107 protein-coding genes and 5 pseudogenes (2 of these 112 cut by a window edge) are annotated in these 115343 nt (G+C 61.4%); 63 read left to right on the top strand and 49 right to left on the bottom strand.

Annotated elements, in window-relative coordinates:
• Both glf and X757_RS158490 read right to left on the bottom strand, forming a co-directional pair.
• Positions 1-554, bottom strand: partial view of a UDP-galactopyranose mutase gene (glf, locus tag X757_RS158485; RefSeq protein WP_023725505.1) — the beginning only. 589 nt of this gene lie to the left of the window's left edge; 554 of the gene's 1143 nt are visible here — the first part of the coding sequence; its start codon is at positions 552-554; its stop codon lies beyond the left edge, outside the window.
• 2 nt (positions 555-556) lie between these two features.
• Positions 557-1729, bottom strand: a complete 1173-nt coding sequence (locus X757_RS158490) for a glycosyltransferase (protein ID WP_023704621.1) — start codon at positions 1727-1729, stop codon at positions 557-559.
• Between the two features lie 353 nt (positions 1730-2082).
• On the opposite strand from X757_RS158490, the gene X757_RS158495 reads away from it, so the two are divergent.
• Positions 2083-3000: a hypothetical protein gene (locus tag X757_RS158495; RefSeq protein WP_023700021.1), complete on the top strand. Its 918-nt coding sequence runs from the start codon at positions 2083-2085 to the stop codon at positions 2998-3000.
• Between the two features lie 282 nt (positions 3001-3282).
• On the opposite strand, the gene X757_RS158500 is transcribed toward X757_RS158495, so the two are convergent.
• Positions 3283-3585: a hypothetical protein gene (locus tag X757_RS158500; protein ID WP_156933410.1), complete on the bottom strand. Its 303-nt coding sequence runs from the start codon at positions 3583-3585 to the stop codon at positions 3283-3285.
• A 17-nt stretch (positions 3586-3602) separates the two neighbouring features.
• On the opposite strand from X757_RS158500, the gene X757_RS158505 reads away from it, so the two are divergent.
• Positions 3603-4112 carry a pyridoxamine 5'-phosphate oxidase family protein gene (locus X757_RS158505; RefSeq protein WP_023696338.1) on the top strand — a complete coding sequence of 170 codons (510 nt, stop codon included), beginning with the start codon at positions 3603-3605 and terminating at the stop codon, positions 4110-4112.
• Positions 4113-4152: 40 nt separating this feature from the next.
• The gene (locus X757_RS158510; RefSeq protein WP_023725504.1) at positions 4153-4752 is read left to right on the top strand and encodes a cupin; all 600 of its coding nucleotides are present in this window, start codon (positions 4153-4155) and stop codon (positions 4750-4752) included.
• 1 nt (position 4753) lies between these two features.
• Here the strand turns inward: X757_RS158510 and X757_RS158515 are convergent, their stop codons facing one another.
• The 6 genes from X757_RS158515 to X757_RS158535 form a co-directional block, all read right to left on the bottom strand.
• On the bottom strand, positions 4754-5050 hold the full coding sequence (locus tag X757_RS158515) for a SemiSWEET family sugar transporter (protein WP_023687830.1): 297 nt from the start codon (positions 5048-5050) through the stop codon (positions 4754-4756).
• A 15-nt stretch (positions 5051-5065) separates the two neighbouring features.
• Positions 5066-5590: a hypothetical protein gene (locus tag X757_RS158520; RefSeq protein ID WP_032996171.1), complete on the bottom strand. Its 525-nt coding sequence runs from the start codon at positions 5588-5590 to the stop codon at positions 5066-5068.
• Between the two features lie 116 nt (positions 5591-5706).
• Entirely contained in the window at positions 5707-6483 is a 777-nt protein-coding gene (gene xth, locus X757_RS158525; RefSeq protein ID WP_023725502.1) for an exodeoxyribonuclease III, read from the bottom strand.
• 68 nt (positions 6484-6551) lie between these two features.
• On the bottom strand, positions 6552-6764 hold the full coding sequence (locus tag X757_RS1000000166235; protein WP_245259911.1) for a hypothetical protein: 213 nt from the start codon (positions 6762-6764) through the stop codon (positions 6552-6554).
• The gene (locus X757_RS158530) at positions 6761-6916 is read right to left on the bottom strand and encodes a hypothetical protein (protein WP_155923545.1); all 156 of its coding nucleotides are present in this window, start codon (positions 6914-6916) and stop codon (positions 6761-6763) included. The genes X757_RS1000000166235 and X757_RS158530 overlap by 4 nt, the downstream gene beginning before the upstream one ends.
• 63 nt (positions 6917-6979) lie before the next feature.
• A complete protein-coding gene (locus X757_RS158535; protein WP_023704627.1) occupies positions 6980-7507 on the bottom strand; it encodes a ferritin-like domain-containing protein in 528 nt (175 codons plus the stop codon).
• A 423-nt stretch (positions 7508-7930) separates the two neighbouring features.
• Here X757_RS158535 and X757_RS158540 point away from each other — a divergent pair, with 423 nt between their 5' ends.
• Positions 7931-9331: a phospholipase D family protein gene (locus X757_RS158540; protein ID WP_023725501.1), complete on the top strand. Its 1401-nt coding sequence runs from the start codon at positions 7931-7933 to the stop codon at positions 9329-9331.
• 91 nt (positions 9332-9422) lie between these two features.
• Here the strand turns inward: X757_RS158540 and X757_RS23195 are convergent, their stop codons facing one another.
• The gene (locus X757_RS23195; RefSeq protein ID WP_023668045.1) at positions 9423-9719 is read right to left on the bottom strand and encodes a hypothetical protein; all 297 of its coding nucleotides are present in this window, start codon (positions 9717-9719) and stop codon (positions 9423-9425) included.
• A gap of 73 nt (positions 9720-9792) precedes the next feature.
• The gene (locus tag X757_RS158545; protein WP_023681152.1) at positions 9793-10785 is read right to left on the bottom strand and encodes a YihY/virulence factor BrkB family protein; all 993 of its coding nucleotides are present in this window, start codon (positions 10783-10785) and stop codon (positions 9793-9795) included.
• A 193-nt stretch (positions 10786-10978) separates the two neighbouring features.
• Here X757_RS158545 and X757_RS1000000167785 point away from each other — a divergent pair, with 193 nt between their 5' ends.
• From X757_RS1000000167785 to ligD, 3 genes are all read left to right on the top strand, one after another.
• Positions 10979-11203, top strand: coding sequence for a hypothetical protein (locus tag X757_RS1000000167785; RefSeq protein WP_155921617.1), 225 nt, complete (start codon positions 10979-10981; stop codon positions 11201-11203).
• On the top strand, positions 11200-11493 hold the full coding sequence (locus X757_RS158550) for a hypothetical protein (RefSeq protein ID WP_023687836.1): 294 nt from the start codon (positions 11200-11202) through the stop codon (positions 11491-11493). The genes X757_RS1000000167785 and X757_RS158550 overlap by 4 nt, the downstream gene beginning before the upstream one ends.
• A 162-nt stretch (positions 11494-11655) precedes the next feature.
• Positions 11656-14298 carry a DNA ligase D gene (gene ligD / locus X757_RS158555; RefSeq protein ID WP_023725500.1) on the top strand — a complete coding sequence of 881 codons (2643 nt, stop codon included), beginning with the start codon at positions 11656-11658 and terminating at the stop codon, positions 14296-14298.
• Here ligD and X757_RS158560 read toward each other — a convergent pair.
• Together X757_RS158560 and X757_RS1000000166230 are read right to left on the bottom strand one after the other, a co-directional pair.
• Entirely contained in the window at positions 14278-15162 is an 885-nt protein-coding gene (locus tag X757_RS158560; RefSeq protein WP_023725499.1) for an alpha/beta fold hydrolase, read from the bottom strand. The two genes, ligD and X757_RS158560, sit on opposite strands and share 21 nt — an antisense overlap.
• 14 nt (positions 15163-15176) lie before the next feature.
• Positions 15177-15806, bottom strand: coding sequence for a GFA family protein (locus tag X757_RS1000000166230; RefSeq protein ID WP_245275032.1), 630 nt, complete (start codon positions 15804-15806; stop codon positions 15177-15179).
• A 192-nt stretch (positions 15807-15998) separates the two neighbouring features.
• Here X757_RS1000000166230 and X757_RS158565 point away from each other — a divergent pair, with 192 nt between their 5' ends.
• The 4 genes from X757_RS158565 to X757_RS158575 all read left to right on the top strand — a co-directional run bounded on the left by X757_RS158565 (position 15999) and on the right by X757_RS158575 (position 19015).
• Entirely contained in the window at positions 15999-16223 is a 225-nt protein-coding gene (locus tag X757_RS158565) for a hypothetical protein (RefSeq protein WP_023681156.1), read from the top strand.
• Positions 16224-16509: 286 nt separating this feature from the next.
• On the top strand, positions 16510-18003 hold the full coding sequence (locus X757_RS158570) for a trehalose-6-phosphate synthase (protein ID WP_245275031.1): 1494 nt from the start codon (positions 16510-16512) through the stop codon (positions 18001-18003).
• A 244-nt stretch (positions 18004-18247) separates the two neighbouring features.
• Positions 18248-18412, top strand: coding sequence for a hypothetical protein (locus tag X757_RS1000000168465; protein ID WP_023681158.1), 165 nt, complete (start codon positions 18248-18250; stop codon positions 18410-18412).
• Between the two features lie 339 nt (positions 18413-18751).
• The gene (locus X757_RS158575) at positions 18752-19015 is read left to right on the top strand and encodes a hypothetical protein (RefSeq protein ID WP_023681159.1); all 264 of its coding nucleotides are present in this window, start codon (positions 18752-18754) and stop codon (positions 19013-19015) included.
• 225 nt (positions 19016-19240) lie between these two features.
• On the opposite strand, the gene X757_RS0133530 is transcribed toward X757_RS158575, so the two are convergent.
• Together X757_RS0133530 and X757_RS158580 are read right to left on the bottom strand one after the other, a co-directional pair.
• Positions 19241-19531, bottom strand: a complete 291-nt coding sequence (locus X757_RS0133530; protein ID WP_031251119.1) for a hypothetical protein — start codon at positions 19529-19531, stop codon at positions 19241-19243.
• A 2-nt stretch (positions 19532-19533) separates the two neighbouring features.
• On the bottom strand, positions 19534-20100 hold the full coding sequence (locus X757_RS158580) for a response regulator (protein WP_023668059.1): 567 nt from the start codon (positions 20098-20100) through the stop codon (positions 19534-19536).
• 146 nt (positions 20101-20246) lie between these two features.
• On the opposite strand from X757_RS158580, the gene X757_RS158585 reads away from it, so the two are divergent.
• A complete protein-coding gene (locus tag X757_RS158585; RefSeq protein ID WP_023681161.1) occupies positions 20247-23360 on the top strand; it encodes a CheR family methyltransferase in 3114 nt (1037 codons plus the stop codon).
• Positions 23357-23773, top strand: coding sequence for a response regulator (locus X757_RS158590; RefSeq protein WP_023700039.1), 417 nt, complete (start codon positions 23357-23359; stop codon positions 23771-23773). Before X757_RS158585 ends, X757_RS158590 begins: the two co-directional genes overlap by 4 nt.
• Before the next feature lie 181 nt (positions 23774-23954).
• On the opposite strand, the gene X757_RS158595 is transcribed toward X757_RS158590, so the two are convergent.
• The 3 genes and pseudogenes from X757_RS158595 to X757_RS158600 all read right to left on the bottom strand — a co-directional run bounded on the left by X757_RS158595 (position 23955) and on the right by X757_RS158600 (position 26094).
• Positions 23955-24200, bottom strand: a complete 246-nt coding sequence (locus X757_RS158595) for a hypothetical protein (RefSeq protein WP_023725497.1) — start codon at positions 24198-24200, stop codon at positions 23955-23957.
• Positions 24201-24290: 90 nt separating this feature from the next.
• Positions 24291-24693, bottom strand: a pseudogene (locus X757_RS1000000165685) (SDR family NAD(P)-dependent oxidoreductase); the annotation flags it as partial.
• 603 nt (positions 24694-25296) lie between these two features.
• Positions 25297-26094, bottom strand: a complete 798-nt coding sequence (locus tag X757_RS158600) for an SDR family oxidoreductase (protein WP_023696321.1) — start codon at positions 26092-26094, stop codon at positions 25297-25299.
• A gap of 511 nt (positions 26095-26605) precedes the next feature.
• Between X757_RS158600 and X757_RS158605 the strand changes: the two genes are divergently transcribed.
• Genes X757_RS158605 through X757_RS158620 form a run of 4 tightly spaced genes read left to right on the top strand, consistent with a single transcriptional unit; the run spans position 26606 to position 28978 of the window.
• The gene (locus X757_RS158605) at positions 26606-27067 is read left to right on the top strand and encodes a hypothetical protein (protein ID WP_050586847.1); all 462 of its coding nucleotides are present in this window, start codon (positions 26606-26608) and stop codon (positions 27065-27067) included.
• Positions 27064-28284 carry an NRAMP family divalent metal transporter gene (locus tag X757_RS158610; RefSeq protein ID WP_023725493.1) on the top strand — a complete coding sequence of 407 codons (1221 nt, stop codon included), beginning with the start codon at positions 27064-27066 and terminating at the stop codon, positions 28282-28284. The genes X757_RS158605 and X757_RS158610 overlap by 4 nt, the downstream gene beginning before the upstream one ends.
• Positions 28284-28643 carry a hypothetical protein gene (locus X757_RS158615; RefSeq protein WP_023725492.1) on the top strand — a complete coding sequence of 120 codons (360 nt, stop codon included), beginning with the start codon at positions 28284-28286 and terminating at the stop codon, positions 28641-28643. Before X757_RS158610 ends, X757_RS158615 begins: the two co-directional genes overlap by 1 nt.
• A gap of 2 nt (positions 28644-28645) precedes the next feature.
• Positions 28646-28978 (top strand): hypothetical protein, encoded by a 333-nt coding sequence (locus X757_RS158620; RefSeq protein WP_023681169.1) that lies wholly within the window; start codon positions 28646-28648, stop codon positions 28976-28978.
• A gap of 80 nt (positions 28979-29058) precedes the next feature.
• On the opposite strand, the gene X757_RS158625 is transcribed toward X757_RS158620, so the two are convergent.
• Entirely contained in the window at positions 29059-29634 is a 576-nt protein-coding gene (locus X757_RS158625) for a GNAT family N-acetyltransferase (RefSeq protein ID WP_245261917.1), read from the bottom strand.
• 202 nt (positions 29635-29836) lie between these two features.
• Between X757_RS158625 and X757_RS0133520 the strand changes: the two genes are divergently transcribed.
• From X757_RS0133520 to X757_RS158645, 5 genes are all read left to right on the top strand, one after another.
• Positions 29837-30157 (top strand): hypothetical protein, encoded by a 321-nt coding sequence (locus tag X757_RS0133520; RefSeq protein WP_031195797.1) that lies wholly within the window; start codon positions 29837-29839, stop codon positions 30155-30157.
• 634 nt (positions 30158-30791) lie between these two features.
• The gene (locus X757_RS158630) at positions 30792-31202 is read left to right on the top strand and encodes a DUF427 domain-containing protein (protein ID WP_023725490.1); all 411 of its coding nucleotides are present in this window, start codon (positions 30792-30794) and stop codon (positions 31200-31202) included.
• A 40-nt stretch (positions 31203-31242) separates the two neighbouring features.
• Positions 31243-31662 carry an HD domain-containing protein gene (locus X757_RS158635; RefSeq protein WP_023704638.1) on the top strand — a complete coding sequence of 140 codons (420 nt, stop codon included), beginning with the start codon at positions 31243-31245 and terminating at the stop codon, positions 31660-31662.
• 330 nt (positions 31663-31992) lie between these two features.
• On the top strand, positions 31993-32499 hold the full coding sequence (locus X757_RS158640) for a ferritin-like domain-containing protein (protein WP_023668075.1): 507 nt from the start codon (positions 31993-31995) through the stop codon (positions 32497-32499).
• A 128-nt stretch (positions 32500-32627) separates the two neighbouring features.
• Positions 32628-33674, top strand: coding sequence for an ATP-dependent DNA ligase (locus X757_RS158645; protein ID WP_084629444.1), 1047 nt, complete (start codon positions 32628-32630; stop codon positions 33672-33674).
• Positions 33675-34328: 654 nt separating this feature from the next.
• Here X757_RS158645 and X757_RS158650 read toward each other — a convergent pair.
• The gene (locus tag X757_RS158650; protein ID WP_023681176.1) at positions 34329-35156 is read right to left on the bottom strand and encodes a Ku protein; all 828 of its coding nucleotides are present in this window, start codon (positions 35154-35156) and stop codon (positions 34329-34331) included.
• A gap of 80 nt (positions 35157-35236) precedes the next feature.
• Between X757_RS158650 and X757_RS23305 the strand changes: the two genes are divergently transcribed.
• The 8 genes from X757_RS23305 to X757_RS158675 all read left to right on the top strand — a co-directional run bounded on the left by X757_RS23305 (position 35237) and on the right by X757_RS158675 (position 46443).
• Complete coding sequence (locus X757_RS23305) at positions 35237-35830, top strand: DUF768 domain-containing protein (RefSeq protein ID WP_032996162.1); 594 nt, start codon at positions 35237-35239, stop codon at positions 35828-35830.
• Positions 35811-36176, top strand: coding sequence for a LysE family translocator (locus tag X757_RS1000000169380; RefSeq protein WP_306413584.1), 366 nt, complete (start codon positions 35811-35813; stop codon positions 36174-36176). Before X757_RS23305 ends, X757_RS1000000169380 begins: the two co-directional genes overlap by 20 nt.
• Positions 36109-36396, top strand: coding sequence for a LysE family translocator (locus X757_RS1000000169375; protein ID WP_280940374.1), 288 nt, complete (start codon positions 36109-36111; stop codon positions 36394-36396). The genes X757_RS1000000169380 and X757_RS1000000169375 overlap by 68 nt, the downstream gene beginning before the upstream one ends.
• Before the next feature lie 101 nt (positions 36397-36497).
• Positions 36498-36983, top strand: a complete 486-nt coding sequence (locus X757_RS158655; RefSeq protein WP_198024392.1) for a hypothetical protein — start codon at positions 36498-36500, stop codon at positions 36981-36983.
• Between the two features lie 23 nt (positions 36984-37006).
• Positions 37007-37627: a cysteine hydrolase family protein gene (locus X757_RS158660; protein ID WP_023725486.1), complete on the top strand. Its 621-nt coding sequence runs from the start codon at positions 37007-37009 to the stop codon at positions 37625-37627.
• A gap of 296 nt (positions 37628-37923) precedes the next feature.
• Positions 37924-38199 (top strand): hypothetical protein, encoded by a 276-nt coding sequence (locus X757_RS158665; protein WP_023725485.1) that lies wholly within the window; start codon positions 37924-37926, stop codon positions 38197-38199.
• 446 nt (positions 38200-38645) lie between these two features.
• Positions 38646-44357 (top strand): HAMP domain-containing protein, encoded by a 5712-nt coding sequence (locus tag X757_RS158670; RefSeq protein ID WP_031251114.1) that lies wholly within the window; start codon positions 38646-38648, stop codon positions 44355-44357.
• A 10-nt stretch (positions 44358-44367) separates the two neighbouring features.
• Positions 44368-46443: a response regulator gene (locus X757_RS158675; protein WP_023725482.1), complete on the top strand. Its 2076-nt coding sequence runs from the start codon at positions 44368-44370 to the stop codon at positions 46441-46443.
• Positions 46444-46561: 118 nt separating this feature from the next.
• Here the strand turns inward: X757_RS158675 and X757_RS1000000169370 are convergent, their stop codons facing one another.
• The 6 genes from X757_RS1000000169370 to X757_RS158700 form a co-directional block, all read right to left on the bottom strand.
• Positions 46562-46990 (bottom strand): GFA family protein, encoded by a 429-nt coding sequence (locus tag X757_RS1000000169370; protein WP_081731301.1) that lies wholly within the window; start codon positions 46988-46990, stop codon positions 46562-46564.
• Between the two features lie 142 nt (positions 46991-47132).
• On the bottom strand, positions 47133-47450 hold the full coding sequence (locus X757_RS158680; RefSeq protein ID WP_023687854.1) for a hypothetical protein: 318 nt from the start codon (positions 47448-47450) through the stop codon (positions 47133-47135).
• A gap of 269 nt (positions 47451-47719) precedes the next feature.
• Positions 47720-48691, bottom strand: coding sequence for an SDR family oxidoreductase (locus tag X757_RS158690; protein WP_023687856.1), 972 nt, complete (start codon positions 48689-48691; stop codon positions 47720-47722).
• 183 nt (positions 48692-48874) lie between these two features.
• Positions 48875-49516: a hypothetical protein gene (locus X757_RS158695; RefSeq protein ID WP_023702102.1), complete on the bottom strand. Its 642-nt coding sequence runs from the start codon at positions 49514-49516 to the stop codon at positions 48875-48877.
• A gap of 453 nt (positions 49517-49969) precedes the next feature.
• Positions 49970-50950, bottom strand: a complete 981-nt coding sequence (gene ftsZ, locus X757_RS0133500; protein ID WP_023702103.1) for a cell division protein FtsZ — start codon at positions 50948-50950, stop codon at positions 49970-49972.
• Positions 50951-51272: 322 nt separating this feature from the next.
• On the bottom strand, positions 51273-52142 hold the full coding sequence (locus tag X757_RS158700; protein WP_023668092.1) for a LysR family transcriptional regulator: 870 nt from the start codon (positions 52140-52142) through the stop codon (positions 51273-51275).
• Positions 52143-52377: 235 nt separating this feature from the next.
• Between X757_RS158700 and X757_RS1000000169655 the strand changes: the two genes are divergently transcribed.
• Together X757_RS1000000169655 and X757_RS158710 are read left to right on the top strand one after the other, a co-directional pair.
• Positions 52378-52533, top strand: a complete 156-nt coding sequence (locus X757_RS1000000169655; RefSeq protein WP_023681184.1) for a DUF1127 domain-containing protein — start codon at positions 52378-52380, stop codon at positions 52531-52533.
• 141 nt (positions 52534-52674) lie between these two features.
• Entirely contained in the window at positions 52675-53772 is a 1098-nt protein-coding gene (locus tag X757_RS158710) for a DUF930 domain-containing protein (protein WP_023725480.1), read from the top strand.
• 73 nt (positions 53773-53845) lie between these two features.
• Here X757_RS158710 and X757_RS158715 read toward each other — a convergent pair whose 3' ends face one another.
• The 6 genes from X757_RS158715 to X757_RS158740 form a co-directional block, all read right to left on the bottom strand.
• On the bottom strand, positions 53846-54589 hold the full coding sequence (locus X757_RS158715; protein WP_023696299.1) for a ribonuclease activity regulator RraA: 744 nt from the start codon (positions 54587-54589) through the stop codon (positions 53846-53848).
• Between the two features lie 23 nt (positions 54590-54612).
• Complete coding sequence (locus X757_RS158720) at positions 54613-55776, bottom strand: mandelate racemase/muconate lactonizing enzyme family protein (RefSeq protein ID WP_023725479.1); 1164 nt, start codon at positions 55774-55776, stop codon at positions 54613-54615.
• 32 nt (positions 55777-55808) lie between these two features.
• The gene (locus X757_RS158725; protein WP_023681188.1) at positions 55809-56906 is read right to left on the bottom strand and encodes an ABC transporter ATP-binding protein; all 1098 of its coding nucleotides are present in this window, start codon (positions 56904-56906) and stop codon (positions 55809-55811) included.
• Positions 56907-57030: 124 nt separating this feature from the next.
• The gene (locus X757_RS158730) at positions 57031-57921 is read right to left on the bottom strand and encodes a carbohydrate ABC transporter permease (protein ID WP_023714612.1); all 891 of its coding nucleotides are present in this window, start codon (positions 57919-57921) and stop codon (positions 57031-57033) included.
• A complete protein-coding gene (locus X757_RS158735; protein ID WP_023725477.1) occupies positions 57918-58877 on the bottom strand; it encodes a carbohydrate ABC transporter permease in 960 nt (319 codons plus the stop codon). The genes X757_RS158730 and X757_RS158735 overlap by 4 nt, the downstream gene beginning before the upstream one ends.
• 81 nt (positions 58878-58958) lie before the next feature.
• On the bottom strand, positions 58959-60437 hold the full coding sequence (locus tag X757_RS158740; protein ID WP_023668101.1) for a sugar ABC transporter substrate-binding protein: 1479 nt from the start codon (positions 60435-60437) through the stop codon (positions 58959-58961).
• Between the two features lie 204 nt (positions 60438-60641).
• Between X757_RS158740 and X757_RS158745 the strand changes: the two genes are divergently transcribed.
• The 5 genes from X757_RS158745 to X757_RS158765 are packed head-to-tail and all read left to right on the top strand — an operon-like array spanning position 60642 to position 65573.
• Positions 60642-61352, top strand: a complete 711-nt coding sequence (locus X757_RS158745; RefSeq protein ID WP_023681193.1) for a GntR family transcriptional regulator — start codon at positions 60642-60644, stop codon at positions 61350-61352.
• A gap of 54 nt (positions 61353-61406) precedes the next feature.
• Positions 61407-62573, top strand: a complete 1167-nt coding sequence (locus X757_RS158750; RefSeq protein ID WP_023725476.1) for a mandelate racemase/muconate lactonizing enzyme family protein — start codon at positions 61407-61409, stop codon at positions 62571-62573.
• 56 nt (positions 62574-62629) lie between these two features.
• On the top strand, positions 62630-63988 hold the full coding sequence (locus X757_RS158755) for a mandelate racemase/muconate lactonizing enzyme family protein (RefSeq protein WP_023725475.1): 1359 nt from the start codon (positions 62630-62632) through the stop codon (positions 63986-63988).
• Between the two features lie 47 nt (positions 63989-64035).
• Positions 64036-64362, top strand: a complete 327-nt coding sequence (locus X757_RS158760) for an NIPSNAP family protein (RefSeq protein WP_023712163.1) — start codon at positions 64036-64038, stop codon at positions 64360-64362.
• Positions 64363-64370: 8 nt separating this feature from the next.
• Entirely contained in the window at positions 64371-65573 is a 1203-nt protein-coding gene (locus X757_RS158765) for a mandelate racemase/muconate lactonizing enzyme family protein (RefSeq protein WP_023725474.1), read from the top strand.
• A gap of 75 nt (positions 65574-65648) precedes the next feature.
• On the opposite strand, the gene X757_RS01000000164595 is transcribed toward X757_RS158765, so the two are convergent.
• A complete protein-coding gene (locus X757_RS01000000164595; protein WP_023702117.1) occupies positions 65649-66287 on the bottom strand; it encodes a MarR family winged helix-turn-helix transcriptional regulator in 639 nt (212 codons plus the stop codon).
• Between the two features lie 116 nt (positions 66288-66403).
• Here X757_RS01000000164595 and X757_RS01000000164590 point away from each other — a divergent pair.
• Both X757_RS01000000164590 and X757_RS01000000164585 read left to right on the top strand, forming a co-directional pair.
• Positions 66404-67911 (top strand): annotated as a pseudogene (locus X757_RS01000000164590) (MDR family MFS transporter).
• A 69-nt stretch (positions 67912-67980) separates the two neighbouring features.
• A pseudogene (locus tag X757_RS01000000164585) lies at positions 67981-68893 on the top strand (amidohydrolase).
• 55 nt (positions 68894-68948) lie between these two features.
• Here X757_RS01000000164585 and X757_RS158770 read toward each other — a convergent pair.
• Entirely contained in the window at positions 68949-69734 is a 786-nt protein-coding gene (locus X757_RS158770) for an SDR family NAD(P)-dependent oxidoreductase (RefSeq protein ID WP_023725471.1), read from the bottom strand.
• 82 nt (positions 69735-69816) lie between these two features.
• Here X757_RS158770 and uxuA point away from each other — a divergent pair, with 82 nt between their 5' ends.
• The 5 genes from uxuA (at position 69817) to X757_RS158795 (ending at position 77083) form a co-directional block, all read left to right on the top strand.
• Positions 69817-71001, top strand: a complete 1185-nt coding sequence (gene uxuA / locus X757_RS158775; protein WP_023725470.1) for a mannonate dehydratase — start codon at positions 69817-69819, stop codon at positions 70999-71001.
• A 202-nt stretch (positions 71002-71203) separates the two neighbouring features.
• A complete protein-coding gene (locus X757_RS158780; RefSeq protein ID WP_023725469.1) occupies positions 71204-72493 on the top strand; it encodes a D-arabinono-1,4-lactone oxidase in 1290 nt (429 codons plus the stop codon).
• Positions 72490-73662 (top strand): alanine racemase, encoded by a 1173-nt coding sequence (locus tag X757_RS158785; protein ID WP_031251109.1) that lies wholly within the window; start codon positions 72490-72492, stop codon positions 73660-73662. Before X757_RS158780 ends, X757_RS158785 begins: the two co-directional genes overlap by 4 nt.
• A gap of 120 nt (positions 73663-73782) precedes the next feature.
• Positions 73783-75381: an aldehyde dehydrogenase family protein gene (locus tag X757_RS158790; protein ID WP_023725467.1), complete on the top strand. Its 1599-nt coding sequence runs from the start codon at positions 73783-73785 to the stop codon at positions 75379-75381.
• Between the two features lie 49 nt (positions 75382-75430).
• Complete coding sequence (locus X757_RS158795; RefSeq protein ID WP_023725466.1) at positions 75431-77083, top strand: FAD-binding dehydrogenase; 1653 nt, start codon at positions 75431-75433, stop codon at positions 77081-77083.
• 239 nt (positions 77084-77322) lie between these two features.
• On the opposite strand, the gene dgoD is transcribed toward X757_RS158795, so the two are convergent.
• Together dgoD and X757_RS158810 are read right to left on the bottom strand one after the other, a co-directional pair.
• On the bottom strand, positions 77323-78471 hold the full coding sequence (dgoD, locus tag X757_RS158805; RefSeq protein ID WP_023714596.1) for a galactonate dehydratase: 1149 nt from the start codon (positions 78469-78471) through the stop codon (positions 77323-77325).
• A gap of 7 nt (positions 78472-78478) precedes the next feature.
• Complete coding sequence (locus X757_RS158810; RefSeq protein ID WP_245259915.1) at positions 78479-79168, bottom strand: FadR/GntR family transcriptional regulator; 690 nt, start codon at positions 79166-79168, stop codon at positions 78479-78481.
• A 245-nt stretch (positions 79169-79413) separates the two neighbouring features.
• Here X757_RS158810 and X757_RS01000000164580 point away from each other — a divergent pair.
• From X757_RS01000000164580 to X757_RS158825, 4 genes and pseudogenes are all read left to right on the top strand, one after another.
• Positions 79414-80402 (top strand): annotated as a pseudogene (locus X757_RS01000000164580) (arabinose ABC transporter substrate-binding protein).
• 70 nt (positions 80403-80472) lie between these two features.
• The gene (araG, locus tag X757_RS158815) at positions 80473-81984 is read left to right on the top strand and encodes an L-arabinose ABC transporter ATP-binding protein AraG (RefSeq protein ID WP_023725465.1); all 1512 of its coding nucleotides are present in this window, start codon (positions 80473-80475) and stop codon (positions 81982-81984) included.
• 11 nt (positions 81985-81995) lie between these two features.
• Positions 81996-82946: an L-arabinose ABC transporter permease AraH gene (gene araH, locus X757_RS158820; protein ID WP_023687901.1), complete on the top strand. Its 951-nt coding sequence runs from the start codon at positions 81996-81998 to the stop codon at positions 82944-82946.
• Between the two features lie 24 nt (positions 82947-82970).
• The gene (locus X757_RS158825) at positions 82971-83750 is read left to right on the top strand and encodes an SDR family oxidoreductase (protein ID WP_023725464.1); all 780 of its coding nucleotides are present in this window, start codon (positions 82971-82973) and stop codon (positions 83748-83750) included.
• A gap of 62 nt (positions 83751-83812) precedes the next feature.
• Here X757_RS158825 and X757_RS158830 read toward each other — a convergent pair whose 3' ends face one another.
• Positions 83813-84760: a GlxA family transcriptional regulator gene (locus X757_RS158830; protein ID WP_023725463.1), complete on the bottom strand. Its 948-nt coding sequence runs from the start codon at positions 84758-84760 to the stop codon at positions 83813-83815.
• Between the two features lie 86 nt (positions 84761-84846).
• Here X757_RS158830 and X757_RS01000000164575 point away from each other — a divergent pair.
• The 7 genes and pseudogenes from X757_RS01000000164575 (at position 84847) to X757_RS158860 (ending at position 91982) form a co-directional block, all read left to right on the top strand.
• Positions 84847-85555: pseudogene (locus X757_RS01000000164575) on the top strand (DJ-1/PfpI family protein).
• A 121-nt stretch (positions 85556-85676) separates the two neighbouring features.
• A complete protein-coding gene (locus tag X757_RS158835; protein ID WP_023668124.1) occupies positions 85677-86411 on the top strand; it encodes a FadR/GntR family transcriptional regulator in 735 nt (244 codons plus the stop codon).
• Positions 86408-87604: a PLP-dependent transferase gene (locus X757_RS158840; protein ID WP_023725462.1), complete on the top strand. Its 1197-nt coding sequence runs from the start codon at positions 86408-86410 to the stop codon at positions 87602-87604. The genes X757_RS158835 and X757_RS158840 overlap by 4 nt, the downstream gene beginning before the upstream one ends.
• 26 nt (positions 87605-87630) lie before the next feature.
• Complete coding sequence (locus X757_RS158845) at positions 87631-88908, top strand: sugar ABC transporter substrate-binding protein (protein WP_023685297.1); 1278 nt, start codon at positions 87631-87633, stop codon at positions 88906-88908.
• Positions 88909-89139: 231 nt separating this feature from the next.
• A complete protein-coding gene (locus X757_RS158850) occupies positions 89140-90063 on the top strand; it encodes a carbohydrate ABC transporter permease (protein ID WP_023725461.1) in 924 nt (307 codons plus the stop codon).
• Positions 90063-90911, top strand: a complete 849-nt coding sequence (locus X757_RS158855; protein WP_023668128.1) for a carbohydrate ABC transporter permease — start codon at positions 90063-90065, stop codon at positions 90909-90911. Before X757_RS158850 ends, X757_RS158855 begins: the two co-directional genes overlap by 1 nt.
• 3 nt (positions 90912-90914) lie before the next feature.
• Complete coding sequence (locus X757_RS158860; RefSeq protein WP_023685295.1) at positions 90915-91982, top strand: ABC transporter ATP-binding protein; 1068 nt, start codon at positions 90915-90917, stop codon at positions 91980-91982.
• Between the two features lie 72 nt (positions 91983-92054).
• Here the strand turns inward: X757_RS158860 and X757_RS158865 are convergent, their stop codons facing one another.
• A complete protein-coding gene (locus tag X757_RS158865) occupies positions 92055-92897 on the bottom strand; it encodes an AraC family transcriptional regulator (RefSeq protein WP_081727386.1) in 843 nt (280 codons plus the stop codon).
• Positions 92898-93142: 245 nt separating this feature from the next.
• Between X757_RS158865 and X757_RS158870 the strand changes: the two genes are divergently transcribed.
• From X757_RS158870 to X757_RS158895, 6 genes are all read left to right on the top strand, one after another.
• A complete protein-coding gene (locus X757_RS158870) occupies positions 93143-94609 on the top strand; it encodes an alpha-glucosidase/alpha-galactosidase (RefSeq protein WP_023687911.1) in 1467 nt (488 codons plus the stop codon).
• A gap of 98 nt (positions 94610-94707) precedes the next feature.
• Positions 94708-96819, top strand: a complete 2112-nt coding sequence (locus tag X757_RS158875; RefSeq protein ID WP_023725460.1) for an ABC transporter substrate-binding protein — start codon at positions 94708-94710, stop codon at positions 96817-96819.
• A 97-nt stretch (positions 96820-96916) separates the two neighbouring features.
• A complete protein-coding gene (locus tag X757_RS158880; RefSeq protein WP_023725459.1) occupies positions 96917-97924 on the top strand; it encodes an ABC transporter permease in 1008 nt (335 codons plus the stop codon).
• On the top strand, positions 97925-99061 hold the full coding sequence (locus tag X757_RS158885; protein ID WP_023687914.1) for an ABC transporter permease: 1137 nt from the start codon (positions 97925-97927) through the stop codon (positions 99059-99061).
• A gap of 10 nt (positions 99062-99071) precedes the next feature.
• Positions 99072-100739, top strand: coding sequence for an ABC transporter ATP-binding protein (locus X757_RS158890; protein WP_023725458.1), 1668 nt, complete (start codon positions 99072-99074; stop codon positions 100737-100739).
• Between the two features lie 21 nt (positions 100740-100760).
• Positions 100761-102131: an alpha-glucosidase/alpha-galactosidase gene (locus X757_RS158895; protein WP_023725457.1), complete on the top strand. Its 1371-nt coding sequence runs from the start codon at positions 100761-100763 to the stop codon at positions 102129-102131.
• 29 nt (positions 102132-102160) lie between these two features.
• Here X757_RS158895 and X757_RS158900 read toward each other — a convergent pair whose 3' ends face one another.
• Together X757_RS158900 and X757_RS158905 are read right to left on the bottom strand one after the other, a co-directional pair.
• Positions 102161-103807: an acetolactate synthase large subunit gene (locus X757_RS158900; RefSeq protein WP_023725456.1), complete on the bottom strand. Its 1647-nt coding sequence runs from the start codon at positions 103805-103807 to the stop codon at positions 102161-102163.
• Positions 103808-103914: 107 nt separating this feature from the next.
• Positions 103915-104802: an AraC family transcriptional regulator gene (locus tag X757_RS158905; RefSeq protein ID WP_023725455.1), complete on the bottom strand. Its 888-nt coding sequence runs from the start codon at positions 104800-104802 to the stop codon at positions 103915-103917.
• A gap of 99 nt (positions 104803-104901) precedes the next feature.
• Between X757_RS158905 and X757_RS158910 the strand changes: the two genes are divergently transcribed.
• Together X757_RS158910 and msuE are read left to right on the top strand one after the other, a co-directional pair.
• Complete coding sequence (locus X757_RS158910) at positions 104902-105606, top strand: glutathione S-transferase family protein (RefSeq protein WP_050589152.1); 705 nt, start codon at positions 104902-104904, stop codon at positions 105604-105606.
• A gap of 125 nt (positions 105607-105731) precedes the next feature.
• A complete protein-coding gene (msuE, locus tag X757_RS158915) occupies positions 105732-106292 on the top strand; it encodes an FMN reductase (RefSeq protein WP_023725454.1) in 561 nt (186 codons plus the stop codon).
• 300 nt (positions 106293-106592) lie between these two features.
• Here the strand turns inward: msuE and X757_RS158920 are convergent, their stop codons facing one another.
• The 9 genes from X757_RS158920 to pcaQ form a co-directional block, all read right to left on the bottom strand.
• On the bottom strand, positions 106593-107624 hold the full coding sequence (locus X757_RS158920; protein WP_023725453.1) for a hydroxyacid dehydrogenase: 1032 nt from the start codon (positions 107622-107624) through the stop codon (positions 106593-106595).
• A gap of 253 nt (positions 107625-107877) precedes the next feature.
• Positions 107878-109323: an aldehyde dehydrogenase gene (locus tag X757_RS158925; RefSeq protein WP_023725452.1), complete on the bottom strand. Its 1446-nt coding sequence runs from the start codon at positions 109321-109323 to the stop codon at positions 107878-107880.
• Positions 109324-109417: 94 nt separating this feature from the next.
• Positions 109418-110203 (bottom strand): coniferyl-alcohol dehydrogenase, encoded by a 786-nt coding sequence (locus tag X757_RS158930; protein WP_023725451.1) that lies wholly within the window; start codon positions 110201-110203, stop codon positions 109418-109420.
• A 2-nt stretch (positions 110204-110205) separates the two neighbouring features.
• Complete coding sequence (locus X757_RS158935) at positions 110206-111270, bottom strand: branched-chain amino acid ABC transporter permease (protein WP_023725450.1); 1065 nt, start codon at positions 111268-111270, stop codon at positions 110206-110208.
• A complete protein-coding gene (locus X757_RS158940; protein WP_023725449.1) occupies positions 111267-112163 on the bottom strand; it encodes a branched-chain amino acid ABC transporter permease in 897 nt (298 codons plus the stop codon). The genes X757_RS158935 and X757_RS158940 overlap by 4 nt, the downstream gene beginning before the upstream one ends.
• The gene (locus X757_RS158945; protein ID WP_023685278.1) at positions 112160-112888 is read right to left on the bottom strand and encodes an ABC transporter ATP-binding protein; all 729 of its coding nucleotides are present in this window, start codon (positions 112886-112888) and stop codon (positions 112160-112162) included. The genes X757_RS158940 and X757_RS158945 overlap by 4 nt, the downstream gene beginning before the upstream one ends.
• Positions 112885-113625: an ABC transporter ATP-binding protein gene (locus X757_RS158950; protein ID WP_023691339.1), complete on the bottom strand. Its 741-nt coding sequence runs from the start codon at positions 113623-113625 to the stop codon at positions 112885-112887. The genes X757_RS158945 and X757_RS158950 overlap by 4 nt, the downstream gene beginning before the upstream one ends.
• Positions 113626-113648: 23 nt before the next feature.
• On the bottom strand, positions 113649-114947 hold the full coding sequence (locus X757_RS158955; protein ID WP_023691338.1) for an ABC transporter substrate-binding protein: 1299 nt from the start codon (positions 114945-114947) through the stop codon (positions 113649-113651).
• Positions 114948-115223: 276 nt separating this feature from the next.
• A protein-coding gene (pcaQ, locus tag X757_RS158960; RefSeq protein WP_023685275.1) for a pca operon transcription factor PcaQ crosses the window boundary here: on the bottom strand, positions 115224-115343 show its 3' portion. 798 nt of this gene lie beyond the right edge of the window; 120 of the gene's 918 nt are visible here — the last part of the coding sequence; its start codon lies off the right edge, out of view — the gene reads right to left on this strand; the stop codon is at positions 115224-115226.

Raw genomic sequence — 115343 nt, 5'->3', positions numbered from 1 at the left:
TCGCTGAAATAGCGGTCGTCACGGTTGGTCCTGGTCGGCACTCGTGCCGTGACAGATTTGCTTAGCTGACTGGGATCGACGCCCCATTGCTTTCTTGTGTAGCCGCGGAAGAATTTTTCATAGAGCTCGCGCCCCACGGTGCTGACGACGACGTCCTCAGCCGTTCGGACATCCTCCACCGTTTCGCGTCGCGACGCGAAGAAATCCTCCAGCTGTGCCGAGGTCAGGTCTAGCCCGTAAAGCCGGTTGATGGTGTCGAGATTGATCGGGATGGGAACCAGTTGCCCGTCCACGGCCGCCAACACCCTGTGCTCGTACGGCCGCCATTGCGTGAACTGCGAAAGGTGGTCCACGATCGTTTGGCTGTTGGTGTGGAAGATGTGCGGGCCGTAGCGATGGATGAGGATGCCGGCTTCATTGTAGCAGTCGTAGGCGTTGCCTCCCACATGGCTGCGGCGATCGATCAGCAAAACGCTTTCCTGACGCTGCGACGCTATCCGTTCGGCAAGCACACTGCCGGCGAAACCCGCGCCGACGATCAGCCAATCGAACATGGCTATGCACTCCTGCGAAGGGGCACGACCTTCTTGCGTTGGTAGGCGCGCTCAATGTGAGCTGCCATGGCATTCCATGTCCGTTCCCAGGACATGTCCGCAAGATAGGCATCGACTTGCTGCAGGAGCATCTGACGCGGTCGCGAAAGGACGGAGCGCAGCTTGATTTCCAGATCGTCACAGTCGGCGATTTCCACCAGCCCGGCAGCACCGTAACTGCGCACCACGTCGACGATTGCCGTCGAGATCACCGGCAGACCCGCCGCGAGAAATTCCGGCGTCTTGGTCGGGCTGATGAAACGCGTCGCCTCGTTGAGGGCAAACGGCATCCATCCGGCGTCCCAATGGCGCAAATAGTCGGGCAGATCGCAGTAGGCTTTCGGGCCAAGCCAATGCAGGTTTTCGGCTTGCGGCAGGCTTGCAGGGTCGATCTTGACAACCGGACCGAGCATGACGAAATGCACGTCCGGCATTGTCTTTGCCGCTAGCGCCACGAGATCGACGTCCAGCCGCTCGTCGATGACGCCGAAATATCCAACCCTCGGGGAAGGAATGCCCGCCTGGTCGGCTGGGTCCCTTCCTGGCCGTCTTGCGGTGTGAAAGTGCCTCACATCGATGCTGCTCGGAAATGGAAAGATGGCGGGATGGAGGTGACGCTTGGTCTCGAACAAGCTTAGACCACCGGTGAAAACCAGATCCGCGCGGCGCAGAAGCGCCTTTTCCATCTGGCCCAGCTCGGGGGGCGCATTCCTGAACGCAGAGAGTTCGTCCATGCAGTCATAGACGCATATGTCTGGGTCGAGGAATTCCGTAAAGCGAAGAGCCATTGGGGTGTAGTACCAGGCGATCAGCCGGCTATGCGGCATAGAAGCGATGGTCTGCTGCACAAATCTCCGCTGGACGGCATCTGCTTTCGCGGCCGACGTGCCAAGCGGCAGCACTGGTGTGACAATCAGAATGTTTTCCGATGCCACGCTCGTCCGCATCAGCGGCTGCGGCAATTCTTCGAAAACGGGTTCTTCAAAGTAGACCACTCGCTGCTGAGCGGATGCGAGAGTGAGGAGATGCTGCGGACGCTGGTGAACAAAATTCCATCGTAAGTGGGAGAAGCAAACCAGTATATTTTCGCGACGAACATATTGACTGCCGGTTACCCCGCCAAAGGCCGCTTCCATTGACATACTCCCTCTGTGACACTATTTATGTTACGATTAACATTTGTTAATCGCGAATGGAGAGAACTACTTAGTTCCAGCTCCTAACTTTCGATCAGGTGAGTTGTTCCAACTGAAATGAAGAAGGCCCGGTTGCCCGCTTGGTCCACGCACGAAGCGGGATCTGGTTGCGGAGGCGAGGGCGGCTGTCGGAACCCGGCCGCCACTGAAAGCGTGGTTGAACGAGGAATGCTGGTGGACAGCGGCATTGCCGTATTTGCGTTGAACTCGTTGGCTATAGAATGTGCCTAACATCAATGATTCGCCTGTATCTCTGCGCGTCTCCGACTGCCGAGGCGAATTCCGGGGCTGACATGAACATCAACTTTGAAACCAACGTTTTTCCACTGTTTCATCCGCAAAGCGTGGATGATCTCAAGGACCCGTGTCCTGTCTTCGATGGCCGTGTCTGGCACGTCTTCGGGTCAAGCGGCACGGTCACCACTGAGACGTGGAGAATCTTGCATGCCACGGCGCCCGATCTTTATGGGCCGTGGGCCGAGCATGAGCCGATCGAACTTCCAATCAACGGTACTGGTGTTGCGGCTCCCGGGGTGACCCACGAGTGCGGCGTCTTCCACATGTTCATCCAGACGGAATTCATGAAGTCGGGTGGCCGTTGCGAGCATGCGGTTTCCAACGACGGGTTCCATTGGGTAGTCCTCAGTCCGGCCATTCTGGCCATCCCGGACACGGAAGAAGACGGAATTTACGATCCGCATCCGGCAGTCATTGGCGGTGGGCGCTACCTGGTTTATTCGGCTATGCCAAAATTCACCAGGGTGCCTCAGCCCGACATCTATCTGGCACGTAGCCAGTCCGACTCGTGGTTCGGTCCGTGGAAGCGGATCGGCAAAATCCTCGACCACAACGATGTTCCCCACCATAACACCAGAGATGATCCCGACTACGAATGGGGCATTGAGGGCGCGCAACTGATCGAGCTGCCGGACGGCCGGGTGCTTCTCAACGCCACTTGCTTTCTTCCGAATGGCCTTCGGGGAAACCGGCAACGGGTGTTTTTTGCCATCGCCGACGAGGTCAGCGGGCCTTACGTTTCGATCGGCCCGGTGTTGGAGCCAGGTCAACCGGGCGAGAACGGCCACTCGACGGTGATGATCGATGGCAGTCAGCTTTCACTGTTCTACCAGAGCCGGGTTGCCACAACCGATCACCGATGGCGCTATGGTTTAGCCAGATGCGACGTCGCTCTCTTTTCAAAGGTCGCGTGATTTCCAGGCTGCCATTAGCGCCTTGAGGCCGATGCGCGTCATGCAACTCCGGAGGGTTGAAGGTGATCCGCGTCGGTGACGGTAGCAAAGTGTCATCGCGACGCACTAGGAGACACGACATCGCCAATGCGGATCGACGGATTTCCGCGATCGCACTTGGCGAGCGGCAAGTCGGGAAAGCCAGCCTTAACTCTGTCGCTTTTAGCGAAATGACTTGAGCCGTTCGTCAGTTTTCTCAGTTGCATTGATGACACCGCCAGATGCCCTGCCATGGGCTCATAGCTATTTCTTCGGTCCCTTGACAGGGAATGTCGCGTCGCCGTCTTTTTTGCCGGAGATCACCCGCGGATCGGCGCTGGCGACGCCATCGTTTCCGCCGCCCTTGTGGTCCTTTTCCGACTGACCCTTTGCGTCCTGCTCGGGTGTCCGTTTTGATGTTCGAAGCGTCTTGTCCGCCATCATGGCCTCGCGTTTGCCATCCAAACTTCCGGCAATTTCGAAAGTTCCACCGCCGCTTAGCAGGTCGAAGGAACCAGTGAGTTGGAACGTGGTGGCGGGACGTGAGTTGTCAGCAAGGATATTCACCCGCAGGAGGACATCTTATGGCTAACCGCCGAGAGCAGCAGACGGACCTCACGCCCGCCGAGGCAACAGACCGCATCTGGGAACTCGCCGAAAACATCGACGTCTGCATGTTCGTGACCTGGGACGGCGAGTACAATCGAGCCCGTCCGCTATCTGCGCGTGTGGTCCGTGAAGAAAACGCCATATACTTCCTCGTCAATGACGACAGCGCCAAGAGCAAGCAACTGTCGACCTATCCAAAGGTCACATTGGCCTGGAGTGACAACAGCCACTACAAATACGTCACGATGTCAGGCCCGGCCACAGTGACAAATGACAGGGAAAAGATTGCCGAGCTCTGGGAGAAAACTGACTCAGCCTGGTGGGATAATGCCGATGATCCCGAGATTCGTCTGATAACGGTCAAACCCGACGAAGGCGAATTGTGGGACAGCCCGGGGCCAATGATGGCTACCGCAACGATGGTGTTTGCGGCCGTTACCGGCGCCAAGCCGAATGTGGGCGACAACGCAAAGGTCGAGCTCTGAGCGAGCGGCTAAACTAACCTCTGCTTTAGAGGCAGCGTCGATGAGCATTTTGGAAACCAGCAAGAAAGTGATCGAGAACGTCACCGGTTTCGCAAGACCGCGCAAGCAAGCTGTCGCCGGATTTGTGAGGCAGCGAAAGTCGAATCAGTTCTGGTTCAAGGATGATGGACTTGTACCCAATCATCCAGCATGGCCGCTCGTCGTTTATCGCGGCGCCGTCGAATTGCCCGAAGGACTTGATCCAGCAGCCGTCATGGAGGTGCTTTTCGATGCAAACGGATGGGGCGATAGCTGGCGAAACGGCATCTATGATTACGTTCACTATCATTCGCAAATACACGAGGTTCTGGGAATTGCGCGCGGAAATGCTGAAGTCCGGTTTGGCGGCAAGAAAGGACGAACGCTGTCGCTGAAGGCCGGTGACGGCGCGGTCCTCCCGGCAGGCACCGGGCACCAATGCCTCTCGGCATCCGATGATTTTTTGGTTGTCGGCGCGTATCCTCCGTTTGGGAGTTATGACGAATGTAGGAGCAAGGATCAGCATAGCGATGCGCTCGCAACAATCCCCAGCGTGGGGCGTCCGCGCAAGGATCCTGCATATGGCAGCCAAGGTCCGCTGCTGAAAAGTTGGAAGCGCTAATTTAGTCGTCGGGGTCGAAAGCCTTGGCAACTGCGTCTTTCTCAGCCTGCGGCAGGACTGTCATTGTGAGAATGAAGGCTGACAGCAGGAGACAGACGCCATTCGTGATTATGATCGGCCACTCTGCCTTCATGATGCCGAAGGCCAGCCACAAGGCGAAGCCCAACACAGTGATGGCATACATCGGTGCGGAGATGCCGCTTGTCTCTCGTGTCCTGATGATTTTCCAGGCTTGCGGGGTGAAACTGCTCATCGAGCAGACGGTCGCGAGATAGCCGATGAGCGTGACTGTCTGCATGGAAGCGGCCCTGACCTACGTCGCAGATACGCGCTTGAGATCAGATACGCGGACCACGCCGTGCTGGCTGACAAAGGTCAGGGTGGAGTCCGTGCTCTGGCTCTGCGAAACACCGGATATGCGATGGTCGCCTGTGTCATAAATCTCCATCTTTCCATGATCGTCGATGACCAGGCGGCTTCGCTCAGGAAACGCTGCGTAGCGCATATTGTTTTGAGAACCAGCGGCAGACGGGCTCCCAAACTCCTCAGGCCACCATGAGCCGGCGTGGGCCATGGCGGGATGATCGAGCAGGTGGGACGAGAGCTCCGCCGCGATAGCGTTGAGCTTCGCCTTGAGGCTGTCATTGAACATGTCGCCGACCATCGTCATGCCGGAGGACCATTGTGACATTCCTCCGAAGTCGACGTGGCTGAACTGGGCCATGGTTCCACCACCACGCCGCAACGCCTCAAGGACAGCCATGACAGCGCCATCAGTGACGCCATGCTGGCGTGCAAGGCGCGCAATCAGTTCAGCTTCCTTTTGAGTGTTTGTCATCATTGCGTCCTTTGAATCGCTTGGCGCCGGCAGTCCTCATTGTTGGCGATAGACATGCGGCCAAATCTAATCACGAAGGAGCGCCACCAGGTCTTCAGGCTCCTTGCCGAGGAAGCTCAATCAAGTTCTATCCAGGCTGGCGCATGATCGCTCGGCTTGTCCCATGCACGCGTTTCGGCATCTACTCCGGCATTCTTCAGGCGATCCAATAGGGATGAACTCAGCAAGAGATGGTCCATCCGGAGCCCGGAACTCCGATCGTACCCGCCGCGGTAGGAGAAGTTCCAATAGGTGTAAATTCCCTTTTCTGGATGAATGCGACGGACGGCATCGATCCAGCCCTGAGCAAGCATTTCGGCGTACGCGCTCCGGCTCTCGGGGAAGTAAACGGCATCGCCAACCCAGCGCCCCGGCATCGCCGCGTCGATCGAGCCTGGAACGACGTTATAGTCGCCGCACAGGATGGTCGGTGAGCTATCGCCGAGCAGCACCTGGCCATAGGTGATCAAACGTTGGAACCAGCGAAGTTTGTAGTCGAACTTCGGCCCCGGCGCTGGATTGCCATTAGGCAAATACAGGCAGCCGACAACAAGCCCATTCACATCTGCCTCGATGTAGCGGCTGTGCGAATCGTCGGGATCGCCCGGCAGACCTCGACGACGTTCCAGCGGCTCAATCCCGCGAGCGAGGATTGCCACGCCATTGTAGGACTTCTGTCCGTGCCAGATTGCGCCATAGCCGGCGTTTCTAATCGCATCGACGGGAAATTTTTCGTCAGAGGTCTTCAGTTCTTGAAGGCAGACGATGTCATAGCCGGTTTCGCCAAGCCACTTGAGAAGCACTGGCAGTCGGCTGTTGACGCCATTGACGTTGAAGGTTGCGATGCGGGTCATCTCGACGATTTAACGTCTTTGCGCCGCTTCGATGCGACATAGAGTCGGTAGCCAAATCTTGCCTTTTGTCATCGTCCATCTGCATTTTTGCTCGAAGCATTGGTGCTTTGACCGGAAGCAGCGGATGTCTTTGCATCTTTGGAATGCGCAGCAATCGCCGGACCCGCGCCGGTAGCTTTACGCATATCGCCGCTCCCCTTGCCGTCAGTCGATTTCTTGCTCAACAGTCCTGAGAAATATTTTCCAAAGAAGCCCATCCGACTCTCCATCTTGGCGCTCATTCGGCGACTTTGCGGGCCCTGAACTCATCTCTGCGCTGTTCTCGCAACTGCCGAGGATCGCTGCGCGAACCACCAAGGGCGCGGCGCCTGACCAGCGCGGCCGAACACTCAAGCAGGAAACATTCCAGTCCTTTGTAGATATGCGTGACCATGTCCTTCATCTCCCGCGACCGCCTCGGCACATGGGTCGCCGAGGCGGTTGGGTAGGCGATCAATCAAGCCGCTTTCCGTTCTGCCGCTCGTTCGTTGACGCCGGCTTCACCGAGGGCAGTCAGCGCCTCGTCGGTGGCCTTCTCCTCCTCAAGTGTCGCATTGAGGAGCGCAACCACGTCATCCTTGCCGAGCGTCGTAGCCCAGGCAATCAGGGTTCCATACCTGGCAATCTCATAGTGCTCCACGGCTTGCGCGGCACCGACGAGCCCTGCATCGAGCGAAGTCGATCCCTTGTACTCCTGAAGGATTTCAGATCCTTCCTCCAGGATGCCGTCGATCGCCGGGCAGGTTTTGCCGCGCGCGGCCGCGCCGAGAATCTCGAAGACCTCCTCCAGACGTTCGACCTGCCCCTCGGTTTCAGCGAGGTGCTTCTCGAATGCTGCCGCAACTTGCTGTTCGGATGCGCCTTTGGCCATCTTCGGCAAGGCTTTCAGAATTTTCTTCTCGGCATAGTAGATGTCTTTGAGGCCATCGAGGAAAAGGTCCTCCAGGTCCTTGTTGTTGCCATTGGCTTTCTTGGCAGTGGGCATTGTGCCGTCTCCTCTGTTGAAAATTGCCCGTCGCGAGCATTTTCTTAACTCGGAAACCCGAACCCGGTTCCGGGATAATGGAGATATCTAAATTTAAAGGGTCCTGCGCTTCACTGAGAACAACGACCACGTCATTCTCGTCGAAGAGCCGCGGCGGGGCGCACGCCATCGGGCTCCCGCCAACGGTCGTGCGGTCTGAGGGCCTGGGACTGCAGGAGACGCAAGTACCGCAGCGGCAGCAGAGCAGTCGGGGCAACGCCTCTCAAGCCTCCTGACCGCTCTGCAGCCGCTTGATTGCTGGCCCTGCTTGCATCCAGGAATTGGGTGATTGGACGCTGCGTATGCAACCAGAATACCTCAGAATGGTTCTAGCTATGATTTGAGCGGGATGGCAGCGAGCGCCGTCCAAAGGTGGCAATTTTTATGGACGTATCACTTTCGCGAACCGCAGACGACAACATCAAAACCGGCAAGAGCGGCTTGCTGCTTGTCTCGGACAATTATGACGCTTTCGCTCTGCGCGTGCTGGCCGCAAGGAGCGCTGAGCGCAGCCTCGACCTGATGTACTACCTTTGGCATGATGATCACACCGGCCGCTTGCTGCTTCGCGAGGTTTTTCGAGCTGCTGAGCGCGGTGTTCGGGTGCGCATGCTCCTTGACGACGTCAATCCGCGTAAAAATGATGCGGCATATCTGGCGCTGAACAACCATCCAAACATCGAATTGAAGTTGTTCAATCCGAGCGGTATCAGGCGCGGCCGGATCATGCGTGGTGTGGAAGTGCTGTTGCGGCTCTTTGCATTGACGCGACGGATGCACAACAAGGCTTGGATCGTCGACGACAAATTTGCCATTGTCGGCGGTCGGAATGTTGGCGATGCCTATTTCGATGCGGCAGAAACCAATTTCCGGGACCTCGATCTGCTGCTCCTGGGGCCTGCGGTACGGCAAACCGCGGCGATATTCGATGCCTTCTGGGCTTGCAATGAAGCCAAGCCAATCAAAACCCTGGGATCAGTGGCTGAGCATGAGCATGCCAAATGGCTTGAAGGAAGCGATACCGGCCCCGATCCCAAATTCCTGAACGGCATCGGCAACCGGGGCTCGATCACAGAGTTTATTGCGGCCAGCAACGACGTTCATTGGGTGGATGGCGTGCGGGTCATTTCCGATCCGCCGGAGAAGGTTCGTGGTTGGAGACGTCGCAGCTGGCTTATGAAAGAGCTGCGTCCGATCATCCAATCCACGCGCGGGTGTCTGGAAATTGTGTCGCCCTATTTCATCCCCGGCAAAAGGGGCACAGCGATCTTGCTGGACCTTGTCGGCGCCGGTGTTGACGTTTCGGTTCTGACCAATTCCCTGGCCGCCACGGACGTCGCCGCAGTCCATGGCGCTTACGCAAACTATCGCAAGCGGCTGCTGAGGAATGGCGTCAATATTTTCGAGCTTCAGCCGTTCAACCGGCGCTCCGCAATCTCGGTGTTTGGCTCGAAGGGCGCCAGTCTGCATACGAAAGCTTTCACCGTCGACGACAATATCGGCTTCGTCGGTTCCTTCAATTTCGATCCACGGTCAGTGTCCTTGAACTCGGAAATGGGCGTGCTGTTTGAGGATCCGAAATTGGTCGCCGAGCTGCGGCATCGATTCCAATCGGAAATATCTCCGGAAACAAGCTATCGGCTCGAACTGAAGCACAATGTTCTGCATTGGCATGGATGCGGCGAAGGCAAGATTCAGGACTATACGCATGAACCAGAAGCCGGATTTTTTCGCCGTATCCTGGCGGTCTTCGTCCGTCACCTCCCGATCGAATCTCAGCTCTAGCATCCGACGATGGCCGAGGACCTCGCGATCTCAGCGAATTGCCCTGCCGGGGATCGCGTGAGCGAAACGTGAAACCCTGATCTACCACGGGTCAGCCAGACCGCATCACACCCGGTTCTTCGACAACCGCGTCGCCAATCCCATGCTGTCCGGCGTCCGGATCACTCGGCAACACGTCGGAAAAATTGACTGTGGCGACCAGGTATCCGGCTTCATCGTAGACCTTGATAGTCGATCCCGATTGCTTGGTTCCTGACCCAGGATCCGCCGCCACCGCTACGCGCGCCATCTCTATTGCTCTCGGACTGGCCATCTCCGCACTCGCTAGCTCTTCCTCGAGAGCGGTAGTCTGGCCGGATACTGTCGTCTCAAAGCGGAATTTTGGCATGGGCAACCTCCTGTTCCTATGCAATTCCGGTGTCCGGGTTGCGTTCCAAAGAAACAGAATTGGTGGGAAGCAGCTAAGATCGCCGCGATGGCCAGACCCGTGTCGCCACGAAGGTCAGCAAACCCGTGATCACAATCCAGGCCTGCACCTCGCGTTGGATAGTTGGCCCAGGGTTCGATGTCTGTCGCGACGGGCTCTCTGCCTCCACTATCGGTTGAAGGTCGGACCGACTGCCGAGACGGACGGAATAGGCCCGCGTGAACTCGGCGCCGAGCAGGAATATCTCAGACGAATAGTAAACCCAAAGCAGCACGACCAGCAGTGCACCCGCCGCGCCATAGGAGGATGCGATCGCGCTGGTTCCGATATACCAGCCAATCAGCGACTTGCCGATGGTGAAGAGCAAAGCGGTCACTGCCGCGCCAATTGCGACATCGCGCCAAGCGAGCGACCGGTCCGGCAGGATCTTGAAGATCGCGGCAAACAGAGCGGAAATCAGCACGAATGATACAATGCCGTTTATCGACGCGAGAATGATCGTGCCGAACGGCAGATGGGCGTTGATGACAGCGCCAAGCGCGGAAATGGCGGCACTCGCCGCCAACGACACAAGCAGTAGAAATCCCAACGCTGCAACCAGACCCAGGCTGGCCGCCCGCGCCCGCACCAATCGCGACACAGACATGGGTGGTGGGTCAATCTTCCAGATTGTGTTGAGCGAAAGCTGCATTTCGCCAAACACCCCGGAGGCTGTCACGAAGAGGGTGACGATGCCCACCAAGGTGGCAAGAGTGCCGGCGGTTCTGTGAGAAGCGCTTTCGATGGTGCTGCGCAGAAGGTCGCCGGTTTGCGATCCCATCACGCCTGCGATTTCGGCCGACAGAGCGAGTTGAGCTGCTTCATGCCCAAAGACAAGTCCAGCAATCGCAACAACGATCAACAAGATCGGGGCCAGGGACGTAACGGCATAGAACGCCATCGCCGCACCGTGGCTGAGGGCATTGTCGTTGATGAATCCGAGGATGCTCTCCTTGCCAAGAACCCAGGCTTCACGTGCCACCCGCATGGGGAATTCCTTTTGCCTCAACGAGCAACCTAGTGCTGTCGGCAACGAAAGCGAGACCTGCCGCCAGTGCGCGAGGCGCGATTGCCGAGACACGCCCGCTTGTCTCTGCACGAACGGCCAGAAATGTTCCATGCGGCGCCGGAACTCGCCGGGCTCGTAATGGTTATCGGTCATCCGATTGGAGTGATCAAAAATGCCTGATAATGAAAACCGTCGCGAGACCGGCGCAACGAAGTACCCGGCTAGAACAGGTCCTGATCCTTCGGATGCGTTCTCTCAGGATGCGGCCGGCAACAAGAAACCCAAGAGTGGGGTCGGTCTGACGCGGCCAGTCAATGAGGTGGATGACAAGACGCACCAATCCGATGGCCAGAACGCCCCGGCGAGGCCGGGCGGCGGAAACACGGTCAAGCCATGAACGTTGCCAATCTTCAGCTTGAAGGGTTGATGATGGCGGTCGCGTCAATCAACAACCTGCTCGTTCACAAAGGTCTGCTGTCAATTGACGAGATCGATACCGCCCTGCGAAAGGCAGAGGCGTCCATGACAGGTGACGAGCGGACCTACGAAGACATGTCACCGGCCAACCGTGACGCGATCTGCTTCCCGATCCGGCTTCTGCAGATCGCAAACAACGCGCAAGGCGAACTGGACATCCCACCATTTTCAGAGCTTGCAAAAATGGTTGGGCAAACCAAGGAACCTTAACGTCAGCGGTGACGACACCTGTAGTCTCCGTGAAGGCCTCATTTGACGCCGATGCCACTCTGAAGCGGAAAAGCAGCATCGGCGTCGTCTCGGCTATGAACCGAACCAAATCTCACCCACTGCGTTGAGTCCCGGCGTTGCGTCATTAGTCGGGGCACTTCCATGAAAACGGGCGAGCTTTCAACCTACCGGGCCAAAAGGGATTTCGCGAAGACGAAAGAGCCCAGCGGCGAAAGCTCGATTGCGGGTTCGAACCGACTCCGGTTCGTCATCCAAAAACACGCGGCCACGCGGCTGCACTATGATCTTCGCCTCGAGCTTGGCGGGGTCTTCAAATCATGGGCTGTGACCAAAGGTCCATCACTGGATCCTCACGACAAACGACTTGCCGTGGAGGTTGAGGACCACCCGCTGGAGTACGGCGACTTCGAAGGCACAATTCCCAAAGGACAATATGGTGGCGGCACGGTGCAGTTGTGGGATCGCGGATATTGGGAACCGGGAGGCGCCATGTCTCCCGAAAAGGCGTTGGAAAAAGGCGACCTGAAATTCACGCTGCAGGGCAAGCGCCTGCATGGAAGCTTCGTCCTCGTGCGCATGAAGCATGACCGCAATGGCAGGAAGCGGACCAACTGGCTGCTGATCAAACACCGCGACAAATACGCGACAGAGGGCAATGGCGATGCGGTGCTGGCTCAGGACCGATCCGTCGCCTCCGGTCGGAGCATGGAAAGGATTGCAGCGGGAAAGGGGGCAGGTCCGAAGCCGTTCATGATGAAAGGTTCATCGTCGGCCGATGCGGATGCCGTTTGGGACAGCAAGCGCGGCCATGCCGACAAGCGCGCCGCCAAGTCGGCAAAGCCTGCTCCGCGGCCGAAGCGAGCCGCTGGTGCCTCAGCGGCGAAGATGCCCGACTTCATCCCACCACAGCTTTGCGCAACGCTTTCCCGGCCGCCGGCCGGGACGAACTGGGTTCACGAAATCAAGTTTGACGGTTATCGCGTCCAGTTGCGCGTGGAAGACAAGGACATCGCGCTTAGGACCCGCAAGGGTCTTGACTGGACGGAGAAATTTGGCGCCATCGCAAAGGAGGCCTCCAGTCTTCCCAACGTCATCATCGACGGCGAGATCGTAGCGCTTGACGAGAACGGCGCGCCCGATTTTGCCGCACTGCAGGCAGCGCTGTCGGAGCGCCGGACGAAAGACCTGATCTACTTTGCTTTTGACCTGCTCTTCGCAAATGGCGTCGATCTGCGAAAGATGCCTCTCTCACAACGGAAGGAACGTCTGAGCGAGATGCTCGGCGAAGTCGATCGCGGCGCGCAAAATCTCATCCGCTATGTCGAGCACTTCAGCAATGGCGGCGACGCGGTGCTGCGTTCTGCCTGTCGCCTTTCGCTTGAGGGGATTGTCTCCAAGAGGGCCGATGCAACCTATGTTTCGGGGAGGACCGACACCTGGGCCAAATCGAAATGCCGCGCCGGGCATGAGGTGGTCATCGGCGGCTGGTCGACGACCAACGGCAAAATCCGGTCATTGCTCGTCGGCGTCAATCGCGGTGAACATTTCGCCTATATCGGCCGTGTGGGGACCGGATTCAGCGAGGCAAAGGTCAAGCAGCTGATGCCCAGGCTGCAGGAGATGAAAGCCGCGACGTCGCCGTTTACCGGCGACGGCGCACCGAAAAGGAATTCAACCGTCTTCTGGACGAAGCCGGAATTGGTCGCGGAAATCGAGTTCGCCGGCTGGACCGGGGGTGGCAATATCCGGCAGGCCGCCTTCAAAGGCCTGCGTGAAGACAAGCCCGCAAAAGACGTCGAGGCCGAGCGTCCAGCCGATCCTCAAGAGACGCCGATTGCCGACCCTGCCAAGGTGACTGGCAAGACAGGAAAAAGCCCGGTTGTCATGGGCGTCATCATTTCCAAGCCGGACAAGCCGCTTTGGCCGAATGCCGGCGACGGTCAGCCCGTCGACAAGCTCGATCTTGCAGAATATTTCGAGACCGTTGGCCCCTGGATGATCAGACATATCAAAGGTCGTCCCTGTTCACTCGTGCGCGCGCCGGATGGCTACGCCGGCGAGCAGTTTTTCCAGCGCCACGCAATGCCAGGCACATCCAATCTGCTGGAACTGGTGAAAGTCTTCGGCGATCACAAACCGTATCTGCAAATCGACCGCGTCGAGGGTCTGGCCGCGATCGCCCAGATAGGCGGCCTTGAGCTTCACCCCTGGAACTGCCAGCCGGGTCATCCCGAAATACCTGGCCGACTTGTCTTCGACCTTGACCCCGGTCCGGAAGTCCCTTTTGCGAAGGTGGTCGCGGCTGCCAAGGAAATGCGCGATCGTCTCGAAGATCTGGGCTTGGTGAGCTTCTGCAAAACCACGGGCGGCAAAGGCTTGCATGTCGTGACGCCATTGGCGGCCCGCCGCAGCAAGACGACATGGGCCGAGGCCAAGGCCTTCGCAAAGGCCGTCTGCATCCAGATGGCGGCAGACAGCCCGGATCTCTACCTCGTCAACATGGCCAAGAAGCTGCGGACATCCCGGATTTTTCTCGACTATCTCAGGAATGATCGCATGGCGACAGCCGTCGCCCCTCTCTCCCCTCGCGCCAGGGAAGGCGCGACTGTATCCATGCCGCTGACCTGGAGTCAGGTGAAGGCGGATCTCGATCCGAAAAAATACACCGTTCGCACGGTTCCGGGCCACCTGAAAAAGACCGTCGCCTGGGCCGACTACGACGATGGCGAACGGTCGATCAGCATCGCCATCAAACGGATCGGTTCAGCAAAGCTCGCCGCATGACGACGTCGGTTCGCGCAAGAACGCCATGACAGCTGCGGCTACCGCGTCGGCTGCTTCTTCGGCCATATGATGTCCGCTATCGATCCGTTGGCCCTTCAGTTCGGTGGTCCAGGGTCGCCAAACATCCAGCACGTTGCCGTAAAGTGCCCCAAGATCATCGCGGGCGGACCAGAGCGCCAAGGTCGGGCACGCGACCCGGCGACCAGCTTTCCTGTCATCGGCATCGTGCAATTGATCGATGGCCAGACCTGCCCGATAGTCTTCAAGCATGCCGTGAACAACATTCGGATCGTGGATTGCGTCCTTGTAGTCGACATAGGCCTCAGCCCCCATGGACTCGGCTGAGCCGCCATACCACGCGTCAGGATCGGCCATGATTGCGCGTTCGGGCTTGTCCGGCTGTGCAAAAAAGAACCAGTGCCACCAGAGCTTCGCAAAGCGGGCGTCGCAGCGTTCGAGGGCTTCCAGGATAGGGACGCTATCCATAACGATCAGATGGCTGATCGCTGACGGGTGATCCATCGCTGCTCGGAACGCTGTGTAGCTGCCGCGGTCATGGCCTGCGATCGCAAACCGGCCAAAGCCGAGATGTCGCATGAGAGCGATGCAGTCCCTGGCTTTGGCACGCTTGGAGGATCCAGCATGGTCCACGGCGTCCGCCGGTACCGAGGACCGGCCAAAGCCCCTCAGATCGGGGCAGACAACTGTGTGGTCGGCGGCGAGAAGTGGGGCTACCCGGTGCCAGGTAACGTGCGTCCGAGGATGGCCATGCAGCAAAAGAAGCGGCGGGCCTGAACCTCCATACCTGACTCGCAGTGAGGACTCGGGCAGATCCACGGTCTCTAGCTTGAATCCTTCAAACATCCGCTTCTTTGTCGTCAGACTGTGAAAACAAGTCCCGCATGTCCATCTTCAACCCACCCCGGTGAAATTGGTTTCGGGCATTTGTCCGTTTGGACATTTCTCTCATTCCAATGGTTCGGCCGCCGTTCAGGATCCGCCAGCCCTGGCGCTGACGCCCGGATCCAACCTCCTGCCTCACCGGTCTCTGGGATTGCCCAGGGTGGGGTCGCGCGCCCGGGTGTAGCCCTCGACGCGAGGCAACCGTCATCCATCCTGATAAACGGCAGTCGCATTTCCCAATAGGCTTGAGCTTGGGGATGGAACTTCTCGGGCGCGTCCATGAATCCGATCGAGATGTAGAACTCATTTGGCAAGCCTTCATCGGTGTACCCAATCGAGGTGCCACATTCCGAACAGAAGGAGCGCACGACCCCCCTGGTTTTCGAAAATGTTTTTGGTTTGGAGCCGAGCCAATCGACCTGATCTGGACGATAGCCAATCCAGATCGTCAGTGGGCTGCCGATCGCTCGTCGGCAGTCATCGTCATGGTCGAAACAAATCCAAAAGGGATCGCCACTGAATTCAGCTGTGATGGCTCCGCAAAAGCAATGCCCTCGATCAATCCGGGCCGGTTTTCTGATCGTCGTTCGGGGTTTGTCGTCCATGGTAATCTTCCGGCCAGCGTGGTGGCGTAACGCCGCGGACGGCAAGCAGTTCCTTTGGACGTCACAGAGCCGCAGATGCGCGCAACCGGCGGGCTGCTGGTCAATATCATTTGAGGCAGATCAGGCCTTGATTTGTTGGGAACATTTTTTCAGGTCCGCACTTTGTTCGCCGTCTGACCAAAGGAGGCGACCTTGAAAACACGACGCGTCGACAGGGAAAAGATCGAGAGGGCGGATCGAGAAGCCAAGTTGCTGTTGGAAGCGGAGCGGCATGCCAGGGAAGCCAAGACGGCGCGGCTTAGAGAACAGCGACAGTTGTTGGAGGCATCGATAGCGCAGACCCCGCCCGCGCCCGTAGCCGCAAAGCAGCCGCCCCGCCAACGAAAGCCGACGCGCAAGGTAATCGAGGTGGACTGACGGTTTGGTCACTTGGGGCTTTTGCCAAGGTGGGGAGTTGATATGACAGGGCAGGGGATCCGGCAGCATGAATACCAAAGCGGTAAGTCCGGCCGTCGCCAAAGCGGCTGCTCGGCGTGCTGGATCGGGGTCTCATCACCGGTGCGTCCGACGACGATCCTGCGAGAGCCGCTGAAAAAGGCGCCCGAGCGGGCCGAGAACCAGCGAATCCGGCTGGACACTTACGTCGGGAACAATCGCACGCGCGGACCGTTCCCCAAGCGATCTTCACGCTCAGGATTTGCTCTTGTTGCAGCGACCGGATGAAATTCTCAACGAGGCCTCGCAAACGGTTGGTGATCCCCTTGAGCGCGACGCCTTAGGTGGGGAGGCTGAGCTAACTGGCGATCGCGCCATCCCGCGTCGTCTGGTTGTCGTCTCGAACAGGCTGGGGAACATTCGCGATCTGTCGCAAGCCGGCGGACTTGCTGTAGGCATCGGGGATGCGTTGGCCGAGCGTGGAGGCCTGTGGCTAGGAGCAAGCGCCGAGTATCAGGACTACGCCGCGAGCGACGAACCGCTAATCCGCTTGGAACGCGTGGGAAAGATCGAGACGGCTGCGCTTACCCTGCCGTATGAGGAGTATTCGCTCTATTACAATGGCTATGCCAACAGCACGCTGTGGCCGCTTTTTCATTACCGACTCGACCTGGTGAACCACCGGGCAGAGTTTCTACACGCCTACCGGCAGATCAATGCGCGGTTCGCGAAGGCGCTCGCAGGACTGCTGTCGGGCAACGACGACCTGGTGTGGGTTCACGACTACCACCTTATCCCCTTGGCCGCCCAGTTGCGGCGGCTGGGAGTCCGGAATCGGATCGGTTTCTTTCTTCACATACCCTTCCCGCCGCCTGACCTGTTTGTAGCCACGCCCGACCATGAAGAACTCATCGATGATCTGCTTCAGTATGACGTCGTGGGATTCCAGACCGAAACGGACGTGGGGAATTTCCGGCGCTCAGTGCAGGCGGCCAACTCCATTACTTTTGATATCAATGGTTCGGCTGAGATGAACGGCCGCACGTTGTTATCGAGGTGTTTTCCGATAGGCATCGACGTCGATTCAATCGCACGCATGGCCAATGAGGCGGCGGAGGATGTGCAGATTGATTCCATGCGCCGCCAGATTCTGGGCCTCAAGCAAATCATCGGCGTCGATCGGCTGGACTACTCCAAGGGTCTCCCCGGCCGCATGCAGGCTTTCGCGCGTCTTTTGGAAAGGCATCCGGAACACGAGCGGGCGGCAACATATTTGCAGATTGCGTCGCCGACGCGCGAGGAGGTCAGCGCCTATGCCGACATCCGGGCCCAGCTTGAGGCAACCGCCGGCGCGGTCAACGGAAGATACGCGGATTTGGCTTGGACCCCGATCCGCTACATCCACCGTGCCGTATCACGCTCTCGGCTTGCTGGCCTGTTGCGCGCTAGCCAGGTCGGATTGGTCACGCCCCTGCGTGACGGAATGAACCTCGTCGCCAAGGAATACATAGCCGCGCAGGACGAAGCCGATCCCGGAGTGCTGGTATTGTCGCGTTTTGCGGGTGCGGCCGAAGAACTTGCCGAATCCTTGATCGTGAACCCGTATGCGGTCGACGAGGTTGCCGATGCGATCGCAAAAGCGCTCGCGATGCCGCTTGAGGAAAGAATTGCAAGGCATAGTGCACTGCTCAAGCGCATCACGCGCAATGACGCAGCAGAATGGCGGCGGTCATTTCTCGCCACGCTCGCGGGCGAGAACTAGCGCCTGGCATCGATGCCTGAATCCGTCCGTGTGTCACGCGTCCCACGCGGCCATAGCCCGGCCATAACCCGGCTGGCCGGAGCAGTTCGAAAGGCCTTGAAGCTGATCATGTATCTTGTCGTCCGCATCAAAACTTTTCGCTCATTGACGGAAGCGCGATAGCCCGCCTCAATCGGTGGACTATCGAAGGCTCCAGGGAACACACCGCCGGTCCGGTCGTTTGGGCTCTGATAGGAGATCTGCGATGACAAAGAACCCCACGCGAAAGGACAGAGATCTCTCTGAACAAGAGGCAATCAAGTTGGCCGAAGCCACCGACGTGTCACCCGGGCAGGCCAAAGAGCTTGCAGCCGAGCACGGCAAAGACGGCGCCAAGAAGGAAGCAAGAAATTACAAGGCGGAGGGCTGACTATGGCGGCCAGTGGATCCGCAAACGACAGAGACGCACGAGCCACCCTCTACGCACAAGGCGTAATGGAAGCCGAGCGCAAGGCGCGGGAAGAGAAAACGGCGCGATTGCGCAAAGCCCGTTTGGCGCACGAGGCGATCAATCCGCCTGCACCCGAGCGGAAACCGGCAGTGCCGAAAGCCCCAAAGCGGGCCGCCAAACCAGGCAGCCGAAAAGCTGGAGAAGATTAGCTTCAGCTTCTTCGGCTGTGCCGGCGGCACGCGTCGGGGAAGAGCAGACCGTGCGGTCGATCTGCACGATAAATTTGTACCTCGTCGAATGACACAAAGGAGTCCAGTGATGACGGAGCATGTGTCCCGGAAGGAAGAACAGCGTGGCACCCGAAATGTACTCGGGTGGGGCGTCGTCATTGCGGCTGTGATCTTCGTCGCCCTGCTAGCCTTCTTTGTGTTCATACCCCTTTCAGGCGGATCGTGGCAGACATCGCCAGTAAAGCGCACCCCGGAACAGAACCAAGGCGGCAATGCCCCCGCCGAGACATCACCCGCGCCCGGCGTCAAAAAGAACCCGCAAGAAAATACCGAGATGCCAGGGCAGCAGTGATCGACCTTGGGCTGCGACCCAAGTTGGCCCTGATCTTCCTGGTCGTCTCATCGGCGTCATGATGGGATCAGGGCCTTCTGGGCGCAGGAACCGCTGAGCTATTGAGACTGGGGTTTCGCCCACATCGAGCGCAGAAAGATTACCGCAGCAGCATCGGTCTGGCGAACGAGGCGATGACGCCATCGTGGAACTCGAGGCAAATCAAGATGCCTAGCTGCAGGCCGTTCAGTTGGGATTTTTCAGCTGCTTTGACAACAGCAGTTGCTGCTGCAGCTCAAGAGCGAGCTTCAACAGCCGTTCAGGTGTTTCCTCTTCCGCGATTTCGTCGAGCAGCGCTGCGAGTGCGTCGCCTTCAACAGGATCGCGGAATGAGTCAGGTTTGGTTTGCGGAGGTTTGGCCACGAGGATTTCTAGCAGGAATGCGGCCGTATTTGCAAGACGAAGCGAAGCGCTCTTGGGGAGGGGTACCGTAGCGGGGGCGGTCGACAGGGCGGCCTGCGGCAAACCATCGGACAATCTTAATTCATGATGCCAGACCTGTCGTTGCGGAGCACCTCCTCCATGAGTGTATTGAGCCATTCGCTCAAGGGAAGGTCATGCCGCGTCGACAACCGCTCCTCCAGCGCCGCCTTCAATGTGCGTTCCACGAGGCGATCGGCCGCCTGTGGGTCGCCCAGCAGCAGCCGCGCGGACAGCCTCAGTTTTGGAAGAGCGCGGAAGACATTGTCTTCACCAAGCGCTGTTGATTGCGCGGCGAGGATCCCGGCAACCGTCCTGAACCCGGCCGGCTTGGAGAGGTTTTGGGTGTACCGGAACCGCTCCGGCAGGGTGATCTGATCGTTTCCGGAGAAGAATACGAACGGGATGCCTCTGTCCGTCAGCTCATCGGCGAGGGGAAAAACAGTCTCACCGTTAAGATCGATGTCCAGCACCGCCCCGTCCGCTGAATCGATATATCGTCGAGCCCGGCTGACTGACGACACCGGCCCCAAAACGGTCGCCCCACAATCGCTGAAATAAGAGGCAAGTTCGCTTGCCAGCAAGAATTCGTCCTCGACGAGCAGAATTCGCATGCCTAATAACATAGCAGCCCTCCGGGCTTTAAACGGCGGTCGCGTCCATCGGTTCCGTGGCTATCGGCGGTGCGGGATGGGAATTCGACCAGGAACGGTTTACACATTGGATCGAAATCAGCGCTGCCGCGTTGCATTTCACTGAAGCAGGACAATTGATGCAAAAGCTGCCGAGGTTCCCCATAGTCGGTATTGGCGCCTCTGCGGGCGGCATTGCCGCCATGGAGGGATTTTTTCGCGGGATGCCGTCTTCGAGCGGGATGGCGTTCGTGATCGTCACGCATCTCAGCCCGGAACGGGAAAGTCTGCTGCACGAAGTGATTGCGCTTTACACCGGAATTCCGGTTCGTGTCGCTGAAGATGCAATGGATATCCATCCTGACACCGTCTATGTGATGCCGCACAACGCGATCCTCACCATCGAAAATTCCAGCCTAAAGCTGCGCCAACCGAATTCGGTGTCCAGGGAGCGCAAGCCCATCGATATCTTTTTCAGCGCGCTGGCCGAGGATCAGGGCGAATACGCCGTCGGCGTCGTCCTGTCGGGCGGCGATTCCGACGGTACGTTGGGCATCAAGGCAATCAAGGAGCATGGCGGCCTGACGCTGGCGCAACTCTCCGACGAGTCGGGTCCGAGCAATCCCGACATGCCGCGCAGCGCGATCAGTTCCGGTCTGATCGATATCGCCATCCCGGCCGATGAGATGGGTGCGAAACTCATGGAATTTGCCCACAGCTTTGAACTGCTCGACGAGCTTGAAGCTGACGATGGCAAGGCCAGTGCTTTGAAACTCCGCAAGGGCCAGGAAGAAATCTACGCGATCCTGCGCAGCCATTCGGGACATGATTTCTCGGGCTACAAGGCCAAGACGTTCTTGCGCCGCGTCAGGCGACGCATGCAAATAACACAGAACACCGCGATCGATGCCTATATAGAGTTGCTTCGTTCAAATGCGGAGGAAGTGCGGTCGCTGTTTCGCGACCTGCTGATCAACGTGACAAATTTCTTCCGCGATACGGACGCTTTCAAGACCCTGGAAGAAACCGTCATCCCCAAACTTTTCGAAGGCAAGGACGCCAACGATACGATCCGCGTCTGGGTGCCCGGCTGCGCAACCGGCGAGGAAGTCTTCTCGATCGGAATGCTGATGCGCGAGCATATGGATACACTTTCGGCTGTGCCGCGCATCCAGATTTTCGCCACGGACATCGATGACGCGGCGTTGGGCATCGCACGTTCGGCGCGCTATCCGGAGTCATTGCTTGCGGGCGTTTCGCCTGAACGTCGCGAACGCTTCTTCAGCAATGACGGCACAAGTTTCATCTTGAGCAAGAGCGTACGTGATCTCTGCATCTTCTCGGCGCACAGCGTCATCCGCGATCCACCCTTCTCGCGCATGGACATGGTGTCGTGCCGGAACCTGCTGATCTATTTCGGCCCCGATGTGCAAAAGCAGGTTATTCCGACCTTCCACTATTCGCTGAAGCCCGGCGGCTATCTGTTCCTTGGCACCTCCGAGAGCATAAGCCAGCATGCCGATCTGTTTGCACCGGTCGACAAGAAACAACGGATATTCAAGGCACGAGAACATACGGCGCCGCCGCGGCTGCCGATCTTGTTGAATGCTGCGCCTGCAAGCAACTTTTCCAGCGCCAATGACACACATGCCCGCCGCGGCTTGTCTTATTCCCTAAGGCAAACCGTTGAAGCGCAGGTTCTCGAACGCTTCGCTCCGGCTCACGTCGTCGTCAATGGTGATGGAGATGTCGTCTATTACTCGGTCCGAACCGGCAAATATCTCGAGCCGCCGCAAGGGGTGCCGAGCAGACAATTGCTCACAATGGCACGCAGCGGCCTGCGTCTGGAATTGCGCGGCGCTTTGCGGGAAGCCGCCGAGGGCCGGCGCACGGTTGTGCGCGAAGCGATAGCCATTGAAGAAGATGAAGATCGTGTCCAATTCGTCACATTGACGATCGAGCCCTTGACTGATCGCGGCAGCGGCGAGCCGCTGTTTCTCGTCCTGTTCGAGCCGGTGGGCCAGCCGCAGCCGCGGCTGGAAGCTCTAAAGGTTCGACAGCCGGTGGCATCTGGGATTGCTGATTTCGAACGCGAGCTCCGCGATACGCGCGAGCGCCTGCAATCGACGATCGAAGAATATGAGACCGCGTTGGAGGAGTTGAAATCTTCCAATGAGGAACTCGTCTCGGTCAACGAAGAAGCCCAGTCCTCCAATGAGGAGCTCGAGGCCTCCAAGGAAGAAATGCAGTCCCTCAATGAGGAATTGAACACCATCAATGCCGAACTGGTTTCCAAGATCGAGGATCTCGATCGTGCCAACAGCGATCTGAAGAACCTGTTCGAGAGCACACAGATCGCGACTGTTTTTCTCGATACCAAGCTGGTTATCCGCAGCTTCACGCCGGCGGCCTCTTCGTTCTTCAACTTGCTGCCGACCGACATCGGAAGACCGCTGACCGATCTTGCCAGCCGGCTCGATTATCCGCACCTGCGCGACCATATTGCCCAGGTTTTCAGGGCCGGCGAGATGATCGAGCACCAGCTGCCGCGCGATAGCAACGGCATCCACTATCTCGTGCGGCTGATCCCCTACCGCGACAGCGCGCGGAAAATCCAGGGCGTGGTGGTGACCTTTGTCGATGTGACGACCATGGCTGAAGCCGAAGCCCACCAGCGGGTATTGATCTCGGAACTCAACCATCGGGTCAAGAACATGCTGGCTGTTACGGTCAGCATTGCCAGTCAGACCCTGAAAAATGCTCCCTCTTCGGAGGCTTTCGCCGAAGCGCTCATCGGTCGCCTGCGCGCCATGGCGCGGGCCTACGGAGTGCTCTCGCGCGAAAGCTGGAAAGAGGTCTCGGTCGAGGAAATCGTGCGGCAGGAAGTCGAGCCGTTCGGGCTGGAACGCATCAACACCACAGGCGAGGACATTCGGCTCAAGCCTCAGCAGGGCCTGTCGCTTGGCATGGTGATCCATGAACTTGCCACGAATGCTGGAAAATATGGCGCCTTGTCCGTGCCAAACGGCGTGGTGTCCGTGACTTGGTCGGCGTCGGATCACGGTTTTCAGCTCGAATGGTTAGAAAGCGGCGGTCCCGCTGTCAGTCCGCCTGAGAAGACGGGATTTGGTCTTTCGCTGGTGAAGGGCGAAATTGAGTATCGGCTTGGCGGAAATTTTGAAACATCTTTCGGTTCCGATGGTTTGAGCTTGCGGATTGAGTTTCCGTTTGATCATCGGGAGAGCGAAACGTGACTGCATCTCGTATCCTTGTCGTCGAAGATGAATGGCTGGTCGCGGAGGAGCACCGCGCAATCCTGGAAGAGGCCGGCTTCGCCATCGCCGGGCCAGTGCCGTCCGTTGCTCGCGCGAAAAAGCTGATCGAGAGTGAAGTCATATCTGCTGCGGTCCTGGACATTGGTCTCGGCGGCGAGACCAGCGCTGCCCTTGTCCCTCTTCTAGCGCAACGCGGAATTCCGTTTGTTTTCGTCAGTGGGTACACGGCATCCGACATCCCGCAAGATTTGCGTCATCACAAGATGCTGTCAAAACCCGTGTGGGCTGCCGCGCTGGTCGAGGCCGTGCGAAATATGCTCGGTGTTCAACCGACAGCTTTGGCAAGACACCAGGACAGCGGAACGGTGCCAACCCAACGAGAAGCCCGATAACTGCACAAAGACACTGGTTTTTCACCAGAGATGCGACGACATTCGGGTCCAGGCCCGAGCCGGCGTCGCCGGCAAGTGCCTGCGATCCGGCCGGCACGATTGGCATGCTCGCGGTCTGGCGTACTCCAGCGCTGGGCGAAAGTTCGCCACCGCGCGACGATTGGTCAGCCGTGTGAGCTTATCAAACAACGGGCAGTTCGCCCTCGGTTTTCCTCGCGTCGAATAGGACGCCAAGGCCGTAAGTGACGGCGCCAGCGGCAATCATCTCTGCCAACGCTGCGCTCGACACCGGGCAATGCGGCATGACAGCCTTGATCGCGAGTTCGGCATTCGCGATCGACACGAAATCGTGCCGTCGCTTACGGGTCTCCAGATATTGTTCGATCAACATCTGCAGTCGCCTTCTTTCTATATCATCGCCAGCCATTGGTTCCTCCTGTAGACAGACTGAAAGCCCACCACGCCTAAGGAGCGGTGGGCCTGGCGGCCCTTTTTGAGGACCGTGGACTCTAGTGAGGCGGGCAGCGTTGCTGACCAGGATGTCGAGACCGCCGAGGGGCGTTGCTGCTTCATCGACCAGCTTTCTGCAAAAGGCCTCATTGCGGATATCGCCGGCAAGCCTTTTGACCTGCCGCTTTTATTAGGTCCACCAGTTCGTCGGCGTCTTCCTGTTCTTCGGGGAGGTAGCCGAAAGCAACGTCCGCACGCTCGCGCGCGAATGCAATCGCCGCCGCACGACAGGTTCCGGAATCGCCGCCGGTTATCAGCGCTTTGCGACCGGCAAGCCTGCCTGGTCCCTTGTAGGTCGTTTCGCCGTGATCCGGGCGCGGCACCATCTTGCTGGCCAAACCCGGCCACTTCTGTTCCTGTGGCTTGAAAGACGGCTGGGGATATTGCGTCACCGGATTCTGTTTGAGCATCGGGCTCGCAGGGCCTGCTTTAGCAGGCACTGTTCCCGTATCGGCTGACGCCGTGGAAGCATAAGCGGCGAGAATTCCTCCCGCCATGCTTCCAGCGACAAGTCTACGCGCTGCGTCTGGTACATTGTCATGCTGGTCGTGGTTCATCATGGGCTCGCTTTGACGGCAGGTGACCGTTACGGAAGTGGCACCTAACCGGCCGTCGACGCGAATGTTCCCTTGTGATTGCAGTGAGGTGTCGCTCGCCTTGCCCGTCTCGGCCGTGAGGCCGCATCACCACTTTGACACAACCTCCTGATTGTAGCGGAACGTCTTGTACAGACCGGCCCTGCTTCCAGATCGGCCGGTGGGTAATCAGAAAGAGGGATCGATTTCGTCGTTCTGGACCATCGCCAATAAAGGTTCCAGGTAGCGTTGCGTATGCGTCTGGCCCATCCGGAAAGCCAGTCCCTTATTCATCGCCGCCAAACGGGATGTGATCGACCAGACCAACATAGACGCCGGGAACCGAGATGGTGCCGCCCCTCGCGGCAGCGATAGATTGCCTCGCGCAGCACATGCGGCCTTGGGAATGCCAGCCCTTTTGATGACGCGAATATTGGCTCAGTCGCTGGACGCCGACCCCGGCTCGGCCATCCTACGGTGCTGTTCGGCCAAGGTGCCTGCCGGCGTGACATGCGCGGCGGCGACCTGCAGCTTGTTTTTCCAACCGCTGACGACCTGTTCATCACCGGCCATCATCGCCTCGTAACCCGTCTTGGCGACATCGGCCGGATTGTCCTTTTCATCGGAGCCGACCTTGGTATCCATCATTTCAGCGCGCTCGAAGAATCGCGTCTGCGTGGGGCCAGGCATCAGCACGGTGACCGTCACGCCGCTATCTTTCAGCTCATGGCGGAGCGCGATCGAGAAGGAATCGATGAACGCCTTCGTGCCGTTGTAGACGGCCTGGAATGTGCCGGGCATGAAGCCGGCGATCGATCCGGTGAACAGGATGCGCCCGCGGCCTCGCCGGGCCATCTTGGCGCCGAGCTCATGCGCCAGATAGACCGTTCCGGTGACATTGGTGTCGATGATCCGGCGGACTTTTCGCCAGTCCTGGTCGACGAAGCCGTTGCCGAGCCCGCGTCCCGCATTGAGAAACAACAGGTCGATATCGCGATCGCCGATTTGGGAGATCAACCGATCGGCGCCCTCGACGGTCGCCAGATCGGCCTCAATGGCTTCGACCGTTACATTGTGGGTCTCAAGTGCCTCTGCCGCCTGCCGGATAGCCGGCTCGTCGGCGGCGATGATCAGGTCGTAGCCGTCTTTAGCGCACAGCTTTGCGAGTTCCCTTCCGATGCCACTCGAGGCGCCGGTCACCACAGCGAGTTTGGCGTCCGTCATCATATCCTCCATCTTCGTGCGATCGGAACCACGAGCGGGCACAATTGTTCCGCGGCGTTTGGGCTGGATTGATCGTGCGCTGTCATGACGGTCAGGCGACGGTCGTCATCGCGGTCGTTGCGCGCATTCATGGATGGGCCGTTGCGACAAAAACCGTTCTACGCCATGAGAACTCGCGATGGCCTACCTTCAAAAAGGCCCCCAAACGCATGGATTGAGTACTCAGAACGGATCAGTTGAAGTTGGAACAAGTGGCCCGGTTGCAAGTTCGAACCGTGCAGCGTTGTTGCCCTCCCATGTTGATGCTGCGCGATCGGGTCATCCCCTCAGCCCGATCTGCCCGCGCTTCTCCGCGCCAAAGAGAAGCGCGGGCCCCCTCTTTTAACGGCTGTTTTAACGGCTGTCCGGGATGTTGGACTAGCCGACCTCACAGGCTCGTCGTCGGTTTCGTTTGACGAGCTCTCCGAGCGCTCTAGATCATTGATGCCGGACGCAGTTGGTTCGGGCCGGGGAGGAAATCCGCGTGGCGCATCCAACGCGCGCTGTACCCCATAACGACCGTCATTTTCCGGTTGGCTGCCTGTGCTTGCTTCTGATTCTAGCCGGGTTGGCCGGATGCTCGTCTTCCAATCAGGTGGCGCAGCAATCACGAACAGCGGCCTCCGCGGCACAGACCGTATCGATGGTGCTGGATGCCTGGGTGGAGGGAGCGGCACCGTCCGCCTATGCCACGGCCGCACTGCACTCGGTCGGAAAAACGCTGGCCGATGTCGAGGCGCAAATTCGATCGGCCGAGACCGCTGAACCAGCCGGGCGAGCAGGACTGACGGCAGCAGTCAACAGTTTGTCGGTGGCGGTGGCGCATGCCGAGGCGGGATTGCGGGTGAACAATCGCACTGAGGTGGAAAGCGCACAACAGGATCTTCGGGCGGCCATGCGCTCGCTCGCCGCCGCTTACACCAGCGCTTTCGGACCAAAGCCGTGAAGAAGCTTCTGGAAATATCGCTTGGCGTCGTCACCAGTGTCGGAGGTTTCCTCGAAGTCGGGTCGATGGCTACGGCGGCGCAGGCGGGTGCCGCCTTCGGATTCCAGCTAATCTGGGCCATAGTTCTCGGCACCATATGCATCATCTTTTTGGTTGAAATGGCCGGTCGGTTCGCCGCGATGAGCCATCACACGATCTCAGAGGGCATTCGTGAAAGATTTGGGTTCAACGTCTTCCTATGGCCGTTGCTCGTCGTCCTTCTCGTCAATTTCATGGTGCTGTCCGCTGAGATCGGCGGTGTGGCCATCGCACTCGAACTTGCCACCGGCATAGGCTTCCAGTGGTGGGCACTGCCGGTGTCGTTGCTGGCATGGCTGCTGCTGTGGAAAGGCACGTTTGGCTTTATCGAGAAAGGCGTTTCGGTCCTCGGCCTCGTGACGCTGTGCTTCGTGGTTGGTGCGGTGATGTTAAAGCCCGACTGGACAGCGGTCGCTGGCAGCGCCGTGCCTTCGCTGCCGGCTCACGATGCCATCAATTACTGGTTCATGGCGGCCAGCATTCTCGGCGCCTCGATATCGCCTTATCTTTTCATGTTTTATTCCTCGGGAGCTATCGAGGACAAGTGGGATGAAAGCCACCTTGGGGCCAATCGTGCCATCGCCGGGCTGGGCATGACCTTCGGTGGGACCATTTCGATCGGCGTGTTGATCATCGCTGCTCTCGTTCTCGCGACGCACGGCATCGACCAGGTGGACGACTATCACCAACTGCCGTTGATGCTGATCCCTATATTCGGCTTCTGGGGGTTCGTTCTATTCGTTGCCTCGCTAGCCATTGCCTGTTTCGGCGCCGCACTCGAAGTCGGGTTGCAACAGGCATATCTGGTGGCACAGGGCTTTGGCTGGACCTGGGGCGAGGATCGCAAGCCGCGCGATGATCCGGGCTTCAGTGCCGTCTATACGGCATCATTGTTTTTGGCCGCCATTCCGATCATGCTTGGCCTCGACCCACTGAGGCTGACCATCTTTTCCATGGCGGTAACGGCGGCGAGCCTTCCGCTGACGGTAGTTCCATTTCTCTTCCTGCTGAATGACGAACGCTATGTCGGCGAAAATCGCAACGGCATCATTTCGAATGCCGCCGTTGTCTTCATTATCGCGCTTGCCTTCGTGCTCGCCGTGGTGACAATTCCGCTGCAGATATTCGGAGGCACATGATGGAATTGATGCGTGATCTCCTGGACAAGCAGGTGTTCGACCGCCGGCGGGTCAAGATCGGCAAGGTCGACGGAGTGGTGGCTGAGTTGCGGCGGGGCAAACCACCAAGGATTGTCGCGATAGAACTCGGCTCCATCACTTTGGCGCGCCGCCTTGGCGCGCGGCCCGGGGAATGGATGGCGCAACTGACGACGAGGGTGGGTGGCAAACGCCACGCCGTGCCACACAGGATTGCGTGGAAAAAGGTGCAGGACAACGGGCTCGACATCGAATGTGACATCGAGGTGGGCGAGACGTCGATTTTCGCCTGGCAGGACTGGTTGCGCGATCATGTCATCGGGCGCATCCCAGGAGCGTGATGATGAGGACAGTCAACCTCGAACATCTTGCCGGGCGACGCGTGCTCTCGCAGCGCGGAAAGAGCATCGGTCACATCGAAGAGATTCTCGCCGAACAGCGTGGCGACGAGCTCGTCGTTACTGAATTCCACGTTGGCATCTACGCCGCGTTCGAGCGTCTGTCGGCTTCGACCATCGGCATCGCGATGCTCGACCTCTTTCGGCTGCGCCGCCGCGACGGCCTGTACCGCATTCCCTGGGATAAACTCGATATCTCCGATCCGGCGCGACCGCGGCTGCTATGCCCGATGACCGAGCTTCCTGGATGGAAAGGGCAAAAGGACCTTCGGGAGTAGATGGCTACGGCTCGGGAGGGCTAAGGCGCCGGCATTTTGCCGGCGAACAGCCGTTCGTGCAGATGGCGCCTCCGCAAAGATTACTGCAGGTTCTTGCGAAGGAAGATGCGGGCATGTCCTGGAATAACGAATTCGACTTTGCCGAATTCCTCAAACCCATGAAGCCGGTAGAATTGAGGCGCCTGGAAACTGCTCGTCTCGACGACGGCTCTCTTGCATCCGCGCCTAATGGCTTCCTCCTCAATCGCCATAAGAAGCTGTGATCCATAGGATCGGCCACGCAATTTTTCAGGCAAGAAGAACATGTCGAGAAACAGGAGCCCCAGTTCCGTTCTGCCCCAAATTCCACCCCAGATCTTTCCCGAGGGGTCGGTAAGCTCCGCGCCGATCACTGCCCGGTCATCGATTCCGGTTTGTTCGATGTTGTGTCGATAGAGCGCAGCGGCCGCCTGCGTTCGTGCATCCCCGTTGTGAGCCAGAGCGATTGTAAATCCTTCGGATCGAGCCGGCATGCGTTCTGCTCCTGCGTCGGAATGGTCTTGAGATTCAACCGTCAGACTAACATCAAGGCGGCCGGTTCGCTCGCAGCTCTGATCGCCGCTTCTGTTGTAACCCGTATTGCCCACATTCCGCATCGCGATCCGCGTCGGATGCATGCAGCCGCGCCCAACATATCGCTTTGGTGTTGAACAAAGCCCATCCTGCCCTTGTCAGGTCTCATCACAATTCGTGCGCCGTCAAGAGTATCCACCTCGACGAAGGCTGCTGCGGATCACAATCCATTACGCCGGGAACAATGAGAAAAACCTGTCGTTGGGAAAGCGATCGCAATTCGGCGATTCAAACACGGAGACTCCAATGTTGAAGAAAATTCTAGCCGCGTCGGTGCTAACTATTGCCTTGGCCGGTTCCGCCTTGGCGCAGACAAATGGAACGGGTGCTGGCGGCACGGCTGGCACGGGTAATGGAACTGGTACTGGAACTGTTGGCAGCGGCGGCGCCGCTGGCAATGGCACTGGCAGCGGGAATGCGGCCGTGCCAACCGATCCGAATTCCACAAACTCGACTACAAAATCGAACGGCATGACCGACCGTTGCAAGGACGCCGCAGGCAATGACATCGATAACAACACTGCAAGTGGCGCAACGACCTCGACCGTGCAAAATTGCAACAAGTAGCCGATGGACCTAGCGGCTTCGGCCGCCCGAAGGCCCGCCATCAAGACAATGGCGGGCCTCCGAATACGTGCCTCGCATGCTGCCTGGATACATAGGAGCACATGTGTCCAAAGAGACCCGGCGGGCCAAACTCGATCGCTTAGCAGCCTCGATTCCGAAGCACGAATTCGAATTCCTAATGAAGATTGCAAAGCTAAGCCGTCATGACCTACTTGGCCTGATCGCTAAACACGATGGCGGCAGGGACAAGGTCTATAGGGACCTTGCGGCCCACTTGGCAGCAACTGAGGCCGCCCCGGAGCCCGTACATGAGGCGGCAGCTGACGACGGCCAAACAGCTGGAGCATCTCCAGCCACGAACTCGCCCGCCGGCAAGTGGCGGCGAAGATCATTTCGGTGCCAGCCCTGACGCTCCACGGAAGCGACGACCGTGTCGTCCTTCCAAAGTCTTCGAATGGGCTGGACGAGCATTTTACCGCGCCTTACTGACGAGTACTGCTGGATACGGCAGGCGGTAGGCGCTTTAAGGCCGGCTGCCATTCAGCTCATCGGACATGCCGGAACCTGAAGCGCCGCCGCGCATTTCGTCTCTAGGCATGACCGATCTTGCGGTAATCGCCAGGGAGAAATCCAAATGCAAACTTCAGGCGCAACTTCACAACACCACCTTGGCCGATTGGCCATAGAACCGTTTTCCGGCACGGTGACGGTGCGGTTTTCCGACGCCATCGTCGCAGCTACGGAGCGGGCGAAGGTCCTGCGTGAAGACGGGCACGAGCCCGTTTTCTATATCCCCTTCGAGGACATCTATTTCGATCTTTTCGAAAAGACCGACACCACCACCCGGTGCCCGCTCAAAGGCACCGCAAGCTACTGGCGTGTCCACGCCGTCGGCAGTTCTTCCGATGATTTCATGTGGGCCTACGAAACGCCCGATGCGGCTGCTCTGGCTATTGCAGGTCACGGCGCTTTCGATCCGGAAAAGGCCCGTATCGATGTCGACCCTGCCGAGGACAAGCGACACACGCCACATATCGTCGAATAGGTTTCATCAGCCAGAGTCAATCACGGTAACGACAGGCGCGATGAGCATTTTCTACCAGGCGGCAAAGATTGCGGAGGAGGTTCACGCGTCGCAGCGCGATAAGACCGGGCGGCCCTACATCGAGCATTGCCGCCGTGTCGTCGACGCTGTCGAGACAATCGATCAGAAGACTGTTGCCTACCTTCATGACGTTCTGGAGAAAGGCGAGGGCTGGACCCGCGCCAAGCTCGAAGAAGCAGGCTTCGGACCGACAATTACCGCGGCGGTCGATGCCATGTCGCGCAGGCCGGATGAGGAGTATTTCGCCTTTGTCCGGCGGGCTGCGTCGAACCCAGTGGCGCTCCCCGTAAAACGCGCCGATCTGGAGGACAACATCTGGCAGTCGAGGCAGGTCGGAGCGTCGGCGGCCAAATATGAAGAGGGCCTTCGCATGCTTGACCAAGAGTTCTCCCGACAATAGTGCGCGCCCGACGCTGGCATTGCATCTGCCGAGGCAGCCATCGCCTGCGAGAGCTTGCGGCGCACAGCACGTTTCGGCTCTCCTGGCCGTCAGTTTTTCCGCGCCGGCGTGCGCCTGAGGGTCCTCGCTGGACCATGGAACGTGTGATCGGGTCAAAGCTCCTCCGGAGATGGACCGCAGCGTCTCCAAAAGGAGTAACGGCCGGCTCGGAATCAGGAACTCCTCCAGCACCGGTGCGTTGACCAGCAAGCCGGGACGAGTTCCCGGCCTCCGCGGGTGGCGGGCAAGCCGCCGCCGAACCCGAACTTCTGCACAATGAAAGGTAAGGCCATGGGCTTCTTTTCGAAGGACATCAAGACACTCGACGATCTCTTCGTGCACACGCTGCGCGACATCTATTACGCCGAAAAGCAGATCGAGAAAGCGCTGCCGAAGATGATCGGCAAGGCAACCGATCCGCAATTGAAGGCCGGATTCGAAAAACACCTCGAGCAGACCAAAGGCCATATCGAGCGCGTCGAACAGGTGTTCGAATTGCATGGCGTCAAGGCCAAGGAGGTCAACTGCCCGGCGATAGACGGCATTCTGGAGGAAGCCGACGATGTGAGCGGCGACGTCGACGACAAGGAGGTTCTAGACGCGGCGCTGATAGCGTCGGCGCAGGCGGTCGAACACTATGAGATGACCAGATATGGCACGCTCATCGCCTGGGCCAAGCAGCTTGGCCGCAGTGACTGCGCCAACGTATTGGCCAAGAACCTGAAAGAAGAGCAGGCGACCGATCGCAAGCTCACCGAAATGGCGGAAAGCAAGATCAACATGCAGGCTGCCGAGTAGACCGTCCCAGGTCATGATGAGATTGGTTGAAATCTCATCATGACCTAACCCTGTTGGAGCATGATTTTTTCCAAAGCCGGCACCAGTGCTGCGTTGAGTCGATCTCCATCGTTGTCCACGGAACTTTCATGACGGGCGAATCTGCCATCTCTCGCGATCTGCCGACGAGTGCAAAATCGTCTTTCGGCGTGGCGTTGAGCACGGCGCCGATGGAAGCAAAGGCTGCCGACACGTTGCCGGCCGATGCTGGCCGATGGCAATACGAACCCAAATGGGACGGGTTCCGCTGCCTGGCCTTTAAATCCGGCGCGGCCGTGGAGTTGCGTGCAAAATCCGGCAAGCCGTTAGGGCGGTATTTCCCGGAAGTCGTCGCGATGTTGCATGAACTGAAAACAAAAGAGTTCGTGGTCGATGGTGAGATCGTCATCGAAATTGCAGGCTCTCTTTCTTTCGACGCCTTGCAGATGCGGCTGCATCCGGCGGAAAGCAGGATCCGGAAACTGTCGGTCGCGACGCCGGCAAAGCTGATCCTCTTTGACATGTTGGCGACCTCCGAGGGCGCCTTGATGCAGCAGCCGCTCTCGGTTCGGCGCGCTGCACTCGAACTGTTCGTAAAGTCGGCCGCGCGAAAGGATCTCGAACTGTCTCGGGCGACGCGTGATTTGGCGGCGGCAGGCAGATGGCTTGGCCAATCCGGACAAGGTTCGACCGACGGGGTCGTTGCCAAGCTTCTCGATGACGAATATCGACCCGGCGAGCGCGCCATGGTCAAAGTCAAGCGCCTGCGCACGGCCGATTGTGTCGTCGGAGGGTTCCGCTACCTGGCGAATTCGCGTGAAGTCGGCTCCCTGTTGCTTGGCCTGTACAATGACCAGGGGCAACTCGACCATGTCGGGTTCACTTCGACGATCGCCCGGGAGGACAGGGCCAAGCTTACGCGACAACTTGAAGCTTTGCGATCGGCTCCTGGCTTCACGGGAAAAGCGCCGGGCGGTCCCAGTCGGTGGAGCACGGAAAGAAGCGGACAATGGGAGCCATTGCGGCCCGAACTGGTGGCGGAGGTGCGGTTCGATCATGTCACCGGCGATCGTTTCCGTCATGGCACCAAATTTCTGCGATGGCGTCCTGACAAAAGCCCGAAGCAATGCACGTTCGAACAGATACTTGGAAAATGAGGCTTGGCGAGGCGTCGACAGGTCCACACCATCGAGACCAAATCCGTCAAGCATTCGGCGCAGCCAAATCCAGTCGCATTTCACTGGCGATCTTGAACCCGGCGGCGAGATAAACGCCTTTGCAGGAGGATGCCGGACCAAACTCGTTGTTCAGTCTGTCACCACGCCTCGCTTTGGCGGATCACGGTTCTCGTCCGGATTAGGAACTGGCACTTCGTCGGGAAGAAGATCCGGCTCAGGCTCGCGTATGTCCGGCGTCCACGTCGGCGCATCCACTGGCGGCTCTTCGGTTGGCTCTGGTTTGGGGGGCACATCTATTCTCCGGGTTTCGCTTGGGCGTGGGGTTCGGCCCGCCACAGGTCGCGCGTCGCCGCGTCTGGAGGCGAAAGGGTCTTTTCACACCCCATGTATTTTTACCGATGGCCAGCGGTCCTGGGGCTTGTCGGCGCCCGATCAGAGTCCTGCGTTCCGGCTCCTTTGAGCGCAATGTTGGCATCCGCTGCCTCTGGCTCTTTGAGGACTGCCCTGTCGACGTTCTTGATCTCGGCCATAAGGCATCGTCCTTGGTGGCCAACGGGCAACCGCGAGAATTGTTCCGAGCTATTAAGGGCGGCTGGAGCTGCTGTGCGGACCTTCTGGCTGGGCAGTTATCAACTATGCTGTCTTGCGTTTCGGTGAGGCTCTCTTTGTGGATCTCGCCAGCCCTTCCTGTTTGAGGCTCTTCTTCAGCACCTCAGCGAGGTTGATGACATTCTCCTGTGGCCTTGGTGCGGGCTTCGGCAGCTTCTTGCCTTTGCGCTTTGCATCGATCATGGCGATCAGCGCGTCTTCATAGGTGTCTTCAAATTTCGAGGGATCGAAGGTCGTCACTTTTTTGTCAATAAGCATGCCGGCGATTTCGAGCAGATCGGGGTCGTATTTCTGCTTGGCCAATCCATCGAACACAGTGCTTTCCGAAACCATTTCGTTGTGGTTGCGAAGCTCGGTCATCACCATGCCCTTGCCATAGGGCTGAATCAGCACTTCGCGGCCGCGCTGGTAGAGCACCACGCAGGATCGAGCGGCCACGCCCTTGTTCTTCATGGCATCGCGGATCACTCCGTATGCTTCGATTGCGGCGCCGTCGGCCGGGATCAGATAGTAGGGCTTCTCGAGATAGCGCGTATCGATATCGTCAATCGATACGAATTCGCCGACTTCGAGCGTGTGCTTCGACGTCAGCTTCAACGCCTTTATGTCGTCAGGTTCGATCTGGAGAAATTCGTCTTTTTCGATCTCGAAACCCTTCACCTGATCCGCTGCATCCACCAGCTTTCCGGTCTCCTCGTCGGCGTAGACGCTCCTGACCGGCAGACCGTCCTTGCGGTTCAAAATCTTGAAATGGATCTTGGATGCTTCGCTGGTTGCGCCGACAATCTTCACGCCGCAAGTAACCGAACCAACCTTCAAGAAGCCCTTCCAGGCAGCACGTGGCGCGGCCATTTTGCGCTTATCCCGTTTCCAGCTAGGGCAACGCGTTTCCGTTCGAATTGTTCCTGCGGCGGGGGCTCGGTGCACCGTGAATGTCCGGTGGGCGAAATCCTGTCGGTCTCGACAGCGATTTTCATCGGCACGGTGCATCTTTTGGCAACCTGTCGGCGTTGGAAGTGAGCCCATTTTGCCGAGGTGAGTTCCATGAAGCGTCGACGAGGGACGATTTGAAAACCGAGGCGCAACTCTCGGAAGACGCTGACCTCATCGTAAATCGTACAGTCCATTTCGTCGGAGTATGGATTGAGGAGCATGTGATCGAAAAGCCTGCTCTCATGCGGAAGGGCGTCGATGCCGCAGAGGAACTCGCAAGCCAATGCATCGCGGATGCAGACGAGGAAGGCATCGCCCCCGAGGACATTCAGGACGAAGTCGGGGACCTCAAGGAGTACATTGCCGAGATGATCGTGGAGCAAGGCGGTCGCGGCTCTGCAGTTAATTCTGAACCAGACATGAGCTACTTCTGCGCAACGGCCTCGGCGCCGCAGCTTCGCGTTGACCGGCTATATCGCCGCTCCAAGTCCACAAGAGCATCATTGTTGAGAGGAACAAGTCATCGATCCCGCCCACTGGATAGCATTCGTGGGAACGGTCGTCCTGCTGCAGATGCCGCCCGGGCCGGATAGCATGCTGGTGACGGCGCGCGGCATAGGGCAGGGACGCAGGGTTGCGCTGTTCACGGTATTGGGGATGACGGCCGGCGCCGGCATGGTTCAGCTTCCTCTCATAGCGTTCGGTGTTTCGTCTCTCGTGCGAACCTCCCCACTAGCTTTTGGAGCACTGCAATGGCTTGGGGCGGCGTATCTCGTATGGCTCGGGGCTAGGGCTGGTCTTCACGAAGCCGGAAACACAGGCCCGGCCGGATACGACCCCGATCAAGGCCGTTGCCGCGGCACGGGAAGGCATGATTGCCAATCTGTTCAATTCGTGGCCCATCACGTTTATGGTAGCGTTCCTGCCTCAGTTCGTTGATCCGCATGGGAGTTCCGTGACGCTTCAACTGTTGCTGCTGGGAGCAACTCAGAAAATGACGGGCGTGTTGGTGTTGGGGACCTATGCCGTGGCCTCCGGCAGCATAGGCGCCTGGATCCTGAAGCGCCCTCGTGTGCGGCTTTGGCAGCAGCGGATCGCCGGCCTCTTCATTGTTGGCCTTGGGTTCCGAATGGCCTTTGGCGGCGGGGCAAGCCGTTAAGTTGCCGGGCCGGCGCCTGCATCCGCAGGAACCGAAAGCGCACCATGAACATTGTCAGACACAGGCAGGAGAGTGTCATGCAAGTCGTTCGGACCGAAGTGGTGAATGCCAGGGCGCCAGACGGGCAGTCGGTTCGCCGGGTGATATTTTGCGGCCAGGGCGGCGACTGCGTTGCGGTGGACATGGCAAACGTCGGGATACAAGCTGAAGATGACGTGCTTGCCCGCGCAAAGGCAATCCTGGTCCAGACAGCGACCTTTGATCTCGCAGCCAATGAATATGACGCGAGCAGCAACGGCAATTTCGACCAGGTCGAGATAACCTCTGCAAGCGACGGCGCCGGCGACGTATATGTCTTTGAGTATCGCGATGGCGAAACCAGCCGACGCATACCGCCGTCGAGGATGGCGAGCCTTGAGGCGGCCCGGTCCGAAGCTATCCGCTGCGCAATCGATCTTCTCGCCGACCTGCAGCCTGGCACGGACGCTCTGTCCGGCTGGCTTGTGAGGGTATCCAACGAAAACGGTGAATTGCTTTACACTGTTGATGTGGCTGAGGCCGATGCAGCGCGGCAGGCAGGCCAGTAACCTAAACCCGACGGAATCCACCAGTGGCCGCCCAAGGATTGATTCACGGACCAATAGGCGACGATGGCCTGCATCTGTGCGTCGACATGCAGCGCCTGTTTGCGCCGGGTGGACCTTGGCCCGTGCCGTGGGCTGAAAAGGTGGTCCCGGCGATCGAAGAACTGGTCGCCAGACATGCCAGCCGTACCCTGTTCACGCGCTTCATTCCTGCCGCCTGCCCGGGCGAGGCGCCGGGAATGTGGGCAAACTACTATCGTCGGTGGGCGGAGGTAACCCTTTCCAACATCGATCCGCGCCTGATCGAGCTGATGCCTCAACTCGCACGATTTGTACCGCCGGCGACGGTGGTCGACAAACACGTCTATTCGCCCTGGACCGAGGGGCGGCTCGACGCGCTGCTGAGTGGCTCCGGCGTGCGTGCGCTCGTGATCACCGGTGGCGAAACCGACGTTTGCGTTCTCGCGACCGTGCTTGGCGCCATCGATCGTGGCTTTCGCGTCATTCTCGTCACCGATGCCATCTGCAGCTCTGCCGACCAGACCCATGACGCACTGATGGAAGTCTACCATTCCCGCTTCAGTGAGCAGATTGAGGCGGCCAGCATGGCGGAGGTGTTGGAGTGTTGGCCACAACTCACTCGCTGATCTGGTGGGCTTCAAGTGAAAGGGCCGACAATCGTCATTCTGGTCGGGCGGACTGTTTCAGTTGGCGGACGGCACTACAGTGAACCGGAAAACGTATATGAACGGCACGATTGCCTGATCTGGTCGCTCGCGTGAATCAGTGTCTGGAAGCGTACAAAGCCTTGCAGAGCTATCGACAGCGCTGCCAACCGTCATAGAATGAACAGGATACAGCGCCGAAGACTCGATGCCGGCATCTAGCAATCTTTGCGAGACATCCGGCGCCTCTGCCGTCGGCCTTCCGCAGGGAGGATGATGTGCTGAAAACCGAAGTCATTGACCTTGAAACCTATAGCGCAGTCTACGCGGTGATCTCTGGCTATCGCGCTGACGACATTATCTCGACGGCGTTTGCGGTCGATGAAATCCGCGCAAGGTTTCCTGAGTGTCGCTGCGACGACGAGGAATTGGTCGGGCTTATGGTCCATGCCATGTCCGGCAAGAAAATTGCCGTGAGCTTCGACCACCGGGTGGAACCGGTCAGGCGGCGTGCTGCGCTGCCGATCGCTTCGGAGAGCAAAGGACTGCGATAATTGGACCACCATAGGTCCGTTGCGATTTTGGAAGACGAGGCGTTTATCGCGCTCGAACGAATAGCTACGTTGCTTGACGCCCGACACATCCCCTTTGTCGTCCATTCGGCAAGCTACGCCAATTCGGGTTTTCACGATCCGATTTTCCTTCAAGGGACATGGGTCGCAAAGCCTGCCTCGCCTTCCGAGTTGCGCAACGCAATTCATGCCTGTCTGGCAATGGCAAACGGCGATGACGTGTCGTGGTCGGCTGAAGCCCGATAAATCGCAACCGCATCATGAATCCGGCGTTCAAACCAAGGCGCAATCGTCGGCCTGGAATTTTCACGGCACGATGGAACAAAATTGAAAATGCGGCGTTTGGGGTCTCGCGGCGCGATCCACCATTGGCCGCGGGGGCAACTTTATCCGTATAAATCCATAGGGCTGGGAGTGGCGCTGTGACCGTGCAGGCATCCAAGAAGCAATTGGACCGTCGAAGCATCCTGAGTTCTCTGAAAGCCTTCCGGCGCGGCGATTTCTCCGTCCGCATCGACAATGTTTATGAAGGCCTCGATTCCGAGATAGCTGAGACTTTCAATGAGATCGCTGACCTCAACGACCAAGTGACGCGTGAGTTCGAGCGCTTGAGCCGGGTCGTCGGCAAGGAAGGGCGGATAGGCGAGCGCGGCCGGGTTCGCAATGCCACCGGCAGTTGGGAATCCAGTGTCCGTTCAGTCAATGATCTCATAGAAGACATGGTTCAGCCAACGGCTGAGGTTGCGCGCGTTATCGGCGCCGTCGCCAAGGGCGACCTGTCGCAGACCATGATGGTCGAAATTGATGGCCGACCGCTGCGTGGCGAATTCCTGCGCATCGGCAAGATCGTCAACACCATGGTCGGCCAGTTGGCCTCCTTCGCCTCTGAGGTGACGCGCGTGGCGCGCGAGGTCGGTACGGAAGGCAAGCTCGGCGGCCAAGCCCGGGTCAAGGGCGTCGCCGGCACGTGGAAAGATCTGACCGACAACGTCAACGCGATGGCCACGAACCTGACCGGGCAAGTGCGCAACATCGCGGAGGTTACGACCGCGGTCGCGTCGGGCGACCTGTCGAAGAAGATCACAGTCGATGTCAAGGGCGAGATCCTAGAACTGAAGAACACCATCAACACGATGGTGGACCAGCTTAATTCCTTCGCTTCGGAAGTGACGCGCGTGGCGCGCGAGGTCGGCACTGAAGGCAAGCTTGGCGGCCAGGCGCGCGTTGAGGGTGTTGGTGGTACGTGGAAGGATCTGACCGACAATGTGAATTCCATGGCCGAGAACCTGACTGGCCAGGTGCGCAACATCGCCGAAGTGACGACCGCAGTGGCTTTGGGCGACCTGTCGAAGAAGATTACGGTCGACGTGAAGGGCGAGATTCTCGAGCTGAAATCCACGATAAACACAATGGTGGACCAGCTGAATTCATTCGCGGGCGAGGTCACGCGCGTGGCACGCGAGGTTGGCACCGAAGGCAAGCTTGGCGGGCAGGCGCAGGTGCGCGGCGTCGCCGGCACCTGGAAGGACCTCACCGACAACGTCAACTCGATGGCCGAGAACCTGACCGGTCAGGTGCGCAATATCGCCGAGGTGACGACGGCGGTCGCGTCGGGCGATCTGTCCAAGAAGATCACGGTCGCCGTGCAAGGCGAAATCCTGGAACTCAAGGACACCATCAACACGATGGTCGACCAACTGAACTCCTTTGCCTCGGAAGTGACGCGCGTGGCACGCGAGGTCGGCACCGAAGGCAAGCTGGGCGGCCAGGCAGAGGTGAGGGGCGTCGGCGGCACATGGAAGGATTTGACCGACAACGTCAATCTCATGGCCGCCAACCTGACTGGCCAGGTTCGAAACATCGCAGAAGTCACCACCGCCGTGGCGCGCGGCGACCTGTCGAAGAAGATCACCGTCGACGTCAAAGGCGAGATCCTGGAGCTCAAGGACACCGTCAACACGATGGTCGACCAACTGAACTCCTTTGCCTCTGAGGTCACGCGTGTGGCCCGCGAAGTGGGATCGGAAGGCAAGCTTGGTGGCCAGGCGCATGTCGAAGGCGTCGGTGGCACCTGGAAGGATCTGACCGACAACGTCAACGCCATGGCCGGCAATTTGACGGTGCAATTGCGCGACGTGTCCAAGGTGGCAACGGCCATCGCGACCGGCGACTTGACCCAGAAGATCACCGTCGACGCGCTGGGCGAGATCTTGCAGATCAAGGACGTCATCAACACGATGGTCGACCAGCTCAATTCCTTCGCTTCGGAAGTGACACGTGTGGCGCGCGAGGTCGGCTCCGATGGCAAGCTCGGCGGCCAGGCCCAGGTGCGCGGCATCGGCGGCACGTGGAAGGATCTGACCGAAAACGTCAACGCCATGGCGGCCAACCTGACCGGCCAGGTGCGCAACATCGCCGAGGTAACCACCGCCGTGGCGCTCGGGGACCTTTCGAAGAAGATCACCGTCGATGTCCGCGGCGAGATCCTGGAGCTGAAGGACACCATCAACACAATGGTGGACCAGCTTAATTCCTTCGCTTCGGAAGTCACGCGCGTGGCACGCGAGGTCGGCACGGAAGGCAAGTTGGGAGGCCAGGCGCAGGTGCGCGGCGTTGCCGGCACGTGGAAGGATCTCACAGACAATGTGAACTCGATGGCCGAGAATCTGACCGGCCAGGTGCGCAACATCGCCGAAGTCACGACCGCCGTGGCGCGCGGCGACCTGTCGAAGAAGATCACCGTCGATGTGAAGGGCGAAATCCTGGAGCTCAAGTCGACCATCAACACCATGGTGGACCAGTTGAACTCCTTCGCCGGCGAGGTCACCCGAGTCGCGCGTGAGGTTGGCACCGAGGGCAAGCTTGGTGGCCAGGCGCGCGTCGAAGGTGTTGCCGGTACCTGGAAGGACCTGACCGACAACGTCAACCTGATGGCGACGAACTTGACCAATCAGGTGCGCGGCATCGCCGATGTCGTGACGGCGGTCGCGCAAGGCAATCTCAGGCGCAAACTGACGGTCGACGCGAAGGGAGAGATCGCCCTGCTGGCCGACACCATCAACGGCATGATCGAGACGCTTGCCACCTTTGCCGACCAGGTGACCAACGTCGCCCGTGAGGTGGGCATCGAGGGCAAGCTCGGCGGTCAGGCGCGTGTGCCAGGTGCCGCCGGCCTCTGGCGCGACCTCACCGACAACGTCAATCAACTCGCTGCCAATCTGACCACCCAGGTGCGTGCCATCGCCGAGGTTTCGACGGCGGTGACCAAGGGCGATCTTACCCGTTCGATCAGCGTCGAAGCGTCCGGCGAGGTCGCCGCGCTAAAAGACAACATCAACGAAATGATCCGCAATCTGAAGGATCAGACGCTGAAGAATGCCGAGCAGGACTGGTTGAAGACCAATCTCGCCCGGTTTTCGCGCATGCTGCAAGGCGAGCGCGATCTTGCCACCGTCTCGCGGCTCATCATGTCCGAACTCGCTCCTCTGGTGAACGCCCAGTATGGGGTGTTCTACGTCACCAATCGCGACGAGGAGGAATCCTATCTTGAGCTGGCGGCTTCCTATGGCGCCGAGAGCAAAGCTGCCATCAAGCAGCGGCTTGATCTGCGAGAGGGCCTGGTTGGGCAAAGTGCCGCCGACAAGCGCGCCATCATGCTGGACAATGTGCCGCCAGAATTCCTTCGGGTCACATCTGGTCTTGGCAGCGCCTCGCCAGCCAATGTCATCATCCTGCCTGCCCTGTTCGAGGATGAAGTCAAAGCCGTCATCGAGCTCGCCTCGTTCGGCGAGTTTCGTGACACACACCAGTCGTTCCTCAACCAGCTCATGGAATCCGTCGGCATCGTTCTCAACACCATCGCTGCGACGATGCGCACGGAGGGCCTGCTCAAGCAGTCGCAACTGCTGACGTCGGAATTGCAAGCGCGTCAAACCGAGCTGACAAAAAAGCAGGAAGAGCTGCATGCGACGAACGAGGAACTGCAGGAAAAGGCGCAGCTGCTCGAGAACGAAAAGAAGCAGGTCGAAAACAAGAATCTCGAAATCGAGATGGCGCGACGCGCGCTGGAGGAGAAAGCCGAGCAACTGGCACTCACGTCGAAATACAAGTCCGAGTTCCTGGCCAATATGAGCCACGAACTGCGCACGCCGCTCAATTCGCTGCTCATTTTGTCAAACCTGCTGGCGACCAACCAGCACGGCAACCTCAACGAAAAACAGGTAGAGTTCGCCCGCACCATCAATTCGGCAGGAACCGATCTTCTCAGCCTCATCAACGATATCCTCGATCTGTCGAAGATCGAGTCGGGCACTGTTTCCATCGACATCAACGATATGCCGGTGACGCATCTTCGCCAGCACATGGAACGAACTTTTCGTCAGCTGGCAGCCGACAAGGGACTTGGCTTCACCATCAAGGTCGATCCGGCGCTTCCCGACACGGTCCGCACAGATGAGAAACGCTTGCAGCAGATTGTCCTCAACCTGCTTTCCAACGCATTCAAATTCACCTCGGAAGGCGAGGTCAGCCTGAACTTCCGGGTTGAAAAGGCCGGCCGCCGCAATGGCGCGACGCAGCCGGTGAAGGCTCTCGCGATCGCCGTCACCGACACCGGCATTGGCATTCCAGAAGACAAACAGAAGCTGATTTTCGAGGCCTTCCAGCAGGCCGACGGCACCACCAGCCGCAAGTATGGCGGCACCGGCCTTGGGCTCTCGATCAGCCGCGAGATCGCTCGCTTGCTTGGCGGCGAATTGCGGGTCGAAAGCACGCCGGGCAAGGGGTCGACATTTACCCTCATCATCCCGTTCGACGGCCCCCGCGTGACGACAGTACAGTCGACCCTGGCTCCGGCGGCGGAGGCGGTTGCTGCGACAGCTCTGCTCAGCAGTCCGGCCTCGGCAGAGCTGATCGACGACCGCGATTCAATCCTACCCACCGATCGGATCGTGTTGATCGTCGAGGACGACCCGACCTTTGGCGGGTTGCTGCTCGGCCTCGCCCGGTCGGCCGGGCTGAAAGGCGTTCTGTCGAATGCAGGTTCCGGCACGCTGGCATTGGCCCGCAAGCTCGTTCCCGACGCAATCACGCTTGATCTCGGGCTTTCGGATATCGATGGCTGGGTGCTTTTCGATCTGCTGCGGCATGACCAGAAGACGAGGGGAATTCCCATCCATGTCATCTCGGGTGCCGAAGACATCGACAGTCTCGCACGCAAGGGGGCGTCCAGCATTTCCACCAAGCCCGTTTCCTCGGACGAGCTGATGAAGGTGTTTCAGGATATCCACTCGAAGAAGCTCCGCGTTCAGCGCCGCGTTCTGGTCGTGGACCCTGACCCGGAGCGGCGTCTGGCGCTGGTCGAGGCAATCCGCGACGGCGTAACGTCGGTCACCGCGATCGGTCGAGTTGCGGCAAATGCAGAAGACGTTGGCCTCGCCTCCTATGATGCCGTCGTGCTCGGCTTTGGACGCTCCGCCAAGGACAACGCAAAGGCGCTGGACGAGATCACCGGCCACTTCGGCGAAGCCTTGCCGCAGCTGCTGTTCTTTACGCCTCACCCGGACGCGCTTGAACAGGTACTGGCGTTGAACCCGGCCTTGGCGGAAGCACCGCGGGCGGAGAACTTCGCTCAATTGGCGCTGCATATTTCGGCAACGCTGCCGGGAGAAGGTCGCCAAGAGGCCTGGGCAGGAACTGAACACAACGGCAAGTCCGATCTCGCCGGGGCGAAAGTTCTCATCGTCGACGACGACATTCGCAATATCTATTCGCTCACCAGTGTTCTGGAGACCTATGACATACAGGTTCTGCATGCCGAGCGGGGCCGTGATGGCATCGCGCTTCTTGAACAGGCGCCCGATGTCGACGTGGCATTGATCGATATCATGATGCCGGAGATGGACGGCTACGAGACGATGCGGCGGATTCGCGGCACACCGGCGATTGCTCATATCCCGCTGATTTCCGTCACCGCAAAGGCGATGAAGGGGGATCGGCAAAAATGTCTGGATGCCGGGGCTTCCGACTACATCGCCAAACCCGTCGACCTGGATCTCCTGCTGGCGCTGCTTCGTGTCTGGATCGGGCGTGCCCGATCCCGTGTCGAGAGCCCGGAAAAACTTCTCCTGGCAGCGAACTGACGGCCGTTCGATGCAAAAGCTGGCAAGAAACAGGGTAAGGAAACTTGAGGTGGCAGCTCTTGCCGAAGGGCCGGCAAGAGCCCGCATCCTGGCGGTGGACGACGATGAGCGCAATCTGCTGGCGATCAGCGAAGTGCTCGCGACTATCGGAGAGGTCATCTGCGCCCAATCGGGCGAAGAGGCTCTGCGCTTTCTGCTGAAAGAGGAGTTCGCCGTCATTCTCCTGGATGTCCTCATGCCAGGGTTGGACGGGTATGAAACGGCCGCACTTATCCGCCAGCGCGAGCAATCCAAGCGCACCCCAATCATCTTCTTGACCGCCATCAACAAGGAGGATGCGCATATGCTGCGCGGCTATGATGCCGGCGCGGTCGACTATGTGTTCAAGCCATTTGATCCGATCATGCTGCGTTCGAAAGTCGCGGTTTTCGTCGAACTCCACGAGAAGACGCTCGAGATCCAGCGCAAGGCGGAGGTCGAGCAGGGACTATTGGCGCAGGCGTTGCAGGCGCACAAGGACAAGCTTCAGGCCGAACGCGCGCTGCGCAGCGCCGAGCAACGGCAGGATGCCATCCTGAATTCGTTGCCGGTCTGCTTTCATGCTCGGGCAGCCGAGCCGCCCTTCGCGGCGCGCTTTGTTACCGAGGGCGTCGAGCGCTTGACCGGCTTTGCGCCTGAATACCTGACATCGGATCCGGAGTTCGGTCTCAGCCGCGTTCATCCCGACGACCTGCCGCGATTGAAGCAAGCGCTGCTGGCGGCCAAAACCACCGGCTCCTATACGTGCGAGTTCCGCTGGCATTGCGCCAATGGCGAGTATCGCATCTTTCTCGACCAGGGCGTGATGTCAGACGGCTCAGATGGCCGTGAACCGGAAATCATCGGCACATTGCTTGACATCACCGAGCGGCGCGGTCTTGAGGATCAGCTGCTTCAATCCCAGCGCATCGACGCTATCGGCAAGCTAACCGGCGGCATGGCGCATGATTTCAACAACCTGCTCGCCGCAATTCTCAGTGGGTTAGGGCTGCTTGAACGCCGGGCTACGTTGGATGATCAGGCGCAACAGGTACTCGACCTGACGCGGCGTTCTGCAAGACAAGGCGCTGACCTTGTCGCGCGAATGCTGGCATTCTCGCGGCGCCAGACCCTGAAGCCGGAAGCGGTGCGCCTTGCTGCGCTGGGCGACACGATGAACGGATTGGTGGCGCCCGTGCTGGGGGGGTTGATCCGTTTCGACTGGCAGATCGATGACACGATCTGGCCGGTGCATGTCGATGCAGGCCAACTTGAATTGGCCTTGATGAATCTGGTTTTCAACGCGCGTGACGCCATGCCCTCTGGCGGGACAATAACCGTGCATGCGCAGAATCGATCGATCGGGACGCCAACAGAGGATATTCCGCCGGGCGACTATGTCATGATCGCCGTCAAGGACACCGGATCCGGCATACCACCCGATCTTGTCGCCAAGGTCGTCGAACCGTTCTTCACCACCAAGCCGGTCGGTAAGGGAACGGGCCTCGGTCTCAGCACGGTCTACGGCTTCATGAAGCAGTCAGGTGGGACACTTCGCATAGAAAGCGTCGTCAACCGCGGAACTACCATGCAACTCTGGCTGCCACGTTCGACCGAACAGCCGGTGGATCCTGCGGTGGAACCCGACATTGAACGAGCGTTCGCCGATGCCGGAATGGAGCACCCATCAATCCTCCTGATCGACGACAGCCATGTTTTGCGGCAATTGACCGCCGAGTCCCTTCGCCAGCGCGGTTTCGAGGTGACCTGCGCGGGAGGAGGGGCGGAGGCGCTGGCCATGATGGAGCGCACTCCCGACAAGTTCGACGTCATTATCACCGACTTCGCCATGCCACTCGTATCCGGCGTCGACGTAATCCGCTTCGCGCGCAATTTGCGCTCGGACTGGCCAGCGGTCATGATCACGGGCTATGCCGATGCCCGGGAGATTGCCGATCGGCCAGCCGACGTGCCCTTGCTCGGCAAGCCCTTCCGCGACGAGGATCTGTTCGAAGCGATTTTCTTCGCGATAGAGAATGCGGCCCCCCAAAGGATCAAAACCGGCTAGCGCTTAGGGATTGTCGACGGTCTGGCGACGTCGGCAGGCCGGGCAGATCGAGACCGCACTTTCGGGGCACGGCGACAAGGGCCGCATTCCTGATCGGCAATCTGGGTCGTTCGCGGCGCTACCAGCGCTCCTCGGTGTCGCGGTCCGGTAGGTCTATTCCGCAGCACACCCAACCAAGGCGCTGCGCTGAACCGTAGTTGTACCGAGGCACCAGGTGAGCCGGATCATCGAAGGTACCGACGTGCAGCGCGATCTCGGTTGGCGACGCGTCGTAGCAAAGGCTGAGCGGCGACCCGCATTCTGGGCAGAAGCCTCTTTGCGCGATCGGCGAAGACCTTCGATATGTTGGCGTTCCGGAATTCCAGCTCAGGCTTTGGCAGGGCATCCAGGCAAGAACTGCAAACGCGCTGCCGGTCGCTCGTCTGCACATATCGCAGTGGCAGTAGTGAACCCTCGGTTCGATCCCGGCGCTGAATCGGATCCTGCCACAGAGACATCCGCCCTTGATGGCCAAGGAGCCGGGTAGGCGCTTGCCAACCTCACGCATCAAGATCGATCAAGGCGGCGCCGAACGCTCCGATCGCAGTCAAAGAGGCACTGCCGATGTTCTTGTCGGCGATGCTCTTGTCGGTTGCGAAGGCGGTCAGCGAGCTTGGGTTTCATGGCGTTCCGAACCTGTTGCGGGGCAGTTAATGGGCATGGTGCTCGGCATTCCGCTTGCGTGTTGCCGCTGCCTTCTTTGCCGATTCCGATCGGCTTGCGGCTGACCGTGAAGCCGATGCCTTGCCGCCGCTTTTCCCACCCTTGTGGGCCGCGGGGTGTCCGGTGTGTTTACCACGACCCGAGCCGCCTTCTTTCTTGCCGCCGCCATCGTCCTTGTTGACGGTCGCCCATGCCCGGCGCTCGGATTCCTTCTCGGAAACACCGCGCTTCTCATAGCCTGCGGCAATGTGGTCGGCTTTGCGTTCCTGTTTGTCACTGTATTTCGATTTGTCGCCTCGTGGCATGGTCGTTCTCCTGGCTCAATGATGTTTGAACGGGATGCCGGCGGGAGAGTTCCAAGCGGAAATTCAGAAAACTGAAAACGCGGGCGAGGATTTCGACCAACGCGGAGCGCTATTGCTCCGGAGCCGTGGCGGGTGCCGTGCAGCGGCGGCCCACGGCACCGATCACGCGTTTCTTGGAGCGACCGAGCACGGCAAGCGTCTCCCTGGAGACGACGTCGTCGCGTGCCGTCTACTCGGTAGCCCAATGCAATGAAATACGTTCCGCGACCTCAGTAGCCACCGACCACCGGCAGGATCTCTCCCGTGATGTAACTCGAGCAATGCGACGAGGCGAGGAACACGTAAGCCGGGGCAAGTTCTTCCGGTTGCGCTGGCCGTTTCATCGGCGTATCCGCGCCGAATTTCGAGACGTCGTCGGCTTCCTTGTCCGAAGGGTTGAGCGGCGTCCACACCGGACCTGGCGCGACCGCGTTTACCCGGATGCCCTTGCCGATCAGATTGCCCGAAAGCGCTCGCGTGAAGGCATGAATGCCGCCCTTGGTCATCGAATAGTCAACCAGTTGCTTGGAACCGTCGATGCCGGTCACCGAACCGGTATTGATGATCGCGGAGCCCGGCTCCATGTGCGGCACGCTCTCCTGCGCCATATGAAAATAGCCGTAAAGATTGGTCTTCAGCGTCGTGTCGAAATGTTCCTCGGTCAGGTCGTTGAAGTCACTGGAATGGATTTGGAAAGCGGCGTTGTTGACCAGCACGTCGATCCTGCCGAATTTTTCGACCGTCAGCGCCACGGCGTTGCGGCAATGCTCGCGTTCACTGACATCGGCTTTTATCAGTATGCAACGCCGGCCTTCCTTTTCGACGGCGTTTTTGGTCGCTTCGGCGTCCCTGTCTTCACTCAAGTATACGATCGCAATGTCGGCGCCCTCGCGGGCGAACAAGACTGCCACCGAACGGCCGATGCCGGAATCACCACCCGTGATAAGCGCTACCTTGTCATCGAGTTTTTTCGATCCGAGGTAGTAAGGCGCATCGTAGAGCGGAGCGGGCTCGATCGCCCATTCATGCCCCGGTTTGGGTTGATGCTGCTCGGGAAAAGGTGGCTCGGGATATTTGCGAGCGCCGGCTTGCATCGCTTGTTGCATTTTGCCATTGCTCTTCGTCTCGTCTTTGGCGTCGATACCACGCTGGATATGGCGTTGCTTGGCGGCTTCGGCTGAAGTCTGCGACTTAGTCTGCATGGCTTTCTCCTGTGCTCGGAGAACGAACAACGCATGCCGGGCAAAAAAGTTTGCGCAAATATCTCGATCCCGAAAGGGCTCGCCATTGCGAACAGCCTGCGAGGGGCGTGGAGCATTGGTCGTCAATGAGATCGGAATTGCCATGCCGGCGGCGTTCAGACAAACACCACATTCATTACCCGCTCAAAGCACGCTTTTTTCAGAACCATAGGGTTTGGCAATGCGGACCATGCCTTTCGTCCGAAGGCGCTGGTATAAATAGAAAATCGTCATCAAGCCGATTGCTGTTCCAGCACCAAGACACAGCGCGAGCAATAGTTCTGCACCGACACGAAACGCAAGCAGAGTAACGCCCGCCGCAGCGACGATGGCATTTATGAATGCGATCATAGTCGCTGCGGTGGTCAGGTACGCCAGGAGAGGCCCAGTACGAAGAGAAGGTTCGGCGTCATTTTCGGGCCAGCGACCGAATTCCTTGGAAAACTGGAAGGCAGCCTCGTCGCCCAAAGTTCGATAGTAGGCTCTGATCCGGGCAATGCCGATATGGGCCTGCATGTTCTCAGCGGCGATGTCGACCAACCTCAAGACGGTAAAGGCACCCAGTAAAAAGACCGATGGCAGCACAACCGCGACAAACGGCAGGAAGAACTCGGAGGACTGCGTAACAAAGCCCGTTGCCACCAGAGCGCTCGACAGAGACATAATGTAGATGGTCGTTCGCGACGCCATTTCACTTATGGACGTGCTGATCGCTGTCTGCTGCACGAAATGCTCTGTCGTCAGGGCCGCGAGAAACGAAGCATCGGGTGTCGGCGTGTCAGCCATGGAGTATGCTCCTGTCGGGTCGACCTGAGTTTTTCTTCGATATAGTGCTTGCGAGGCTGGCCGCCACTGGATGCTCCCGACGCCTGACCCATGCCGGTTTTATTGTGCCATATCCAGCGAGCCCGCATCAGCGATCAGAAAGGGCCGATCATGTGGTCAGCAGATACTGGCCATATCGCAGGCGAAATGTCTGCCGTGGTCAATCCGTATGGCCTCCTGTTGGGGATCCGGGTCGAAGCGCATTCGCGGCGGTTGCAGTTGGGGGCGGTTCCGCGGCGGCGCTGATGCGAGTTCGCGCATTCGTGGCAGCGGCCTCGAAACGAATTCGGTCCCTAGGCCGGCAACGCAAATTCACCGGCAAGTTCAATGGTGCGGGCTTGCGGGCCGACTTTTCGGTGGCGAAGCCCATGACCACGGTCCACCAGACTCATAAATCAGCAGCCCGGATCCTGCCTACTGCGGTATCTCCAGGCCCTGCCGCAATCCTGTCGCGACGACTGAGACCCTGAATTTTCCGGCGAGTGCCCGGTCGAATATGGCGCCGACGATGATGTCGGCGTCGGCGTCGACCTCCTCGCGGATGCGGGTGGCGGCCTCATCGACTTCGAACAGCGTCATGTCCATGCCGCCCGAGATCGAGACCAGGACGCCCTTGGCGCCGATCATCGAGGCTTCGTCGAGAAGTGGGTTTGCTATCGCCGCTTCGGCGGCCTTCCTGGCGCGGTCCTCGCCCGTGGCTTCCCCGGTACCCATCATTGCGCGGCCCATGTCGCGCATCACCGACTTCACGTCGGCGAAGTCGAGATTGATCAGCCCCTCCTTGACGATGAGATCGGTTATGCAGCCGACGCCGGAATAAAGGACGCGATCAGCCATGGCGAAGGCGTCCGCGAAAGTCGTCTTTGCGTCGGCGATCCTGAAGAGGTTCTGGTTCGGAATAACGATCACGGTATCGGCGCATTCGCGAAGCTGCTCGATGCCCTCTTCGGCGGCTTGCATGCGGCGCTTCCCTTCGAAGGTGAACGGCTTGGTGACGACCGCCACCGTCAGGATGCCGGCTGCCCGTGCAGCGTTCGCTATGACGGGCGCGGCACCGGTTCCAGTTCCGCCTCCCATGCCGGCGGTCACGAAGCACATATGGGTTCCCGCTAGGTGGTCCCTGATCTCGTCGATCGATTCCTCGGCTGCCGCGCGGCCGACCGCCGGCAGCGACCCGGCGCCCAGGCCTTCCGTGACATGGGCACCCAGCTGGATCAGCCGCGATGCTTTCGACATGGTCAGTGCCTGGGCATCGGTGTTGGCGACGATGAACTCCGCACCCTGCAGATTTTCGGCAATCATGTTGTTGACCGCGTTGCCGCCGCCACCGCCGACACCAATAACGGTTATCTTCGGCCGCATTTCCGAGATGACGGGCCTTGCCGCGGTGCTCATCGTCTTGTCTCCTTGGAATTGATCGACAAAAAAGTTCCCGGAACGCGCCGCTTGAACACGCCAGGTGCAAGAATCACGTTCTATCGCCTTGGCACAGGGAATCAGAGGGTGAACTTTGCGGCAAGACAAGATGTGGGACTTGTACCATATGCGCCTGAATGAGCCGACCTTTTGAACGGGTCTCCAGTTCAATCTTCCGGAATCGGCTCGGATTCTGGCCAGCGAAAATCCACAATCTCCGGGATCCAACCCCTCCAAGCTTCACGCGCCCGCCTCACGCGCCAGAACCTTGAGAATCTGGCGGCCGATCGACGCCTGACGCTTAGCGGATCGGCATCTTGCCGCGAAACAGCGGCTGATGGGCCCGCATCAGAGCGGCAATCCGGTCGGCAATCTTTCGTACCGGCGGGGAGTGGCGTTCCTCATGGTGGGTGACGATCCACTGGTCGGTTTCGAGTTCTGGGATAGGATGAGCGACGCGAACCAGCCGCGGATCGCTGTCACCGACGAAGCACGGAAAGATCGAAAGGCCGGCGCCTGCGGCCACCAATTCGCGCACTGAATGGGTGTTGTTGCCGCGCACGGCGATGCGATCGCCGTGATGGGCTTGCAGCCAGCGCGCCGAGGCAATGTTTGCCCCTTCGCCGGTGACGCCGACGAACAACCCGGCGGCGATGCCGTTGATCAGGTGGCGTCCGGAATAGATGGCATACGCGACCTTGCCGCTCTGACGGCCGGCCAGCCACTGTTCGGTCGGGCGCTCGCTGCGGATGCCGATATCGGCGGCGCGGCGACCGATGTCGACCCGGTCGGTGGTGGTGACGAGTTCCACCCTGATGCCGTCATCGACGGTCCAGATTTCGCCGATATGGGTGGAAACGAAGGCCGAGGTCCATGGCCCGGCCGAGACGCGGACAATGCGGTCGGGCAGGTTTCCCTCGCGCCAGCGGGTTAGCGACTGCATTGCTGCTTCGACGTCTTCGGCGCGCCGCAGCAGTTCTTCACCGACCGGGGTTAGCCGGTAGCCGGTCTGCTGACGTACGAACAGCGCTTCGCCGATCTGCTTTTCGAGCGCGGTGACGCGTCGTCCGAGTGTGGCTGCGCTGAGGCGCGTGGTTGCCGTCGCCGCGCTCAGGCCACCCAGCCGCGCAACGTCGAGAAACAACCTCAGATCGTCCCAGCCAATATCCATTTTGCAGAAATGAAAAACTCCTTGCGACCGTGGCTGTAGCGCGAAGCGGCCATCACGCGCAAGTATGCAGCCGTTGGAGGCGCTGGAAATTCCTGCCCTGGTGGGACAATGACAGGCACCTCGGTTGGCCAGGCAGTCAGCGCAATCCGTTCGATCGTGCATACGCTTTGCGCGATTGCTTTGCGTTTTCGACCAATCCAAGAACGTGGGTATCCCGCTCGCCAAGGAGACGATCATGTTGCATGAACTTCGACACCGTTTCGCCCGCTGGCTTGCCTATCGCCAGACGCTTGCGAGCTTGAGGCGGCTTCCAGACAGCATATTGGCGGATGCGGGCCTTTCTCGCGAAGAGCTCCGCGAGCGTGCCCGCGACGCCAGCCTGCGACGCTGAGATTGGAGGCGGGCATGCAGAGAATGGAGCCGGCGGCGAGAAGCAATCAGGCGTCGTCTCCTCACTGTTGAGCTGCGGCTGAATGCGCCAATACGGTTGCCACGCTTGATGCCGCCGCAGTTTCGCTCCACATCGTGAGGGATGAAGACCGAGAAATCCGAGCGGCGTCGGACTTTGCTGTGGGCCTTGCCCGCATCGCTGGTCCTGCATGCGCTCATCACCGCATTCCTGGTCTATGGCCTGCCCGTTCCTGCCCAGCAGCCGCAGGAGGAGCAAGCGGTGAACGTCGCGCTCGTGCCGCCGCCCGAACAGCCAAAACCGAAACCCGCTCCCGCGCCGCCGCCACCGCCACCCGGAAATCCTTCGGAGCAGAAGGTTGAAAAGCAGGCACCGGAAAAGCTGCCGCCAATCGAGGTCCTGAGGCCTGTTTTTCAGTTCGGCGACAAAGACACTGGCCCCAAAAAGTCCTTGGATGGAGGCAGCGCTCAAGACAATGCGCCATCGCCGCCCAAGGATAACGAGCCACAGTCGGCTGTCGCGCCAAAGAATGCGGAGAGTAAACCCGCCTCAGCGCCAGACGCCGGAGAGCCGGCAGAGTCAGCCAAGATTAATGAGAAGCCGGAAGCGGACAAACAGGAGGCTGCGACCCCACCCGCTGACAAAGAGGCATCCGCGGCCGCAATGCCTTTGGCTGCCCATGGGGACGACGGTGAGATCGAGCTTCCCGCGTCGGCTCAGGCGCCTCGGACCAGACCCGAAAACGTGCCGAAACGCCGCCCCGCAAAGGCTACGAAGTCAGGACGCGGAATCACCGAAGAGCCAAACTCCATCGACGTGGCCTCGGCTACACCGCGGCCATATTCGGGCCTTCCGGGCGTTCGCAAACTCTTTTCGCAAGGCGCTACCGGTGATGTGTTCGCAACGAACTCGATGGCCGACGTGCCTCGCGATCAACGGGCCGCCAGACTTTGCGCCAGCGTTCTTGAGCAAGAGTTGAACGACGCCTCTTATTCTCCCCAACTGATCCCAAGCATTCCGCTCAAGGCCGGCAATGTTCTTGACGCCCCAGACACCGCTTTCCGCACGGCAACGACATGGTACCATCTGAGCTTTCGGTGCGGTATCGACATCAATGCGACGCGGGTCACGTCGTTCGCCTTCCGTGTCGGAGCCGCCGCCTCGCCAGACGAAAGCGCCTTTCTTGATCGGGACGTTCGTCGGCGGCGCGGTCCCGGCTGAGACGGCTCCCCAGTAGTCTGCCGGGGGGCACATCGAATTTCACCGCACATATGGATCGTCTTGAATGCCTGCGTCAATCCGCCGGACGACTGGCTTTGCGCCACTCCTCATATTCGCCGCGGGCATCGTCATGCAGCGGATAGTAGCGCTGCAGCGGTGCGCCCTGCATCAGCTTCTCTCGCGAGAACTCTTCCCAATCGTGATGCTTCTGGGATTCCTCGATCACCTTTGCGGCCATTGCGACGGGAAGCACAACCGCCCCGTCGTCGTCCGCCACTATGATGTCGCCCGGGATCACCGTGACACCGCCGCAGGCGATCGGAACGTTGACGGCGTTCGGATAGATGCTGGTTTGCACATGGTAGTTGGGCGTCCAGCCGCGCAGCCATAGGGGCAGATCGAGCTTCTCGACATTGGGCCGGTCGCGCATGCAGCCGTCGATGACGATGCCCGCGCCGCCTCTGCCCTTGAAATAGGTCGACATCATATCGCCGAAGACGCCCGAGCTCATGTCACCGCGCGCGTCGACGACGACCACATCGCCTTCCTGCGCGTGATAGAGCACGTGCCGGTGCAGTTGCGTTTCCGGGTCGGCGTATTCTCCCTCGCTGAAGAGGTCCGGCCGCTGCGGCAGGAACTGCAGCGTCAGCGCCGGCCCGACGATCGACTTCCCATGGTTCTGCGCCACCGGACCGACCATGTGAGGATTGCGGAAACCCATATGGCCAAGCGTGCCGGCGACCGTCGCGGCGCCGATTTCCCTCAGGGCGTCAATGAGGTCTTTGGGCGGTCGCGTGATGTCAGGGATATGCGTCATCGTGGACTCCGGTTGAGATGGAACTACCAGTTCGTAACAGACCCGTCCCGGCGCCTGAGGTGAGGCGCTTCCCAGAAACGAAAAGCCTCCGCCTGGACCGCCGCTTCGTTGACCTCGACGCCGAGGCCCGGCAGGTCGCTGACCGGATAGTCGGGACCGTCGAGCCGTGGCTGCACGGGGAAGAAGTCGGAATTGTCGAAGCCCAGCTTCGTCTCGGGTTCCCTGGTCTCGAGCCACGCGAAGTTGGGTACCGCGGCGGCGAGATGTAGGGTCGCGGCCGTGCACACCGGACCAAGCGGATTGTGCGGCATCAGGTCGACATAGTGCGCCTCGCTCCAGCCGGCGACTTTCATCGCCTCGGTGAGCCCGCCGACATTGCAGACATCGAGACGGTTGAACTGATGGATGCCGCGCTCGATGTAGGGCAGGAACTGCCACTTGCTGGCAAATTCCTCGCCGATGGCAAAGGGAATGTCGGTCATCCTGCGCAGGGATTCGTAGGCTTCAGGTGTCTCGTCGCGGATCGGCTCCTCGAGAAAATCAAGCACGCCGCGGCCGAGCTTGTTGCAGAAGCTCGCCGCCTCTGCCACCGACAGCCGATGATGATAGTCGATGCCGAGAACGACGTCGTCGCCAAGCGCCTCGCGCGCCTTGTTCAGCATGCTCGCGGTAGCGCCGATCGACTCGCGGGGTTCGAAGATGTCCCTGCTGCTTTGCCCTGCGGGGAAGAAGCGGATCGCCTGCCACCCCCGTGCGCGCAGCTCCCGGGCTCGTTCGATGGCGAGGTCGCCCTCGGCCTCGTCTCCGGTCGAGGCGAAGGTGGGGATGCCGTCGCGCTGCTTGCCGCCCAGCAGTTCGTAGACCGGCACCCCCAGCGCCTTGCCCTTGATGTCGTGAAGGGCGATGTCGATGGCGGAGATAGCCGCCTGCAGAACGCGCCCGCCTTCGAAGTACTGGCTGCGATAGGCCTCCTGCCAGATTCGCCCGATCTGCATCGGGTCACGGCCGATGAGAAACTCGCGAAAATGCTCGACCGCGCCGGCAACGGCCTTTTCGCGCCCGCTCAAGCCGCTCTCGCCCCAGCCGAAGACGCCCTGGTCGGTCTCGATCTTGACGAGCATCTGATTACGCGTTCCAACCCATACAGGATAGGGTTTGATCGCGGTGATCTTAAGCTTTTCAGTCATCCCCAACGTTCCCAATGAACCCCCGTCTTGTCTCAGCCGGCCTTGAGGGCCAGTTCAGTTTCGCCATCGAACAGATGCAGCCGCTCCTGGTCGAACTCGAGCCAGATCTGCTCGTCAGGTGCGACGGCGATGTTGGGGGACACGCTGATGTTGACGATGGCGCCTGACAGCAACGCCTGCACGAAGGTGACGTCTCCGGTCGGCTCCACTGTATAGGCCCTGGCCGGGACGCTGCCTGGCACCGCGCTCTTGTGGAGCCTGATGGTCGAGTGACGTGCGCCGAGCACGACTTTCCTCGACGTTGCCCCCGCAACCTTCCGGGCGTTGAGCGGCGAGAGCTCAAGGCTCCAGCCCTCCGCGCCGGTCAACGCAGTGTTGCCGTTTGCTGTCGATGCCTCCAGTGGAACAAGGCTCATCGCCGGGCTGCCGATGAAGCTGGCGACGAACATGTTCACCGGATGGGCAAAGACCTGCGCCGGAGAATCGTATTGCAACAGGTAGCCGCCGTTCATCACCGCCATCTTGTCGGCCATGGTCACGGCTTCGAGCTGGTCGTGCGTGACATAGATGATGGTCGCCTTGAGATCCTGGTGGAAGCGCTTGATCTCCGAGCGCATCTGGACGCGCAGTTTGGCGTCGAGGTTGGAGAGCGGCTCGTCCATAAGGAAAACGGCAGGGTCGCGGACGAGGGCGCGCCCCAAGGCGACACGTTGCTGCTGCCCGCCTGAAAGTTCGCGCGGCTTGCGCTCGAGCAGGTGCGTCATGTCGAGCACGCGCGCCGCTTCCTTGACCTTCCTGTCGATCTCGTCCCTGGGCAGCTTGCGCATCTGCAGCGGGAACGCCAGGTTCTTGTAGACCGATTTCTGCGGGTAGAGCGCGTAGTTCTGGAACACCATCGCGATGTCCCGGTCCTTGGGGTCGAGGTCGTTGACCACGCGGTCGCCGATGACGATGTCGCCCGATGTGACCGGGATCAATCCCGCGACAAGATTGAGCGTGGTTGTCTTGCCGCAGCCCGAAGGGCCGACGAGCGCAACGAACTCGCCGTCATTGACCGTCAGCGAAACGTCGTTGACAGCTTTGAAGCCGCCATAGGTCTTGACGAGATCTCTCAGGTCCACGTGGGCCATCGGCAACTCCCTACGGCATGATGCCGAAAAGTGTGAAGCGGTTTTCGGACGACATCATGCTCTATCTCTTTGATTTAGAGGCGGATTCAGATTTGAGGTCGAACAGACCTGAAATCATCCGGCTCTAGTGTTTGACCGCGCCTTCTGTAAGGGCGCGTACGAAGTATCGTTGCAGGAGGAGGAACAGCACCACGACGGGCACGCTCATCATGAAGCTGGCCGCCATCAGGCCCGGAAAGTCCGTCGTATTCTCCGAGAAGAAACGCTGTATGCCGACCGGCAGGGTCAACTGCTCGTTCTTGGAAAGGAAGGTGTAGGCATAGATGTACTCGTTCCAGGCGCCAATGAAGGAATAGATAGCTGTGGCGATGATTCCGGGCGTCGAGAGAGGCATCACGATCAGGATGAAGGCCTGGAACCGGGTCGCCCCATCGATCCGCGCCGCCTGCTCGAGCTGCACCGGAATGTTGTCGTAAAAGCCCTTGAGCAGCCAGATCGCCAGCGGCAGGCCGAAGGTGAGATAGGTGAGAATGAGCGAGCCATGCGTGTTCACCAGCCCGATCGCGCGCATCAGGATGAAGAGCGGCACGAGAAAGATCACCGCCGGGAACATGTTGCGCAAAAGCACGGTGAAGAACAGGAAGTTTCGACCGGGGAAACGAAAGCGCGAAAAGGCGTAGGCCGCAGGAACGGCCACGATCACCGAAAGGATTGTGGTGACGGTCGACACGTAGAGGCTGTTCCAGAAAAAACGCAGGAAGTCCTGGCCGACGCTGTTTTGCGGATCGAGCAGCTTTTGGTAGCTGGCCAGGGTAGGCTCTTCCGGCCACCATTGCGGTGGGAACTGCATCGCCGCGAAGCCGGACTTGATCGAGGTGATCAGCATCCAGATCATCGGCAACGCGGTGTAAAGCAGCATGAACACGAGGAAGATGCGCCCGGCCCAACGCCATCCGTCGATGCGCATGCGGCGCCGGGCCGGACGTCGAGGGACTGTCTCGACGATCGTGCTCATGCGCTCCCCTCGTTGCGCTCGTTGCCGGCCAGCGCACGGACGTAGAAGTAGCCCAGCACCATCAGCATGAGGAACAGGAGTACCGAATAGGCCGATGCGACGCCCCATCGCTGCCGGCCGAAGGCGAGCTCATAAATGTGGGTGATCCAGATGTGCGAAGCGTTCGACGGCCCGCCACCGGTCATGATCCACGGGATGATGAAGGAATTGAAATTGGCCACTGCGAGCAGCAGGATCGTCACCGTCGAGACGTTGCGCAGATGCGGGAAGGTGACGTGCCAGAAACGCTGCCATGCATTGGCCCCGTCGACTTCCGCGGCGCGCAGCAACTGGTCGGGGACCGTCTGCAAACCGGCCATCATCATGATCATGGCAAACGGAAACTCGCGCCAGATATTGACGACGATCAAGGAGGGCAGCACCGTGCTGACGTTGTCGATGAAGTTCGGCGGCCGGTCAGCCAATCCGAGGCCGACCAGCACCGCGCCGATGATGCCGAAGTCCGAATGGTAAATCCACTTCCAGATATAGGAGGCGGCAACCGCGCTGATGACCCAAGGAATGATCAGGATAGCGCGCAGGACACCCCGGCCGATAAACTCGCGGTGGAGGGCCAGCGCGGCGGCAAATCCCAAGGCAAAGGCAACGAAGGTAGATGCGATCGTCCAGATCAGGGTGTTCAAGGTGACTTTCCAGAACACCTGACTGGTGAGGATGGCCGTGTAGTTGTCCAATCCGATGAAGGTCTTGTCGCGGAGCTGCAGGCCAGGCGGTGTCTTAAAGAACGACAGCTCGACCGTGTAGTAGATCGGATAGGCGATGACGATGAGCATCACGGCGATCGCTGGAAGCACGTATGCGTAGTCGGCGCGGTGCTCCCAGATATTCCGCAGCACCCCGGAGCTACCGGGTTGCAATCTTTGGCGAGCCTCGGCCTTGCCGGTCACGATCGTCACGATGGCGTGCCCTTGTTCTTCGGACCAAACCGGCTGCACGCACTGTCGGCACAGCCGGTCGGATCGCAGGTCAGGCCCGGACTAGAGTCCGTCCATCAGGTTCTTCACCTTCTCGGCCGCGTCGTCCGCTGCCTGGTCGACGGTCATCGCTCCGGTCAGGGCGTTCTGCAGCATGTCCGGGACGATGATATTCATGATCTCGGGGGATTGCGGCAGCGCCGGGAACGGAATGCCGTATGGCAACATCGAGGTCGTGACATCGAGGAACTTGATGTTGTCCAGACGTTCCTTCATCCATTTGGTCTTGAAGCCGTTGAGGTTGCCCGGGTTCGAGCCGGCATACGCCATCTTCAGCGACCATTCAGGGCTCGTCCACATGCAGATGATGGCCTTTGCAGCCGGCTCGTCCACCTTGCCGCCCTCGACATATTCGGGCTTCAGGATGTGAATGTTCGAGCCGCCAAACACGACGGCGCGCTTGCCGTCGGGGCCGGTCGGAATCAGGCCATAGCGCATGTTGTCGATGACGGTCTGCGCCTTGTCCTTGTCGGCGCCCGTTGCCTTCTTCTGCAGGTCGAGCATGACGTTATAGTCGGACGGGTGCGAGACCATCATGCCGAGTTGGCCGGCGACGAACAGGGGCTGGTTATCGGCCTGCTGGTTGGTGAGGGCCGAGACCGGAACCGACTTGTCGCGAACATACATGTCGTAGGAGGCTTGCAACGCCGCCTTGCTTTGCGGGCTATTGAGTTCGACCTCCTTATAGGTCGGGTTCGCGGAGGCTTCGTCGAAGACACCGCCGCCATAGGCCCATAGTTGCGGCATGAAGCGGTACGGCGTGTTGCCGGCGTTCTTTCGCGCCACGAGGCCGTAGCCGGCAATGCCGAGCTTGTCATGGATCTGCTTGGAATATTTGACGACGTCGTCCCAGGTCGCCGGAGCCTTGTCCGGATCGAGGCCCGCACGCTTGAAGATGTCGGCGTTCCAGATGAACGCCATCGTCTCATTGTTGGTGGGAATGCCGTAGGTCACGCCATCCCAGGTTACCGCCTTCATGGCGCCGGGCCAGAAATCCTCCGTGGGATAGCCCACATCTTCCGGCTTGAGCGGCTGCAGATAACCCTTCGAGGCGAACTCGGTTCCACCCAGGATTTGCAGGCGGACCGCCATCGGCGCGGCATTGCCCAGCAGCGCCGTGCGGAACTTGTCGAGAAGGTCGTTGTAGGTGAGGGCCTGATCCTCGAGCTGGATGTTCGGATAGGTCTTGCGGAAGGTCTCGAAGAAATCCTTGTAGTACTGACGCAGCAGGTCGGGGTCGCCCTCGAACACGCCCTGATACCAGAACGTCAGTCGCCCCTTGTAGTCGAGCGGAGTGACCTTGCCGCAATCGGCGGCCGTGTCGAAATCCTGTGTGCCGGCGATGGAGCGCACATATTCCGGCGACCACTTGCTCAAATCGACCGGCGGCGAACCCAGCGCCGATCCCGACATGAGCGACGCCATCAAAGCAGTGGCGACTGTGCCGCGCAGGACGGCACCGCCGAGTGTAATCCTCGTCATAGTATCCTCCCAGATTCTCCCATGCCGCTGTGCGCCAAGGGGCTCGTCCGACCGTGCGGGATGCGTCTTCTGCTCAATGTATCCCTTCGATCATCTGGTACGTTTTCAGATCGTGGATTGCCTGTCAACGCACCCGATCGTACATTGTTTGCAAAACGCGTGTATGATATCGAGCATGCGATGTACTAATCGGGGGAGCCGGCTTTGGCCGAAACAAGTGATTTCAAAGCAGAGCCACCCGTGGGGATTGATCCCATCGGGGCGTCCAGCGAGGGCGCCTCGCTTTATGAGCTGATCCGGGAAGACATCATCGAGGGACGGCTCGCCGCCAACGAACGGCTTGTGGTCACCGATCTCGCCCGGCGTCACGGCACCTCGACCAACCCCGTACGCGAGGCGCTGCAGCTGTTGCGAGGGGAGGGCTTCGTCACCTTTGTCGCCAACCGTGGCGCGCGCGTCCGGCCCATAGACCAGGATTTTGTCCGGGATATCTACGAGATCGGAGTCCTGATCGAGCCGGCCCTGACGCGATGGTTCGTGAACATGGCGACCGGCGAGGACATCGCCGAACTCGAACGCATCCAGGCTCTGATCGAAGAGAACAACTTCACCGACACATTGCGGCACAGTGAACTGGATACCGCCTTCCACACCGTAATGTACCAGCGCCACTACAACCGCCATGCCGCCGAGCTTTGGTGGAAGCATCGCGAAGTGCTGCGAGCCGTGAGCCGGCGTTTCAATTTCACGCTCGCGCGGCGGGCCGCCATCATGCGTGAACACCGCGAGCTCATCGCGCATATCAAAGCGGGAAATGCCGACGAGGCGGCCGAACTCATTGCCCGCCATGTCGAGGGTTCCGGCCGGCACGTTCTCGAACAGATGCGTGCGCGCAACGCCGCTCGGGCCGGATAGAACTTCCAGCCCAGAAAATCATTGGTCCGGCCATCAGACAGAGGTAGTTGAGAGATGAAAATCACGAGCGTTCGGCCGTGGCTGATCAAGTCCGATGCTTCCTATTGGGGAGAGTTCCTGTTCGTCGAGGTGACGACCGACGAAGGGGTGAGCGGCTGGGGGGAAATCACCACCACCACAAGGCTCGCCAACCGCGCGCTGTGCACGATCCTGCGGCAGATCGGTGTTGCCGTCACAGGTGAGGATCCGGCGCGCATCGAGCATCTCTGGCACAAGATTTTCCGCAGCTTCACCTATATGGGCAGCCGCGGCGCCGCAGTCGAATGCGTGAGCGCTATCGACATAGCGCTCTGGGACATTCGCGGCAAAGTTCTAGGCAAGCCGATCTACGAGCTGCTGGGCGGACCGGTGCGCGATGAAATCGCGCTCTATACCCATCCCAACCAGGCCAAGTTTACCAGCAAGGAGGCTGTGGTCCGCGAAATTCGAGACATCGTCGAATCCGGACACACCGGGCTGAAGTTCGATCCTTTCCCCCACCAGGGCCGCATCGCCGATGGCTTGGCGCGCGAACAGCGGGACGGCTACCTCGATGGCGGCATGACCCGCAAGGACGAGCGCGAGGCCGCCGAACTCACGGCTCTGATCCGCGAAACGGCGGGGCCAGATGTCGACATTCTCATCGACGCGCATGGCCGTTTCGATGTACCCACCGCCATTCGCCTCTGCCGGAGCCTCGAGGAAGCCGGCCAGATCGACTGGTTCGAGGAGCCTTGCCCGCCCGAGAGCCTCAATGCCCTGAAGCAAGTGCGCGAGAAGGTCAGCGCCCCTATCTCGTGGGGCGAGCGCGGCCACACCAAATGGGATTTCGTGCCGGTGCTCGAGAACAGGCTTGCGGACTACATCATGCCGGACGTCACCTGGACCGGCGGCATTACCGAACTGAAGAAGATTTCCGCCCTGTGCGAAGCCTACTACATCCCGGTCTCGCCCCATGACGCCGCGGGACCGATCAATGTGGTTGCGGGAGCGCAGGTGATGATGACGGTTCCCAACTTCTACAAGCTCGAAACGTCGGAGTGGAACCTGGACAAATATAATCACCTCATCGACGAGCCACTCGATGTCTCGAACGGCAGCCTCAAGCTGGCGTCGAAGCCGGGTCTCGGTGTCGAGATGAACCGCGACTACCTGCAGGCCCACGAGATAGAGCTTGGCTAGCAACGCTTATGCAGGCCGGGGGTGCGGGGCGCCACCAATCAGAACGAGGATAAGCCATGGCAAAGACGGGTAGCGCCGGCGAGGCGCTCAATCGGGTAAATACGAACTCCAGGCCGAGCGACCTGCGCATCACCGACCTGCGCGTTGCCGAGATCGTCGGCGCGCCGTTCACCTCCGCGCTGGTCAAGATCTACACCAACCAGGGCATTGTCGGCCTGGGCGAAGTGCGCGACGGCGCCAGCGCGACCTATGCGCTGATGCTGAAGAGCCGGTTGCTGGGCGAGAACCCTTGCGACGTCGACCGGCTGTTCCGCCGCATCAAACAATTTGGCGGCCATGGGCGGCAAGGTGGCGGTGTCTCGGCAATCGAGATCGCGCTTTGGGACCTCGCCGGCAAGGCGTATGGCGTGCCGATCTACCAGATGCTGGGAGGACGGTTTCGCGACAAGGTGCGTGTCTATTGCGACACCGACGCGGACAAGCCCAGCGGCACCGAGACCGGAAAGCGGCTCAAGGCGCGGATGGATCTCGGTTTCACCTTCCTCAAGATGGATCTCGGTCTGGCGCAGATTTCGCACATATCGGGCGCAGTGGTGGCGCCGGCCGGCGTGCTCGACGGTTTCCGCAGCCATGCCGCGCGCGGTCCGGCACGCACGCTGGCCGAGCGCCGGGCGCGTAATGCCGCCTATGATGCGCAAAACGTGCCGCATCCCTTCACCGGCCTCCACTTCACCGAAAAGGGCATCGACCTGCTCGACCAATATATCCACGAGGTCCGCGAGGTGATCGGCTACGAGGTTCCGCTCGCCATCGACCATGTCGGCCACATCTCGCTGCAGGACGGCATCCGTCTGGCCCGGCGGATCGAGAAATACGCACCGGCCTGGCTCGAGGACGTGATCCCCTGGCAGTACACCGAGCAGTATCGGCAGTTGCAGCAGGCGACGTCGGTGCCGATCTGCACCGGTGAGGACATCTACCTCAAGGAAGCATTCGAGCCGCTGCTCAATTCAGGCATCTCGGTCATCCACCCGGACTTGCTGACCACCGGCGGCATCCTCGAGACCAAGAAGATCGGCGACGCGGCGCAGGAGCATGGCGTCGCCATGGCCATTCACATGGCGGAAAGCCCGATCGCGGCAATGGCCGCCGCGCATGTCGCGGTAGCGACGGAAAACTTCATGGCGCTCGAATATCACAGCGTCGAAGTCGACTGGTGGGACGACATCGTCACCGGCCTGCCCAAGCCGCTGGTCGAGGACGGGTTCATCACCGTGCCCGACAAGCCTGGTCTGGGCATCGACGACATCGTCGACGAAGTGATCAGCCAGCACCTGCAGCCCGGCGTCACCGACATCTGGCAACCGACCGATCACTGGGACGACGAATATTCCTGGGACCGCACCTGGAGCTGACTCTACACTTCTCTCCTCGGAGGGAGAGGTGAACAGAAGGATGGACCATGATCTATGAACTTCGCATTTACGACTGCGTGCCGGGCCAACTCCCGGCGCTGCTCAAGCGTTTCAACGACCATACCTTGGCGCTGTGGGATAGACATGGCATTCGCCAGGCCGGGTTCTTCACCACGGTGGTCGGCGAAAGCAGCAATCGACTGACCTATTTCATCGCCTGGGAATCCCTTGCCGAGCGCGAAGTGAAATGGAAGGCCTTCACCACCGATCCGGCATGGCTCGAGGCCCGCGACGAGTCCGAGCGCGATGGCCCGATCCTGGCCAATATTTCCAGCCAGTTTCTCGCGCCAACCGCCTTCTCGTCGGTGAAATAGAGGACATCATGAAGATCACCGATCTCAGGTGCGCCGTCATCGGCAGGCACCCCATCGTGCGCATCGTCACCGACGAAGGCCTCCATGGCCTCGGCGAGGTCGAGTACACCAAGCCTTATCTGAAACCCTGGGTGCTGCATTTCCGCGACGCGCTGATCGGCGAGGACCCGACCGATGTCGAACGCGTGATGTTGAAAATCCGCCAGCGCGGCTCGTTCAAGCCCTACGGCGCCGCCGTCAGCGCTATCGAGCATGCTCTGTGGGACATCGCCGGCAAGGCGGCAGGCGTTCCGGTCTACAAGCTGCTCGGCGGCAAGGTGCGCGACAAGGTGCGGGTCTATAACGGTTCCATCCGCAAGAAGCGCACCGGCGACAGGCCGGAGGATTACGCGGCCGACGTCAAATGGATGATGGAGCGGCCGGAAGGTTTCTTCATGGTCAAGCAAGGCATCAGCTTTCATTCCAACATGAAGACCAGCGTCCCCGACTTCCACTACGGCGTGCGTCAGCCGCCGACCTATCACGGCGCGATGGACCAGGGGCAGATCAGCGAGCGCGGCATGGCGCATATGATCGAATGCGTCATCGCCATGAAGGATGTGCTCGGCGATAAGGTCTCGCTGGCGTTGGATTGCGGCCCCGGGTGGTTCCTGCCGGACGCCATCCGCTTCGCTCAGGCGGTGGAAAAATACAATCTGATGTGGCTGGAGGACATGCTGACCGGCGACTACGTGCCATGGGTCAACCCGCAAGCCTACCGCGAACTCACGACATCGACGTCCACCCCCATCCACACCGGCGAGCAGATCTACCTGCGCCATAACTTCAAGGAACTGATCGAGACGCAGGCGGTTCGCGTCATCGGTCCGGATCCCGCCGACATCGGCGGCATCGCCGAGCTCAAATGGGTGGCCGAGCACGCATACATGCACTCGATCATGATGGCGCCGCACGGCACGGCGAACGGTCTGCTGGGCCTCGGTGCGCTGATCAATGTCTGCGCCACGCTGCCGGCCAACTACATCGCCTTCGAATATCCCAGCGCCTCCGACCCGTGGTGGCAGGACATCGTCATCGGCCTGCCCAAGGGGCAGATCGTGAAGGACTCCATGATCGACCTGCTCGAAGCGCCGGGACTGGGTGTCGACATCGATGCCGAAGCAGCGAAGAAGTACCTTGCGGAAGAGGACGCCGGTTTCTTCGACCAATAAAAGATCCGACGCGACCTGAGCGTCAAGGGCTATCGAACGGCTCGCACACATGGGTGAGCGTCCACGCCGTGCCGCCTATTTCGTTTCGGGCAGCATCTCGTCCATCAACAGCTTGACGGCCTCGGCGGATCTTTTCATCCCGGCTTCGTCCATGGCCCAACCGGCGAAGCGTTCCAGCAAGGTGGCGAACCTTACTAGGTCCTGCTCATCCCACTGTGCCAGCGATCCGGCGAAAATCCGCCATTTGGTCTGGCGCACCGCCGCCACGAGGCGCTCACCCTTGGCGGTGAGTTTGAGGCAGATGCGGCGGGCATCGCGTTGCGATGCGACACGGCAGGCATAGCCGCGTTCGACGAGGTCGGCCGCGATGCGGCTGGCGCGCGACGGATCGATCTCGAGGCGCTCGGCGATGACGCCAACCGTCACCTCATCCTGCTGGGTAGCGCTGAAAACCGGATTGTTCGCGATGGCGCTGATCGCATCGAGATGGCTCACTTCCAGCGAAGGGTCTACGCGCGCCAGGATCATGCGGCCGAAGTCGCGGCGCTGGATCGAGCGGCGCACCTTGCTCATTACCGCATCGATGGCGGCCACGGCCTCGGCCGCCGGTTCGGACAGGCCGCTGCCGCGCGCCAGACCGGCGAGGTCCCGATCGCCGCGCGTCTGGAACAGGGATGGAAATCGGTCCGGACTGCTGGATGCGTTGCTGCTCATCCATAGCGCGTTAGCAAGAATATATGCTGATGTCAATTATATGCTGAGCGCACATATCTGGTTGACACCTCTCGGCTGTGGGCACATAAATCGCGCCCCAAGCTACGGAGACACCGATGACTGTCGAGCAGACGCTGCCGGACACAGCGCCCGTGGAGGCCCAAGTCAGGCCCGACCTTACGACCTTGATCGTCTATTTCGGCGCGCTGATCGCCATGTTCATGGCAACCATCGACATGCAGATCGTCGTCACCGCCTTGCCCACCATTGCCGGCGAACTCGGCAATCTGCATTTGTTCGGCTGGGTCGGTGCCGCCTACCTGCTCTCGACCGCCGCGGTCTCGCCATTCTACGGCAAGCTCGGCGACATGTATGGCCGCAAGAATGTCGTGCTGACGGCGATCGGCCTGTTCCTGCTGGGCTCGCTGGTCTGCGGCATGGCATGGTCGATGGAGAGCCTCATCGCCGCGCGCGTGCTGCAAGNGTCTCGGCCTTCGCCATGATCGGCGAACTGTTTTCGCCGCGCGACCGCGCGAAATATCAGGGCTACAGTTCGGCGGTGTTCGCGCTGTCATCAGTGCTCGGCCCGTTGGCCGGCGGCTACATCACCAGCCTGTTCGGCTGGCGCTGGGTGTTCCTGGTCAATCTGCCGATAGGCATCATCGTGCTGGCGGTGCTGGCCTTCGCCATGCGCAGCCGGTTCAACGAAAAACGGCACCGCATCGACTATCTCGGCGGCGCGCTGCTCGCCATCGGCACAACGGCGGTCGTTTATTGGGGCTATCACGTGCTCGACCCCAGCGGGCCGGACCTGCTCACCTTCGTATTGCCACTCCTCGCGCTGGTCGCCATCACCTTGTTCATCATGGTGGAGCGCCGGGCCGAAGAGCCGATCGTGCCGTTGCGGCTGTTCGGCAATTCGACGGTCAGCATCGTCTCGGGCGTGTCGCTGGTCGCCGGAACGGTGACGCTGGGCATGTTCTTCTATTTCGCCCTCTACATGCAGACGCTGACGGGTCTCAGCCCGGCCGAAGTCGGCTTCCTGTTCCTGCCGGCGTCGCTGACATCGATGGTCATCTCGATCGTCGCCGGGCGGGTAATTGCCGCAACCGGACGCTACAAATGGATGCCGGTGGTCGCCATGGGTATTGGCGGGTTTCTGATGCTGGGCTTTGTCCTCACCAACCAGCACACGCCGATCTGGGTGCTGGCAACGATGATGGCTGTGTTCGGCATCAGCATGGGCCTGCAGTTCCAGGTGCTGATCGTGGCGATCCAGGCGGCGGCACCGCTGCAGGATATCGGCGCGGTGACGTCGCTGATCACCCAGGCGCGGACGCTCGGAGCATCGCTGGGTCTGGCGCTGAACGGCGCGGTGATGATCTGGGCGCTGAACCGGCAGACAGCCGAGCTTCCTGCAGACGCCGCCGCCCTGCTGCCGGGTGGCCTGAACGGGTTGACGCCGCACCTCGCATCGAGCCTGCCGGGCGCGATCCGCGAAGTGGTGCTCGACCATTACTCCAGTGGCTTCAACGTGATGTTCATCTGGGTGGCGGCGCTCTATTTCGTCGCCATGGGGCTGACGCTGCTGCTCGAGGACAAAGAGATCCCGAAGCGGGCCTGAGCCAAAGCTTGTGTCATGCGCTGGGTTTAGGCATTTGGCGATGATCTGAAATCACCGAGGAGGACAGCCATGATCATCGACACTCATCTGCACCTGATCGACCTGTCGGCGCTGCGCTATCCCTGGCTCAGCCGCGAGCCGGCGCTCAACCGCGATTTCCCGCACGCAGAATATGCGATCCAGGCCCGCCGCGCCGGTATCGAGGCCGCGCTGCATATGGAGGTCGACGTCGATGAAGCCGACATCCAGGCCGAGACCAGCCATGTGAAGGCGCAGTCGCTGGAGAAGGGCAGTCTGTTGCGCGGGGCGATCGCCTCCTGCCGCCCGGAGGAGGCCGGCTTCGCCGCCTATCTCGGGCGCCAGCAGGCCGATCCCTTCGTCAAGGGGTTCCGCCGCGTGCTGCATGTCATGCCGGACGAGCTTTCGGACAGCGCGCTGTTTCGCGAAAACATCAAGCGGCTTGCCGGCACCGGCCTGACCTTCGACCTCGTCGTCCTGCCGCATCAGATTCCAAGGGCGGTTGCGCTCGCCGATCTGGCGCCGGATGTGCAGTTCGTGCTCGACCATTGCGGCGTGCCCGACATCAAGGCCAGTGCGGAACATCCGTGGCGCGAGCATATGACCGAGATCGCGCGGCGTCCCAATGTCATCGGCAAGATCTCCGGTGTCGTCGCCTATGCCGATGCNCGAGCATATGACCGAGATCGCGCGGCGTCCCAATGTCATCGGCAAGATCTCCGGTGTCGTCGCCTATGCCGATGCCGGCTCATGGACCGTCGAGACCTTGCGCCCCTATGTCGAGCACACGATCGGCTGCTTCGGCTGGGACCGCGTCGTGTGGGGCAGCGACTGGCCGGTGTGCACGCTTGGCGGTGGCCTTGCGACCTGGGTGACAGCGACGCATGCGCTGATCGCGGGAGCCAGTCCCGACGAACGGGCGAAGCTGCTTTCGGGCAATGCCAGGCGGACGTGGAAGCTATAGAGGCGGTACATAGCGCTCGAGATCGCCGGCAAGCGTGCAGAGCACGATCAGTGCTCTATCTGACGCCGATGCCGGCGGTCAGTCCGCCATCAATCCTGTAGTCCGCGCCGGTGCAGAAGCCGGCCTTCGACGAGCAAAGGAAGGCGATGAGTTCCGCCACTTCCTCCGGTTCGCCGATGCGGCCGAGCGGATGCGCCGCGCCGAAGCGCTTGTAGGCCTCTTCGACATCGGCATCGCTGCCGCCGTCACCGCGCGCAGCCTTCTCCAGGATCGGCGTGCGGATCGAGCCCGGGCTGACCGAATTGACGCGGATGCCTGATGCCGCGTAGTCGAGCGCCAGCGAGCGCGTCAGCGTGTGGATGGCGCCCTTGGTCGTGGCATAGGCGGCGACGTTCTGCTGGCAGGCAAAGCCCTGCACCGAGGCGACGTTGACGATGGCGCCGCCTCCGCGCTTGATCATTTCCGGAATGCCGAAATGCGCGGTCAGGTAGATCGAGCCGACATTGACCGTCATCGTTCGGTTCCAGGTTTCCCAGTCGGTGGTCGTCGCCGTGCCATAGGGATGGACGGCGGCTGAATTGACGATGACATCCAGGCCGCCGAACTTCGCGACGCCAGCCGCGACCGCGTCGCGCACCTGATCGGAGACGGACACATCGGTGTCGATGACCAGCACCGCGGCACCAGCACTTTCTAGTTGCGCTTTCATCGCCGCGTTGGCGGCGCGGTCGATGCCGCAGGCGATGATTGCGGCGCCACCGGCCGCAAGGCGTGTGGCGGTTGCCAGGCCGATTCCGGTCGTCCCGGTCACCAGGGCGACCTTGCCGTCGAAATCCGTCATTTCTAAAAACTCCTCCATTTTCTATCGACTCCCATCGGGGTCCAACAATAAGTTGCCAACCTGTCGCAGAAGGAAAGCCGAAATGGAACAATGCTGGCGCTGGTATGGGCCCGATGATCCGGTGACGCTCGATCATGTCAAGCAGGCGGGCGCCACCGGCGTGGTCTCGGCGCTCCACCATATCTATGACGGCCGGGCGTGGCCTGAGGCCGAAGTGCTGGAGCGCAAGCGCATTATCCAGGAAGCAGGACTGACCTGGTCGGTCGTCGAGAGCGTTCCGGTCCACAATTCCTTCAAGATCGGCGCGCAGGAACGCGGGCGCTATGCCGGCTATTACCGCGATTCGATCCGCGCGCTGGCCAAGGCCGGCATCGCCACGATCTGCTACAATTTCATGCCGGTGGTGGACTGGACCCGCACCGATCTAGCCTACCGTCTGCCGACGACAGGCTACGCCCTGCGTTTTGATGCCGTTGATTTCGCCGCCTACGATCTGTTCGTGCTGAAGCGCAAGAACGGTGCTGACAGCTACACGCCGGCGCGTATTGCGCAGGCGGAAGCGCGGCTGAAGGAATTGCCGCCCGAGAAGATCGACCAGATCGAGCGCAATCTGATCGCCGGCCTGCCGGCTACAGAGCGCAAGTATGACCGCGACAGTTTTCGCGAGGCGCTTGCGGACTATGACGGGATCGGGCCGAAGGAGTTGCGCGACAACCTCGCGTGGTTCCTGCGCGAGATCATTCCGGTGGCGGAAGAGGAGGGGGTGCGCATGTGTATCCACCCCGACGATCCGCCGTTTTCGCTCTACGGCCTGCCGCGCGTCGTTTCGACCGCCGAGGATGCGCGTTTCATTCTCAATGCCGTCGACAGCCAGGCCAATGGGCTGACGTTCTGCACCGGGTCCTACGGCACGCGTGCCGACAACGACATCGTCGCCATGGTCAAGGAATTCGCCGACCGCATCCACTTCGCCCATCTGCGCAACATCACCATCGAGGATGACGGCTCGTTCTACGAGGCCGAGCATCTCGAAGGCGGCACCGACATGGCGCATGTCATCCTGGCGCTGATGCAGGAGGAGGCGCGCCGCCGCAAGGAGGGCCGCGCCGACTGGCAAATCCCGATGCGGCCGGACCATGGCCACCTGCTCGCCGACGATATCGGCAAGACAAGGATCAATCCCGGCTACTCGCTGATCGGCCGCCTGAAGGGCTTGGCCGAATTGCGCGGCATCATGCGGGCCGTGGAAACGTTTGGGCTGGCTTGAAGGGGCAACGAACTGCGTTCAATGCCGACGCCGGCTCAGCGTGCGTCGCTGTAGATAATGCGGCCGGCGCGGACGCAAGACACCTCCGATTGCCAGGTTGACAGAAAGCTGACAATGTATCATATCCGGAAAAGCTGACTATGTATCATATTATCCAGCGCTAGGAGAAAGACCGGCAAAGCCGGCGCCCCAGGGAGGCATCGTGGGAGAGGCTATCAGCCAGTGGAGCAATTGGTCGGGCTATGTCACGGCCACGCCGCAGGCTTTTGCCGAACCGCAGAGTCTCGATGAGCTGAGTGGTGCCATTCGCAACTCGCCGGGACCAGTTCGATTTGTCGGCACGGGCCATTCCTTTACGCCGCTGGTCAAGAATGACGGCACCATCCTGTCGCTCGACCGCTTCGAGGGCCTGAGGTCGCACGATCCCGAAAAACTGACGGCGCGGGTCGGCGCCGGCACCAAGATCGGCGCGCTGGCAAAGCTGTTGCACGGCGTCGGCCAGGCGCTGCCGAACATGGGCGACATCGACAAGCAGGCGTTCGGCGGGGCGCTCGGCACCGCCACGCACGGCTCGGGCATCACACTTGGCGCGTACCACACCCAGCTCGAGGCGATGCAGATCGTCGACGGGCGTGGCGCGCTGAAAGAGTTCGACCGTGCCAAGAGCCCCGACATGATCGAAGCCATGGGCGCTTCGCTCGGCGCTTTCGGCGCCGTCACCGAAGTGACGATCCGCAACGTGGCGAGCTACCGGATGCGGCACCGCCGCTGGACGGCGCCGATCGCCGATGTGCTTGCGCAATTCGAAAGCACCATGACGGCGCATCGTTCGGCCGAGTTCTACTACGTGCCGTTTTCGGGCCAGGCGCTGCTGATTGCCAGCGACATCACCGAGGCGCCGGCGACGGTGCGTCCGCCGACGGAAGACGACGATGCGGTGACGACGCTGAGAAAACTGCGCGACTATCTCAGCTGGCTCCCTTGGCTGCGCCGCCGTCTCATCGGCTCGGCCTTCGCCAAGGTGCCGGCCGAGGATTATATCGAGGAGTGGCTGAAGGTCTTCACCTCCGAGCGCAACGTCAAGTTCAACGAGATGGAATACCACCTGCCGTTCGAGGAAGGGGCGGCCGCACTCAGCGAAATCATTGCGCTGCTCGAGACGCGGTTTCCAGAGGTCTATTTTCCGATGGAGGTGCGCGTCGTCGCGCCCGACAATGTCTGGCTCAGCCCCTTCTACAAGCGCCCAACCTGTTCCATCGCCATCCATCACGGCGTCGAGCGCGATCCGATGGCGTTCTTCAACGCCGCCGAGCCGATCTTCAGGAAGCGCGGCGGCCGCCCGCATTGGGGCAAGATGCACAGCCTGACATCAAGGGAATTGAGCGCGCTCTATCCGCGCTGGAACGATGCGATGGCGGTCCGCCGCGAGATGGACCCGGACAACCGCTTCGTGTCGCCCTATATTGCCAGGCTGCTCGGCGTCGCGGCATGAGCCTGACCGACACCTATTTCGCGGAAATGTCGGGCGCGCTCAGGGCAGCCGGGATCTTTCAGCCTTGCCTGGTGCTCGATCTCGACCGGCTCGATCACAACATCGCTGCGATCAAGGCGAAGTTCGCCACGGGCCTCGATCTGCGCCTCGTCGACAAGTCGCTGCCATGCCTGCCGCTGATCGACTATATCCGCGCGGCGTTTGCGACCGACAGGCTGATGACCTTTCATCTGCCGATCAGCGCCGAGATGCTGAAAGTGTTTCCCCAAGTCGATCTCCTGTTGGGCAAGCCGATGCCGGTTGCCGGCGCCAGGCACGCGCTGACGAAGGGCGTTCTCGCCGGGCTCGGCGAAGCTACGTCGCGCATCGTCTGGCTGATCGATACCGAGGAGCGGCTGGCCGCCTATGGCTCGCTCGCCGCCGAGCTCGACCGCGAGCTGCGCGTTTGCTTCGAGGTCGATGTCGGCCTTCATCGCGGCGGTATCAGCGATCCCGACTCACTGGCCCGGGCAGTTTCCGCGTTGGCGAATTACCCGCGGCTGAAATGCGAAGGCGTCATGGCCTACGAGGCGCATATCGGCCATATCCCCAAACTGCTGGGAGGACCGGCCAAGGCGGGCGTCAAGGCGATCAGCCTGTTTCGCCAGTATGTCGCTTGCCTTGCCGCCGACCAGCGCAAGATCCTCAATCTTGGCGGCAGCAGCACCGCATTGCTCTATGACAGCTGGGTCGGCGCCAATGAATTGTCCATCGGATCGGCTTTTATGCTGCCGACCGATTTCGATGTGCCGAGCCTCAGCCAATTGCGGCCTGCCGCATTCATCGCGACGCCGATCCTGAAAGTGGTCGATGTCCAGGCGCCGGGCCTCGACCAGCGCTCCTGGCTGCTGCAGAAGCTCGGGCTGTTGCCGCGGCGCGGCTGTTTTCTCTATGGCGGAAAATGGATGGCGAAGCCCGTCCATCCCGTGGGGATGAAGACCGACAAGACGTTCGGCTTTTCGACCAATCAGCAATTCATGGCGCTGCCCGACAACGTCAATGTCGGGCCTGACGACTACGCCTTCCTGCGTCCGACGCAGAGCGAATTCGTGCTACAGCAGTTCGGTTCGATCCAGGTCTATTCCGGCGGGAAATTCGTCGAGCAATGGGCCGCACTGCCGTTTTCGTAGAGCAATTCCAGGAAAAGTGTGAAGCGGTTTTCCCACAGGAATTGCGTCAAACAAAGAGATCGAAGTGGAGGAGGATACGATGGTCGCCAAGGCAGTCAGAACTCAGCCCGTGCAGCCTGAATGGGCAGCCGAACTCGACCTCGCGCTCNCAAGGATCACATCCGCGAGGTCGCCGAGGCGTGGGTCAAAACCGCGACGCGCAAGAAGGGCGTCCCGACCGGCTCGCCGCTGGAAGGTGAGGAATGGCTGGCTGGCCCGGCGGCGCTGATGGATGGCTGCAACCAGTTCATCCACACGCTGAGCCTGATGGAGGGCAAGAAGTTCCTTGACAATCTGCCGGTTCGCACCTTGCCCAACGGACAGGTGGCTGTGACGGTGGTTCCGAATTCGCTCTGGGACAAGGTGCTGTTCACCGGGCTGAAGGCCGAGATCTGGATGCAGCCCGGCGTGACCAAGGCGAACCTCGCCGCAAACACCGCCTCGGCCTATGACGCGCCGCGCACCAGCCGCAAGGGCAAGATCGGCCTCGTGCTCGGCGCCGGCAACGTCGCCTCGATCGCGCCGCTCGACTGCCTGCACAAGCTGCTCGTCGAACATCAGGTCGTCCTGCTCAAGATGAACCCGGTCAATGATTACCTCGTTGATTTCCTGCGGCCGGCGCTGCGGCCGCTGATCGAATTCGGCGCGCTGCGCATCGTGCGCGGTGGCGCCGATGTCGGTGCGTATCTGTGCAACCACGATCTCGTTGACGACATCCACATCACCGGTGCCGCCGCCTCGCATGACGCGATCGTCTGGGGTCCCGGCGAGGAGGGCCGCAAGAACAAGGCGGCGGGCACGCCGCGCAACAGCCGGCGTATCACCTCTGAGCTTGGCGGCGTGGCGCCGACCATCGTGGTGCCCGGCCCATGGTCGAATGCCGACATCGCCTACCATGCCGAACTGATCGCCACACAGAAGCTCAACAATTCCGGTTTCAACTGTATCGCCTGCCAAATGCTCGTGTTGCCCGAAGGCTGGGACAAATCCGACGCGCTTCTGGCGGCCCTCGAAAAGGTGATGCAGAAAGCCCCGTCGCGCCCGGCCTATTATCCCGGCGCGACCGAGCGCCTCGCCGCCTTCGAGGCGCATGCCGACAGCGTACAGAAATTCGAGCGGCCCGGCGGGCCGGCCTGCGTGGTGGTGCCGTTCCGGCCGGGCACGGATACCTATCTGGAAAATGCCGAGGTGTTCGCGCCGGCGCTCAGCGTCATGCGGCTGCCGGCGGGCAATGCGGAATCCTATCTGCGCGCCGCTGTCGCCTACGCCAATGAAAAGCTGCACGGCACGCTTGCCGCCAACATCCTCATCCATCCCAGGACGATCGCCGAGATCGGCCGGCAGCGCTTCGAGGAAATCATTGCCGAACTGCGCTATGGCGGCATCGGCATCAATTCCTGGAGCGGCGTTCTGTTCGCGCTGCTGCGCCCGACCTGGGGTGCTTTCCCTGGCCATACGCTCGACGATGTGCAGAGCGGCATCGGCGTCGTCCACAACACCTATTTGTTCGACAGACCGGAGCGCAGCGTGCTCGAAGCGCCGTTCCGCATCATGCCGAAGCCGGCCTGGTTCCTGACCCACAAAAGGGCACACATGGTCGGCCGCCTGATCACCGAGTTCAACTACCGGCCGAGCCTCATGAAGCTGCCGCGCATCATCTGGAACGCGCTGCGCGGCTAGCAACGAGCATCCGATCTCAAAAACAAAAGCCGGCACAGGAGCTACGACAATGGCTGACGCGGATGCAATCATCGTTGGCGGCGGGCTGGCCGGCCTGGCCGCAGCCGCGGAACTCGGCGATGCCGGCAAGCGCGTGATCATCGTCGAGCAAGAGGGTGGCGGTTTTCTCGGCGGCCAGGCATTCTGGTCGCTCGGCGGCCTGTTTTTGGTCAACACGCCCGAGCAACGCCGCCTGCGCATCAAGGACAGCCGCGACCTCGCCTGGCAGGATTGGCTGGGCTCTGCCCAGTTCGACCGGCCCGAGGACCATTGGCCAAGGAAAGTGGCGGAAGCCTATGTCGATTTCGCCGCCGGCGAGATGCGGCCGTGGCTCTACGCCATGGGCATGCGCTGGTGGCCGGTGGTCGGCTGGGCCGAGCGCGGCGGCGCGCTGGCCAATGGCCACGGCAATTCAGTGCCGCGCTTCCACCTGACATGGGGCACTGGGCCGGGCGTGGTCGCGCCGTTCGAAAGGCGCGTGCGCGAGCACGTCGCCAAAGGGCTGATCACGCTGAAATTCCGCCATCAGGTCAACCGGCTGGTCAAAACCAATGGTGCGGTCACCGGCGTCGTGGGTGAAATGCTGGAGGCGTCCAATGTCGAGCGCGGCAAGCAGTCGAGCCGCACGGCCGTCGGCGATTTCGAGCTTTCGGCCGGTGTCGTGATCGTCACCTCGGGCGGCATCGGCGGCAATCATGAGTTGGTTCGCAAGGTTTGGCCGGTCGGGCGGCTGGGGCCAGCGCCGAAGCGTATGGTTGCCGGCGTGCCGCACCATGTCGACGGCCGCATGGTGGCGATCACCCAGGACGCCGGCGGGGCCGTCATCAACGCCGACCGCATGTGGCACTATGTCGAGGGGATCAAGAACTGGAATCCGATCTGGCCGAACCACGGCATCCGCATCCTGTCGGCGCCGTCGCCGCTATGGTTCGATGCTCTGGGACAACGCATGGAGGCGCCGTTCTTCCCGAGCTTCGATTCGCTCGGCACCTTGAAGCGTATCCTGTCGACGGGACACGATTATTCCTGGTTCGTGCTGAGCAAGACGATCGCTTCGAAGGAGTTCGTGCTGTCGGGTTCGGAGCAAAACCTAGACTTTACGGCCAAGGATTGGCGGGCCGTGCTGAAGAACCGGCGCGGCGGCAAGGCGCCACCATCGGTGGCAGCGTTCCTGGAAAAGGGCGAGGACTTCGTCGTCCGCGACAACCTGGCCGACTTGGTCGCCGGCATGAACGCGCTGTCAGGCGACAATCTGCTCGACTACGACCGGCTCAAGGCGCAGATCGTGGCGCGCGATCGCGAGGTCGACCATGCCTATACCAAGGATGCGCAGGTCACAGCCGTCCGCGGCGCCCGCAACTACATTGGCGACAAGATCTTCCGGGTGACCAAGCCGCACAAGATACTCGATCCCAGGCACGGGCCGCTGATCGCGGTGCGCCTCAACATCCTGACGCGCAAAACGCTTGGCGGCCTGCACACCAATCTCAATTCGCAGGTTCTCGACGGCAATGGCGAACCCATTGCCGGGCTCTATGCGGCAGGCGAGGTGGCCGGCGGCGGTGGCGGCGGCTATCACGGCTACAATGCGCTGGAAGGGACATTTCTCGGCAGCTGCATCTTCTCCGGCAGGAACGCAGGCCGGCACGCCGCGGGCAGGTGACGCGGCTGGCGGGCCAAGAAAAGGTCGATGAGAACAGGACATCCGCCATGTTCCATGGATAGCGACTGCTTTCGATCGCTTGCGGCAACCCAGGCGGTCAGCGAGTTGCGGCTTGCCGGCGCCGACGGTTCCCATGCGCTGGTGCTCGGCGCTGCGGCCCATCAGAGGCCTGCGTTACGCTGGCGCCACCGCGAAATCGAACCCGAGGTCCTGAAGGCCTGGCCGCAAGGTCGGCCGAGCTACCACTCGGCGAAGGAGCCGTCCTTGTGACGCCAGACCGGGTTGCGCCAGCGGTGGCCTTCCTTGGCGCGTTCCTTGACGTAGTCCTCGTCGATTTCGACGCCGAGGCCGGGACCATCGGGGATTGCGACATAGCCATCCTCGTAGCGGAAGACGTCCTTGTTGGCGGCATAGTCGAGCAAATCGTTTGCGGCGTTGTAGTGGATGCCGAGGCTCTGTTCCTGGATGAAGCAGTTGTAGCTGACGGCATCGAGCTGCAGGCAGGCGGCGAGCGCGATCGGGCCGAGCGGGCAGTGGGGCGCCACCGCAATGTCATAGGCCTCGGCCATCGCTGCGATCTTGCGGCATTCGGTGATGCCGCCGGCATGCGACAGGTCTGGTTGGATGATGTCGACGGCGCCTTGTTCGAACACCGATTTGAAATCCCAGCGGCTGTAGAGCCTCTCGCCGAGTGCGATCGGCGTCGAGCCCAGCGCTGCGATCTCCTTCAGCGCCTCGCGATTTTCGCTCAGCACCGGCTCCTCGATGAACATCAGCCGGTAGGGTTCCAACTCCTTGACCAGCATGCGCGCCATCGGCCGGTGGACGCGGCCGTGGAAATCGACGGCGATGCCAATGTTGGACCCAACGGCCTCGCGCACCATGGCGACTCGTTCGACAGCCGCATCTATTCTGTCATGGCTGTCGACGATCTGCAGTTCCTCGGTGCCATTCATCTTCAGCGCCTGAAAACCGCGCGCCACCACTTCCCTGGCGCCATCAGCCACTTCCGCCGGCCGGTCGCCGCCGATCCAGGAATAGACCTTGATGCTGTCGCGCAGCTTGCCGCCGAGCAGTTCGTGCACAGGCACGCCGAGCGCCTTGCCCTTGATGTCCCACAGCGCCTGGTCGATGCCGGCAATGGCGCTCATCAGGATCGGCCCGCCGCGGTAGAAGCCGCCGCGATGCATCACCGTCCAATGGTCCTCGATCAGGCGCGGGTCCTTGCCGATCAGATAATCGCCAAGTTCCTTGACCGCTGCCTCGACCGTCAGCGCACGGCCTTCGACCACAGGCTCGCCCCAGCCGGTAACGCCGGCATCAGTCTCGATCTTCAGGAACAGCCAGCGCGGCGGGACGATGTAGGTGGTGAGCGAGATGATTTTCATGCTGGTCTCAGTTGTTCTTGAGTTTCTTGGCGCTGACCAGGTCGCGCGCCGCAAGGTCGAGGATCCGGCCTGCCGCCGCACGCGCCGCCGCGGCATCGCGCATGCGCAGCGCCTCGACCACCTCACGGTGCGCCGCCACCGCTTCCATGCGCCGGGCGAGCGAAATGGTCGCCGTTGCTTCGAGCGAGAATTTCAGCCCGGTGTCGATCAGATTGCCGATCTGGCGGAAGATCGGGTTGTGGCTCGCGGCATAGACGATCTGGTGGAAGGTGATGTCCGAGCGCGAGAAGGCGGCGAGATCCTCGCCGGCATTGGCCATGCCGCGCCAGGCGGCTTCGAGATCGGCGATCTCCTGCAGCGTCGCACGAGTCGCCGCCAGTTCAGCTACCAGAGGTTCGATGGCGCGGCGCGTTTCGAGGATGGCGTCGAACAATTTGTCGTCCAGCGCATGCGGCGCGTGCCAGGCCAGCACCTGCGGGTCGATGATGTTCCAGTTGTCCTGTTCACATACAACCGTGCCGATGCGCGGTCGCGACAGCACCAGCCCCTTGGCGGCCAGCACCTTCAGCGCCTCGCGGATGACGGTGCGGCTGACGCCATATTCGACGCCGAGTTCGTTTTCGGTCGGCAGGGACGAGCCGGCGGGATAGCGTCCGGAAAAGATGTCTGAGGCAAGCGCCTTGGTCACATCGGGCATGACGCGCGGGCGGCGGGTGTCGCCTGATGCCTTCTTCGAAGTTTCGGTCACCTCAGCCCTCCTCCAAGGCGGCGAAACCACTGATCTCACGTCCCCGGCCTTACCGGATGCGGATGATTTGCGCCAACGATCCCTGGTCAGAGCATGTAGCTCAATTATCATACCAGATCAATTGACGAGTATGATAAAAAGAATTAGAGACTCTGCATCCGGGCTGAGCGCCCGGCCATCGCTGGGAGGTAATCATGCGACTTCTGAAGACCGCGCTCGTCGCGGGCGCCCTTGCCGTGCTGTCCGTCACGACCATCGCAGCATATGCTCAGGACACCAAGATAGGTTTTATCGTCAAACAGCCCGAGGAGCCGTGGTTCCAGGACGAATGGAAGTTCGCCGACCAAGCCGCCAAGGAGAAGGGTTTTACCCTGGTCAAGATCGGCGCCGAGGACGGTGAGAAGCTGATGTCGGCGATCGACAATCTCGGCGCGCAGGGCGCGCAAGGCTTCATCGTCTGCACGCCTGATGTGAAGCTCGGCCCGGCATCGTCGCCAAGGCCGCCGCCAACAATCTCAAGCTGATGACGGTTGATGACCGTCTGGTCGGCGCAGACGGGAATGCGCTGGAAGACGTGCCGCATATGGGCATTTCGGCGACCAAGATCGGCGAGGCCGTCGGCCAGGCGATCGTCGACGAAATGAAGGCGCGCGGCTGGAAGGCCGACGAGGTCGGCGCCATCCGCGTCTCCTATGATCAGTTGCCGACCGCCGTCGACCGGGTCGAAGGCGCCATTTCGGTGCTGAAGGCCAACGGCTTCAAGGCCGAAAACATCTTTGACGCGCCGCAGGCCAAGACCGATACCGAGGCTGCGCTCAATGCGGCGACGGTGGTACTCAACGCCCATGCCGACATCAAGAAGTGGGTCTCCTTCGGCCTCAACGACGAAGCCGTTCTCGGCGCCGTGCGCGCTTCCGAAAGCGTCGGCATCCCGGCCGAAAACGTGATCGGCGTCGGCATTGGCGGCGCGGATTCGGCGATCAACGAGTTCAAGAAGCCGACCGCCACCGGCTTCGTCGGCACGGTGATCATCTCGCCGAAGCGTCACGGCTACGAGACTGCGCTCAACATGTATGACTGGGTCGCCAACAACAAGGAACCCGAGAAGCTCATCCTGACCGCCGGTGCGCTGGCCAAGCGCGACGACTACCAGACGGTCCGCAAGGGTCTCGGCATCGAATAATCCTCCCTGTACAAACAGGCGGCGGCTCACAGTCGCCGCCTGTTTGGCATGGCAAAAGGATAGGCGCCCCATGTCCTTTCTCGACTTCTCGGAAATCACCAAGACCTATCCGGGCGTCAAGGCGCTGTCGGACGTCTCGTTCGGCGTCGGCAAGGGCGCCGTGCACGGCCTGATGGGCGAGAACGGCGCCGGCAAATCCACGCTGATCAAGATCCTGTCGGGCGACCAGCATGCCGATGACGGCGAGATCCTCATCGACGGCAAGATGCAAGCCTATGCAACGACGCGAGATGCCTTCGACAATGGCGTCATCGTCATCCACCAGGAGCTACAGCTGGTTCCTGAGCTCACTGTTGCCGAAAACCTCAGCCTCGGCCGCTTCCCCACCAACGCCGGCATCATCGCCCGCGCCAGAATGCTGGAAGACGTCGGCGCCAAGCTGAAATCGGCAGGCATCGACATCGATATCAGGCGCAAGGTCAAGACGCTGTCCATCGGCGAACGGCAGATGGTCGAGATCGCCAAGGCGATCATGCTCGACGCGCGCGTCATCGCTCTGGACGAGCCGACCTCGTCGCTGTCGTCGCGCGAAAGCGAAATCCTGTTTGCGCTGATCGACCGCCTGCGCGGCGAGGGCAAGGTCATCATCTATGTCTCGCACCGGCTGGACGAAGTGTTCCGCCTCTGCGACAGCCTGACCGTGCTGCGCGACGGCAAGCTCGCGGCGCACCATGCGTCGCTGAAAAACGTTACGCGCGACCAGGTCGTCGCCGAAATGGTCGGCCGCGAAATCTCCGATATCTGGGGTTTTCGCCCACGCCCGGTCGGCGATGTCCGGCTGAAGGTCGACGCTGTTTCCGGAGTAAAACTGACGACGCCCGCCAGCTTCGAGGCGAGGGCGGGCGAGATCGTCGGCTTCTTCGGCCTGATCGGCGCGGGGCGCTCGGAACTGATGCGGCTGGTGTTCGGCGCCGACCCGCGCTCGGGCGGCAGCATCAGCGTGGACGGCAAGGTCGTGCATGCCACCGATCCCCATGATGCGATCCGCGCCGGCATCGTTTTGTGCTCGGAAGACCGCAAGCATGACGGCATTATCCAGGGCCGCTCGATCGAGGAGAACATCAACATCTCGTCGCGGCGTCATCACACGCGCTTCGGGATCCTGAACCGCGCCAGCGAGATCGCCACCGCCGAGACCTTCATCAAGAAGCTCAAGGTGCGCACGCCGTCGCGCAAGCAGGACATCATCAACCTCTCCGGTGGCAACCAGCAGAAGGTCATTCTCGGCCGCTGGCTGTCGGAGCAGGGCGTGCGCGTGCTTATCGTCGACGAGCCGACACGCGGTATCGATGTCGGCGCCAAAGCGGAAATCTACGAACTGCTCTACCAGCTTGCCGAAGACGGCATGGCGATCGTCGTCGTCTCGTCCGAACTGCCGGAAGTGATGGGCATTTGCGACCGCATCCTGGTGATGTGCGGCGGGCGCATCAGTGCCGAACTCGCCCGCGACCAGTTCGCCGAAAAAGCGATCCTGGCCGCTGCTCTTCCCGATCAGAAAACCCCCGACGCGATCGCATCCTGAGGATCTTTACCATGACCGATCAGTTGAAGAAGATCCTGCTCGGCGAACAGGGCCTCGTCGTCATCTTCATCGTCGCCTTCGTGCTGGTGTCGCTGCTGGTGCCGAACTTCCTCACCGACCGCAACATGCTCGGCCTGCTGCAGTCGGTGGTCACCGTCGGCATTGTCGCCTGCACGATGATGTTCTGCCTTGCCGCGCGTGACTTCGACCTCTCGGTCGGCTCCATCGTCGCCTTTGCCGGCATGGTCGCGGTAATGGCGTCGAACTATACCGGTTCGATCCTGCTCGGGCTTCTCGCGGCAATCGCCTGCGGCGCCTTCGTCGGCTTCATCAATGGCGTCGTCATCGCCAAATTCCGCATCAACGCACTGATCACGACGCTTGCCACCATGCAGATCGTGCGCGGCCTTGCGCTGATCGCATCCGACGGCCGCGCCGTCGGCATCAACAGCCCGGATTTCTACCAACTGGCGCTGTCGAAGCTGTTCGGCATTCCGACGCCGGTCTGGGTCCTGGCCGTGCTGTTCTGCATCTTCGGTTTTGTCCTCAATCGTACCGTGTTCGGCAAGAACACGCTGGCCATCGGCGGTAACCCGGAGGCTTCGCGCCTGGCCGGCGTCAATGTCGACTGGACGCGCATCTGGATCTTTGCTCTGCAGGGCGTGGTCTGTGGCATCGCCGGCATCCTTTTGGCCTCGCGCATCACGTCGGGCCAGCCCAATGCGGCGGTCGGGCTTGAACTCTCGGTCATCTCGGCCTGCGTGCTCGGCGGCGTCTCGCTTGCCGGCGGCCGCGCCACCATGTCGGGCGTCATCGTCGGCGTGCTGATCATGGGCATCGCCGAAAACGCCATGAACCTGCTCAACATCCCGGCGTTCTACCAATACATTGTGCGCGGCGTGATCCTGCTGCTTGCCGTTTTGCTCGACAATCTGCGTTCGTCGGCACTGGGCCGGCGCTGACCATCTTCCAGTGGAGTGACAGCCATGGCTGAGCGCCTGTCCGGCAAACGCATCTTCCTCACCGGCGCCGCGCAAGGCATTGGGCTTGCCATCGCTGAAGCTTGCCTCGCCGAAGGGGCAAGGCTGTTCCTGGTCGATCGCGACGGCGCGCTGCTGGACAAAGCGGTCGCCGGCCTAGCAGCGCCGCAGGGCCATGTCGGGCATGTCTCAGCCGACATCAGCGACGGTGCTGCGATTGCCGCAGCCGTCGGTCAAGCGACCGACGCGATCGGGCCGATCAACGCGCTGATCAACAATGCCGGGATGAATGTGTTCTCGACGCCGCTCGAGGCGACCGAGGAGGAGTGGAACCGCAATTTCGACGTCAACGTCAAGGGCGCCTGGAACTGCGCCAAGGCGGTGCTGCCAGGAATGATCGCAAATGGCGGTGGCGCGATCCTCAACATCGCCTCGACGCACAGCTTCACCATCATCCCTCATACCTTCCCTTATCCCGTGGCCAAGCACGCGCTGCTTGGGCTGACCAAATCGCTGGCGCTGGAATATGCCGGGCAGGGCGTGCGCGTGAACGCGCTGGCGCCCGGTTATGTCGAGACGCAGAAGGCGACCGACTATTGGAACAGTTTTGCCGATTCGGTTGCGGCGCGCGCCAGGACGCTGGCGCTGCATCCCGGCGGCCGCATCGCCTCGGCGCGCGAGATCGCGCTGGCCGCTGTGTTCATGATTTCTGAGGAGTGCCCGTTCATGAACGCGGCGACCCTCGTCGTCGATGGCGGGCTCAGCCAGCTACAGCATCCCGCCTGAACGCTGGAGAGGCTCTATTTCTACGGCGTCGACCGCCGGCTTAATGGCGCAAGCCGTAGCGATCAGAAACGCTCGCGATAGGCGCGCGGGTTGGTGCCCAGCACGCGCAGAAAGCCGCGCCGCATGGTTTCTTCCGAGCCGAAACCGCAGCGGCGGGCCGTCTGGTTGACGGGCTGGCCCCGCTCCAGCATCCGCCGCGCCGCCTCGATCCGGATCTCCTCGATCGCGCGGGCAGGTGTCCGGCCGGTGGCCTCGCGATAGCGCCGCGAGAAGCTGCGCGGGCTCATATTGGCGTGGTCGGCCAACTGCGTGAGCGACAGGTCACCGGCCAGATTTTCGAGGATCCAGCCATGCAGCCGGTCGAAGCGTCCGTCGCCTTGCTGCAGCTTGAGGGGCTGGCTGAATTGCGCCTGGCCACCGGGACGTTTCAGGAAGACCACCAATTCGCGCGCCACGGCAAGCGCCGTGTGCCGGCCAAGGTCGGCCTCGACGAGGGAGAGGGCGAGATCGATCCCCGCCGTTACACCAGCTGATGTCCAGACATTGCCGTCACGAATGAAGATCGGGTCAGGTTCGAGGCGGACCGCGGGAAAGCGGCGGGCGAACTCCGCGCAGCGTCCCCAATGGGTCACCGCGCGACGCCCGTCGAGCAGGCCAGCCGTCGCCAGCAGCATGGCGCCGCTGCAGACGGAAGCGGTTCGCGTGGCATCGCGCGAGCGGCTGGCGATCCACTGGATCAGCACGGGATCGTCGCAGGCCGCGTTGACGCCCCATCCGCCGGGCACGACCAGCGTGTCGATCTTACCTCCGTTCGCCGGCAGCACTGCTGCCTCCAGCACGAGACCGGCCGATGTCCGGATGCGCGGTGAGGCGGCGACGACCACGACCTCGTAAGGAGCCGGTTCGCCGGCCTGCCTTTTGAAATCATTGGCGCTGGCAAAGACCTGCAGCGGTCCGCTGACGTCGAGGAGCTGGATGTCGGGATAGGCAAGTACTTCGATACGGCGCATTGGTTTGGCCCGAAGCGAGGGATGAATGGCAATCGTGCCAAACCATGATGCCGTAGATTGCCGGAAGTCAACCCACGGAGATTTCCATGCCCCTTCGTTTCGGCATCCTCGTATTCCCCGACGTCCAACAACTCGACCTCACCGGCCCATACGAAGTCCTGGCATCGGCCAAGGATGCCGAGGTGGAACTGATCTGGAAGGATCGCAACCCGGTGACGTCATCGACGCGCCTCTCGCTGACGCCAACCGCGACCTTTGACGATTGCCGGCCCCTCGACGTGCTGTGCATTCCTGGCGGGGGCGGGGTCAACGCGCTGCTGGAGGACCAGACAGTCCTCGATTTCGTGTGGGAGCGCGCGGGGCAGGTGCGCTACATCACCTCCGTTTGCAGCGGTGCCCTGGTGCTTGGGGCGGCCGGACTGCTGAGGGGCAAGCGCGCGACCACGCACTGGTATGCGCATGATTTCCTTGAGGAGTTCGGAGCGATCCCGGTCGACGAGCGTATCGTCGAAGACGGCAAGCTCATCACCGCCGGCGGCGTCACTTCGGGGATCGACTTCGGCCTGGCGCTGGTTGCGAGGCTGCTTGGACAGGAGGAGGCCGAGATCGTGCAGCTCTCGCTCGAATACGCCCCGGCTCCCCCCTTTCGGTCCGGCACGCCCGCCGAGGCGTCGCCTGCGGTGCTGGCGCAGGCAAAAAAAGCGCCTCTCTGCTTCGAGGCGGGTTCGCGAGGCAATCTTCGCTCGCTGGCGCGAGGCTCGCGCCGCCGCTGCGCCGGCGCCCATCCACGGCTGAAGCAGCAAGGCCGAAGGTGCATCCCCTGGCCCTTCGGCCTCGCTGCGTTTCCACTGTTGACAGGTCCCTTCGTCTGTGCAGAAATTGGTTGGACCATTGAACCACTTCGGTAATAGCCCCGGTGACCGAATTCAGCCTTCCGCCGATCCAGACGACGGCCCGCGACGACGCGGTGCTGAAGGCGTTGGCCGGCTTCGTCATGCGCGAGAAGCTGGAACCCGGTGAGAGGCTGCCGACCGAACGCATCCTCGCTGAGCGTCTGAAGGTCAGCCGCAACACGGTGCGCGAGGCGCTGACGCGCTGGGAAGGGCTTGGCCTGGTCGAGCGCCGGCAGGGCTCGGGCACCTATCTCAAGGCCGCCGTCTCGCTCGACATGCTGCACATGCCGCTGACGCTTGCCGGCGGCAATGATTTCACCGGCCTGATGCGCACGCTGGAAATCCGCCGCGCGCTGGAAGCGGAAGCCGCCGCCCTTTGCGCCATTCGTGCCGACAAGGACGACCTCGCCGAGATCGAGCGCAAGCTCGACATCATGGAGGAAGAGTTTCTCAGCCGCGCCGGCATGTCGTCGGAAGAGGACTGGGAATTCCATCAGGCGATCTACCGCGCCTGCGGCAATCCGCTGTTCGAGCAGATTATCGCCGCCATGCACGAACTGTTCCACCGCTTCTGGGAACATCCGCTCGGCGTGCGCGATTTCGGCCACGCAAGCTTTCCCTACCACCGCACCATGTTCGACTGCATCGCCGCGCACGATCCGGAAGGCGCCCGGGCCGAAGCGCTGAAGCTGATCGCCACGGTCGAGGACGATTTGAAGCGCGGCGCCGCCAACCTCAAACTTTCGGTCCGCACATGAACGAGCACAGCTTCGACCCAGGCATTTCCGGCAGCGACTATCTTGCCGAGGCGGCGACGCTTCTGGCGCATGACGACCCGTTCCCCGGCAATGCGGTGGTGCCGCCGATCTACCAGACCTCGCTGTTCACCTTCGCCAGCTATGCCGACATGGCCGACACCTTTGCCGGGCGCAGGAAACAGCCGATCTATTCGCGCGGCGACAATCCGACGGTGATGGAATTCGAGTCGCGCGTCGCAGCGCTTGAAGGTGCTGAAGCCGCACGTGGTTTTTCGAGCGGCATGGCTGCGATCAGCGCGACGTTGCTGGCTTTCGTCGGCGCAGGCGAACGCATCCTTGCGGTGCGCAATTGCTATGGCGACGCCTACCGACTGTTCGAGCGGCTGTTTCCGCGCCTGCATATCAAGGTCGACTATGTCGACGGCTCCGATCCGGATGCGGTGGCCGCGGCACTTCCCGGTGCGAAACTGCTCTACCTGGAAAGCCCGACCTCGATGATGTTCGAGCTGCAGGATCTCGAACATCTGACGCGGCTGGCGAAAGAGCAGGGCATCGTCACCACAATCGACAATTCCTGGGCGACGCCGGTGTTCCAGAAGCCGATCCTGCACGGCGTCGATCTGGTGCTGCACTCGGCCTCGAAATATCTCGGCGGCCACAGCGATACCGTCGCCGGTGTGGTGGCGGGTTCGGCCGCCCATATCAAGCACATCAACGACCAGACCTACTCGCAGCTTGGCGCAAAGCTGTCGCCCTTCGAGGGCTGGCTGCTGTTGCGCGGCCTGCGCACGCTGCCGCTGAGACTGCCGCATCACATGAAGAGCGGGCTCATCATCGCCGAGCGCTTGAAGGCGCATGACAAGGTCGAGCGGGTCAATCATCCCGCCTATTCCAACCATCCCGGCAAGAAGACGCTTGCCGGCTATGCCGGGCTGTTCTCCTTCGAGGTGACGGAGGATGTCGACATTCCCGCTTTCGTCGATGCGCTGAAATTTTTCCGCATCGGCGTCAGCTGGGGCGGTCATGAAAGCCTCGTCGTGCCGGCAAAGGCCTCGCTCGAGCAGACACCGGGTCTCAATTCGATGGCGCGCTTCGGCGTCAGCCCCCGAACCATCCGCTTCAATGTCGGATTGGAAAGCGTCGAAGACCTCTGGGTCGACATCGGCCAGGCCTTCGACAAAGCAAAAAAATGACTGGGTTCAAAATGGGAGTTCTGAACATGAAACGACTGAGCATCATGCTTGCCACCGCTGCCGGCCTGGCGATGTCCGCCAGCGGCGCATTGGCCGACACCACCCTCAAGCTGGTCGAGGTCATCACCAGCCCGCAGCGCACCGAATTCCTGAAGAAGCAGATCGCCGAGTTCGAGGCCGCCAATGCCGGCGTCAAGGTCGAGGTGGTCTCGCTGCCCTGGGGCCAGGCGTTCGAGAAATTCCTCACCATGGTGCAGGCCGGCGATACGCCCGACATCGTCGAGATGCCGGAGCGCTGGATGGGCCTCTACGCCACCAACGGCCAGCTCGAGGATCTCGGTCCCTACATGGCCAAATGGGATGATGCCAAAACGCTCGGCGACCGCGCCAAGCAGTTCGGCTCGACCGTCAACAACACCCAGTTCATGATCCCGTACGGCTACTATGTGAATGCGCTGTTCTGGAACAAGAAGCTGTTCAAGGAGGCCGGTCTCGACGGCCCGCCGGCGACACTCGACGACTTCATCGCCGACTCCAAGAAGATCTCCGCCATTCCAGGCAAGTACGGCTATTGCCTGCGTGGTGGGCCGGGCGCCTTCAACGGCATGCACATGTTCATGAACATCGCCGCTGGCAAGGGCGGCTACTTCAACGAGGACGGCACCTCGACCATCAACGAGGAGGGCTCGGTCAAGGGCCTGCAGATGCTGGCCGACATGTACAAGGACGGGCTGGCGCCCAAGGATGCGGTGAGCTGGGGCTTTAACGAGACCGTCACCGGCTTCTATTCCGGCACCTGCGCCATGCTCAACCAGGATCCCGATGCGCTGATCGGCATTGCCGACAAGATGAGTGCCGACGATTTTGCCGTGGCGCCGCTGCCTGTGGGGCCAAGCGGCAAATCCTATCCGACGCTGGGCTATGCCGGGTGGGCGATGTTCGCCAATTCGCAGCACAAGGACGATGCCTGGAAGCTGATGGCGACGCTGTTGTCGCCCAAGGACAATCTCGAATGGGCCAAGGAAGTCGGCGTCGTGCCGATCCACAATGGCGCCGACCAGGATGCCCACTTCAAGACCGAGCAGTTCAAAGGCTGGTTCACCGAACTCAGCGACACTTCCAAATATGAAATGGTGACGCCGCCGACACATCTGGAGAACCTCGGCAATTTCGTCGACCAGGTGGCGATCAAGAATTTCCAGGAAGTGCTGCTCGGCCAGAAGTCGGCCAAGGACGTTGCCGATCAATGGGCCGCGTTCCTGACCAAGGAACAGCAGGACTGGCTGGCCAAGAACAAGAAGTAGTTCTTCCACCTTCTCCCCGTTTACGGGGAGAAGGTGGCCCGAATGCATGTCGCCCAAAAGTGCGTAGCGGTTTTGGGACAACGACATGCACAGACAGGCCCGGATGAGGGGCAGCGCGAGCACCCCAAGGCTGGCGCCGCCCCTCATCTGCCTGCCGGCATCTTCTCCCCGTGAACGGGGAGAAGGGTGCTGTTGCCGCTGTCGGCACCCACCCATGATTGTTGAGCGCTAATGACTTATGCCGTGTCCGAAATACGATCCGCCGGCCGGCCGCGAAAGAAGCGGCTGACGCATGCAGCAATCGAGCCCTGGCTTTATCTCAGCCCGGCGATCGTTCTGCTGGTCGTGGTGCTGCTGGTGCCGCTGATCATCGGCATCAGCTATTCGTTCCGGAAGTTCTCCGCCTTCAAATCCGAATATGTCGGTCTAGGCCAGTATCAGGCGATGCTGACCGACCAGGTGCTGGGGCAGGCGCTGGTCAACACGCTGTGGTGGACCGTCGCCAGCCTGTTCTTCCAGTTCTTCCTCGGCCTGGGTCTGGCGTTGCTGCTCGACAAACCGTTTGTCGGGCGCAAGTTCGTGCAGGCGGTGGTGTTCCTGCCCTGGGCGGTGCCATCTTTCCTGTCGGGCCTGACCTGGGCGTGGCTGTTCAATCCGATCATCGGACCACTGCCGCATTGGCTCTTCACGCTCGGGCTGAAGGCCGAGCCGACCAATGTGCTGTCCGATCCGGCGACCGCCATGTGGGGGCCGATCATCGCCAACATCTGGTTCGGCATTCCGTTCTTCGCCATCACGCTGCTGGCGGCGCTGAAGTCGATCCCGTCGGAACTGCATGAGGCGGCCGCAATCGACGGCGCTTCGCCTTGGCAGCGCTTCACCAAGGTGACGCTGCCGTTCCTGGCGCCGACCATCGTCATCACCGTCATGCTGCGTACGATCTGGATCGCGACCTTAGCCGATCAGATCTTCGTCATGACCGAGGGCGGGCCGGCCGGCTCGACCAGCACGGTGCCGGTCTACATCTATGTCAGCGCCTTCAAGTCGCTGGACAAGGGCTATGCCTCCGCGGTGGCGGTGCTGCTACTGGTACTGCTCATCGCCTATGCGATCGCGCTGATCGCCATCCGCCGCTTGCTGGTGAGGCACGTCTGATGATTGCCGGACGCTCCACCTCCTCGCGCATCTTCAGCGGCATCGGCCTCTACGCGGCGATTGCCGCCTATATGATCTTTGCGCTGTTTCCGATCTTCTGGACGCTGAAGATTTCGGTAACGCCGGAGCGGCTGCTCTATTCCGAGGGCATCACGCTGTGGCCGTCGCAGACCACCTTCCGCAACTTCATCACTGTCCTGGAAGCCTCTGACTTCCCCCGCTATTTCCTCAACAGCGTTATCGTCTCGGTGTCGACGGCGGCCCTGGTGACAGTCATCGCCACGCTCGCCGGCTACGCCATGTCGCGCTTCACCTTTCGCGGCAAGGCAACGCTGGCGATCATGCTTTTGCTGACGCAAACCTTCCCGCTGGTGATGGTCATTCCGCCGATCTACCGCGTCATGGGCGAGCTTGGCCTGACCAACAGTCTGGTTGGTCTGATCATCATCTACACCGCCTTCAACACCGCCTTCGCCACCTTTCTAATGCAGTCCTTCTTCGACGGCATTCCGAAGGATCTGGAGGAAGCGGCGATGATCGACGGCTGCACGCGGGCGCAGGCGATGCGCAAGGTGATCGTGCCGCTGACCTTGCCCGGCATGGGCGCCACGCTCGGCTTCGTCTTCACCGCCGCCTGGAGCGAATTGCTGTTCGCGCTGATGCTGATCTCCAGCGACGACCAGAAGACCTTTGCCGTCGGCCTGCTCACCTATATCGGCAAGTTCGCCGTGGACTGGGGGCAGATGATGGCGGCGTCGATCCTGGCGCTGATCCCGGTCTGCATCTTCTTCGCCTTCCTGCAACGCTATCTCGTCACCGGCCTCACCGCCGGCGCGGTCAAAGGATAATCGATGGCTTCCGTCACGCTGCAAAACGTCGAGAAGGATTACGGTTCGCTGCGCATCCTGCACGGCGTCGACCTCGAGATCGCCGATGGCGAGTTCGTCGTGCTGGTCGGCCCGTCCGGCTGCGGCAAGTCGACCCTTTTGCGCATGATTGCCGGGCTGGAGGAGGTGTCGGGCGGCGAGATCCATATCGGCGATCGGCTGGTCAACGATGTCGCGCCGAAGGACCGCGATATTGCCATGGTGTTCCAGTCCTACGCGCTCTATCCGCACATGGATGTGTCGTCGAATATGGGTTTCAGCCTGCTTTTGAAGAAGGCGGAGAAGACGACGATCGACGGCAGGGTAGGGGCGGCGGCCAAGCGCCTCGGCCTCGACAGTTTCCTCGGCCGTCTGCCCAGGCAACTGTCCGGCGGCCAGCGCCAGCGCGTCGCCATGGGCCGCGCCATCGTGCGCGATCCCAAAGTGTTTCTGTTCGACGAGCCGCTCAGCAATCTCGACGCCAAATTGCGCGTGCATATGCGCGCCGAGATCAAGGCGCTGCACCAGCAGCTCAAGACCACATCGGTCTATGTCACCCACGACCAGATCGAAGCCATGACTATGGCCGACCGCATCGTCGTCATGCATGACGGCTATGTGCAGCAGGTCGGCCATCCGCTCGAACTCTACGATCGGCCGATCAATACTTTTGTGGCCGGCTTCATCGGCTCGCCCGGCATGAATTTCTTTCCGGCGACAGTGGCCAAGGGCGGCAAGGTGGACGCGGTGCTGGCCGACGGCCAGAAGCTGCGGTTGCCTGATGGCTTGCCGTTGAAGGATGGCGATGTGCTTACTGTCGGGCTACGGCCGGAGCACATCCAGCTTGCCGACGATGGTCCGCTCAAGGCAGAGGTCGAGGTGGTCGAGCCGCTCGGCCTGTCGACGCAGTTCTATGTCCGGCTCGCCAACCAGCTGGTTTGTGTCTTCGTCATGGGACGCAGCACTATCCGGCCGGGCGACACGGTAAGACTGTCTGCCGATCCGGCGGCGCTGCATCTGTTCGATCCCGCAAGTGGCAATCGCATCGGGTGATGGCGGCCATCCGGCCTGTTTTCCGAGCATGATCTCTTCCGGAAACCGGTATCCACTTTTCGAGATCATGCTCTACTGAAGGCTGCCCAGGCTGGCATACATGCCGGTGGTGCGGAACTGCGTCGGGTTGATGCCGTAGAGCCGGCGGAAGACTTTCGAGAAATAGTTGGCGTCCTCGAAGCCGCACAGGATGGCGACCTCCTTGACTGGCAGGAAATCGGCTTTGGTTAGCAGCTTCGCCGCCCGCTGCAGCCGCTGCTGCAGCACGAACTCGGCCGGCGGAACGCCTTCGCTCTCGGCGAAGCAGCGCGAGAAATGGGCGCGGCTGAGGCCGCTGATCTGGACGAGCTCGGCCACGGGCAAGGGCTTGTCGAGATTGGCGTTGATATGATCGATGACCGGCTGCATGACGCTCTGTTTCTCAGTGAAGGCGTGCGAGCCGAAGACATCGTCGTAAAGCGCCATCGCCGCCTCATAGGCGATTGCCGAAGCAGCGCCAGGCGAAGCGCCGCCCTTGATCAGGCGCAGGCTGCAATCGGCGAGATGATCGATCGTCTCCGGCTGCAGCCGAAACACCGGGCCGGAGACGCTGAGTATGGATTTGTGGACGCGCAGCGCCTCCTCGCCATTCATCGAGATCCAGAAATATTCCCAGCGGTCGCCCTTCTCCAGCCAGTAGCGATGGTTGTGCGGCACCAGCACCAGCAGCGTGTCGTTGGCCTGCAGGCGGTAGTTGCGGTTCTCGTAGCGCAGCTGGCCGGTGCCGCTGATCGTGTGCTGCAGCACGGTGAACGGTGTCTGGCCGCGCTTGCGCCCATCCCAGTCATAGGTCACGCCCTCGCGTACTTCATAGCCGGTGCTGGTTGGCATGGCATGCAGGCGTTGGCGGCCGCGCGGCAGCGAGATGGTGCGCATCAACTGTCCGTTGGCGATCAGATCATGCAGCACAAAATTACCCTCGAAAGCATAATCGTTCTCTGGCCGCGCCCTGGAATAACGGCATAATCCAAATCCTGAGAACGCGAAAGACCCGCGGTCGAGGAGCGGGCGGGGAGGAGAACGAGCCGGAATTCCGGCTCGAATGGCATGCGCGCCGAGGCGAGCCGCCATTCCCTTTCTGTTGCTCCTTACCCGGCATTCGAATGCATCGAGGTGAGGTGATGAGTTTCAAAATCGCTATTATCGGCGCCGGCAGCGTCGGCTTCACCAAGAAGCTGTTCACCGATATTTTGTGCGTCCCGGAATTCAGCGACATCGAATTCGCGCTGACCGATCTCAGCGAACACAATCTGCAAATGATCAAGGCGATCCTCGACCGCATCGTCGAGGCCAACAAGCTGCCGACCAGGGTGACGGCGACGACCGACCGCCGCAAGGCGCTGGAAGGCGCGCGCTACGTCATCAGCTGCGTGCGGGTGGGCGGGCTCGAAGCCTATGCCGACGATATCCGCATTCCCTTGAAATACGGCATCGACCAGTGCGTCGGTGACACGATTTGCGCCGGGGGCATCCTCTACGGCCAGCGCAACATCCCGGTCATCCTCGACTTCTGCAAGGATATATTGGAGGTCGCCGAGCCAGGCGCCAAATTCCTCAACTATGCCAACCCGATGGCGATGAACACTTGGGCGGCGATCGAATATGGCAAGGTCGATACGGTCGGCCTCTGCCACGGTGTCCAGCACGGCGCCGAACAGATCGCCGAAGTGCTCGGCGCCAAGTCGCACAGCGAACTCGATTATGTCTGCTCCGGTATCAACCACCAGACCTGGTTCATCGATTTGCGGCTCAACGGCCGCAAGATCGGCAAGGACGAACTGGTGGCTGCCTTCGAGGCGCATCCGGTCTATTCGCAGCAGGAAAAGCTGCGCATCGACGTGCTGAAGCGCTTCGGCGTCTACTCCACCGAAAGCAACGGTCATCTCTCCGAATATCTGCCCTGGTATCGCAAGCGGCCGGACGAAATCACCCGCTGGATCGACATGTCCGATTGGATCCATGGCGAGACCGGCGGCTATCTTCGCTACTCCACGGAAACCCGCAACTGGTTCGAGACGGAATATCCGCAATTCCTCGAAGCGGCGTCGAAGCCGCTCGACGTATCGAAGCGCTCGAACGAGCATGCCAGCCATATTCTCGAAGCGCTGGAGACGAACCGCGTCTATCGCGGCCACTTCAACGTCAAGAACACCGGCATCATCACCAATCTGCCGCAGGACGCGATCATCGAATCGCCCGGTTTCGTCGATCGCTTCGGCATCAACATGGCGTCAGGCATCACGCTGCCGGAAGCCTGCGCGGCCACCTGCATGGCTTCGATCAACGTTCAGCGCATGTCGGTGCATGCGGCTGTTACGGGCGACATTGACCTGCTCAAGCTCGCGGTGCTGCACGATCCGCTGGTGGGTGCGGTGTCGACGCCGGAAGAGGTCTGGCAGATGGTCGACGAGATGGTCGTCGCCCAGGCGCGTTGGCTGCCGCAATACGCCGATGCCGTGCCGGCCGCCAAGGAGCGGCTTTCGAAATCGATGGTGAAAACCCGCGACTGGGCGGGTGCGGCGCGGCGCAAAGTGCGCTCGATCGAGGAACTGCGCGCCGAAAAAACGGCCCTGAAACAGGCCGGCTGAGAATGCTGGCAGGCGGACAGCGGGAGGCCGGTTCGCCAATCAGCCATCATGAATAGATGCGGGCAGCAGCAGACGTCGAAACATCTGGGAGGAACACAATGAGGAACTTTCGTGGAATTGGCATTCTCGCCGGGCGAAGAATTGGCATTCTCGCCGGGCTGGCGCTGAGCGTCTCGGCATTGGCGCTTGGCAGTGCATACGCGTCCGAGCCGACCACGCCGCCGGCGCCGGCGGCGTTTCCCGCCGAGGGCAAAATCAAATACGTCGCCCGCGATTCCATCCTGGAGTTCAAGGCGCTGCCCGAATATCACGAGCCCGAGTGGGTCACCGAGAAATACGTCAAGACTGGCAAGCTGCCGCCGGTCAAGGATCGCCTGCCGAAGGAGCCGCTGGTGTTCAAGACCGGCAACATGCCGGACGGCATCGGCGTTTATGGCGACACCATGCGCCACGTCATTGGCGGCCGGCCGGAAGGCTGGAATTATGGCGCCGGCCAGACCCAAGGATGGGGCGGCATCGACATCGGCCTTTCGGAATGCCTGACGCGCACCGCGCCTTTGTTCCAGGTCGAGGCCAAGGACACCGAGCCGCTGCCCAACCTCGCTAGGAGCTGGGACTGGTCGAAGGATGGCCACACGCTGACCATGCACCTGGTCGAAGGCGCCAAATGGTCTGACGGCGTTGCCTTCAATGCCGACGATGTCATGTTCTACTGGGACGATGAGGTCGTCGACCCCAATGTCTCGCCGTTGAACGGCGCCACAGCGGAAACCTTCGGTGTCGGCACGACGCTGAAGAAGGTCGACGACTACACCGTCGAGTGGACCTTCAAGGACGCTTTCCCCAAACAGTATCTCTACGCCATGGCCTACGGCACCTTCTGCCCCGGCCCGGCGCATATCCTGAAGCCGCAGCATCCGAAGTACTCGAAGAATACCTACGAGCAGTTCAAGAACGCGTTCCCGCCGGAATATATGAACATTCCGGTGATGGGTGCCTGGGTGCCGGTGGAGTATAGGCCCGACGACATCATCGTCTTGCGCCGCAATCCCTACTACTGGAAGGTCGACGAGAAGGGCAACCAGCTGCCCTATCTCAACGAACTGCACTACAAGCTGTCGACCTGGGCCGACCGCGACGTGCAGGCGGTGGCAGGGGCCGCCGACTTCTCCAACCTCGAGCAGCCGGAGAATTTCGTCGCTTCGCTGAAGCGAGCGGCGGACAAGGACGCGCCGGCCCGGCTCGCCTTTGGCCCGCGCCTGATCGGCTACAATCTGCGCATGAACTTTTCCGCCAATGGCTGGGGCAATCCCGACGAACGCGGCCAGGCGATCCGCGAGCTCAATCGCAATGAGGACTTCCGCAAGGGCATCACCATGGCGCTCGACCGCAAGGCGCTCGGCGACTCGCTGGTCAAGGGGCCGTTCACCGCCATCTACCCCGGTGGCTTTTCCTCGGGCACCAGCTTCTATGACCGCAACTCGACCGTCTACTATCCCTTCGACATCGAGGGCGCCAAGGCGGAACTGGCCAAGGCTGGTCTCAAGGATACGGATGGCGACGGCTTCGTGAACTTCCCGGCCGGGACCGCCGGCGGCAAGAATGTCGAGATCGTGATGCTGGTCAACAATGACTACGGCACTGACAAGAGCCTCGCCGAAGGCGTCGTCGGCCAGATGGAAAAGCTTGGCATCAGGGTCGTGCTCAACGGCCTCAACGGCACCCAGCGTGATGCCTCGCAATATTCCGGCCGCTTCGACTGGCTGATCAGGCGCAACGAGCAGGAGCTGACTTCCGTCGTGCAGAATACCGTGCAACTCGCGCCCGTCGGACCCAAGACCAGCTGGGATCACCGCGCGCCCGAAAGCGGCGTGGTCGACCTGATGCCGTTCGAAAAGGAGCTTGTCGACATCGTCAACAAGTTCGTCTCCTCGTCAGACAATGACGAGCGCGCCAGCCTGATGAAGACGTTCCAGAAGATCTCGACGGAGCATGTCTACAATATCGGACTGACCGAATATCCCGGCGCCCTGATCATCAACAAGCGCTTCTCCAACATCCCGCAGGGAACGCCGATCTTCATGTTCAACTGGGCCGAGGATTCGATCGTGCGCGAACGCGTCTTCGTCGCCGCCGACAAGCAGCAGAAATACGAACTCTTTCCCGACCAGCTTCCCGGCAAGCCCGGCGACAAGGGTCCGACGAACTGAGTTTCCTCCCCTGGCTGACGCCCGGCCGCGCTGCGCGCGGCCGGGACGGAGTAAGGTCAGCGGCAACAGATTAGATCCAAGGAGGAGAAACGGTCCGATGCTGCGATTCCTGGCCATGCGCATAGCATCGGCGGTCCCGGTCATGGTCATCCTGAGCCTGGTCACCTTTGCCATCATCCAGGCGCCGCCGGGCGACTATGCCGACTATATCCGCTCGCAGCTCATCAACCAGGGCGGGGCGTCTTTTGCCGAAGCCGACGCGCAGGCGCAAGCCTATCGGGTCGAGCACGGCCTCGATAAACCGCTGCCCGTCCAGTACCTGAACTGGGTCGCCGGCATCATCACCCGCGGCGATTTCGGCTACAGCCTCTATTACAACAAGCCGGTCGCCGCCGTGGTCGGCGAGCGGCTGCCGCGCACGCTGCTGCTGGCACTGGTCTGCCATCTGCTGGCGTCGGTGCTCGGCATCACCTTCGGCATCTGGGCGGCGACCAGGCAATACACATGGATCGACTCGGGGCTGTCGGCCATCTCCTTCCTCGGCATGACGGTGCCGCGCTTCCTGATGGCGCTGATCATCGTCTATCTCCTGGTCTTCCAGTTCAACGTGTCGGAGATCGGCAGCTTCTTCTCGCCGCAATATGGCGGCGCGCCGTGGTCGTGGGCGAAATTCGCCGACCTCGTCAAGCATGTCTGGCCGGTGGTGGCGATCGCCACCTTCGGCGGGCTCGCCTACAATATGCGCGTCATGCGCGGCAATCTGCTCGATACGCTGAACGCGCAATATGTCGAGACGGCCAAGGCCAAGGGCCTGACCGGCAGCGCCGTCGTCATGCGCCATGCCGTGCCCAACGCACTGCACCCGCTCATCATGTATCAGGGCGTGGTGCTGCCCTACATGCTGACCGGCGAGATCGAGACGGCGATCATCTTTGCGCTGCCGACGGTCGGGCCGGCCATTGTCGGCTCGATGGCGGTCGGCGACGTTTATGTCACGGCGACCTTCATGATGGTGCTGTCGGCAACGCTGATCGTCGGCAACATCATCGCCGACATGCTGCTCGCGCTGCTCGATCCGCGCGTACGCCAGTTCAGGGAGAGCTAGATGCTGGCGCGTGACCCATCCCCGCCGCCGCCCCCGGCTGAAGCAACCGCGATTGCGACCCCACGCGGCAATGAGAGCTATATGGCGCTGGTCTGGCGCCGGCTGAGGCGCTCCTGGACCGGCATGGCCGGGCTGATCCTGGTCGTGCTTCTGGTGCTGATGGCGCTATTCGCCGATTTCTTCGCGCCGATGGACCCCAAGGTGACCGATGTCGCTTTCGCCCCGCCGCAAGTGATGAGTTTTCACGACAGAGACGGGAATTTCGTGCTCCAGCCGCGGGTCTATGCGCTGGCGGATTCTGCTGACCTCGACCCGGTCACCTTCCAGCCGGTCGTCGGGCCGGATTACGAGCATCCGCGCCTGCTCGGCTTCTTCGTCAAGGGCGCCGACTACCGGCTGCTTGGACTGATCCCCGCCAACCGGCATTTCTTCGCTTCGGCCGACGGCCAGCCGGTGCATTTTCTCGGCACCGACAAATTCGGCCGGGATGTGTTGTCGCGCGCCATCCAGGGCTCGCGCGTCTCGCTGATGATCGCGCTGACGGTGGTGTTCATCATCACCGTCATCGGCACCACGGTCGGCATGGTCTCGGGCTATTTCGGCGGCCGCTTCGACGTCTGGATGCAGCGCTTCGTCGAGTTGGTGCTCGCCTTCCCGCAATTGCCGCTCTATCTTGCGCTGACGACGCTGATCCCGGTGACCGCGCCGACCAACGTTTTCCTCGCCTTCGTCATCATCGTCATGTCGGCGCTGGGCTGGGCGCAGATGTCGCGCGAGGTGCGCGGCAAGACGCTGGCGCTGGCGCGGATCGACTATGTGCGCGCTGCCATGGCGGTTGGCGCCACCGACATGCGTATCATCATGCAGCACATTTTTCCCAATGTGATGAGCCACGTCATCGTCGCCGTGACGATCGCCATCCCGACGGTGGTGCTGCTCGAAGCCTTTCTCGGCTTCCTCGGCTTCGCCGTGAAACCGCCGCTGATCTCATGGGGGCTGATGCTGCAGGACACGGCTACCTATTCGGTCATCGGCACCTATCCGTGGATCCTGTCGCCGGTCGGCTTCGTGCTGATCACCGTCTTTGCCTTCAACGCGCTGGGCGACGGCCTGCGCGATGCCGTCGATCCCTATTGAGGTGGCCGGGATGACCGTTGCGCTCGCAGCCACCTTCGCACCAGCCGTCCGGCTCGACCATGCCGGCCGCCACGACCAACCCATCATCGATGCCCGCAACATCGAGGTCGCCTTCAAGGTCGAGCACGGCGTCGTCGACGCGGTGAAGGATGTCTCGTTCCAGCTCTATCGCGGCGAGACGATCGCCATCGTCGGCGAGTCCGGTTCCGGCAAGTCGGTGACGGCGCGCGCTGTCATGGGGCTCTTGTCGAAGCGGGCCACCGTGTCGCCGAACTCGACCATCGACTATTGCGGGCAGGACATACTGAAATTCCCCGAGAGCGCCCGGCGCAAGCTGCGCGGCAATCGCATCTCGATGATCTTCCAGGAGCCGATGAGCTCGCTCAACCCGATCTATACGGTCGGCAGTCAGATCGTCGAGGCGATCAGAGTGCATCGAAAGGTCAGCCGCAAGCAAGCCTGGGCGCGGGCGCTCGAGCTTTTGCGGCATGTCCAGATCCCCGAGCCGGAAGCGCGCATCAAACAGTATCCGCACCAGATGTCGGGCGGGCAGCGCCAGCGCGTGATGATCGCTATGGCGCTCGCCAACGACCCTGATGTGCTGATCGCCGACGAGCCAACGACAGCGCTCGACGTCACGGTGCAAGCACAGATCCTCAATTTGATCCGCAATCTGCAAAAAGAACTCAGGATGGCGGTCATCCTGATCACCCACGACCTTACCGTGGTGCGGAAATTCTCGGACTATGTCTATGTCATGCAGCATGGCGAGATGTGCGAGCACAACGTTACCGAGCGGCTGTTCGCCGACCCGCAGCATGCCTATACCAAGCGGCTGCTCGCGTCCGAGCCGCACGGCAAGCCGCAGCCGCTGCCGGAAAACAGCGGCACCATCCTCGAGGCCCGCGATATGCGCGTCTGCTTCATGCTGCGCCATGGCAGCTTCCTGAAGCCGGACTGGCGCGAACTGGTCGCCGTCGACGATCTCGGCCTGAAGCTTTGCCGCCACGAGACACTGGGGCTGGTCGGCGAATCCGGCTCCGGCAAGACCACCTTCGGTCTCGCCTTGCTCAGGCTCACCGAGGCCAAGCGCGGCGAGGTCAGCTTCGACGGCCAGCCGATCCACGGCCTGTCGCGCGCCGAGATGCGGCCGCTGCGCTCGCGCATGCAGGTCGTTTTTCAGGATCCGTTCTCGTCGCTCAACCCGCGTATGACGATCGGCCAGATCATCGAGGAAGGGCTGGTCGTCAACAGGATCGGCGCGACACGGCGCGAGCGGGTCGGTCGGGTTCGCGACGCCCTGGTCAGCGCCGGCATGCCCGGCGATATCCTGTCGCGGTTCCCGCACGAATTTTCCGGCGGCCAGCGGCAGCGCATCGCCATTGCCCGAGCCATCGCGCTGGAGCCCGAATTCATCCTGCTCGATGAACCGACATCGGCGCTCGACCTTTCGGTGCAGGCGCAGATCATCGACTTGTTGCGCAAGCTGCAGGACGAACGCGGCCTTAGCTATCTCTTCATTTCGCACGACCTCAAGGTGGTGCGCGCGCTCTGCCATCGCGTCATCGTCATGCAGAACGGCAAGATCGTCGAACAGGGACCCGTCGACGAGGTCCTCACCCATCCCAAGACCGCCTACACCGAACGGCTCGTCAGGGCCGCCTTCGACGTGGCGTAGCAAAGTGCCGGAGGCTTAATAGTGGCAAGACATCCCAGGATCACCTTCATTGGCGCGGGTTCGACCGTGTTCATGAAGAACATTGTCGGCGACGTGATGCAGCGGCCATCGCTGTCAGGCGCGACGATCGCGCTGATGGACATCAATCCGCAGCGGCTGGAAGAGAGCGCCATCGTTGTCAACAAGCTGATCGCGACTCTGGGCGTGAAGGCGAAGGCTGAGACCTATTCCGACCAGCGCAGGGCGCTCGCCGGCGCCGACTTCGTCGTCGTCGCCTTCCAGATCGGCGGCTTTGAGCCCTGCACCATCACCGATTTCGAGGTGCCGAAGAAATACGGCCTGCGCCAGACCATTGCCGACACGCTCGGCGTCGGCGGCATCATGCGCGGCCTCCGGACCGTGCCGCATCTGTGGAAGATCTGCGAGGACATGCTGGCCGTCTGCCCCGACGCGATCATGCTGCAATATGTCAACCCGATGGCGATCAACACCTGGGCGATCTCAGAGAAATACCCTGAGATCAAACAGGTAGGCCTCTGCCACTCTGTGCAGGGCACGGCGATGGAACTGGCGCACGATCTCGACATTCCCTACGACGAGATACGCTACCGCTCGGCCGGCATCAACCACATGGCCTTCTACCTGAAGTTCGAGCACCGGCAGCCGGATGGGTCCTACCGCAACCTCTATCCGGACCTGATCCGCGCCTATCGCGAGGGCAGGGCGCCGAAGCCGGGCTGGAACCCGCGCTGCCCCAACAAGGTGCGCTACGAGATGCTGACGCGGCTCGGCTATTTCGTCACCGAAAGCTCCGAGCATTTCGCCGAATACACGCCCTATTTCATCAAGGAAGGCCGCCCCGACCTGATCGACAAGTTCGGCATTCCGCTCGACGAATATCCCAAGCGCTGCATCGAACAGATTGAGCGCTGGAAGGGCCAGGCCGAGGCCTATCGCTCGGCCGACCGCATCGAGGTCGAGCAATCGAAGGAATACGCGTCCTCGATCATGAACTCGGTGTGGACCGGGGAGCCTTCGGTGATCTACGGCAATGTCCGCAACAATGGCTGCATCACCTCGCTGCCGGACAATTGCGCCGCCGAGGTGCCGTGTCTGGTGGACGCCTCCGGCATCCAGCCGACCTATATTGGCGAACTGCCGCCGCAACTCACCGCGTTGATACGCACCAACATCAATGTGCAGGAATTGACGGTGCAGGCGCTGATGACCGAAAACCGCGAGCACATCTACCACGCGGCGATGATGGATCCGCATACGGCCGCCGAACTCGATCTCGACCAGATCTGGGCGCTGGTCGATGAGTTGCTGGCGACACATGGCGACTGGCTGCCGGCCTGGGCGCGTGGGAGCGCCAAGGTCCGGGCCGCCTGAGCGCTGCTGCGGCGGTATCTACTCCACCGTCAGGCCTCCGGTGGCGCCGGCAACCGGTGGCGCAGTTCCTCGACCAGCACGCGCTCGTTCTCCGAATAGTCGATCGGAACGGCGACGAGATGGACGCCACCGCCGGCAAAAGCCTGTTCAAGCGTCGATTGTATTTCTGAGACGGCGCCGACCCTGGTTCCCTTGGCGCCATAGGCCTCGGCATATCTGACGAAATCGGGATTGCCGAAGGTCATGCCGAAATCGGGGAACTGGTCGACCGCCTGCTTCCAGCGGATCATCCCGAAAGCATTGTCCTCGATGATCAGCACGACGAGGTTGAGTTTCAGCCTGACGGCGGTTTCCAGTTCCTGGCTGTTCATCATGAAGCCGCCATCGCCGCAGATCGCCATGACGCGGCGGCCGGGATAGAGCATCGCGGCCGTCATCGCCGAGGGCAGGCCGGCGCCCATCGTGGCCAGGGCGTTGTCGAGCAGCAAAGTGTTGGCGACGCGCGTGCGGTAATTGCGCGCAAACCAGATCTTGTACATGCCGTTGTCGAGCGCCAGGATGCCATCGGCCGGCATCACCGCGCGCACATCGTGCACCAAGCGCTGCGGCGTGAAACGGTCTTCGGTGGCGCGGGTGGCAATGCGGCTCAAAATCCCTTCGCGCAGCGGCAGTAGCGCCTGCGCGTTGGGGATCTTGCCCTCGATCCGGTCGGCAAGCAGCCTGAGCGAAGCGCCGATGTCGCCGACCACTTCGGTCTGCGGGAAATAGACCTGCTCGACATTGGCCGGCTGGTAACCGACATGGATCACCTTCGGTCCCTTGTCGCCCATAATGAAGGGCGGCTTCTCGATCGTGTCGTGGCCGATAGTGATGATGAGGTCGGCCTGTTCGATGGCCTCATGGACATAGTCGCGCTCGGAGAGCGCGGCGGTGCCCATGTAGAGTTCGGTTCCGCCAGGCACCGTGCCCTTGCCCATCTGCGTGGTGAAATAGGGAATGCCGGTCCTGATCACGAACTGGGCGAGGTCGGACGTCGAGCGCGGCCGCGATGCGGCGGCGCCCAGCATCGCCAGCGGACGCTGCGCCTTGATGATCATCTCGGCGGCGCGGTCGAGCGCAAGCGGGCTGGCCAGCGGAAGCTCGACCGGATGCGGCGGGATCAGCGCGACATCGTCGCACTCCTCGGCCGCGATGTCTTCGGGCAGTTCCAGATGCACCGGTCCCGGACGCTCCTCTTCGGCAATCCGAAACGCTTCGCGCACCACGGCGGGAATGGTCTTCGCCGAGATGATCTGGCGTGACAGCTTGGTCAGCGGCTTCATCGCGGCGACGATGTCGACGATCTGGAAGCGGGCCTGGCGCGACGACCGGATGCCCTTCTGCCCGGTGATCATGATCATCGGCATGGCGCCCAGCAGCGCATAGGCGGCACCCGTCGTCAGGTTCAGGGCGCCGGGCCCGAGCGTGGTGATGCAGACGCCCGGCTTGCCGGTGAGCCTGCCATGGGTGGCGGCCATGAACGCCGCCGCCTGCTCATGACGGGTGAGGATGAGCTGGATCGAGGATTTGCGGATGGATTCGACGACGTCCAAGTTTTCTTCGCCGGGAATGCCGAAGATGCGATCGACGCCCTCATTCTCGAGGGCGGCAACAAGCAGGTCAGAACCTTTGGGCACGAAGCATCTCCTGGGCAAAGCGGCGGCGAACCGCGTCGGGATATGATCAGACATAGTGCTGGCAAAGTCCTACCGCGAGGCCCGGCCGCCGCCAATATCGCTCTGCCTTACAGATCCTTCCGTTTCCTGAATTGGCCGGGCGAGACGCCGGCGTGGCGCCTGAAGGCGGTGGAGAAGGCGGCTTCCGAGCTGTAGCCGACCGCCTCGGCGACTTGGCCCAGGCTCTTGCCCTCGTGCAGCAGCCGGCTGGCCTGCCGCATGCGGCAGCCGAAGAGATAGGCCATGGGCGCTTCGCCGACGAGATCGCGAAAGCGGGCGGCAAAGGTTGCCCTGGAGAGCCCGACCGCGCGTGCCAGGGTCTCGATCGTCCAGTCGTGGCCATAGGCTTCATGCAGGGTGGCGAGCGCTCTGGCGATCGCGGGGTCCTGCAATCCCCTCAGCCAACCTGGATTGTCCATGCTTTCCAGACCGGAGCGCAAGGCGCGCGTGACGATGGCCCCAGACAGGCGAGCCATGACCACGTCGCTGCCGGGACCTTCGTCGGTCGCTTCCACCAGCAAGGCCTCGACATAGCCACGCAGCCATTTGGGCAGACGGCCATTCGATCCCCGGATGTGAACGATGCGCGGCAGGCCGGCAAGTGCCGGATGGTCGGCGTCGCGAAAGGTGAAGGCGCCGCACAGGATGACGGTCTTTTCGCCTTCGCCGCCGCTGCGAATACGCCCGGCTGCGGTTTGGGTCGCCAGTTCGGCGGCGGAGACGTTCGCGCTTTTGAGCGCGCCGGGCGACCGCAGCACATGCGGATCGGCGCGCGGTGCAATGATCAGGTCGCCGGCATCGAGAGGCTCGACATCTTCCTCACCGAACACCGCCTCGCATCGCCCCTTGATGACGACGTGAATGCCGCGAAGCCCAGCCTGGCTGAACGAGATCGCCCAGGGAGCGGCCAGTTCGAGGCGCCGGTACCCGGCGGCTGCGAAGTGCAATTCGCGCATGAGGGTAGCCAGGAGATCCACGCTTCGCTCCAGAAACAGACGATCGATAAATCAATCCAGACGCTGTCGAATAGCGCGCCGGCCTTATTGGACCTAGCTATGCCCGACAGGCCGCTTGTCGGCGATAACGAAACTCAGGAGTTATTCATGCCGCCAATCGAGCTTTTTGTCGCGCAGCTTTGTCCCTATGCGCACCGTGTCAGGCTCGCCCTTGCCGAGAAAGGCCTGCAGGCGACGGAAATCGAAATCGATCTGCGCAACAAACCGGCGTGGTTCCTGAAACTCACGCCGACGGGAAAGGTGCCGCTGCTGCGCCATCAGGGGCAATATGTCAGGGAGTCGGCGATCATCTGCGAATATCTCGATGATGCATTCCCCGAACGGCCGATTTTCCCCAGGGATGCTCATGCCCGCGCTGAGGCGCGCATCTGGATCAGTTTCGCCGACACGCAGCTTTACGCCAGGACGGCAACCATGATGCACAGTTCCGACGCTATGGTTCATGAGCGGATCAAGGCCCAGCTTGCCGACGCCCTGCGCTTTGTGGAACAGCATGCCTTTGCGAGGCGAGGGGCGGACGAACGGTTTTTGCTGGGCTCGGAATTCAGCGCCGCCGACATCGCCTTCTATCCCTGGTTCGAACAGCTGTGCGTGCTTGAGAAATATCTGGGCTTCGTCATGCCGACCGAATGCGAGCGCCTGCTGCGGTGGCAGGAAACGGTTGCCGCCAGGGAGGCGGTGCGGACCTGCGCCAGGTCAACCGGCTTCTATCTGGAATCCTATGGCCGGCTTCTCGCGGCCTGAGACGAGCGGGCAAACGGAAAAAAAATCCCCGGCAATGGCGCTGGAGGGCCTATCCTTGCTTCTTGCGGCAGGCGCAAGCCTGTAAATATGCGGTATGAAACCCCGCCGCGAGAGGTGAGAGAAATATGCCCAATCCAACCGTCGTCGGGTTTTCCGGCAATTTCACCAGGCCGTCCAAGACGCGTGGTTTTGTCGACCAGGTTGTCAGGGATATTGCGCGCCAGCATGGCCTGTCGGCGAGCACCTATGACATCGAAGACCTCGGCCCGTCGCTCGGCGCTGCCAAATGGGCGCGCGATCTCGACGGCCAGGCCCGGGCAGTCTTCGACAGCGTCGTCAATGCCGATGTGCTGGTGGTGGGGTCACCGACCTACAAGGGCAGCTACACCGGCCTGTTCAAGCACTTCTTCGACCTCTTCGATCCCGCCGCCTTGCGCGGCAAGCCGGTGGTGCTGCTTGCCACCGGCGGCAATGATCGCCACGCGTTGATCGTCGAGCACCAGTTGCGGCCGTTGTTCGGCTTCTTCGAGGCGCTGACGCTGCCGACAGGGGTCTATGCCACGGACAAGGACTTTTCCGACGGCGTGCTGCGGGCCGAACCCATCCTGAAGCGCGTCGAGCAGGTTGTCGGCGAGGTCGGGCTGGTGCTGGCCAATCGCTCGCCAGCCGGCGTTGCTGCCGGATAGAGCGAGGCGGGCAGGCCGCCTCCGGCTTTGCTCGGGAGTGAATAAAAAGGCCCGCCAGCGACGCGAATCGTGACGAGCCTCCTTGGAGTAGGCCAAGCCTCCCACAACCCGATTGGCTTCAAAATCAATACCCCGCCGGCTAGGCCTGGCGGGGTATCGATAGTAGGGTCTGGATCGAATGGGAGCGATCCGGGCTGAAAAACGCCAATACCAGTCAAAGGTTCCCGGTCATCCTGAGCGGCGATGACAAAGGGTTTTGGCCAACTGCGAAATCCATCTCAGGCGGATTTCTCGCGACAACTAGTTCCTGTCCGCCGGCTTCGAACGCATCCTTGACACCGTCTCGCGCTCGGCGCGCTTGGAGCGCAGAGGCGGCAGGCCGTGATCGATCAGGTCCATGTCCTCCAGCACCATGTCGCCCATGCGCTTGAAGGCGATGTCAAGCGCACCGGCGCGGTGGGCGGAGCGCAGGAAGCCGGGGATCGTGCGGACCGGATGGTCCTGCGCCAGCGGTTCTTCAGGGAAGACATCGCTGGCGGCGACGATGTGGCCGCTTTCCACCGCCGCCATCAGGGCAGGGAAGTCGACGACTCCGGCGCGGCTGAGCAGGATGAATGCGGCGCCCTTGCGCATGGAGGCAAAAGCATTGGCACCGAGAAAGCCCTGATTCTCTGAGGTCACCGAAGCGACGACGAAGACGAAATCGCTGGTCGACAGCACCTCGTCCAGCGAGGCCGGCTCGACGCCACTGTCGATCAGGATCGATGGCGGCAGCCAGGGATCGAAGACCTTGGTGCGGGTGCGAAAACCCGACAGCAGTCGGTTGAGCGCACGGCCGAGATCGCCGAAGCCGATGATGCCGACATCGGCGCCGGACAGAAGCCGCGCCGTCAAATTGCCGTCACCGCCCCACAGCTCCTCGCCTTTGCGGAAGGCGAGGTCGGCATCGACGATGTTGCGGGCGAGGTTGAGTGCCATGGCGAGGCCAAGCTCGGCCACCGGCTCGGCGAAGACGAGGCCGGTGGTGACGACATGGATGCCGCGCGCAAACAGCGTTTCATAGGGCATGTTGTTGATGAGGTTGGTCTCGACATTGAAGACGCAACGCAGCGCCTGCATCTGGTCCAAGGTCTCGGGCGAGATCGGCGGTTGGCCGATAATATAGCGGGCTTGGGCCAGCACGTCGGCGGGCAAGTTCGCCACGCCCTCGGCCGTCGTCTCGACGACGCGGCAATGCGCCTTGAGGCGCGCCAGCTGCGGTGGGGTGAAGATCAGGTCGAGCGTGCGTGGTTCCGGCGCGCTGATGACCAGCGGCAGGGCCTTGTTTGGCATGACGATTCCTCCCCGGCGCGATCCGTATCGCGTATTTTGCTTTGCACTTGCGGTAGTCCCAAAACCGCTTGCCGCCGTCCGGCGGCATGTGCTTGAGGGGTAAAATACCCACGATTAAACGATTTACAACTCCGGGAGGGGCCGCCGATCGCGCGACTCGAGCCTTGCCGGGTTTTGATGCGGGAATCCGTTGGCTCGCCAGGCAACGGCCCTGAGGGCTCCTTCCCTTCTCCCCCTGTGGGAGAAGGTGCAGTCAAAACGGATAGTGCTGCCCCGGATCCTCGATGGTTAGCCAGCGCAGGTCGGTGAACTCGGCGATCGAGGCCTTGCCGCCGAAGCGGCCGTAGCCTGAACCCTTGACGCCGCCGAACGGCATTTGCGCCTCGTCGCCGACGGTCGGGCCGTTGATGTGGCAGATACCGGCTTCGATGCGCGCGGCGACCGCCATGGCACGGCGGATGTCGCGGCTGAACACGGCTGAAGACAGGCCGTATTCGGTATCGTTGGCGACACGTACCGCTTCGTCCTCGCCCTTGACGCGGATCACCGGCTTGACCGGGCCGAAGGATTCTTCCGAATAGACGCGCATCGCCGGCGTCACGTGGTCGAGCAATGTCGCCTCGACCACGGTTCCGGTGCGCTTGCCGCCGGCCACAAGCCTGGCGCCCTTGGCGACGGCGTCGGCAACCAGTTCTTCCATCTTGTCGGCGGCTTGGTCGCTGATCAGCGAACCGAGCACGACATGGTCGCGCGGGTCGCCGGCAGGCAGCTGCGCGGCGCGGGCGGCGAGCTTGGCGACGAATTCGTCGGCGACCTTTTCATCGATGACCAGACGCTCGGTCGACATGCAGATCTGGCCCTGATGCATGTAGGCGCCGAAGGTCGCGGCATTGACCGCGGCGTCGATGTCGGCATCGTCGAGCACGACCAGCGGCGCCTTGCCGCCGAGTTCGAGCAGCGCCGGCTTCAAGTGACGGCCGGCGAGTTCGGCAATGATCCTGCCGACCTTGGTCGAGCCGGTGAAGTTGACACGCCTTACGGCGGGGTGCGCGACCAGTGCCTCGACGATTGTCGCTGCGTCCTTGGGATCATTGGTGACGACATTGATGACGCCCTTGGGCAGGCCGGCCTCGACCAGCACCTGCCCGATCAGCCGGTGTGTGCCTGGGCACATTTCCGAAGCTTTCAGCACAACCGTGTTGCCGCAGGCGATCGGCATGGCGATGGCACGGGTTCCGAGGATGACCGGTGCATTCCACGGCGCGATGCCGAGGCAGACGCCGGCCGGCTGGCGGATCGCCATGGCCAGCGTGCCGGGCTTGTCGGAGGGAATGACCTCGCCCGAAATCTGCGTCGTCATGGCGGCTGCCTCGCGCAGCATTTTGGCGGCGAGCATGACGTTGAAGCCGGCCCAGGGGCAGGTCGCGCCGGTTTCTTCCATCATCAACTTGGTGAATTCGCCGACCTTGGAGTCCATGACATCGGCCGCCTTGGACAGCAAAGCGCGGCGCTCGCCCGGACCGGTCTTCGACCACGTCTTGAAAGCGGCAGCAGCGGCTTCGACCGCGGCATTGGCGTCGGCGATGCTGGCTGCGGCAGCGCGGGTCGCCAGCTTGCCGGTGAACGGGTCCATGCGCTCGTAAGAGGCTGAGCCGGAGGCATCCCTTTTGTCGCCGTCGATCAGAAGTCCGATGTCCATTGTTCTCTCCCTCGCTCGCCGTGGAGCGTCTTTTCTATCTATTATCGACCACGATCTGATCCGAACACCGGCTCCCACTTTTCGGGATCATGGTCTAGAAGCCGAGCACCTCGGCATTGATCGATGCTTCAAGCCCACCGTCAACCGGCACATTGGCGCCGTTGACCCAGCGTGCGCCGTCCGAGCACAGGAACAGCACGACAGGCGCGATGTCGCCCGAGGTTCCGGCGCGCCCGACCCTGGCGATGTCGCTGTCCACGCGGGCGTCACCCAGCACATTGCGGAACTGTTTGAGGATCGGCGTCTCGACCGGGCCGGGGCTCACTGCATTAACGCGGATGCCGCGGCTCCTGAACAGATCCTGATGTGCGGCGCGCTGCGTCCACAACAGCAGCAGCTCCTTGGAAACGGGATAGCCTTCCTCGTTCTTCACCTGATGGTCGGCGATCATCTTCGCCACATCGGGAAAGCCTTCGATGCCGACCATCGATGCCGCGCGGTTGAGATTGGCGCGCCAGCCATAGCCGGCGATCGAGGCGACGTTGACCACGGCGCCGCCTTCACGAAGTCTTGGTGCGAGGCCTTCCGAGAGCGCGCGCAGGCCGTAGAAGTTGACGGCCAGTGTCGACACCGCACCGGTGTTGCCGGGGAGGCCGGCGACATTGCAGAGCGCATCGATGCGCTGCGGCAGGCGCCCGAGGAGATCGTCGACGCCGGCCTTGGATGAGATGTCAGCCTTGACGAAACTGCCGGCCGATGCTGCCGGTTCACGCACGTCGACGCCGATCACGTCAGCGCCCAGTTGGCCGGCAAGTTCCGCCGTGCGGGCGCCGATACCGGAGGCGACACCGGTGATGAGGATGGTCTTGCCGAACAGCATGGTCACGCCTTTTCTGGATGCGTTGCGGCCTGTTGCGGCGAGGGCGCCGCGTCGCCATCTGCGGCGTTTGGCGGGAGCCTGACGCGGTAGCCGACCGGCAGCAGGCGCAGGCCAAAGCGCTCCTCCAGCGTTCCCCACAGGCCGCGCGGCAGGAAGAGCGAGAACAGCACCGCCGTGGCGCCAAGGCCGATCAGATACCAGACGCCGGTGCCGCCGAACCAGGTCTCGATGAGGAAGAACAGCAGCGCACCCAGAATGGCGCCCTCGAAGGTGCCGATGCCGCCGACCAGCACAATGAAGATCATGTAGGCGGTCCACTGGACGTTGAAGTACGTTTTCGGCTGGAAGGTGATCGACGTGGCCAACCACAGCGCGCCGGCCATGCCGATGCCGAAGGCGGCGAGCACGAAGAGCAGCCGCTTGGTTCCAGTGACGCGCACGCCGACCGATGCCGCGGCCTCCTCATTGTCCCTGATGGCGCGGATGGCCGCACCCGTGCTGCCACGCAGCAGGCTAAACAGGGTGGCGAGCAGCGCCGTCATCGCGGCCAACGCCAGCCAGTAGATCGTCGCCCGCCTGACGCCGGCGTCATAGACGTTGAGCGAGATCAGCGACGTCCCGGTTTCGCCTTGCACCAGCCGGTCGAGATTGACCAGGAGATGGGTGAGCGCGGCGATCACCCACATGCCGATGGCGAACTCGCCATTCCTGAGCTTCAGCATGAACAGCGACATCGGCCAGGAGATCGCGCCGACGATGATCGCCGAGACGAACAGCGAGGCGAACGGGTTGAGGCCGGCATCGGCGAGGCGAATGGCGAAATAGGCGCCGAGGCCGAAGAACACCTGCTGTCCCACGGAGACCAGGCCGCCGAAGCCGGCGAGCGCATTCCACATCGCCGCCAGGATCACATAGATGAACAAGGCGGTCATGCGGTCGACGGCGCCGGCCGACAGGAAGTGCGGCGCGATCGCCAGCAGCGCGATGATGACGACGACCGCGATCGCCGAGATGCGCGAGGCGGAGGTGCCGCGCTCGATGACGGGGGAGGTCGAATCGGCGCTCATGACGCTTTCCTCGCGGGCAGGCGCAGCAGGCCGCGCAGGCCGAGGCCGGAAGTGGAGAGCCGGATGAACAGCACGATCAGGAAGGCGACATGGCCGCCGATCAGAAAACCTTGCGGATGGATCTGCGCGCCGAGCGTCTGGGCGAGCGCCAGCACGATGCCGCCGACCAGCGTGCCCCACAGCGAACCGGCGCCGCCGATCACCGCCGCCTCGAAGGCGAACAGCAATTGCGGTGCGCCGGTGTAGGGATCGAAGGTGGCGCGCATGCCAAGGAAGGCACCGGCAAGACCGACCGTGACCATGGCGATGGCGGCCGCGAGGGCGTTGGCGCGGCGCGCATCGACGCCGACGAGACCGGCCGTGTCGGGATCTTCCGACGTGGCGCGGATCGAGCGGCCAAGCCTGGTGCGGGTGAGGAACAGCTGCAGTCCGCCAAGCAATATGACGGCGGCGGCGAACATGATCACGGCAAGCTTGCCGACATAGATGCTGCCCGGCCATTCCCAGGAATCGTAGGAGAGGCTGCCGATATAGGGCGCCAGCGAACGTGTGTCGGCGCCGAACTGCTCGAACAGCGCATTGTCGATGACGATGGCGAGGCCGAACGTGGTCAGGATCGGCAGCAGCGCGCCTCCACGGGCGCTGCGCTCGAGTAGGAAGCGTTGCAGCGCCCAGCCGATGGCCGCCATCAGCGGCAGCACGATGAGCAGGCCGACGAAGGGCGAGATATGGAATTGCGAGGCGAGCCACCACAGCGCGTAGGCGGAAAACACGGCCAGGCTGCCATGCGCGAGGTTGATTATGCGCATCACCGAAAACATGAAGGAGAGGCCGCAGGCGATAAGCGCGTAGTAGCCGCCGAGCAGGATGCCCTGGACGATCTGGTTGCTCATGCCGGCACACTCCCGGCGCTTTTTCTGTGCAGACCGAAATAGGCTTTCGTCACTTCATCGCGGGACATGCCCTTGCTCGGGCCTTCCAGCGCGACGCGTCCTTCGAGCATGCAGATGACCTTGTCCGAGACCGAGAGCGCGCGATTGAGGTCCTGTTCGACCAGGATGATCGTCGTGCCGGAGCTGATCAGGCCTTGCAGCGAAGCGTATACGCGATCGACCACCAGCGGCGACAGGCCGAGCGAGACCTCGTCGAGCAGCAGCAGTTCGGGATTGCTCATCAAAGCGCGGCCGATGGCGGTGGCCTGCTGCTCGCCACCGGAGAGATGCCCGGTCTTGGCATGGCGGCGCGGCTTCAGATTGGGGAACGTGTCGAGCACTCGTTCCACGCTCCAGTCGCCGGGACGGCCGGCGGTCTTGCCAAGCAGGAGGTTCTCCTCGACCGTCATTTGCACGAACAGTTTTCGCCCTTCCGGCACCAGCGCGACGCCCATGCCGACGCGCTTGTGCGAGGGAACGCCGGTGATATCGGCGCCATTCAGCAGCACGCGGCCGGCCGTCGGCTCATGGGCGCCGGCGATCGCCCGCAGCAGCGTCGTCTTGCCGGCGCCGTTGGCGCCGACCAGCGCCAGCGTTTCGCCGCGCTCGATCGTAAAGCTCACACCGCGCACCGCCTGCAACAGGCCATGGCGGACGACCAGATTCTCGATTGCGAGCAGGCTCATTTCGGGCCTCCGCCGAGATAGGCGCGCACGACTTCCGGGTCGGCCATCACCGCTTGCGGCTCGCCATCGGCGATGATCTTGCCGGCGTCCATACAGATCAGCCGCTCTGCCACCTGCAGCAGGATGTGGACGATGTGCTCGATCCAGACGATGCCGATCTTGCGGCGGCGCAATTCCTTGATGGTATCGACAAGTTCGCTCGCCTCGCCATCGGTCAGTCCGCCGCCGATCTCGTCGAGCAGAAGCAGCGTAGGCCTTGCCGCGAGCGCGCGGGCAAGTTCCAGCCGCTTGCGGTCGAGCAGGCCGAGCGTTTCGGCGCGCCGGTTGGCCACGCCCATCATGCCGCACAGTTTCAGCGACTCCAGCGCCTCTTCATAGGCCTCGTCGCGGGCGAGACCGGCGCCATGCGACGCGGCAACAAAAACGTTCTCGAACGTGGTCATGCCGCTGAACGGCTTGGGCACCTGGTGCGTGCGCACCAAGCCGAGACGACAGCGCGCTGTAGCCGGCATCGCGGTCACATCGCCACCCTTGAAGGCGACCGTGCCGGCGCTCGGCGGGAAGGCGCCTGATAAGATGCTGAGCAGCGTCGTCTTGCCGGCGCCGTTCGGGCCGACGATGCCGACGGCCTCATCGGCATTCATGGCGAAGTCGACATCGTCGAGCACCACCAGCGCGCCGAAGCGTTTCTGGATGCCGGCAGCGCGGAGGATCGCGGCGTTTGCTGAACCGTTCACGATGCGATCCCCGTAACCGATCGTCAGCTGTTATACGGCTGGAGCTTGGCCTCGACCGGAACCTTCGGGTCGGTGGCGTTCTCGGTCACGACGTAGTCGAGCGGGAATTTGCCGCCTTCCTTGGCCGCCACCCATTGGGTGCCGATGATCGGGCCGGGAGAGACATTGGCGACCGGGCCGCTGGTGAAGTCGACCTTGCCGATCATGGTCTCGGTGTTGAGCGTGCTCAGCGCCTTGGCGACGGCCGCCTTGTCCTTGGCGTCGGTGCTTGCCTTCAGCGCCTCGAAGCCGGCGTCGAGCAGCGACATCGAGGCGCCGAGCTGCTGCGTCCACTGCTTGCCGCTGGCGGCCTCATAACCGTCGGCCAGTTCGATTCCCGAAACGCCGGTCAGCGGCGACTTGTAGGGAAAGGCCTTGTGCCAGTAAGCGGCGCTCGAAATCTTGTTGCCGAGATCGCCCAGCGCCTCGATGTCGGACGGGAACAATCCGGTCTTGGCGACCTGGCAGATCTTGATCTGCTTGATCAGGCCTTGCTGTGCAGCCTGACGCCAGAAGGCGGCGAAGTCCGGCGGGATCGGGAAGGAGTTGAAGATCTCGACGCCTTCCTGCTTGAACAGCGCGATCTGCGAGGAATAGTCGGTGGTGCCGGTCTCGTAGGCGCCGGGATCGACGATGGTGAAACCCTGCTTTGCCAGCAACGGCGCCAGATGGGTGCGGATGGCATTGCCGTCTGCGTCGTTGGGATACATGACGCCGACCTTCTTGTTGGTCTCGATCAGGTTCCATTGCGAGATGTAGGTCCGGAAGAACTCGTCGACGCCGAAGCCGAAATGATAGGTCCATTTGAACGGCGAGGGTTCGCCGGGCTTGGCGCCGCGGCCGAAATACCAGGCCTCCCACGGCATGACGGTGGAGAGGCAAGGCACGCCGGCGGCTTCGCAGGCGTCGGCGACCGGGTTGATCACCTCCGGCGTCGACACCGCCAGCATCAGGTCGACGGCCTGGTTGTTGATGAGGTCCTTGGCGAGCTGGCCGGCGCGCGACGGGTCGGATTGCGTGTCCTGGTCGATGATCTCGACACTGTATTTCTTGCCGCCGATGTCGAGGCCGTTGGCGAGCGCCTTGCGGGCGAGATCGAGCACATAGCCGTCGGTCTGGCCGAAGCCGGCGAGCGGCCCGGTGCGCGGGCTGACAAAGCCTACCTTCAGCGTGTCGGCGGCCTGCGCGAATGCCTGGCCGCGGCTGAGCGCAAGTGCCGCGCCGCCGGCGAGCGATGTGGCGATGAACTGGCGCCGCGAGACGCCGGATTTGCTTGAGGTCATGCTGGTATTCCTCCCTTTCCTGACGGCACCTGGAGGTCACCGCCGGCCTGCTCAAAATCGATGCCGCCCGTTCTTAAGATCGGAGATCGCCTCGGCAGGCCTTGAGGCGGCAGCGGAACGCCGCCAATGCCGATAACGGCACGATTTCGATCCTCCCATCGTCACAGTGCCCTAGGTGTTTGGTTTGGTAAAATGATATTTTGCGGTGTTTCGTTAACCACCAGGTTATGGAAATACGGCTGAAGGCCCGCTCTGCGCCAGATTGGCGAAAGGTGCTCAGGCGTTCTGGCTGGCCGCCTCGCGAATGGTCTGCAGCAGGATGGTGAAGGCCGGCGAAGGCGCAGTGTCGGTCCGCATCGTCAGGCCGACCGGCCCTTTGGTTTCCTCGGTGTTAAC

It is taken from the genome of Mesorhizobium sp. LSHC412B00 (assembly GCF_000503035.1).
Taxonomy (GTDB): Bacteria; Pseudomonadota; Alphaproteobacteria; order Rhizobiales; family Rhizobiaceae; genus Mesorhizobium.
Note: the sequence above shows the minus strand (reverse complement) of the source record. Positions and strands in the feature narration are given on the sequence as shown.

What these genes read in the sequence shown, in the direction of transcription:
- X757_RS158540 (WP_023725501.1), top strand. Translation starts at nt 7,931, where the DNA reads ATGGACGTATCACTTTCGCGAACCGCAGACGACAACATCAAAACCGGC.
- X757_RS158580 (WP_023668059.1), bottom strand. Translation starts at nt 20,100, where the DNA reads ATGTTATTAGGCATGCGAATTCTGCTCGTCGAGGACGAATTCTTGCTG.
- X757_RS158515 (WP_023687830.1), bottom strand. Translation starts at nt 5,050, where the DNA reads ATGCAGACAGTCACGCTCATCGGCTATCTCGCGACCGTCTGCTCGATG.
- X757_RS158720 (WP_023725479.1), bottom strand. Translation starts at nt 55,776, where the DNA reads ATGACTGAAAAGCTTAAGATCACCGCGATCAAACCCTATCCTGTATGG.
- X757_RS158725 (WP_023681188.1), bottom strand. Translation starts at nt 56,906, where the DNA reads ATGGCCCACGTGGACCTGAGAGATCTCGTCAAGACCTATGGCGGCTTC.
- dgoD (WP_023714596.1), bottom strand. Translation starts at nt 78,471, where the DNA reads ATGAAAATCATCTCGCTCACCACCTACATCGTCCCGCCGCGCTGGCTG.
- X757_RS158935 (WP_023725450.1), bottom strand. Translation starts at nt 111,270, where the DNA reads ATGAGCGCCGATTCGACCTCCCCCGTCATCGAGCGCGGCACCTCCGCC.
- X757_RS158760 (WP_023712163.1), top strand. Translation starts at nt 64,036, where the DNA reads ATGATCTATGAACTTCGCATTTACGACTGCGTGCCGGGCCAACTCCCG.
- X757_RS158920 (WP_023725453.1), bottom strand. Translation starts at nt 107,624, where the DNA reads ATGCCAAACAAGGCCCTGCCGCTGGTCATCAGCGCGCCGGAACCACGC.
- X757_RS158795 (WP_023725466.1), top strand. Translation starts at nt 75,431, where the DNA reads ATGGCTGACGCGGATGCAATCATCGTTGGCGGCGGGCTGGCCGGCCTG.
- X757_RS158810 (WP_245259915.1), bottom strand. Translation starts at nt 79,168, where the DNA reads ATGCCCGATGTGACCAAGGCGCTTGCCTCAGACATCTTTTCCGGACGC.
- X757_RS158505 (WP_023696338.1), top strand. Translation starts at nt 3,603, where the DNA reads ATGGCTAACCGCCGAGAGCAGCAGACGGACCTCACGCCCGCCGAGGCA.
- X757_RS158495 (WP_023700021.1), top strand. Translation starts at nt 2,083, where the DNA reads ATGAACATCAACTTTGAAACCAACGTTTTTCCACTGTTTCATCCGCAA.
- X757_RS158595 (WP_023725497.1), bottom strand. Translation starts at nt 24,200, where the DNA reads ATGGCTGGCGATGATATAGAAAGAAGGCGACTGCAGATGTTGATCGAA.
- X757_RS158910 (WP_050589152.1), top strand. Translation starts at nt 104,902, where the DNA reads ATGCCCGACAGGCCGCTTGTCGGCGATAACGAAACTCAGGAGTTATTC.
- X757_RS158575 (WP_023681159.1), top strand. Translation starts at nt 18,752, where the DNA reads ATGACGGAGCATGTGTCCCGGAAGGAAGAACAGCGTGGCACCCGAAAT.
- X757_RS158600 (WP_023696321.1), bottom strand. Translation starts at nt 26,094, where the DNA reads ATGGAGGATATGATGACGGACGCCAAACTCGCTGTGGTGACCGGCGCC.
- X757_RS158560 (WP_023725499.1), bottom strand. Translation starts at nt 15,162, where the DNA reads ATGTTTGAAGGATTCAAGCTAGAGACCGTGGATCTGCCCGAGTCCTCA.
- X757_RS158860 (WP_023685295.1), top strand. Translation starts at nt 90,915, where the DNA reads ATGGCTTCCGTCACGCTGCAAAACGTCGAGAAGGATTACGGTTCGCTG.
- X757_RS158690 (WP_023687856.1), bottom strand. Translation starts at nt 48,691, where the DNA reads ATGCAGACTAAGTCGCAGACTTCAGCCGAAGCCGCCAAGCAACGCCAT.
- X757_RS158535 (WP_023704627.1), bottom strand. Translation starts at nt 7,507, where the DNA reads ATGCCCACTGCCAAGAAAGCCAATGGCAACAACAAGGACCTGGAGGAC.
- X757_RS158945 (WP_023685278.1), bottom strand. Translation starts at nt 112,888, where the DNA reads ATGAGCCTGCTCGCAATCGAGAATCTGGTCGTCCGCCATGGCCTGTTG.
- X757_RS158640 (WP_023668075.1), top strand. Translation starts at nt 31,993, where the DNA reads ATGGGCTTCTTTTCGAAGGACATCAAGACACTCGACGATCTCTTCGTG.
- X757_RS1000000167785 (WP_155921617.1), top strand. Translation starts at nt 10,979, where the DNA reads ATGCCTGATAATGAAAACCGTCGCGAGACCGGCGCAACGAAGTACCCG.
- X757_RS158510 (WP_023725504.1), top strand. Translation starts at nt 4,153, where the DNA reads ATGAGCATTTTGGAAACCAGCAAGAAAGTGATCGAGAACGTCACCGGT.
- X757_RS23195 (WP_023668045.1), bottom strand. Translation starts at nt 9,719, where the DNA reads ATGCCAAAATTCCGCTTTGAGACGACAGTATCCGGCCAGACTACCGCT.
- X757_RS158825 (WP_023725464.1), top strand. Translation starts at nt 82,971, where the DNA reads ATGGCTGAGCGCCTGTCCGGCAAACGCATCTTCCTCACCGGCGCCGCG.
- X757_RS158925 (WP_023725452.1), bottom strand. Translation starts at nt 109,323, where the DNA reads ATGGACATCGGACTTCTGATCGACGGCGACAAAAGGGATGCCTCCGGC.
- X757_RS158870 (WP_023687911.1), top strand. Translation starts at nt 93,143, where the DNA reads ATGAGTTTCAAAATCGCTATTATCGGCGCCGGCAGCGTCGGCTTCACC.
- X757_RS158490 (WP_023704621.1), bottom strand. Translation starts at nt 1,729, where the DNA reads ATGGAAGCGGCCTTTGGCGGGGTAACCGGCAGTCAATATGTTCGTCGC.
- X757_RS158875 (WP_023725460.1), top strand. Translation starts at nt 94,708, where the DNA reads ATGAGGAACTTTCGTGGAATTGGCATTCTCGCCGGGCGAAGAATTGGC.
- X757_RS158620 (WP_023681169.1), top strand. Translation starts at nt 28,646, where the DNA reads ATGAGGACAGTCAACCTCGAACATCTTGCCGGGCGACGCGTGCTCTCG.
- X757_RS158890 (WP_023725458.1), top strand. Translation starts at nt 99,072, where the DNA reads ATGACCGTTGCGCTCGCAGCCACCTTCGCACCAGCCGTCCGGCTCGAC.
- X757_RS0133520 (WP_031195797.1), top strand. Translation starts at nt 29,837, where the DNA reads ATGTTGAAGAAAATTCTAGCCGCGTCGGTGCTAACTATTGCCTTGGCC.
- araG (WP_023725465.1), top strand. Translation starts at nt 80,473, where the DNA reads ATGTCCTTTCTCGACTTCTCGGAAATCACCAAGACCTATCCGGGCGTC.
- X757_RS158865 (WP_081727386.1), bottom strand. Translation starts at nt 92,897, where the DNA reads ATGCGCACCATCTCGCTGCCGCGCGGCCGCCAACGCCTGCATGCCATG.
- X757_RS158700 (WP_023668092.1), bottom strand. Translation starts at nt 52,142, where the DNA reads ATGGATATTGGCTGGGACGATCTGAGGTTGTTTCTCGACGTTGCGCGG.
- X757_RS158585 (WP_023681161.1), top strand. Translation starts at nt 20,247, where the DNA reads ATGCAAAAGCTGCCGAGGTTCCCCATAGTCGGTATTGGCGCCTCTGCG.
- ftsZ (WP_023702103.1), bottom strand. Translation starts at nt 50,950, where the DNA reads ATGAGCACCGCGGCAAGGCCCGTCATCTCGGAAATGCGGCCGAAGATA.
- X757_RS158740 (WP_023668101.1), bottom strand. Translation starts at nt 60,437, where the DNA reads ATGACGAGGATTACACTCGGCGGTGCCGTCCTGCGCGGCACAGTCGCC.
- X757_RS158715 (WP_023696299.1), bottom strand. Translation starts at nt 54,589, where the DNA reads ATGACGCATATCCCTGACATCACGCGACCGCCCAAAGACCTCATTGAC.
- X757_RS158645 (WP_084629444.1), top strand. Translation starts at nt 32,628, where the DNA reads ATGACGGGCGAATCTGCCATCTCTCGCGATCTGCCGACGAGTGCAAAA.
- X757_RS1000000169375 (WP_280940374.1), top strand. Translation starts at nt 36,109, where the DNA reads ATGATTGCCAATCTGTTCAATTCGTGGCCCATCACGTTTATGGTAGCG.
- X757_RS01000000164595 (WP_023702117.1), bottom strand. Translation starts at nt 66,287, where the DNA reads ATGAGCAGCAACGCATCCAGCAGTCCGGACCGATTTCCATCCCTGTTC.
- uxuA (WP_023725470.1), top strand. Translation starts at nt 69,817, where the DNA reads ATGGAACAATGCTGGCGCTGGTATGGGCCCGATGATCCGGTGACGCTC.
- X757_RS158930 (WP_023725451.1), bottom strand. Translation starts at nt 110,203, where the DNA reads ATGCTGTTCGGCAAGACCATCCTCATCACCGGTGTCGCCTCCGGTATC.
- X757_RS158545 (WP_023681152.1), bottom strand. Translation starts at nt 10,785, where the DNA reads ATGCGGGTGGCACGTGAAGCCTGGGTTCTTGGCAAGGAGAGCATCCTC.
- X757_RS23305 (WP_032996162.1), top strand. Translation starts at nt 35,237, where the DNA reads ATGTCCGGTGGGCGAAATCCTGTCGGTCTCGACAGCGATTTTCATCGG.
- X757_RS1000000168465 (WP_023681158.1), top strand. Translation starts at nt 18,248, where the DNA reads ATGACAAAGAACCCCACGCGAAAGGACAGAGATCTCTCTGAACAAGAG.
- X757_RS1000000166235 (WP_245259911.1), bottom strand. Translation starts at nt 6,764, where the DNA reads ATGAGCGCCAAGATGGAGAGTCGGATGGGCTTCTTTGGAAAATATTTC.
- X757_RS158855 (WP_023668128.1), top strand. Translation starts at nt 90,063, where the DNA reads ATGATTGCCGGACGCTCCACCTCCTCGCGCATCTTCAGCGGCATCGGC.
- X757_RS158730 (WP_023714612.1), bottom strand. Translation starts at nt 57,921, where the DNA reads ATGAGCACGATCGTCGAGACAGTCCCTCGACGTCCGGCCCGGCGCCGC.
- X757_RS1000000169655 (WP_023681184.1), top strand. Translation starts at nt 52,378, where the DNA reads ATGTTGCATGAACTTCGACACCGTTTCGCCCGCTGGCTTGCCTATCGC.
- X757_RS158550 (WP_023687836.1), top strand. Translation starts at nt 11,200, where the DNA reads ATGAACGTTGCCAATCTTCAGCTTGAAGGGTTGATGATGGCGGTCGCG.
- X757_RS158955 (WP_023691338.1), bottom strand. Translation starts at nt 114,947, where the DNA reads ATGACCTCAAGCAAATCCGGCGTCTCGCGGCGCCAGTTCATCGCCACA.
- X757_RS158750 (WP_023725476.1), top strand. Translation starts at nt 61,407, where the DNA reads ATGAAAATCACGAGCGTTCGGCCGTGGCTGATCAAGTCCGATGCTTCC.
- X757_RS158880 (WP_023725459.1), top strand. Translation starts at nt 96,917, where the DNA reads ATGCTGCGATTCCTGGCCATGCGCATAGCATCGGCGGTCCCGGTCATG.
- X757_RS158615 (WP_023725492.1), top strand. Translation starts at nt 28,284, where the DNA reads ATGGAATTGATGCGTGATCTCCTGGACAAGCAGGTGTTCGACCGCCGG.
- X757_RS158765 (WP_023725474.1), top strand. Translation starts at nt 64,371, where the DNA reads ATGAAGATCACCGATCTCAGGTGCGCCGTCATCGGCAGGCACCCCATC.
- X757_RS158520 (WP_032996171.1), bottom strand. Translation starts at nt 5,590, where the DNA reads ATGACAAACACTCAAAAGGAAGCTGAACTGATTGCGCGCCTTGCACGC.
- X757_RS158680 (WP_023687854.1), bottom strand. Translation starts at nt 47,450, where the DNA reads ATGCCACGAGGCGACAAATCGAAATACAGTGACAAACAGGAACGCAAA.
- X757_RS158785 (WP_031251109.1), top strand. Translation starts at nt 72,490, where the DNA reads ATGAGCCTGACCGACACCTATTTCGCGGAAATGTCGGGCGCGCTCAGG.
- X757_RS158905 (WP_023725455.1), bottom strand. Translation starts at nt 104,802, where the DNA reads ATGCGCGAATTGCACTTCGCAGCCGCCGGGTACCGGCGCCTCGAACTG.
- xth (WP_023725502.1), bottom strand. Translation starts at nt 6,483, where the DNA reads ATGACCCGCATCGCAACCTTCAACGTCAATGGCGTCAACAGCCGACTG.
- X757_RS158625 (WP_245261917.1), bottom strand. Translation starts at nt 29,634, where the DNA reads ATGCATCCGACGCGGATCGCGATGCGGAATGTGGGCAATACGGGTTAC.
- X757_RS158770 (WP_023725471.1), bottom strand. Translation starts at nt 69,734, where the DNA reads ATGACGGATTTCGACGGCAAGGTCGCCCTGGTGACCGGGACGACCGGA.
- X757_RS158635 (WP_023704638.1), top strand. Translation starts at nt 31,243, where the DNA reads ATGAGCATTTTCTACCAGGCGGCAAAGATTGCGGAGGAGGTTCACGCG.
- X757_RS158830 (WP_023725463.1), bottom strand. Translation starts at nt 84,760, where the DNA reads ATGCGCCGTATCGAAGTACTTGCCTATCCCGACATCCAGCTCCTCGAC.
- X757_RS158530 (WP_155923545.1), bottom strand. Translation starts at nt 6,916, where the DNA reads ATGGTCACGCATATCTACAAAGGACTGGAATGTTTCCTGCTTGAGTGT.
- X757_RS158840 (WP_023725462.1), top strand. Translation starts at nt 86,408, where the DNA reads ATGAACGAGCACAGCTTCGACCCAGGCATTTCCGGCAGCGACTATCTT.
- X757_RS158850 (WP_023725461.1), top strand. Translation starts at nt 89,140, where the DNA reads ATGACTTATGCCGTGTCCGAAATACGATCCGCCGGCCGGCCGCGAAAG.
- X757_RS158675 (WP_023725482.1), top strand. Translation starts at nt 44,368, where the DNA reads ATGCAAAAGCTGGCAAGAAACAGGGTAAGGAAACTTGAGGTGGCAGCT.
- X757_RS158885 (WP_023687914.1), top strand. Translation starts at nt 97,925, where the DNA reads ATGCTGGCGCGTGACCCATCCCCGCCGCCGCCCCCGGCTGAAGCAACC.
- X757_RS158695 (WP_023702102.1), bottom strand. Translation starts at nt 49,516, where the DNA reads ATGGCTGACACGCCGACACCCGATGCTTCGTTTCTCGCGGCCCTGACG.
- X757_RS158710 (WP_023725480.1), top strand. Translation starts at nt 52,675, where the DNA reads ATGAAGACCGAGAAATCCGAGCGGCGTCGGACTTTGCTGTGGGCCTTG.
- X757_RS158650 (WP_023681176.1), bottom strand. Translation starts at nt 35,156, where the DNA reads ATGGCCGCGCCACGTGCTGCCTGGAAGGGCTTCTTGAAGGTTGGTTCG.
- X757_RS1000000166230 (WP_245275032.1), bottom strand. Translation starts at nt 15,806, where the DNA reads ATGGACGACAAACCCCGAACGACGATCAGAAAACCGGCCCGGATTGAT.
- ligD (WP_023725500.1), top strand. Translation starts at nt 11,656, where the DNA reads ATGAAAACGGGCGAGCTTTCAACCTACCGGGCCAAAAGGGATTTCGCG.
- X757_RS1000000169370 (WP_081731301.1), bottom strand. Translation starts at nt 46,990, where the DNA reads ATGCGTGAGGTTGGCAAGCGCCTACCCGGCTCCTTGGCCATCAAGGGC.
- X757_RS1000000169380 (WP_306413584.1), top strand. Translation starts at nt 35,811, where the DNA reads ATGCCGCCCGGGCCGGATAGCATGCTGGTGACGGCGCGCGGCATAGGG.
- X757_RS158630 (WP_023725490.1), top strand. Translation starts at nt 30,792, where the DNA reads ATGCAAACTTCAGGCGCAACTTCACAACACCACCTTGGCCGATTGGCC.
- X757_RS158940 (WP_023725449.1), bottom strand. Translation starts at nt 112,163, where the DNA reads ATGAGCAACCAGATCGTCCAGGGCATCCTGCTCGGCGGCTACTACGCG.
- X757_RS158845 (WP_023685297.1), top strand. Translation starts at nt 87,631, where the DNA reads ATGAAACGACTGAGCATCATGCTTGCCACCGCTGCCGGCCTGGCGATG.
- msuE (WP_023725454.1), top strand. Translation starts at nt 105,732, where the DNA reads ATGCCCAATCCAACCGTCGTCGGGTTTTCCGGCAATTTCACCAGGCCG.
- X757_RS158755 (WP_023725475.1), top strand. Translation starts at nt 62,630, where the DNA reads ATGGCAAAGACGGGTAGCGCCGGCGAGGCGCTCAATCGGGTAAATACG.
- araH (WP_023687901.1), top strand. Translation starts at nt 81,996, where the DNA reads ATGACCGATCAGTTGAAGAAGATCCTGCTCGGCGAACAGGGCCTCGTC.